The organism is Polaromonas sp. P1_F8, from assembly GCF_056405635.1.
This window is the reverse complement of record NZ_JBFUBS010000001.1, coordinates 1,521,308-1,633,363: the sequence shown is the minus strand read 5'-3', so window position 1 is coordinate 1,633,363 and position 112,056 is coordinate 1,521,308. Positions and strand designations below refer to the sequence as shown.

Below are 112,056 nucleotides of genomic sequence, written 5' to 3'. Positions count from 1 at the left end.
GGCCAAGGCTGCCATTTCAGGTGGGAACACCTCAAACGAACCCTTGGTAAGACTTGCGATCATGGTTGGCACATATCGCTCGATGAAGGGGGCATGAGACGGGACCATCTTGATCCATTTCATCCAACCGTCTGCGCGAATTCTTATCTCCGCGATGGCACAGCCATACACACGCTCGCCGTTGTCAGTAGGCCAGTTTTCAGTTCCGTACTGCTCAATGCGGTGAGTCAGGCGTGACAAGTACGACTTGAATGGCTCCTCCGTCGTGGTAGGAGTGAGGTAATGCACCCTCAAGTCAAGCTCTCGCAGATTTTCTTCGACTCTTGCCAACGTTCGTCGCATGTGCTGGAGCCGCGCCTCTCTTTCGGCGTTTTGCGGCCGGGTTGCCTCCAACTTAGCCATTTCTGCGCGGTAGTTAGAGAGACGCTGATCGACCTCCGCGCGCAGGCGTGCCTTGCGTGCGGCCGACTCTGCTAATTCGACTGGGGTCGGAGCATCAATAGGCTCGCGTGAGCACGGATCCGCCATGGTGGAAAGACTGACGCATGCCAGGATGACTGCGTGCGCGACCAACAGGGCGACGCGCAAGGATCGAGATGCGCGGGGCGATGTCTCCATGAGATTTAACGTAATGTATACCGCAAGGTCTGCGGTATAACATCGCCCCTGCCGTATATCCTGGCCACTGAAAACCCAGCCAAGTGCTTGTTATTAAAAGGCTTATTTTCCATTTTGAGTTTTGTTCAGGTCAATAAAAAAGGACCAAACCCCGCAAACCAATTCTAGGCGGACAGTCTTCTTTTCCTCAATGCAGTGATCACATACAACCAAGGTAGCAGCCACATTGCAGAATAAACCATGAATACCCATGGTATTGGGTCCGACGAAGGAAGACTGGGTCCAAGGTAAGCCGTATAGAAATCGACACTCCAAAGTACGTTCAGCACACCGAGGAGCGGAGCCAACGCCACGACCCAAGCCCCGAATACCTTTGCCCCTTTCACAAACAGGAGTAAAGCGATTGGTACTGCCGCGCCAACTATGGGAGTCCAGAGTAAAAGTGAATCAAGAGCGCGCAGGGGAGAACCCCATCCACCCAGTGCTAACGCTGCCGGCCAACTCACGAGTCCAATACCAATCGCCAACACGATTCCGACAATTTGCATAACGCTCAAGTCCGCTTGAAGGAAGAGTTATGCCGCACCCTAGACCGGCAGGAGGGGCTTGAAATCATGGGGCTCATATATGACCTCGATAGTATCGGTGGCCTGAACGGTGCCACCTTCAAGAACGATTGCCATCACTCCAGCCTTGCGGATGAGTGAGCCATCAGTGGAACGTCCCAACACGGCGGAAAGAAGACCAGGTTGGAAGTTTTCTATCTGGGAGCAAGGGTTGCGCAGACCAGTGATCTCAACGATGGCGTGAGCGCCAATCTTCAGCCTTGTGCCTGTGCTCAGATTGAGCAGTTTGATTCCCCGTGTGGTGATGTTCTCGCCCATATGGCCGGGTAGAACCTGTAGGCCATGTTCTGCAACCTCGGCGAATAGCTCCTCGTGGAGGAGATGAACTTGCCGTAGGTTCGGCTGCGTGGGATCTTTGGCCACTCTCGACCTGTGCTTGACCGTGACACCATAATGCGCATCGTCTCGCACGCCGTGACCCGGCACAAGCTCTGTGCTCGGAACTTCGGACTTGGAGAACGAGTGCATTTGGTTCCTATGCACTGCTACGACTTGATAAGGCATATCTTGTGCGGCCTAAGGTTGGAGGTGACCGGCACGCACYGGCRGCGCGCCGCGAGGTGCACGATCACCCGCGCGCATCGCGGCGCGCTGCCGGTGCGTGTCCGTGTCGACCGACTTGTTAGGCATCGCGCCCCACCAGCGGAACACGCTGAAGATGAGCCCAAGAATACGCACCAAACGCCAAGATGGCTATGGGGACGCTCCACGCGTAGGGCAAGAATCTCAATGAGGCGGCAATGACCAAGATGGCGACGATACCTGGCGCCAGGGACCACCATGACACACTCACCTTCCTCTGACACGAGCCACACGTTGCCTTCGTAGCCGGGCCGAGGAACATCTTGCGCGTCGGGGACAACGCGCGTTGCATGCAGTAAGGGCAGGTGTACATCGTGATGTCTAACGTTGGCGCTGCCCGGCACGCAGCCAGTGCCGCGAAGCGGCTATCTGCGGCTGAGTGTCCGTGCCGAGCAAAAAGTTAAAGCTCATGCGTAACGCCCCAGAGCGGCCGCTACTGCAGGCGGTGGTTCATGACCATCCTCGGCCTTCATCTCGTTATCCCATCGAACAAAACGCGTTACAGAAATGCGCTCGCCCAATGCATTGGACACCGCCGCGATCAAGTAGTGAATGGAGTGCGTTTGGTCTTTCACGAAGCGTTGTTGCATCAACCCCTCTACCGATGCTGGATTTTCCGCCGCGATGTGCACTGCAACGTCACGTGCAAGTGCAACGAACTCCTGACACCGCGTGCTGAACTCGTCACGGACGCGAAATTCCACCATGACACCAACGCGACCGTTGTGTCCAAACGTTTCGATCACACGCGTGTAGCCGTCTTGGTCCATGAGATTTAACGTAATGCATACCGCAAAGTCTGCGGTATAACATCGCGCTTGCGGTATAACCTGGCCACTGAAAAACCAGCCAAGTGCTTGTTATCAAAAGACATACTGTCCATTTTGAGTTTCGTTCAGATCGATAAAAAGAACACCAAACCCCGCAAACCGATTCTAGGCGGGCAGTTTGGGTGCCGCCACCCCAAGATAGACGAGCGCCTCGCTTGTGACGCGCGACGAGGGCGTGACGTGACTCATTGCACGGGCGGCCATAGATCGGAGTACGCGAATGCGGGCCAAGCCACTGCACAGAAAAGCACAAAGACTGCTAAGAACATCGCGCCGTACCAGCGGACCAACTGCTGCAGCCAGTCTGGAAGGAAGCCAGCGCGCCCCAACCTGGCCATTGACCCGTGCTCCGGATGGAACCACGAAGCTGCACAAAACATTGCCCACGGAATGCCGACGGCTGGGCCGGCCAGCGCCCCGGCCAATCGAGCCACCACGGGCGTGCCATACGCGGCGCACGCAGCAAATGCACCGAAGCCGGCGATCGTGCACGCGAATGCCACCCAACGCTTGCTGTAAATGCGGATCGCAACTTTGGTGACGAGTACGGGTGTCATGTGTAGTGGTGCCTAGGCGACATTGGCGATGATGAGTCGGTCCGATGTAAATATCTCAGCTCGCAAAGGGAAAGCGTAGAGCGAAGATGATGTAAAGGCCTATAGCGATCTCGCCCAGGCCGATGAGGATTGCCGGAAGCCCTTCAACGACACGCTTCTCGTCGCTATCTCCATTCCACGTGAATTTGGCTTCTCGTCGCAGAACACTCTTCACGCCCGCTGCGATCGATGCGAGGCCAAACAGTACGGTGATGATTTTTAAAAGCAATGCCATGAGACGCCTAATGTTAGAGGTGACCGAACCACAATAGTAGCGGTGGAGCGGCCTTTTTTCTGTTGTGAGTCTGTGTTGATTGACGGGTTAAGCATCTCTATCAACCCTCAAACCTGACACTGCCGGCGATGCGTCTGGCGGTGGGCGCATGCTTGTTGTTCTCGGTCACGGCTACGGCCACCAGGATTAGGCACCTTTTTTGTGCGCACAGTTATTGTTCCGTACCTTGAACGAAAGCACTCAGCGTAGGCATAGTGGTATTTGTACGTTTAGCGGAAAGCATACGATCGCCGGGAAGGAGGTAATACCAATTGAGAACCGGGGCCTCGGCTGGAAATGGTGGGGGAACAAAATCGAACGACCCGTCGATGGTCGTAGCAGCGTCACCAAGCAGGTGAAGTGAAAATGTCACAACGGAAGCTGAGGAACGGGTCACCGTTCCCCCAACCTTCAGCCTGCGCATACCAGGAGGCGAGTAATTGCCCAAGTCGATGGAACCATGAAAGTGTTGCTCGCCTGAAACCTCACACAATCCAGCAAACCCAAATTTTTGCAGGATCATTGTTGGCAGAAAAAATGACTGCCTGGGGTCAAAGCTATCAGGGTGATTGAACGTTTTTTCATCAAGGCCGTGAAATAGGTGTCGCCCGCCAGAAAGCCGGTAAGACTCGGCGACCGCAACACCCTGGATGACGCGCGAAAACATTTGTGCGTTACCCAAGTGGCGTACCTCTACCTCAAAAGATTCTTTCGGGTTTTGTTCATTGGATGAGATTAGGTGCAATGACTTTGCCGCCGTCCAACTTTCTTTGTCAGAGCATGCGGCATGACTGGACGTGACCTGAAATAGTGAAATGGCAATTGAGATACAAAAAAGACGCATGGTCAAGACACTCAACGTTGAAAAGTGAACCGCGCACAAAGGCTTGGCGCTATGAGTCGCGCCGAAAATCATGCGCTTCGCGGAGCCCCGGCGTTGTGTGCCGGTCTCGATCGGCCTGTTAGGCAACATGGCCAGGCCGCTCCTTGCTCCGATGCGCAATCCAATAGGCCAACACCGCGAGCGCAATGACCAGTGCCTGAACTGGAAAAAGAAGCACCCATGCGATTTCGGTGTCCCTGTAGCCTCTCGCCAAGAGGCTGGCCATCCAAACACAGAATGCGATGAGCGCTGCATTCCCCGCGGCGAGAGTAGCAAGCCATAGCGTAACGCTCGCACGGGCTCCCATCAAAATCAACGCGGAGCAATACAAGACGGCAGAGCACCAAGCATAGTTCGCCAAAAAGTGTTTCCACTCAAAGCCCGTGTTGCCAATGAATTGCGAGTAAACCAGGAATATCGGACCAGGCAGAACAAGAAGCGAAACAATCGCAATGACTCTCATGGTGCGGCCTAACGTTGGAGTTGATCGGCGAGCGGGAGACGTGTGCACGGAGCGCATTGAAGCACTCGGGCGTCAGTGTCGAACGGCTTGTTTGATGCCATTGCCACTAGTGGTTCCTCAGATAGTTCCGGGCAGTGTAGATACCAGCCGTCGCGCAAAGCCCGCCAACTAACCAAGCGAACGCCAGCCCGAACCATGCAAATCCTAAGGCCACTCCGATGCAACCGCCGGGGGGACAAAACTTTTCGTTCGCAAGGTGCAGCAGTGCACCGCAGAGGATGGTCCATCCAATCCACCCGGCCCATAGAAACCTGCGAAGCCGGTGCAATGGGAGTTCGTCGGGATGATTCAAGAATGCACCAACCGCAAAGCCAACCCCAAAAATTGCGAGTACGAGGAGGAGCAGCGTTTCCATGGCATCTAGCGTTTGACTTAAGCGGACCGCCGTAGGCGGGTCCGCTTGAAGGAAGGGTTAGGGCGCATTGTTGCCGGGCTTCCTGCGTGCTGCTGACGCTAGCGATGAACAGGAGCAGTTTGATTGCTCAGGCGGTGCTTGTATTCCTGCACCCAGTCACGGTACCCGGTGCCCCATTTCGTTTCGACCTTGGTTGAGACGACTCTAGAGAGGCTTTCGTCGTATCTAACGATGAGAATCGACGCTCCAATGCCGAATGGGTTATGCCAACCGTCGAATCCCTTCTCTGAGTAGTTGGCATCTGGAACTCCGAGGACGGCATGTACGGCCGAACGTTCCTGACCAGGTCCAATGTCCAGCCAGCGCTTGGGCATGAACAGACTTGGCATGAACGCGAAGCTCATAGCGGCGATGAAGAGGGGCAGCAATGTTATTGCGAGTGACCGTAGGTTCATGTGCGCCCTAACATTGGCGTTGACCGGCGCACATGAGGCAAGTGCGCGAAGCGCACGGAAGCACCTGTGCGTCCGTGTCGAACAGCCCGTTATGCCGCATGCTTCTCAACCTCGTGCTCGTAGCTGGTTGACTCAGTCGGCTCGCGATAGTGGTACCACGCCTCGTGCGGAGAGAATTTCTCACATCCATAGCATTGAGTACTGGGCCACTTCACGCCACAGCCGGGACAGACGCCACGCGTCCAAAAGGTGTTCCAGGTGGTGCCGCACGAGGGAACGCAATCCCAGACGTCGTAGGGACCCGGTCGCCACTCGCACTTCGGGCAATAAATGTCCGCCTTGTCATTGCTCATTGCACGACCTCAAACGGCAAATATACCGGTCCTGCGGCATAACGTTGGAGGTGACCGGTGCGCTGCCGAGGCGTGTCCGTGTCGATTGACCAGTTAGAGGGCATGGGCCTTGAGCGTCCGGTTGCAAAGATACGCGACCACGGGGGCCCAAAATGGAAAGCCCATGAGAAATTGGAACGAGAGGCCGCCCAGTGCGATCCCTGTTGCCGCGGCAATGCTATGGCCGAGAGTGGGATGAAGCCAGAGGCGACCGACGGCAAACTGCAGCACGACCTCGAGCAAGAGAACAAGGGCGAACAGCCACCACAGGCTGCCATTCAGCCGAAGGAACTGAACTCCAAAGAGCAGAATGACGGAATAAAACAGGAGGCAGATGCAGGCCATGGTGTAGAAGGACGCATGCACGTGAGTGGCGTTAAGTTCCACAGCGAGCTGGTCCACCGTACCCGCTGCAACCCAGAAGATGGAGGTGCCTGTGTAGATGAATCCGCCCATCGCCAAGATTACCGCCGCTACACCCAGTGCGCGGAGAAGTCTGGAAAGCCACACAGTCGCCATGAACTGCCCTCTAACGTTGGACATGAGCGGCTCCGGGAAGCGTGGGTAGTACGCTGGAAGATGTCCGATCGATCGAAGGGTTAGGTGGCTTTGTGCGCCGCGTTGGCGGCAGGCCGCGATCGCTAACCTCGTCAGCCAGCAAGCCAAACAGCGCCATGCATACTAAGAGCGCCAAAGCCCACGGCAGATTGCTACGTATCCCTCCCGCAGTTTCCCCAAAGAAATGAAACCAATTGTTCCTTTGCTTTGAGGGAAGAAGCACCAAACAAATCGGAAGAGCAACACCCGCGAGAACGATGAGCCCAGTGGCCCAGAACCAATCGCGAAAGTAACTGAAGAAGGCTTCTGAATTCTCCCCGTGCGCATATGCCATGTACGGATTACTGTTCTTTCTTTTAATGAGCACCTCACCATCAATGAACGTTTCCCAGCCGAGGTAAAAAAAGTAGCTGCCAAAAGCGACCAATAGGGCGGATGCAATGAGGAGCCGTACGATCCCGCCGCTTCGGCTTGAAATGACTGATCGTGCCATAGCAGCCACCTAACGTTAGAGGCCACCGGCACGCAGCATGAGCCGCGAAGCGGCAACCCGATGCTGCTTGTCCGCGTGGGCCGAATTGTTAGAGCGAATACTAACGGAGCGGTGAGCCATTTGGATTGATCGCCTCTTCATCACGCCTCGTCGGGTAGTACTTCATTTTCACGTCAAGTTCGAAGAACAATAGCCCATGAATACCCATGGCATCTCGCTTCGGAATCCGGCGTGTCCAGATCCGCTCGAATGCCGCGCCGAGCTCTTCACCCGACCCCCGAGCGTAGACTTCATCGACAAAAGCAACGTCTTCTCCACTCGGATAGATGAGCGAGAACTCTTCGTCCGTCGCTTGGAAGATGTCATACACCGAGTTGACGGCACCGTCTATGACCTGGATGTTCTTCATGCGCTCTAACGTAATGTGTACCGCAAGGTCTGCGGTATAACATCGCGCCTGCGGTATAACCTGGCCGCCGAAAAGCCAGCCAAGTGCTTGTTATTCAAAGACTTATTGTCCATTTTGAGTTTCGCTCAGGTCGATAAAAAAGGGATCAAACCCCGCAAATCGATTCTAGGCGGACAGTGTGGTGATCGCCTCCTCAATATGGACGAGCGCAGCTTAAACAGCCGATTCCGTTGTGTTTGACCATCGCTACCCATAACCCGGCCCGGCTGCACCCTTGGGTGCCAGTCGCTGCGCTTGGTGTCACGTCGGCCGCGGGCCAGGCTTAACGTTTGAGATGAGAGGCGTGACCCGGCTCCGGGGCACGTCCTCTCGATTGAAGGGTTAGGGCGCTGGTGATGCTGCACCATTAGGCGAGTATTGTTGTACCCAGCTAACAGATGCAAGCACTGCTTCTTCCTTCAATTTTGCAAAGTTGAACTTCGCATACTCGTTGTGAGAGACGAATTCATACGGCTGTTCAAGCGCTTCGTCGTAGCTCCAGTACAGACCAAGAAGTTGTTCAATGCCGTACGCATCACCGACATGCTCTCTTGCAGGCGTTTCAAAATCGTAGTTCGAGGACCGTATTCCAGCCATTAGCTGCTTCAAACCCTCAATAGGGTCGAGCACGCGCTCAGCTATTGGTGAGATATGGGCTAGCAGGAATTCCCAGGGAGCTACTTTGGATGGTTCCATGACGCTTTGCTCTCTAGAAAGCAGATCGAACTTTGCAAGACGGGAGCTCGCTGTAGCGAGTCGGGTGCAACGAAGGGTTAGGCGTCATCCGGCACCCACTGTTGAACGCTGGACGAGGACCGTAGGCGGAAGCTTACGGCGGAGGAGGTACCCGCCGATACGACCATCCGGTGTGAGCGCTGAATAGCTTGCCTTAATGTATGGGCGTGCCCCGTCGACAGGATAGAACTCAGTGTTGAGGTGGGCGACTTCATCCGCTGTAAGCGCACGAGCGGAGCCATCGTCTTCGACCATCACGAATCTGAGGGCGAACGTGTCATTGGCTTTGGCAGCACGCTCACGAGCTTGAACCATTCGGCCAGCCATGAGCGCACAGGCCACGACCAGGAGCGCGATGACAGCGACAGCGGCCCACATTTCGCCTATGACGCCTAACGTTGAAGGCAACCGGCGCACAAGAACCGGATGCGAGTAGCGCTCAGATTTACTTGTGTGTCCGAGTTGACTGAATTGTTAGGCCGCTGCATTTGCAGTACTCCCGCTTGAATTACTTAGACCCATAAAACGCATTAGCCTTTTACCAACAAGGCGATACCGATACAAGTCACAACAACAAGGAATAGGACCGCCTGTATAGCTCGTCCGATCCCCAAAAAACCTAGCAAACGATTCAACCAATTTTTCAAACCGATCTCCCTCTACAAGCAGTATCGCCTAACGTGCGTGTAACCGGCGACTTGCGAGAGGACGCCGCAAGGCGTCCGTGTTGACTGGCTGGTTAGGTTTCACTTCCACCATCGGCACGTGCGCGCAACCACTTCTCCAACATGATGCCGTCTTCGGACTGCCTGTACATGGCCAATTCGATAAGCCTTTCATGATACGCGTGCTCCAGGTAGAGAGATCGAGCCGCGTCGTTGTTTCTCCGACACTCAACCAGGATTCTCTCAGCCCCCGAAAGTTGCGCGACGGATTCCAACCAAGTGATGATCGCGCTGGCCAAGCCTTTGCGCCGATATTGAGGTCGAACCGCGAGCAGCTCCAGGTGGGCATGACGCTCACCGTAGCGCATGGTGCCAAATGCGAGGACGTTGTCATCTGCGACGACCACGGCTACGTTTACGTCCTTGTCGCGCAGAGACTGAGATATGCGGCTTCGCGTCCAATTCCAGCCCAGACCATGCTCGATGTAATCGCGCGACATTTCCGCAATCTGTGTTGAGTGAGATTCTGCTGCCAGGCGGACAGCTACATCAGCGAGCACGTGAGACCTAACGTTTGACTTAAGCGGCGTGCCGAAGGCACGTACGCTTGAAGGAAGGGTTAGGCACCAGCGGGTCCACCGAAATGTTAGGCCCAGTGCGCGAGCAGGCCGGCTACGTAAAGGACGGTGGACAAGACGATTCCTCGAAACGGCGTGCTGAACCAGTAGCGCCAGCCAAGAAAGGCGCAACCGCCGAGCAGCGCCAGCCCGACAGCCAAGAGGAACCACGATGAAAAGAAAACAGCAGGCTGCGCAAGCGCGAGATAGCCGTAGACGAGGCCGAACAGTATTGCCCCAAAGCTGTGGCTCGCGTTGAAGCCGACCCAAGCGTCCCACATCGACATTTTGCGCGAGATGACAGGCGAAACCTCCTGCATCCGAGCCATGAGCGCCAGGTCGCGAGGATGAAACTTGTTCCCACGGAAAGTGAAGAGAAGATGGGCACAACCGAGACCGAGGATCACGAAGGCGCCGGCAGCAACAAGTATGGAGGGAAGGCTTGGCATACGGTGTTCCTTCTGCTGGGGCTTAACGTAAAGATGACCGGACCACCAACACTTGCGGCGAAGCCGCCTCTTGCTGTTGTGGATCCGAGTCGATTGACATGTTAAGCCGCAGCGTCACTTCCGTCTAACTCCTCGCTTGAAGCGCTCGTACTCCGTCCACGCCGGATCATGCCGCGAAGACACCTCAATCGGGAAGCGACTTATCGGAACAAGCGCACTCGAAACGGTCGCACGGAAGTCGACATCCGATTTTGCGTAGTACGTCCACAAACGCACGTTCTCGCCCGTCGAGATCAGTACTAGCATGCCACGACCGCCATTCTCACTCGCCTGCCGAAGTCGATCCTCTACCTCGTACATGGCATCAATGACATCGCCAACAGGCATGCCACTCTCAGACGAGTACCGCCAGCTTAGAACGACAACGTAGGGAAACTCAGTACGTTCCAATGGATGTCTAAATTCATCAACATACCGGAAAATAACGCGACGCCCATCGGTCGGACGTTCCGCGATAGCTGTCGCCCAGACGTCTTCTGCGGCTTCGGTCCGGCCAAGGCCGAATGCGACAGCAATGATTAGCGGAGCGATGAAGCGTTTCACTGCGGTTTAACGTTCAAAGTAAGTGGCGCCGCTAGGTGTCCACTTGACTGCGATGTTAGACAGGCAGCCGAGAAACGGATCGATGTAGAAACTCATAAAACAAACAATGCTATGCCGATAAAAACAGCGGCTACGACGATCATTAAAGCCATCAGCGACCAGCGTGGACTGGGATGACTCAAGATAGCTGAGTCCACAAAAGAAATAACCTCTCTTCTAATTTCGCCGCGGCTGAACCAGACAGCAAATCCGACAGCCAGGAGAAGCCCACCAAAAAATAGCATGTGAGCTACGTAAGCGTAGAAGAATAACGGCGACTGGTCCTGGTGAATGAGCGTAATTTGGTACCTGCTAACGTAGAAAAACCCCCGCATGAGTGCGCCACCCCCCATGAACAAGAACCCGGAACCGAGAAGCAACAAGAGAGCCGAGGCAATAGCGATCTTTATAGTGTTTTGCATTGCAAACTGCGGCGGTCTAACGTAGAAATGACCGGCGGACAGTAGGCCAGCGAAAGCCGGCCGATAGGACGTCCATGTCGATTGCCATGTTAGACGTCACGGGCGCGAGCCTTCAAGGTACGAAACACCCACAGAACGAGGCCTCCAGCCAAGACTGACTTGTTCAATCCCCACCTCCGCAGGAACCACCGTCAGCAGCACATCCGCCGTCTGAGGATCCTCCTGACCCACTGACACAAGCCCAGCTGTCACCACCGCCACTAGACGACGGCGGACGCTCTTTGGCCTTGCGCGCGAGTTCCTCGGCTTCCTCTTGAGTTCGAAGTGCGGCAACCTCTTCGCCTGAATGACGCGTCCCCTCGGGCAGTTGCACCCCGCACTGCTCACACTTGGGGTAACGGCGATTGAATACGGCAAAGCCGCAATTGGGGCAGTTGAAGCTTGGCGAGCGGCGCATGGCTAGGTACAGAGGGGTGCTTTGTTGGGTGAAGCCGCGAAATTGACGTCTAACGCAATGTATACCGCAAGGTCTGCGGTATAACATCGCGCCTGCGGTATAACCTGGCCGCCAAAAAACCAGCCAAGTGCTTGTTATCAAAAGACATACTGTCCATTTTGAGTTTCATTCAGGTCGATAAAAAGAGTACCAAACCCGCCAGCCGATTCTAGGCGGACAGTGTGGAAACCGCCTCCTCAATATGGACGAGCGCAGCCCAAACAGCCAATCCTGTTGTGTTTGACCATCGTGACTCATAACCCGGCCCGACTGCCCCCTTGCCTTGGGTGCCGGTCGCTGCGCTTAAGCAGCATGGTCAGGCCGCTCTTTGCTCCGATGCGCAATCCAATAGGCCAACACCGCGAGCGCAAATAACCAGTGCCTGAAACGGAAGGCGGGTCCGCTCGAAAGACGGGTTAGAGCACCGTTTGAGTCAGCACCGCTGCCATTGGAAATGCGAATGCTGCAAGGGCAATGCAGAGATAGACCCGCCCCTTGGCCGCCGAGGACTGGGCAACGCCTGCAAACCAGACCCACCCCCACGCGGCTATGACGAAGATCACTGCACCGGCAAGGAACGAATGTACGGAGCCTGCGCTGCAGGCCCCCCATGTGGCGCCGGCTATAAGCGCACTCGCGCAAGCTACGCCGACGGTGGTTTCGGAAGGCCTTTGCGGCTCTACCTGTTCTGGCGTTGTTGCCTGTGTTTCCCAGATCAGGCCGGCAACGAGACCGAGTAGGGCTAGAACGACACCCTGGAAGCCGCTCAACCAGGGAAACAGGTGCACCAGGGCAATCGCCAGCGCACTACTGCCAATAAGGCACAGCGCGACGCGCCAATGCAAGACAAGAAGGATGAGGGCGAGTACTCCGTCGAGATCCATACTGGCTGATGCGACTTAATGTGCCGGAGACGCTGGCAAAGACTCAAAGTAGGCTATTTGGTCGCAGCTTCGCGGCGTACTCTTTGCATTTTTTAAAGTAGTCGCCGGGCCATGCGTCTTTCATAGGCGTGCCATTAAAGCTGCGGGTCATGGCTATAAACGTATCCACATCGCCGGCTTGGCATGCGAATTTCGCGTACGCATTCCTATTCCAATCGTCGGGGTATTGCCTGATCATGTCTTCGAAGCCGGATTTCATGAGAGTCCAACTGCCGGAAGACGTGATCTGACCAAAAATGCTGGCGTCTCGATCCAAAACAGTCCAGAAGATGCGTGCATAGAGTGCTCTTCCCTCAACCGCACTTGTCCGTCTGACCGCATCGGCTGCGAGCGCGTTGAGTTGCTCTACACTGCCGCCCCACATTGGGGAGACTGCATCTGCAACGGCTTTATAAGTATCGTGATAAAGAGGCTCGGTCTTTAGAGCCTCCTCATACAGAAGTGCGTATTCACCATCTTTCATGGTGCGATGCTTGGCCAAGCTCAGCGTCATTACGTACCATTCTGGGTCAACGCTGCTAACGCGCTTGTGCTTCTCCAAGGTATTTGCGGACATCGATACGTATCGCGAAAATTGTTTCCACCCCTCTTCTGTCACTGTGTTTGCAACGCCGGTGCCACGATAAGACCACCCGTGTCGAAGCTGAGCCCAGGCAAGAAAGATTGGTGCAGTTGCCGAATTTGGATTAGTAGCAACCCAGCGCGAGATTTTTTCTTCAATACGCTGCCACTGCTCCTCTGAATTTGCTTTACCTCCCTCGTACATCGCATTTCTGAAATTGCTGTAGAAAATCGCGAGATTCCAGCTTCCAGAAGAAGATCTGCTCTTAGTAGTGCGGAACTGAGTTGCCATCTTGTCCAGCGTCAAAAAATCATCATTCCGAAATGATGTCGTAACGATCTCAGTGATTTGAGTTGGCGTATATGCAGTGACCTGAGGGCCGGCGGAGGGCCCAGGAGCTTGCGCATTGGGGCGTGCATTCACGAGCATTGCCAAAACAATCACACCAAGAATTCGCACCCACTCTCTCATAAATTCATTCCTCCCCATTTTGTTGAGGGGAAGTTTAAGGCCATCGGTTTCGCATGCGAAACGAAATCTGCTTGGAGCGGCCGCTTTTAATGTGCCGACGTCTGATTCGTTATCGCAGTTTTCCGCAACGCTATCGTGATCTGCGGACTGTCACACGTCAGCGCTCGAACTTTCTCTTTCCATTGCGCCGACACGGCGCAATCCGTGAGAGCTTTCCACTTATAGCCAACCTCCTACAGCTCCAGACTGGTGACAGTCTTCACCGGCATCCCGTTCTGACTCAACGTGATCAGATACACGGTCTTCCTCCGCATCGTCGTTCGCCCAACCACATGCAGACCTTTGAGCCTTTATGGCTCCAAACAGAGGACCGCTTCGCAAGCAAACAATGAGAGGTCATGAGGGGGCGCTTTTTATTGCTACGATGCCGCGATGACAAAGCTACACCTGCTCATCATCGCGCTCGGGATTTGGTAAATTTATTGATCGATCTCTGCCTGGCGCAAAGACTGATTTATTGCAGCGTCCAAGTTATTTTGCATTTGGCGTCCTTACCACTGGCATGTTCGCGATGAGCGAACTGATCGAACAGTTTTAATAGCCGGTCCAACCCGAGACGATTAAATGAATCTCAGTACTTTTTTTAACCCAAGGTGGATTAGCTGGGGACTCAGCTTCGTTATGTTGTTGACGTACCGAGCCGATCCATACCCCTTAACGTTGTATATCGCTTTGGGTTTGACGGTTCTTCTGAACGCTGTCCATCTTGTATTTTCAGTATTCGAATCGACAAAAGACGAATTTGTGAAAACGTCGATTGATCTCTTATGGGGGGCGGCCTTCTTGACCGCACTTGGCGCGGCAGCAATTTATTTTGATGCAGATTTTGTGAACAGGGGCACGCGTTATGACGCCAATACTTTTTGGCCACTTGTTCAAGCTAGCGTGCTGCAGGGTGCTGTAACGTTGGTCTGCTTGGTGATTCGCAGGTTTCTTCCGCCGTACCAAGCTACGCGCAGTTAAATTCACCTCAATGGAATGAATATCTGCCCCACGCTTGCTGGAAACCTTGCTATCAAATTAGGAGAAAATCCAGAGCACTGGATTGCGGTTGCAGCACTTGAGGCTGAACCGGAGAGCACACTTTTAGACCAGCTAAAAGCCAGTGCCAACAAGTGGCGGAAGCGGTGAGATTCGAACTCACGGAGGACTTGCATCCTCGGCAGTTTTCAAGACTGCTGCATTCAACCGCTCTGCCACGCTTCCGAGCCGCATAGTTTAACCGCTTGCCGGCGGTCATCTGGCTCGTTGGCGGGCCGCTGTCGATAAATGCGGTTTCGCAGCCTGGACAACGGGCGCGCCTGGCGCATTGGCTGCCTTCCACACATTGAATTATTCGCGAGGGCAGGGCACTGCCAAAAATAGAGGGCTGAAGTCCACCTCTTTTGGTTCGTCATTGGTCACTTTGTGACTGTCAAGCAAATAGAGCCAAAAAAACGGACTTATTTCCTGGAACTATTTCCTCTCCGCTTCCTAAACGTTTTTGGGAGCGGTGACTAAAGGCGCTGGCACAGCCATGATTGAAACATTCAGTTACAGCACTTTAAGAGGACACAAATATGACTGCTCCAGCATTCACCCCCGAGTCGGCAGAGAAGGTTACTACGGCATTTGTGCATGCCACCGGCGCCCGCTGGTCGTTTCCGCGGGTCGAAGTGCAGGACCGCGGAACCTTCATGTTGATTAGCGTGGACTCACTTTCCCCGGAAATCCGGGAAATTGAGTTACCCATCAAGAAATCCATTGCACATGCCCTGAACCAGGTCATTCCGGCACACCCTACGCAACGGTTTGGTAACTGGATGGTCGTTTTCTTCCGGGACGGCAGGATGTTCGAAACTGTTCACCCCAGCGAGTTTGAGGTGTAAGGACGTCGGGGTGGCCTGCTATCTCTCTCTATATATATGAGTCAGCAGCCCGTCGTGGCCAGGGCCTGTCGCCGAAACGCTGTCCGCAGGCGGCATTCACGACCTTGTCCTACACACCGCCAGCCAGCCGCTGGCTAAACTTTCCTTGCGGCCCGTCCTGGGTCGCACCTCCCTCCACTGGCGAAGCCAGTTTTACTGCCCGGTCTTCCGGGCTTTTTTTTGCCTGCTCGCCGCTATGCGGCTTCAGGCTGGGCCAGCAGCATTCCTTTTGTCTCGATAAACGCTATGACTTCCGCAAGGCCGGCATTGGTCTTGAGATTGGTCATGACAAAAGGCTTCAGGCCCTTGGCCGTGGTGCGCATGCGGATGGTGTCCGCCTCCATCACGCCCAGGTCGGCGCCGACGTGGGGCGCCAGGTCAGTTTTGTTGATGACGAACAGATCGCTTTTGGTGATGCCGGGCCCGCCTTTGCGCGGAATCTTCTCGCCGGCGGCCACGTCGATCACGTAGATGGTGAGGTCGCTCAGCTCGGGACTGAAGGTGGCGGCCAGGTTGTCGCCGCCGGATTCGACGAACACGATGTCGGCGTTGGGGAAATCCACCAGCATGCGGTCTATGGCTTCGAGGTTGATCGAGGCGTCTTCGCGTATGGCGGTGTGCGGGCAGCCGCCGGTTTCCACGCCCATGATGCGTTCGGCGTCCAGCGCGCCGCTGACGGTCAGGATGCGCTGGTCTTCCTTGGTGTAAATGTCGTTGGTGATGGCGACCAGGTCGTATTTGGCCTTCATGCCTTTGCACAGCATTTCAAGCAGTGTGGTTTTGCCGGAACCGACGGGGCCCCCTATGCCGACGCGCAAGGGGGGGAGTTTTTTGGTGCGGTTGGCGATGTGGTGCAGGCTCATGGATGGCTTTTGTTGGAATTGCGGTGAGGTTTGCAGTGAAATTTGCAGTGGGAAGTCAGGAGCGGAACAGCCGCGAATACTGGGTTTCATGCTGTGACGAAAGAATGGCCAGCATGGGCGAAAAGGCCTGGCGTTCGTCATCCGACAGCTGCATGGCGGCTTCGACAGCTGTGGGGATGCCACCGGCAAGGCGCGCCAGCATGCGCTGGCCGGCGCTTTGCCCCAAAGGCACGGATTTGATGGCGGCTTGTGTCATGTTTTCAGCCCAGCCGAAAGCATAGGCCAGCAGGCAGTCGCGCACGCCTGCCTCGGTCTGTGAAACGGCCAGCGCAAAGGCAACGGGGAAGGTCGGCTGCATCTGCGCACAGGCCTCAATGTGCGCTGCGTTGGCGTCGTCATGGTTGCGCAGCCAGTCCAGCAGGGATCTGCCCATTTGCTCAGCCTGGGCGCGCAGCTCGCTGGTTTCCCGGGTTTGCAGCACCCAGGCATTGAGTTGCTGCACGCGTTGCAGGTCGCCTGTGCGCCAGGCGGGAATAGCCTGGGCAATTACCGCCAGGTCACCGCGCGCCAGGCTGATCTGGAGCTGGTCGGCCAGCCAGTCGCTTGCTATCATTTCTGTAGCTGGTTGCGCCCGTTCCATGGCGGTTTCAAGCCCTTCAGAGTATGAAAAACCGCCTACCGGCAAGGCCGGGGAGGCCAGCCAGATCAGCTGGAGCAGGCTGGCGGCCGGTAGCTGCCCGGCAGGCGCGGCGGACATGTCCATCAACGGCCTAGTGCGGCTTGTGCCTGTGGATCTGGATGGCGACCGGCTGGGCTTCGTGGGTGTGGTCGTCGTGGCCATGATTGCAATCGGGGCCATGCACGTGTGGCGCGGGGGCAGGCTGCGCATGCTCATGGGCGTGCCCAGAAGAATGGTCATGCCCATGGCTGTGTCCGCCAGCGCTGTAGGCGCCGCCTTCAGGTTCGAACGCTTCTTCAACTTCGTTCACGATCAGGTGCATGGCACGCAGCATGTCGGCCAGCACATGGTCGGGTTCAATTTTCAAGTGGTCGGGCTTGAGCTCAATCGGCACATGCCGGTTGCCCAGGTGGTAAGCGGCGCGTGTCAGGTCAAAAGGCGAGCCGTGCGACGGGCAGGCAGTGATGCGGAGCACCGCTTGCGGCGCGGCGATCACTTTGACCATGGAGCCGTCTTCCACCACCAGCACGTCGCCGCCACGCACCAGCGTGCCGCGCGGCAGGAACACACCAAGGTGGCGGCCGAGCGAGTCGGTCGCGTCAAATCGGCTTTTTTGGCGCACATCCCAGTCGAGCTCGACGATGGCGGCGCGTTTAAGAAGCACGGGCGCGAGGCCCTTGCCTTGCGGGAGGACTTTGGAGCACTGCAACATGGAGGGGGTCATTGTCGGTAAAGCGTTGTTGCGGGATTTATGTTGCTTTGAAGGCACCCGTGAAGCCCGTTTTTTTCGCAGCTCATTGCGCCTTCTTGAACACGACCACCAAATGAGAGGTGATTTGTGTGGAGGGCGAACTGCTTACCTCGAGGAATACCCCCTCGCTTTCCCAAATGGCGCCGCCGAACAGACCGGCGTGGCGCGATTCCAGGGTCATGGACTTGGGCGCGCCGTATTTTTTGCGGAGCTCAGCGGCAATCTTCTCGAAGTTGATCTTGGTCGATGCGTTCTGCACGTATTCGTCTTCCTGCCGGGCCAGCACGTTGACGAGCTTGTCGTCGATGAAGCGGAAGCAGGTGTTGAACTTCACGCCGGCGAGGGCCAGACTCGCTTCTCGTAGGCAGGTGCCCCAGGGCTTGCCGCTCGGTGCCGCCGCAATGGCTTTGGCGGAGGGAAAGCGCTTGGACACATCAGCCGGCGACATGCCCACTTGCGTGCCCGGCCATAGTTCCTGGGCGTGACTTGCGGCGGCGGCGCAGGCCAATGCGGTAGCGATCAAGGCAAGGCGCGCGGCGGACTCGAACGGTGTGGTGGGTTTCATGGCGGAAGGAGAGTGAGCGAGATTCCCGATTGTCGCAGCGCCTCTGCGTCGCCGGTTAGAAAAGAAAATACCGTTGCGTCATCGGCAGGCTGGTGGCTGGCTCGCAGGTCAGCAGCTGGCCATCTGCGCGCACCAGGTAGGTCTGCGCGTCAACCTCCATCCTGGGCAGATAGGCATTGTGGACCATGTGCTGCTTGCGCACGCCGCGCACGTTTTTCACGGCGCTCACGGTCTTGGCCAGGCCGAAGCGTTCCTTGACGCCGGCGCTCAGCCCGGCTTGCGAGACAAAGGTCAGCGAACCTTTGGCAATCGCGCCGCCGAAGCCGCCGAACATGGGGCGGTAGTGCACCGGCTGCGGCGTAGGGATGGAGGCATTCGGGTCGCCCATGGCCGCCATGGCGATAAAGCCGCCTTTGAGGATGACCGAGGGTTTGATGCCGAAGAAGGCGGGCTTCCAGACCACCAGGTCGGCCCACTTGCCCAATTCGACTGAGCCGACTTCGTGCGAGATGCCATGGGCAATCGCGGGGTTGATGGTGTATTTACTGATGTATCGCTTGGCCCGGAAGTTGTCATGGCGGTCCGAATCACCAGGCAGCTTGCCGCGCTGCTGTTTCATCTTGTGTGCGGTCTGCCATGTGCGAATGATGACTTCGCCGACGCGGCCCATGGCCTGGCTGTCACTGCTCATCATGCTGATGGCGCCCAGGTCGTGCAGCACGTCTTCGGCTGCGATGGTTTCCTTGCGGATGCGGCTTTCGGCGAAGGCCAGGTCTTCCGCGATGCCGGCGTCCAGGTGGTGGCACACCATCAGCATGTCGACGTGCTCGTCGAGCGTGTTGACGGTGTAGGGCATGGTCGGGTTGGTGGAGGAAGGCAGGAAGTTCTCTTCGCCGACCACACGGAGGATGTCGGGTGCATGTCCGCCGCCAGCGCCTTCGGTGTGGAAGGCGCACAGGCTGCGGCCCTTGGTGGCAGCAATCGTGTTCTCGACAAAACCGGACTCGTTGAGCGTGTCACTGTGGATGGCGACCTGCGTGTCGGTTTCCTCCGCCACGTCCAGGCAGTTGCTGATGGCTGCGGGCGTGGTGCCCCAGTCCTCATGCAGCTTCAGGCCGATGACGCCGGCGTTGATCTGCTCGTGCAGCGCAGCGGGCAGGCTGGCATTGCCCTTGCCCAGGAAGCCCAGGTTCATCGGGAAGGCGTCGGCCGCCTGCAGCATGCGCTCGATGTTCCAGGGGCCGGGCGTGCAGGTGGTGGCAAAGGTGCCTGTGGCCGGGCCGGTGCCGCCGCCCAGCATGGTGGTGATGCCGGCAGTCAGCGCTTCCTCGATCTGCTGCGGGCAGATGAAATGGATGTGCGAGTCGATGCCGCCAGCCGTGACGATCATGCCTTCGCAGCTGATGATCTCGGTGCCGGGGCCGATGATCATGTCGACGCCGGGCTGGGTGTCGGGGTTGCCGGCCTTGCCGATGGCGGCGATGCGCCCGCCCTTGAGGCCGATATCGGCCTTCACGATGCCCCAGTGGTCGATGATGAGCGCATTCGTCATCACGCAGTCCATGGCGCCTTCGGCCCGGGTTTTTTGCGACTGGGCCATGCCGTCGCGTATGGTCTTGCCGCCGCCGAATTTGACTTCCTCGCCGTAGCTGCCGGCGCGCAGCGTGTAGTCGGCTTCGACTTCGATCACCAAATCCGTATCGGCCAGCCGTAGCCGGTCACCCACCGTAGGGCCGAACATTTCCGCGTAGGCGCGGCGTCCAATTGTTGCCATCAAAGTGCTCCCTGCACGAGTCCGCGAAATCCGAACACTTTTCGGTCGCCGGAAAATTCCACCAGTTCCACCGTGCGCTGCTGCCCCGGCTCAAAACGTACCGCCGTACCCGACGCGATGTTCAGGCGCATGCCGCGCGCGGCATCACGGTCAAAGCCAAGCGCGCCGTTGGTTTCGGCGAAGTGGTAATGCGAGCCGACCTGTATGGGCCGGTCTGCCGTGTTCTGCACAACGATGGTCAGCGTGCGCCGGCCTGCGTTGAGTACGTGGTCGGGTCCGTCAGTAATCAGTTCGCCGGGAATCATGGTGCGCCTCAGACCAGTTGGGCGAGCACGGTCACGCCGAAGAGGGCGACGGCGGCGCCAGCCACGCGCGGCAGCCAGACGCTGGCGCTGCGCAGCGCCCAACCCGCACCCAGGCCCGCCAGGTGCAGCAGCAGCGTCGCGGCCAGCATGCCCGACAGGGTGGCCCAGGCATTGGGCGCCCCGGCCAGTTCATAGCCGTGGGCCAGGCCGTGAAAGACGGCGAACACGCCGGCGATGAGCGCGGCCGCGACACCTGGCACATGCCAGCGCGTCACGACCAGCAGGCCGGTGACCAGCAGCGAAGCCGCAATCATGGGTTCGACGGCGGGAACCTGCAGACCCTGCAGGCCCAGCAGGGCGCCCGCCAGCAGCATGCCGGCAAAGCCCAGCGGGCCCCACAACAGCTCAGGCCCGGCGCGCCGCGCGGCGAGGGCGCTCCACAGGCCCACGGCCACCATGGCCGCAAGGTGGTCCATACCCGTCAGCGGGTGGATGAAGCCGCTGAGGAAGGCGCTGGCGTGGTCGTGCGCCGCAGCGCCGGAATGATGGTCAATATGGGCGCTAGCGCCCGCCGATAGAGCGCAAGCAGCTATCAAAAAAAGAGCGTTTTTGGTTTTGATTTGCATGGTGGCGATCTCGGGTAGTGCTTAAACAATCGGCTGGTGCACGGTGACCAGCTTGGTACCGTCGGGAAAAGTCGCTTCGACCTGGATGTCGGGGATCAGCTCGGGGATGCCGTCCATCACGTCGGCGCGGGTCAGCACTGTGCGGCCCTCGCTCATCAGCTGGGCGACGGATTTGCCGTCGCGGGCGCCTTCCATGACGGCGGCGCTGATGAGGGCTACGGACTCGGGGTAGTTGAGCTTGAGGCCGCGGGCGCGGCGCCTTTCGGCGAGCAGGGCAGCGGTAAAAATAAGGAGCTTGTCTTTTTCTCGGGGCGTCAATTCCATGGGGCTCTCTCAGGGCAGGCTGCCGGCTTGGGGATGCTTGCCGGGGTGCAAGAATGGTGCCATAAGAAACGTGAGCCACCAAGGCCGCCCCGGGTAGGACGCATGGCACAGAACATGCACCTGAAGACGGTCAATCACTCCGCGCCCGGCGCATCTGCCCACCCTATGGACGCCCCGCTCACGCCCCAGCTGCCGCCACTGCCGCCCGAAGCGGCCGGGGCCGCGCCTATGGCGGCTGAAGCGCCGCCGGTGCAGCGCATCATCAAGGTCAGGCGCGACTACAACAGCTGGGTGGCGAGCGAAACCATGGAAGACTATGCGCTGCGTTTCACGCCGCAGCGCTTTCGCAAGTGGTCCGAGTGGCGGGTTGCCAATACCGCGTTCGGCGCGGCTTCCTTCCTGATCCTGGAAGCTGTGGGCGCCACGCTGCTGGTGAAGTACGGGTTTACCAACGCCTTCTGGGCCATCATGGCCACCGGGCTCATCATTTTCATGGCGGGCCTGCCCATCAGCATTTACGCGGCGCGCTATGGCGTCGACATGGACTTGCTGACGCGCGGCGCCGGTTTTGGCTATATCGGCTCCACGCTGACCTCGCTGATCTACGCCTCGTTTACCTTTATCTTTTTCGCGCTGGAAGCGGCGGTCATGGCTTACGCGCTGGATCTCGCCCTGGGTATCCCGCCCAGCTGGGGTTACCTGATCTGCGCGCTGGTGGTCATTCCGCTGGTAACCCATGGTGTCTCTGCCATATCCCGTCTGCAGGTCTGGACGCAGCCCTTGTGGCTGGTCATGCTGGTGGTACCTTTTGTTTATGTCTTTCTGCGTGATCCTGGTGCGTTTTCGGGCGTTTTGCACTACGGAGGGGAAACTGGAACGAATGGCGAATTCAATTTGCACCTGTTTGGTGCGGCTTTAACGGTCGGAATCGCGCTGATCACCCAGATGGGCGAGCAGGCCGACTATTTGCGCTTCATGCCGGTGCAGACTGACGCCAACCGCTGGCGGTGGTGGGCCGGTGTGCTGGCGGGCGGGCCTGGCTGGGTGTTACTCGGCGTGGTGAAGATGCTGGGCGGCGCTTTTCTGGCCTATCTGGCCATTTCCAACATGGTGCCACTGGACAGGGCGGTAGACCCCAACCAGATGTACCTTGCGGCCTACGAGTATGTCTTCCCGAATTACGGCATGGCGGTGGCGGCCACGGCGTTGTTCGTGGTGGTGTCGCAGCTGAAGATCAATGTGACCAACGCATATGCCGGCTCGCTGGCCTGGTCGAATTTTTTCTCGCGCATCACGCACAGCCATCCCGGGCGGGTGGTCTGGGTGGTGTTCAACACGCTCATTGCCTTCATGCTGATGGAGATGAATGTGTTCCAGGCGCTGGGCGACGTGTTGGGGCTGTATTCGAACATCGCCATCGCCTGGGTGATGGCTGTCGTCGCCGACCTGGTCGTCAATAAGCCGTTGGGCCTTTCTCCCAAAGGCATTGAATTCAAACGGGCCCACCTGTACGACATCAACCCGGTCGGTGTGGGCGCCATGGCGCTGGCTTCGCTGTTGTCGGTTACAGCGCATCTGGGGCTTTACGGCGAAACGGCGCGGGCTTTTTCCGCGGTGATCGCCATGGGCACCGCATTTGTGGCCGCGCCCCTGATCGCGTGGGCGACCAAAGGCCGTTACTACATTGCGCGCAGCTCCGGAGCGACGGCTTCCGACGGTTCCTACAAGCGCTATGCAACGCAGCAGTGTGTCATTTGCGAACGCGCCTACGAAGGCCCGGACATGGCGCACTGCCCCGCCTACCAGGGGCCGATCTGCTCGCTGTGCTGCACGCTGGACGCGCGCTGCGGTGACCTGTGCAAGCCGCACGCCAGCCTGTCGGCGCAGTGGTCGGGTGCGCTGCGCTGGCTGCTGCCGCGCCGCACCTGGCCTTACCTGGATACGGGCCTGGGCCATTTCCTGCTGCTCATGCTCATCATCGTGCCGCTGCTGGCCAGCGTGTTCGGCCTGCTTTACCACCAGGAAATCAGCGCGCTGGCGGACATCGAACCCTCTGAGCCGGCTTTGCGTTCAGGTTTCATGAAGGCGTACATGGCCTTGCTGGTCATTGCCGGCCTTGTGGCCTGGTGGCTGGTGCTGGCGCATAAAAGCCGCCAGGTGGCCCAGGAAGAGTCGAATCGCCAGACCCATTTGCTGATGCGCGAGATCGAGTCGCACCGGCAAACAGACGAGGCGCTGCAACAGGCCAAGCTGGTGGCAGAAGAGGCCCGCCGCCATGCCGACCAGGCCAACCAGGCGAAAAGTCGCTATATCAGCGCCATCAGCCACGAATTGCGCACGCCGCTCAACAGCATCCTGGGTTACGCGCAGCTGATGGGGGAAGACAACGCCATACCTCCACACCGCAAACAGGCGGTCAGCGTCATCAAGCGCGGGGGCGAACACCTGCTCTCGCTGATCGAGGGAACGCTCGATATTGCCCGCATCGAGGCGGGCAAGCTCACGCTGAATGTCAAGCCCATGCATTTCGCCGACTGTGTGCACGAGATGGCCGGCATGTTCGAGCTGCAGGCCGCCGCCAAGGGTCTCGGGTTCCGCTTTGAGACAAGCGGTCATCTGCCGGAGCTGGTGCGGGCCGATGAGAAACGCGTTCGGCAGATTCTCATCAATTTGCTGGGCAACGCCATCAAGTTCACGGCGCAGGGCCAGGTGATTTTCAGGTTGCGCCACGCGCGCGAAATGGCCTACATCGACATTGAAGATACCGGCCCGGGCATGGGTGAGGCGGAGTTGGCGCAGATTTTTGAGCCCTTTGCACGCGGGGCTACAGCCGGCCAAAGCGCGGAAGGCACACCGGGCGCCGGTTTGGGTTTGACGATTGCCAAGATGCTGACCGACCTGATGGGTGGCGAGATGACGGTGGTCAGCACCCCGGGCGAAGGCTCGATTTTCCGCATCCGGCTGTTTTTGCCCGAAGTGCACGCGGCCGCAGGGGCCGTCAAGGATGCCGCCACCAAACCGGCAAGACGCCAGCCGCGCGGCTATGAAGGGGTTCGCCGCAAGCTGCTGGTGGTCGACAACGAAGAGCCCGACCGTGAACTGCTGGTGCAACTGCTTGAGCCCATGGGATTTGAATTGCGTACCGCCGCCAGTGGTCACGATTGCATGGACCTGCTGGCCAGCGGATACCGGCCCGACGTGATCTTCATGGACCTGGCCATGCCGGGGATTGATGGCTGGGAAACCCTGCGCCGTGTGCGTGCGTCAGGGCACGAGGACATTCATCTCGCCATTGTTTCCGCCAACGCATTCGACAAGGGCGCCGAGAACGATGCCGGCATCCTTCCCGAGGACTTCATCCTCAAACCGGTGCGCCACACCGAATTGATCGACTGGCTTGAGCGGCGGCTGGCCCTCAGGTGGCGTTATGACCTTCCTGTGGATGATCGCGCGCCTGTAGCTCAGGCTGCGCCACCGCGTGTACTGCCCGATGCGTCTCAACTCGCGGCCCTGCTCGAGGTCGTCAATCTCGGGTTTTACCGGGGCATCATGAACAATCTGGCAGAGATTGAAAGGCAGCGGCCGGAGGCCGCGGCCTTTGTGGACGAAATGCGCGTGCTGGCGCGGCAATTTCAGTTTGAAGCCATGGGCCGCCAGCTAGCGAACAAGGAGACGGGCCATGAGCAGCGTGCTTGACGACGGACCAACGCTGGATCGAAAACTGGACCGCACACTGGACCGGGCCAACAGCGATATCGTGCTGATTGTGGACGACGTACCCGACAACCTGTCGGTCCTGCACGATGCGCTCGATGAATCGGGCTATACCGTTCTTGTGGCCACCAGCGGCGAGGCAGCGCTGCAGCGTGCGCTGCAGGCTTTGCCCGACATCGTCCTACTCGACGCCATGATGCCCGGGATGGACGGCTTCGAAGTTGCCAAACGCCTGAAGGCCATGGCTGAAACGGCGCATATCCCCATTATTTTCATGACCGGCCTCACGGAAACCGAGTACCTCGTGGCGGCCCTGGAAGCCGGTGGAGTGGACTACGTCACCAAGCCGATCAAGCCCAAGGAAGTGATGGCACGCATGGGCGTGCATTTGCAGGGTGCCCGCCGTGCCAGGCAGGAAGCGCGGCAGGCAGGGCAAGCACGCAATGCGTTGGACGCTTTCGGCTACGCCAGCATCACGGTGCGCATGGGCGGTGAGGCAGACGGGAAACTGATCTGGCAAACGCCGCTGGCGCGCGACCTGCTCATGCGCTATTACGGTACGTCCGCGCCGCAAACACCCGAACCTGTACTCGACTGGTTGCGTCGCCACATGGCGGAGGCGGAGCGCCAGGTTGAGCCGCCGCGCCTGGCGGTGGAGCTTGGTCCGCGGCGCCTGACCTTCCGGCTGCACCAACAGACCGGCGACGGGGACCGCGGCGGTGACTGGCTGATCGTCATGCGCGAAATTTCCGACGACGCAGTGGTGGAAGCCATGAGCCTGAGCTTCAAGCTCACTGCCCGTGAAGCTGAAGTGCTGTATTGGGTGGTCAAGGGCAAAACCAACCGTGATATCGGCGATATCCTGGGTTCCAGCCCGGCGACGGTGAAAAAGCACCTGGAACGGGTGTATGCCAAGCTGGGCGTCGAAACCCGCACCGCTGCCGCGGGTATGGCGATGAACCGCATACGGCAGCTGCATCCGCAGTTTGAGGGCTAGATATGGCCCCCACGGTCGCTCACTGCGTGTAGCTTCCTGCCCCCCAAGGGGGCCGCTGCGCCTGCGGCCCGGCAAAGCCGGTTCCGCGGCCCCTGCTTGCAAGAAGGGGGCTGGCCGGCACCGTATGAGGGTTAAAAGCGTGATTTGCGCCGGGCGGTTACAATAAGAGCTTCGGTAAAGCATCAGCTTTTTTCATCGAGGCCTTTTCCCAACAGGCTTCCTTCTCAATTGCGGCGCTTCCCAGAGCCCGAATCCACAGTGTTTTCAGTGCCCATACAGCCCTGAACCTTCTCAACACTGTTCCGTTTTTCCGGTGAGCACTATTCCCGACAGTGCCACGCATGGCTCAACCAGCCCAGCCCCTGACAAGGGCCAGGTGGGTGGACACCGAACACCCGCCGGCTTGCTCGCAAGCCGATTACTCCTTATTTATCAAGCCGGGACACATACCCGGCACGGACTTTTTATGAACGTAGATCACACCAAAATCGCGGTGGGCAAGTACCTTGTCTCACCACTGGCCAAGCAGCAAGGCGAACGCTACGCTGCATCGGTCTCCATCCGCTCAGGCAGCGGCAGCGCCACGCACGACCGCGTGATGCGCTTCAGCGGCCTTTTCGACAGTGCGGCCGCGGCCGTGCATTACGCGACGGAACATGCCCTCGGCTGGATCCACGAGCGTTCGGCGCCGGCCTGCGCATAAGCCTTGCCAGCCCTTACAACAGACATCACTGACAATTTTTCCAATTCCCTAGGAGTTACATCATGGCCAAAGAAGAACTGATTGAAATGCATGGGCTGGTAGACGAAGTGTTGCCTGATTCGCGCTTTCGCGTCACGCTCGACAACGGCCACAAGCTCGTGGCTTACACCTCGGGCAAGATGCGCAAGAACCACATCCGCATTCTTGCGGGTGACCAGGTGTCGCTGGAGCTCTCGCCCTACGACCTGAGCAAGGGCCGCATCACCTTCCGCCATATCGCTGGCCGCGGCCCCGGCCCGGCACCGCGCCAGGCTCGCTAAACCGGCGGCTCGTCGCGCCCCAAAAAAGCACAAAGCCCGGCAGGCGGAGAATCCTCCGTTTGCCGGGCTTTGTTGTTTTTCCCTGAACTGTGAACAGGCCCTAGCGCCGGCCGGTCGCCATGTGCTCGGTCTTCTTGTTGATCAGCACTTCGGGCTCCTGGGCCTCGACCCAGGTTTCATTGTTGAGCCCGGTCTGGAGCCGCTCGGTGTCCAGATCATTCGTCCATTTGGCGACCACTATCGTGGCCACGCCATTGCCGATCAGGTTGGTCAGCGCCCGCGCTTCCGACATGAAGCGGTCAATTCCCAGAATGAGCGCCAGTCCGGCCACAGGCACGGTACCCACCGCCGACAGCGTGGCGGCCAGCACAATGAATCCGCTGCCGGTGATGCCTGCCGCGCCTTTCGAAGTCAGCAATAGCACCGCCAGCAGCGTGAGTTCCTGCGTGAGGGTCATGGGCGTGTTGGTGGCCTGCGCGATGAACACCGCCGCCATCGTGAGGTAGATTGACGTGCCGTCCAGGTTGAACGAATAACCGGTCGGGATCACCAGGCCGACGGTGGTTTTCTTTGCGCCCAGGTTCTCCATCTTTTCCATCATGCGCGGCAGCACGGACTCGGACGACGAGGTGCCCAGCACGATCAGCAGCTCTTCCTTGATGTACTTGATGAACTTCCAGATGCTGAACCCGTGCAGGCGTGCAATGGTGCCCAACACCACGAAGATGAAGATCAGGCAGGTCGCATAGAAAGCGGCCATCAGCTTGCCGAGCGACACCAGGCTGTCCACGCCATAAGCGCCTATGGTGAAGGCCATTGCACCGAAAGCGCCTATGGGCGCCACCTTCATGATGAAGCCGACAATGGTGAACAGCACATGCGAGGCTTTTTCGACGAAGTCGAACACCAGCGTGCCGCGCCCGCCGAAACGGTGCAACGCGAAGCCGAACATCACCGCGATCAGCAGCACCTGCAGAATTTCACCCTTGGCGAAGGCATCCACCACGGTGGACGGAATGATGTTCATGATGAAGTCGGTCGTGCCGACCATCTTCCCGGGGCCGGTATAAGCCGCGATGGCTTTGGTGTCCAGCGTGGACACGTCGACATTCATGCCTTCGCCCGGCTTGAATACGTTGACCAGGACCAGCCCGATGATCAATGCGAAGGTGCTGACGACTTCAAAGTACAGCAGCGCCAGGCCACCGGTCTTGCCGACCTTCTTCATGTCCTCCATGCCGGCGATGCCGATCACGACGGTGCAGAAGATGATGGGTGCGATCATCATCTTGATGAGCTTGATGAAGCCGTCGCCCAGCGGCTTCATGAGCTTTCCGGCCTCAGGGTAAAAATGCCCCAGCAGCACACCGGCGATCACGGCGCAGATCACCTGGAAGTAGAGCGATTTGTAAAGGGGTGGCTTGCGGCTTGTCTTCGTTGTCGTTGTGCTTGTCATGGCCGGGTCGCATCAGCGAATGCGCGGGTTGTGGGGGACGGGTTCAATATAGCCACGCCACGCGATTTGTCCATGTGGGAAACCACAGATAACAAATCTTTACGCCGCTCCAGCGTAAGCTCAGCCGGCCGGGCTGCCGCTGCCAGTACCCGCGGCCGGCGGGCGGGCCATCCACGCAATCAGTGACGAGCGCATGGCTTCTTCCACCGACATGTCGATAGGCTGCACCCACTCCGTCGGCACAAACACCGTGTAGCCGCCGATCATGTAGCCCATGGGCAAATAAACCGCAACACGCTCACCCGGAAGGAATCCGGAAGGCAGGTCGGCAAAGCTGCGGCGGGTGATCAGGCCCACGATTTCCATCGCGTGCCCAGGCATGCGCAATATCACCACGCTTTGCTCGCCCTGCTTGCCCGAAGGTGAAAAGTAGTCGGCAAAACTCTTGAGCGACGAGTAGATGCTTTTGACCACCGGCAAATTGGTAAACGGCAATTCCGCGAAAGACAGCACTTTGCGCACACTTTGCTGGGATACCAGGAAGCCAATCGCCAGAATGGTCAGGATGCCGAACGCCAAGCCCATGCCGGGCAGGTAAAAACTGCCGATGAGAGGGCGCAGCATCCACAGGGCGGCAGTTTCCATCCATGCCAGAAAGATATAGAGGAGGTATACCGTCAGTGCCACCGGCAGGATGGTGATGAGGCCACGAAAGAAATATTTATAGAGGCTTTTCATGGGCTTTTCGTTGGCTTTTCGTTAAGGCGCGCTGCGCATGGTGCATTTTTCTGGCTAGCCTGCAATATAACCATTTCGCATGACACACCTCGCCAGGGAGGGTGTCGGTCTTCTCCTACATTTTCACGGTACTAATCACTGCCGGGTGTCACAGTCTCTTGCTTAAACTGTCGCAGTGCAGCCGTTACCCAACATTAGCCAAATTACCCGTTGCTGCTTCAAGGCAATAACAAAAATCAATCAACCCACAGCCCCAAGCCCAGTGCTGACATGAACCCGGACCCAGGTCTTCTTCCCGCTCACATCGTGCTTGCACCTGAGCAGGTGCCGATGCTGAAAGTTACCTTTCATTCCCTTGATATTTTTCGGCTGCGCTATCAACTGCGCAACAACGTCATGCCTGGCCATCCCGGCCTTTTTCTAGGATATTTATGAGCCAATCCACGCTGGTCAATGCGCAACTCAATGCCCCCTTGCGTTCCCTTGCCCTGACAGTCGAAGAACCCGCGCCAGGCGAATTTTGCTGGCGCATCCTGGAGAGCCACGCGGATCCTCTGGTGTTTGAATCGGTGTCCTGCTCCGATATCAGTTTTGCCGCATATGACACTGCATTGGCCACCGGTTACGGCGAGTTGCAGCGCCTGATCGGCCCCGACCTGCAATACGGCCCGCGCAGCGACGAGCCGCAGCAGGTCGATCTTTTCGGTGCTGCCAGTTCTGCGAAGAAAAATACGGCGGCCGGCAGCCCGGAAATCCGGGCGGCGAGAGACACCGGCATCAAACCGGGTGCGGTACCTGCGTGAAACCCGATCTGCAAGCGGAGTACGTACGGCTTCGCGCACAGCTTGAAGCCCTGGGGGCGGCACCGGTAAAGAATTTTCCGCGCATAGACCAGCTCATCGATGAGCTTGAAAAAATTCAGCTGGCCATCAAGGCCGAGCACGGCCTCAAGGGCAACAATCCCAACGAATAGTCCACCGGATAAATATGCAGAAACAAGGGGGACCGCGGCATGTGGCAAGTGCGGCCCCATTCAGCGCGGAACGCGCAAGAAACCTGGGCGACCTCGAGTCATTGAATCAGGCCCAGGTGTTTATATTGGTTCGGTGCGTAGCATTTTGTGACCTCGCTTGTCCTACATGACAGGCCGTACCGGACCGACGCCGTGTCCCAGTCTCCCCTCGTAAATTGGAATTAGCTGGCAATACGGCCAGCCATTTACCAACCCTGATTGCCTGTGATGGGCATGACTTAAGGAGCAAGACATGAAGTTTTCCAAATCCCTGGCCTCTGCCGTAGCCGCTGCCGCTGTTGTGAGCACCATTGGCCTGGCATACGCCCAGACCGAAACCCCAACGGCACCAGCTGCGCCTGCAGAATCGTCCGGCCAGACCATGCAAAACCAGGACACCACCACGCCTAGCAGTGCGGCACCTGCCACCTCGACTGAAAGCAACACGGCTGGCTTCCAGACCGAGCGCCCAGCACAAGCTGACCGCAACTAAACCCAGACCGTCATGCGCCTTGGTGTGACGCCGCTCCGGTTTGCCGTGTCTTTTAAGGCGCGGCTTCCGGAGCGTTTTCACGTAGGTGCCGGATCGTCCTTGTTGTTTTAGCGTTGGCCATGCGTCGTATTTTCATGAACGTGTTTGGGTCGCCCGCGCCCCCGGCCGGCGATGGGCCCGGCACCAGCCGCGCAGACGTTCTTGACGGCATCAAGCAAGGCATCTTGCTGGGCTCGGCACTGCTTGTCCTCACATTGCCGCTTTTTCATGCCCGTCCGGTTTCCTCTCCGGCCCTGAACCCCATTCCTTCCAGCGCCTTGCAGCTGGCGCCGTCTTTGCGCTTTGCCGATTTTGGTGAAGAGCCCGCGTCGGATGAGGCGCGGCAGGTCGCCAATTGGGTGGTTGCTTCCGGGGACAACCGCAGGCTTTTCTTTGTCATCCTCGACAAGATAAATACCAAGGTTTTTGTTTTCGAACCCTCCGGCAAGTTGCGCAGCGCCACGCCCGTGCTGATCGGTGCGGCGGTCGGCGATGATTCCGTGACCGGTATCGGCGGGCGGCCCATTGCGCAGGTGCAACCCCACGAACGCACCACACCGGCGGGCCGGTTTATGGGGGAGCCTGGCCGCAACACCTTGGGTGAAGATGTTGTCTGGGTGGATTACGAGGCGGCTGTTTCCATGCACCGCGTACGAACACTCGAGCCCAAAGAGCGCCGGCTGGAAAGGCTTGCGTCTCCCGGTACCGAGGACAACCGTATTTCCTACGGGTGCATCAACATGCCGGTGGCATTTTTCGAAGATGTACTCAAGCGCGCGTTCAATGCGAGCTATGGCGTGATTTACGTTTTGCCGGAAATCAAACCACTGGCTGAGGTTTTTCCTGCCGCCCATGCGCTTGCCGCAAAACAGGGGCTTCGCCCCGCCGCCTGACACCCGCCTGTTCGCTCCTTCGATCACCTCTCGCGAAGAGTGAGTTGTAACAACCCCCTGACGTACTGTTGCGCGCTCGCATCTCCCATGCGAAAATGCCCACATGTGGCCGCTGTTACCAAATTCCTGAGTAGCTAAATTTGGCTGCAAAAAAAGCATTGCATGACAATGCAGCAAACGATTTATTGCTATTAAAAGCATAGCAAAATTCCAGAGGATTTCAGGGTTTTTCCGTTGTGAACATTTGCTTGCATCGCTAACATGGTGCAACCACAGCCGGGCTCCTACCCAAAAGGTTCGAGGCCGGCTTTTTCATGTGCTCCGCACATGGCAATGAATTCAACCCACGGGATCAGGATGTTGTTCAAAGGAAAGGCACTGCGCGCAAAAACCGTCTGCACGGCGGCCATTGCCTTTCTCGCTGCGATCCCTCTGTGGGCATCTGCCATTCCCGTAGATCCGCCCTTGGTACGCGGCCCGGAACCCGTGATGGCGGTGCCGGGCGCCGGCAGTTCCGCCGACATGACACTGGTGGCGGCATCGGCCGATGCACGCTACGCCCTGCGCTGGATCATGAACGCACGCGATAACCAGGGCCTGCCATTTGTGGTGGTCGATAAAAAAGGCGGGCGCATTTTTGTGTTCGACGCCACAGGGCAATTGCGCGGCGCATCGCCCGCATTGACCGGCCTGACACCCGGCGACCACACGGTGCCGGGCATGGAGCAGCGCAACGTCGCCAGCCTGCGCGCAGACGAACGCACCACGCCGGCAGGCCGGTTTGTTTCCGAACCCGGCCACAACCTTCACGGTGAGGCTATTGTGTGGATCGACTACACGGCCAAGCTGGCAATCCACCGTCTTCGCCCTGCGGCTCCGGCAGAACGCCGCGCCGAACGGCTGGCTTCTGAAACACCTGACGACAACCGCATTTCGCTGGGGTGTGTCGTAGTGCCCGTCAATTTCTACGAAACCGTCGTGAACCCCGTGCTGGGAAAAAGCCATGGCGTGGTGTATGTCCTGCCTGAAACCCAGCCCGTGCAGCGCATGCTGGGCGCGCTGCAGTTCAGCCAGCGCTAACGCCTCTGCACGCCTTGATGCTGCCGGCCCCCTGGCCTGGGGTTTATGGCAACTGCCAGAACGGCGAACAGCATTCCTTGCTGATTGAGGTGACAAGGTTGCTATCATTTTCGGAGCTGCTTACACCCGTCCCGATTGACCTGCGGGCCGATTTTGCTTGAATTCTGGGTGTTTCCATGCTGGACTGCAGGCGGGCGAGCCGCACAACTACACGCGCGTCAGCGATTCCTTACTTGCAGCAAGCCTTCAGGCTGGCATGGCCGCCCCCGGACGCAATCTACATTGAAGTTGTCTTCAATTTGACAACTTTCAGGAGAATCAAATGCCTCTCATTGCCTGGTTACTGGGTGTTCCCCTTAGTGTGGTTCTTATCCTCATGCTGCTGGGCGTGTTTTAGGCCCCGCATGGTGAGCGGCCTTTATGGCCGTACAGGCAAAAGCCCGCGGACGCGGGCTTTTGCTTTAGTGATTCAGGGAGTGGGGCTCCGACAACGCCGCGGCCGGTTCCCGCCGCCTGGCGCGCAGCCGCGCCACTTTCCACCATCCCGGCAGCAGGCTTTGTACTTCGGGCCGGGTGAAGCGGTCGTCCATGAGATAGACCACGCCGCGGTCCGAGGTGGTGCGTATGACCCGTCCGGCCGCCTGCACGACTTTCTGCAGGCCGGGATAAAGGTAGGTGTAGTCGTAGCTCTGGGCCGCGCCGAAGTTGACGCCCATGCGTTCGCGGATCTGCTCGTTCACCGCATTGACCTGCGGCAGGCCCAGTGTGGCGATGAACGCGCCTATCAGCCGGTCGCCCGGCAGGTCTATGCCTTCGGCGAACGAGCCACCCAAAACCGCAAAGCCTATGCCTTGCGAGGCCGGCGTGAAGCGCGCCAGGAAGGCGTCGCGCGCGGCTTCCTCCATGCCGCGCGTCTGTTCCCACACGGGAATATGCGGGTAGCGCCGCCGGAACAGCGTGACCAGTTTTTGCAGGTAGTCGTAGCTGCTCAGGAACGCCAGGTAATTACCAGGCCGGCTTTCATACTGGCGCGCCATCAGGTCGACGATGGGCGAAAGCGAGTCGTCACGGTGTTGAAAGCGCGTGGAGACGTCGCTCACCACCGAAACCTGCAGCTGCTCGGCCAGGAAGGGTGACTCCACCTCTGTCCACACGGTGCCGGCCGGCAGGCCCAGCGTGTCGGCGTAGTAGTTTTGCGGGCTCAGCGTGGCGGAGAAGAGTGCCGTCGACTGCGCGGCGGCAAAACGCGGCGCCAGGAAGGGCGCAGGCACCACGTTGCGGATGTTGAGCACCGCGAGTTGCTGGCCGAGTACCTGGCCCAGCGCGTCGCGGCCGGCTTCCTGCTGCAGCGTCACGTCAAACAGCGAGTGTTCGCCGAAGTCTTCAGCCATGCGCGAAAAGTGCAGTGCCTCGAAATAAAAATCCTGCAGTTCGCCGTCCATGCGGGTCGGGTTGGCCAGCAGGAAGTCGGTGATCTGGGTCAGCGCCTGCGCCAGGGTTTTCAGAAAAGGCACGGGCAGCTCGGGATGGACCTGGTAGGCCTCGCCGCGCGCCTGCTGCGCCTCCTGCAATTCCAGCAGGCTGCGGTTGAGCCGCTCCAGTGCGCCGCGAACGGCGCGGGGCGCGGTGGCGTGCACCTGTTGCAGCTGCGCCTGGCTCAGCGTGGCTGAGTACATCTTGCGCGCGCGCTCCACCAGGTTGTGCGCTTCGTCCACCAGCACGCCTACGCGCCACTGGTTGCCCACGGCCTGGCCGTGCAGCAGCGCGCTGGTGTCGAAGTAATAGTTGTAGTCGCCCACCACCACGTCCGACCAGGTGACCAGTTCCTGGCTCAGGTAGTAAGGGCACACATGGTGGGCCAGCGCCAGTTCACGCAGTGCTGCTTTATCGAGCGGGCCTTGTGCGGCGGCATGCTGCACCGCAGCGCTGCGCGCCTGGGGCAGCCGGTCGTAAAAGCCCTGGGCGAGCGGGCAGGCGTCGCCGTGGCAGGCCTTGCCCGGGTGTTCACAGGCCTTGTCACGCGCCACCAGCTCCAGCACGCGCAGCGGCAGAGCCGTCGTGCTGCCCTTGATGCGGTCCAGCGCATCGAGCGCCAGCCTGCGGCCCGGTGTTTTGGCCGCCAGGAAAAACAGCTTGTCGAGTTGCTTTTTCGGCACAGCCTTGAGCAGCGGGAACACCGTGCCAATGGTTTTTCCGATGCCCGTGGGCGCCTGTGCCATCAGGCAGGTGCCGGCCTGGGCTGTCTTGTAAACCGCTTCGGCCAGCTCGCGCTGACCCGGCCTGAATGCGGGGTGCGGAAATGCCAGCGTGGCCAGCGCAGCATCACGCGCCTGGCGGTGCGCCAGCTCCTGGTTGGCCCAGCCCAGAAAGCGCTCGCACTGCGTTTCAAAGTACTCCTTGAGCGACGCGGCGGAAAAATGTTCGGTCAGCGGTGTTTCCTGCGTGCTGGCCACGTCAAAGTACACCAGTGTCAGGTTGACGTCCTGCAGCTTTTTGGCTTCGCAAAGCAGCCAGCCGTAAATCTTCAGCTGTGCCCAGTGCAGGTGCCGGCGGTTGTCGGCCATGGCGTGCAGGTCGCCCCGGAAAGTCTTGACCTCTTCAAGCTGGTTGCGTTCAGGGTCGTAGCCGTCGGCACGGCCGCGCACCTTCAGGGTCTTGTACTCGCCCTCCAGGCTGACTTCGGCCTGATAAGACTCTGAGGACTCTGCACGGCGCGACGCCACCATGGCGTGCCCGGCCATGCCTTCCTGTGCGGAAGGTGATGGCGTAAAACGCAGGTCCAGGTCGCCATGCTTGGCGGTGAACTCGCACAGGGCCCGGACAGCCACAAGGTATTTCAATCGGTAGTCGCTCTCTGAGTCACGTGAACAGGGGAAGGGTTCATGGTAGCGCAGGCGCCGGGCGCCGCCTCCCAAAATCAGCCCAAATAACCCGAATTGTTCTCCATTGTTCTCCCTATGGAAAAAGAACATTCACCGGGCCACCATTTACTGCTGCGCTGTAGCCGTCTACATTGCATGAACGGGCAACAAAAGCGGGGCTGAACGGCTTTGCAGCCCGCAACGACCCTCGCAGAAAGTAACGCGACTCCATGGAACAGATCATTGTGTGGCTCGAGCACTACGGGCTCGCCGCCGTTTTCCTGAATGTTGGGCTGGAACAGCTCGGCTTGCCGATTCCGGCCTATCCGGTGCTGATCCTCACCGGCGCGTTGAGCTTTAACGGCCAATACTCCGCGGCAGGCCTTATCTTCACCGCCGTGCTGGCTTGCCTGGTCGCGGACAGCGTCTGGTACTGGGCCGGCCACCGCTACGGCAGCCGCGTGCTGAAAACGCTGTGCCGCATTTCGCTGTCGCCCGACTCCTGCGTGCGGCAAACCGAATCCATCTTCACGCGCTGGGGTGTCAAGTCGCTCATTCTGGCAAAGTTCATTCCCGGGTTTGCTTCGCTGGCCACGGCGCTGGCCGGACGCACCGGCATTCCCTTCGGCCGCTTTCTGGTTTTTGATGCGCTGGGCGCAACGCTTTACGCTGGTGCCGGTGTCGGGATCGGCATGATTTTTCATGACGCGGTGGCCGACGTGCTGGCCATTTTCGAGCAGATGGGGCGCATCGGGCTGATGGTGCTGCTGGCTGCGTTTGCGCTCTTCCTGGCGCACAAATGGTGGCAGCGGCAGCGCTTTTACCGGCAGCTGCGCATGGCCCGCATTTCACCGCAGGAGCTGCTGCAGCTCACGCAGCAGAACAAGCCTGCAGTCATCCTGGACGTGCGCACGGAGCTGGCGCGTGCCGGTGGCGGCATTATTCCGGGAGCGCTGGTCTGGTCGGACCTGGACCGAACCCGGGCATCGCTTGACATCCCGCACGATGTCGCCGTGGTCGTTTATTGCGCTTGTCCCAACGATGCTTCTGCAGCCCTGGTGGCCAAGCGCCTGATGGCGGCCGGGTTCAGCAATGTCAGGCCGTTGCACGGCGGGATTGATGCCTGGCAGGCGGCCGGGCTGGCGCTGGAATACCCCCAGACTGCCTGAGTGGAGTGGTGGTAATAATTGCCAAATACCGAACCGGCAATTCATGTAATTCCGAGGACCTATTAACTGCCGTCATAGGAGGTCTTAAGTATGCAAAAACTAGGCCAATCTAATCGAAGGCACGGCCAAAAGAAATCAGGGTGTTGTCCTATAGTGCAATTAAATGCAGCATTACACACTTGCACTGCGGCAGCTACAGAAAGCGGGGCCTTGATAGAGCCGCGCACCTTTGCAAAGAAAGTCACCACCGGCGGATGAACCCCAGTTTGCCAAGCGCATTCACCGCAGTCCACCGTGAGCCTGGCCTGATGGGTGCGCCCATGCCCCTGCCGCGTCGGCCCGGCACGGTTACCGGTCAGGTGCCGCGATGAAACGCGACGAGACGGCAGAGCAGTCCCAGCAGCGCATGCAGGCTGAAGCGCTTGCGCTGGCAGCCGCCAATGATGCGTTGAAGCTTGAGATCGTTGAGCAGCAGCGACTGGTCGAATCGCTCAGGGACGACATCAGCAGCTTGCGCAGCCTGGCCACTGTCTCCGCGGACTGGTACTGGGAGCAGGACGCGGAGTACCGTTTTACCGACTTCACGGCCGAGTACAGCAACAAGTCACAAGATAAGGATCTCGACAGTTCCGTCGGCAAATGCCGCTGGGAACTGCCTGGCGCCCTGCCGGTCACCATGTCATGGGAAGACCACCGCGCCGTACTGGCTGAACGCAAGCCCTTCCGCGATTTCGAATACATACGCGTGCTGGAGGATGGCGTCGCGCACTATTTCTCCATCAGCGGCGTGCCGGTGTTCAACAAGCATCAGGAGTTCATGGGTTATCGGGGTATCACGCGCGATGTCACGGCCAGCAGGCGCGCGGAGGAAAAAGAACGCAAAGTCGCCCGCCTGCTCGACGACATCGTTGAGAACATTCCGATCGCCATGAACCTGAAAGCCGTCACGGACCACCGTTACGTCGCATGGAATCGCGCGGCGGAAGAGCTTTATGGCTTCACTCGGTCGGAAGCGCTGGGCCATACCGTCCATGATCTGTGGCCCAAGGCCCACGCCCACAACATGCATGCCTCGGATCTTGCCCTGATTGCTGCCGGCAAGATGCAGGAATTCCCCGACCGCCTTGTCCAGACCAAGCACAAGGGCGTCATTCGCGTGCACATGCGCAAGGTTCCGCTGAAAGATTCCAGTGGTGTGGTGACGCACGTCCTGGTTACGGCGGAGGACATAACCCAGCAGCTGGCGGATGAAGAGCGCTTGCGCAGCAGCGAGCAGCAGTTCCGTAGCCTGACCAGTCTTTCGTCCGACTGGTACTGGGAAACCGATGCCAATTTCCGCTTCACCAAGCTGTCCGGCGGCCAGACGGAAGAAGCCAAGCGCGCGATCAAGGAGCATCTCGGTAAAACACGCTGGGAGATCGACCACAGCCAGGCCAACCAGGAAATGTGGGCACATCACCGCGCCCTGCTGGAGCGTCACGAAGTCTTCCGGAATTTTGAATACGAACGCGTAGAAAAAGACGGCAAGCGCGTGACCTTGTCCATCAGCGGAGAGCCAATGGTGGACGCCAAAGGCCGCTTCACCGGCTATCGGGGCGTGGGTAGCGACATCACCGCGCGGCTGGAGGCCGAGGCCAAACTGCGCCGCAGCGAAGAGCGCTTTCGCAGCCTCACCGGTCTTTCGTCCGACTGGTACTGGGAACAGGACACAAACTTCCGCAACGTCTTTGTCTCCAATGATCCGCAACGCTTCGCCCTGGGAACCCAGGTCATTGGAGAGGGGCAATGCCGATGGGACCTGCCTAACTCCACACCGCTTGTCGGCACATGGGACGAGCACAAGGCGGTGTTACAGGCGCATTTGCCGTTCCGCAATTTTGAATACCGGCTGACCAAGGAGGATGGCAGCGTCGTTTACCGCAGCGTCAGCGGGGAACCGGTGTTTGGCGACGATGGAACCTTTGCGGGTTATCGGGGTGTGGGCGCCGACATCACGTCACGCAAGGAAGTGGAGATCGCGCTGCGGGTCGGCGAAGCCCGCTTCCGGGCGGTTGTGGGTGCCTTGGCCGAAGGCGTGATCCTGCGGGATGCCCAGGGGCATATTGTCGATTGCAATGCCAGTGCAGAGCGCATCCTCGGCCTGGCCCTGGCCCAGCTGAAAGGCCAGACCTCGGTCGAGCCGGAATGGCAAAGATTCCGTGAAGACGGCACGCCAATGCCCAGGGAAGAGTGGCCCAGTGTTGTCGCCGTGCGTACCGGCCAGCCACAGCTGAACCGTGTGGTGTGCCATCGCAGGCCCGACGGCAGTGAGTTCTGGGCACTGATCAACGTGCAGCCCCTGGTGGACGGGAACGGCGCTCCGTCGGGGTATGTCAGCACCATTACCGACATCAGCAAACGCCGGCAGGCGGAGCAGGAAATCGTCCGGCTCAACGTCAACCTGGAAAAACGCGTGCTGCGCAGGACCGCCCAGCTGGAAGTCGCCACCCGGGAGATCGAGGCCTTCTCATATTCTGTGGCGCATGACTTGCGGACACCGTTGAGCACCATCGACGGATTTTGTGCGCTGCTTGAAAAAGCGGTTCCACCTGAGTCGGGGGAGCGCGCGCATCACTTCATGGGCCGCATACGCAGCAGTGTGCGCCGCATGGGTGAGCTGACCGACGGTTTGCTGTCCCTGGCCCAGTTGTCGCGGACCAGCCTGAACTGGGAGTCTGTCGACATCAGCACCGAGGCGGCCAAGATCATCAAGCAATGGACGGAAAACGATCCAGACCGGCGGGTGCGGATCACTGTCGAGCCCAACCTGTGGGGCCGGGCGGACGTTGCGTTGCTGCGTCAGGTGCTGGAGAACCTGATCGCCAATGCATGGAAGTTCACCTCGAAAAAACCGCACACCGAAATCCTGGTCGGAAAAGAAGCAGGGCCCGAGGACCAGGTGGTTTACTTTGTGCGGGACAACGGTGCCGGCTTCGACATGGCGTATGCCGACAAGCTCTTCGGCACCTTTGAGCGGCTGCATTCACCGGAAGAGTTCGCCGGCAGCGGCATCGGGCTGGCCACGGTCAAACGCATCATTACCCGTCACGGCGGAAAAATCTGGGCCAAGTCGGCAGTGGGTGAGGGCAGTACCTTTTATTTCACGCTCGGAGGCGAGCAGGCCGGGGCCATGCCGGCTGAGGGGGACGTGTTTGACGATTCAGGCGTTGCGCTGACGGACGGCGGCGCCAGTGCGTTCGAGGACGCCGGAGAAGTAAGTCCCAAGGGGGCCGGCCCCATCAGCACGGACAACGATGTCTTCACGGTCAGTGACCAGCAGTTCAGCAATGCGTTTGAACACGCGGCCATCGGGATGACGCTGATCGGCATCGACTCGCGCCGGCTGAAGGTCAACACCGCTTTTTGCCAGATGCTGGGGTATTCAGAGGCGGAAATGCTGTCGCGCACTATCCATGACCTGACTCATCCAGACGATATTGCCTGGGACCTGGAGCAGCGCCGCAGGGCATTGGCCGGCGAAATCGAATCGTTCCACGTCGAAAAGCGCTACATCCACAAGTCCGGCCGTACTGTCTGGGGCTACATGAGCTGCTCCCTCGTGCGCGATGCAGACAGAAAGCCGCTTCAATTTATCGCGCAGATCCAGGACATCACCGAGCGCAAGCAGACCGAGCAGGTTCTGCGTGAAAGCGAGGAACGCTTTCGCGCGCTCACGGCGCTGGCCTCCGACTGGTTCTGGGAGCAGGACGAAAACTTCCGCTTCGTCGAGGTTCCCGGCGAAGCCCCAAGCGCCTCCGGCATCCCGAAATCGGCCCATGGCAAGACTGCCTGGGAGCTCGACTACATCAACATCGAAGCCGGTGCGTTGGCCGAGTACAAGGCCAAAATAGCCCGGCACGAGGTTTTCCGCGACCTTGAAAGTACACGGCGCGACTCCAAGGGGCGGCCGCGCTACTTCAGCATCAGCGGCGTGCCGAAATTCGACGCCAACGGAAAATTCACCGGCTATCGCGGCACGGGACGCGACACCACCGAAATCCGCCGTGTCACCGAGGCCCTGCGCACCAGCGAAGCGCAGATGCGCGAAATCACCGACACCGTGCCGGCCTGGATCACTTACGCTGACGCCGATCAGCGCCTGTGCTTTCATAACCGGGCCTACGAGGAAGTCTTCGGCATGACGCAAGCGCAGCTCGAAGGCAAGACCATCCGGGACATCGTGGGCGATGAGATGTACGCCCTGATCAAGCCCCGGGTGGAAGAGGTGCTGCAGGGCTATCCAGTGGTCTACGAGCGTACGCAGAAAACCGCCCGCGGCGGCGTGCGCGACTACGTGGTCAATTATTTCCCGCGCTACGGCGACGGCGCCGACGAGGGCAAGGTGATCGGCTTCTACACGCTGGCCAACGACGTCACCGAGCTCAAACGCATTGACCGCATGAAGAGTGAATTTGTCTCGACGGTCAGCCATGAACTGCGCACGCCGCTTACCTCGATCCGGGGCTCGCTGGGCCTGATTTCCGGCGGTGTTGCCGGCCAGCTGCCCGACGCCGTCAAGACGCTGGTGGGCATCGCGAAGACCAACTGTGAGCGCCTGATCCGGCTGATCAACGACATCCTGGACATCGAGAAGATCGAGTCCGGCAAGATGACCCTGGATTTCCAGGCCATCGAACTCAGGCCCTTGCTGGAGCAGGCGCTGGCCGCCAACGAAGGCTACGGCGCGGCGAAGAATGTGCACCTGCAGCTCGAGTTTCCCGATGAAGACCTGCAGGTCAGGGTCGACAGCGACCGGCTGACGCAGGTGGTGACCAACCTGCTGTCCAACGCGATGAAGTTCTCGCCCGAAGGCGGCACGGTGGATATTCACGTGGCACGCAGCGAGACGGGCATACGCGTCGAGGTGCGAGACCACGGGCCCGGCATTCCGGAGGAATTCCGCAACCGCATCTTCCAGAAATTCTCCCAGGCCGACTCCTCCGATACACGGCAAAAGGGCGGCACGGGCCTGGGCCTCAATATTTCACGGGCCATCATCGAGCGCCTGGGCGGCAGCATCGGTTTTCATACCGACCCCGGGGTCGGTACCACCTTCTTCTTTGAACTGCCCGAATGGGTGGATTCGCCGGAGCGTACTTCAGGTTTCTCGGCACTGGTCGAACAGCGGCCGCGCGTCCTGGTTTGCGAGGACGACCCGGACATCTCCCGCCTGATCAGCATGATGCTCGACAAGGGCGGTTTTGACACCGAAATGGTGTACACGGCCAAGCAGGCCGTCGCGGAGCTGGCAAGAAGGCGGTACGCCGCCGTCACCATAGACCTGAAGCTGCCCGACCAGGACGGCATTGCGCTGATCAGGGCGCTGCGCGCCCAGCTGCATACACGCGACGTGCCGATCGTGGTGGTGTCGGCCTCGGCGGCCGAGGGGCGGATCCAGTTCAACGAGCAGTCCCTGACCGTATCGGACTGGCTGGAAAAACCCATCGACGAGAACATGCTCGTGCTGGGCGTGCGGCGCGCCATTGCGGGTTCGGTCGAAGCCCGCGCCGTCATCCTGCATGTTGAAGACGATCCGGACATCCAGCGCATCGCAGCGACCATTGCCCAGGGGTTTGCAACCTTCGTCTTTGCCGACACGGTGCAGGAAGCACGCGACCGGCTGAAGGAGCAGCGCTTTGACCTGATCCTGCTGGACCTCAGCCTGCCGGGCGGCTCCGGGTGGGATTTGCTCAAGGACGTTGAGGCGATGGACGGTCCGCCGCCGGTGGTGATTTTCTCGGCACTGGAGGTGGACAGGCTTCAGGCCACGCGGGCGGCCGCCGTGCTGGTCAAGGCCAAGACTTCCAACACCGAGCTCCTCGAAACCTTGCGGCGCGTGCTCGGGCAAAGCAATTCTGCGGAATCGCCTGCGGACGAAGCCTGAACCTGTACCGGGCCCGCGGCAGGCTACGGGGTTTCTAGCGCGCTAGTGAATAAATCCGGGATTTAGCCTTTACTGTCGGGCGCAAGCAGCTATGTTTTTCATAGCAAATTCACGCAGAAGGCGTGGTCATCAGTGCGGTATAGCGGCGCTGCATTTCTTCTGGCGACACGGTTTCAATGCTGTGCCCCACGCTCCAGCGGTAGCCTGCCGGATCGCGAAAGCTGCCCGAGCGCTCACCATAAAACTGGTCTTGCGCCGCCATTTCCAGCGTGGCGCCGGCTTTCAGCGCACGCGCAATCACATCGTCGCAGTTGTCCACATGCAGGTGCAACGTGACGGTGGCCGGCGCACCGGCATCGGGCGCCCGGGTGCCGTACTCCGGGAATTCTTCCGACACCATCAGCGTGGCGCCGTCAAAGTCCAGTTCGGCATGGCCGATGCGGCCATCGGGTTCTGTGAGCCGGAATTTTTCCGTGGCACCAAAAACCGAGATGTAAAACGCCATGGCCTTTGCCGCATTTTTGACATGAAGGTAGGCAAACAATTCGTGGGTGGCCATATCGCCTCCGTCGGTGATGTGAAGGAACCAGGCGAGGCCTGAGGTGCTGCCAGCCTGTCCTGAAATTATGAAGCGCATTGGGGCTCAGTGACAACCCGGCGTGCTGCGGGCATGCACCGCCAGGCCAGGCGCCAGAAGAACGCGGCCACGCTACTGTCACCGAACCGTCATGCAAAGGCAACACACTGTATGACCGCCACTGCCCGGGGCAGGCCACCCGATACCGGCTGCCCTGCGCCTGCAGTGTCCGATTCACTCCAATTTTGACTACTTCACGCCACTTCTGAATGGACATCACTTATGGCGCCGACAGAACCGGCCTGCTCTGCGGCTACAGGTTTGAAAACGGCGCGCCCGGCATACCGGTAGATCTCCTGGAGGCGGCCGCCTGGCTGCAGGACAAAACCCCCAAGGGAAAATCAGATTTCGTCTGGCTCCACTTCAACCTCAGTGACGCCGCGGCAGAGGCGAGCATCCGCAAGCATCTGCACGCCGTACCCGAGTTCTTCGAGGCCTTGCACGCCGGCTCAAGGTCCACCCGCATAGAAGATGCGCACGACACGCTGATTGCTGTCGTCAACGATGTTGCGTATGAATTCGCGTTTGACCCGGCTGAAATGTCCAGCCTGTGGCTGAACGTGGCGCCCCATATGGCGCTGAGCGCGCGCTCCCATCCCCTGCGTTCCATCGACCGCATGCGTGACGCCATCAAGAACGGCAAGCCGCTGGCGTCATCGGTGTCTTTTCTGAACCAGCTGCTGCGCGAGCAGGGCGATGTGCTGGTGCGCATCGTGCGTGACGCCACTGTCCAGGTGGACGTGGTGGAGGATAAATTCCTGATCGGCCGGCTGCACAACCGCCGGGCTGACCTGGGCAAGCTGCGGCGGGTGCTGGTGCGGCTGCAAAGGCTGCTCGCGCCGGAGCCCGGTGCGCTTTTCCGCCTGCTGCGGCTGCCGCCGCCATGGGTAAGCGAGCACGACCTCGAGGAGCTTCGGCAGGCCACGGAAGAATTCTCATTGACCATCCGGGACATGTCCGAGCTGAAGGAGCGCATCAAGCTCCTGCAAGAGGAAATTGCCGCGCAGGTCAGCGAGGAGACCAACCGCAGCGTCTTCATCCTGACGATGGTCACCGTACTCGCGCTGCCCATCAACATTGTTGCCGGCCTGCTGGGAATGAATGTGGGCGGCATCCCCCTGGCCGAGCACCCTCACGGCTTCATGGTGATCGTGGGGATCATTGGCATTTTCACCGCCTTCGCGGCCTGGTATGTTTACCGGAAGAAATAGCTTTCACAAGCCATTTCCCGCATCACCATTTGCGCAAGCCGGCGCGTCGTTTACTGGGGTTTCGGCCCGTTCATGGCACGTTCAAATTCTTCGCGCGACAGCATGTTGTCCTTGTTGGTGTCGGCTTCGTCAAAGTGTTTGGAGACACCGCGAAAGTTGGACGCCTCATCGCGGCTGACTTTGCCGTTGTTGTCCTTGTCCATGAAACTGAACGCGCGCTCAAGGTCTCTGGCCGCGTATTTGGGGGTGGGGGAAGCCGCGGCAGCGGAGGGTTGCGATGCACCGGCCGCAGGCGCCGACGCAGCGGCGGCCGGGTCTGCCGCCTGCGCATGCCCGCGCGGGGCGTACAGCACGGCTGCTGCGGCCAGGGCCAGCGCCACTGCACCCACGTAGCGGGCTGCCACACGGTGGCCGGGCGTAGGGAAGGTTTGTTGCGCGCTGGACAAAATCATCGGGGTCGTGAACGGGGTCGTGAAAGGTGAATGAGGTGAATGGTTCATACCCTGATTGGATGTCAATTCACGTTTCAGTGCCAGCCAACTTGCAGGGTGTTTCGCCGCTTTACAGGGTAGGTGCAAGCCGACACATTTATTTGCACGCTCAAAAAAAGCGCTTCACCCCGGCGGCCTGTCCACAAATCGTGCGTACATAAAGAAACAGATTTCCCGGGCCAACCGGGTTGACAAGCCTCATCATTTATCAAATACTAAGCCAAATGGTTAAGTATAAAAATGATGCGCAAGAAGAGACCCTGAACGCCGTATTTGCCGCACTGGCAGACCCGACGCGGCGCAAGGTGTTGCAGGCCCTGGAACAGGGCAACCTGTCCGTCGGCGAGCTGGCCCAGCCGCACGGCATGTCCCTGCCCGGTTTCATGAAGCACCTGCGGGTGCTGGAAGACGCCGGCCTGGTCAGCCGCGCCAAGGATGGCCGCGTCGTCAACCTGGCGATTTCACCCGAGCCCATGCAGGAGGCCGCCATGTGGCTATCCCGTTACGAGAAATTCTGGTCCGAGCGCCTTGACGCGCTGGGCCGCTACCTTTACCAGCAAGAGGAGTTGAACCCGCCATGGAAAGAAGCACAGCGCAAGGCAAACCGTCCGCCGGCCCGTCCGTCGACATCACCCGCCACTACCCCGTCGCTCCCGAAAAAGTCTGGCGCGCGTGGACCGACCCGCAAGCACTAGCGCAGTGGTTCGGCCCCGACCCGGCCGGCGTGGTGACCATTGCCGACATGGATGTGCGTGTGGGCGGCCGCTACCACATCCAGTTCGGCGTGCCGGGCGGGGAAACACACAACGTGAGCGGCACTTACCTCGAAGTCGAACCACACCGCAAGCTGGTGTTTGACTGGGGCTGGAAGAGCACACCGGAACGCGTGTCGCGGGTCACGGTCTCGCTCAAACCTTCCGGGGCCGGCACCGAGCTGGTGTTCAAGCATGAGCGCTTCTACGACCTGGCCGCACGCGACAGCCACAACGAGGGCTGGGCCGGCGCTTTCCTCAAGCTCGACAAACTGTTTGTTTCATCGGCTGTGACCTGAAAGTCACCCCAAACCGCCACCGCTGTTCAGCCCCAACCCCAGGAGAGAAACACCATGCTTGCCAATCGAAACGCCATGGCCACCATCGCCGTCAAGGACCTTGCGGCGGCGAAGAAATTTTATGGAGGCACACTCGGCCTCACCCCGCTTGAGACCGCCGAGGAGGGCGTGCTCAGCTACCAGAGCGGCACCGCCACCGTGGTGGTGTATGTCTCGTCTTTCGCCGGCACCAACAAGGCCACGTCCGCCACCTGGGGCGTGGGCGACGAGTTCGACAACATCCTGAAGGCGCTCAAGGCCAAAGGCGTGGTGTTTGAGCACTACGACATGCCCGGCATGACGCTGCAAGGCGATGCGCACGTAGCGGGCGACTTCAAAGGCGCCTGGTTCAAGGACCCGGACGGCAACATCCTTCACATCCTGAACCAATAGGCCACCGTTCCAGCAACTCGACCCTTCACTGAACTGACCGTATCCAGGGAGCCCGCCGTGACTTCAACCCCCGCAAACGCTGCCAACGCCGTTTTCCACTCCGTGGTATCCAAAGACGAATGGCTTGCCGCCCGCCAGCTGTTGCTGGCCCGTGAAAAAGAACTCACCGCCCACCGGGATCTGGTGAGCGCCGAGCGGCGCCGCTTGCCCTGGCTCAAGGTCGACAAGCCCTATGTGTTCGACGGCCCCGCGGGCAAGGAAACCCTTGCCGGTTTGTTCGAGGGGCGCAGCCAGCTCGTGGTTTATCACTTCATGTTCGGTCCCGGCTGGAAGGAAGGCTGCCCCAGTTGCTCCTTCCTTTCGGACCACATCGACGGCGCCTTGCCGCACCTGGCAGCGCGCGACATCACGCTGGCTGTGGTGTCGCACGCGCCGCAACCCGACCTGGCTGCGTTCCGCCGGCGCATGGGCTGGCGCTTCAAGTGGGTGTCGTCCTTCGGCAATGACTTCAACCACGACTACCACGTCTCCTTCACGCCCGAAGAGCTGGCCAGCGGACAGTTTGACTACAACTACCGCATGAACGATGTCGACGGCGCCAGCATGCAAGAGCTGCACGGGGTCAGCGTGTTCTACCAGGATGGCCAGGGCAACATCTTTCACACCTATTCCAGCTACGCCCGCGGGGCGGACATGCTGGTGGGCGCCTACAACTACATGGACCTCACCCCCAAGGGTCGCGACGAAGGCGGCTTGCCTTTCCCCATGGCCTGGGTGCGCCACCATGACAAATACGGCACTGAGATACACAGCGCTGACAAGGCTGGCCACAACGCCGCGGCCAGCCAGCCCGCACCGGCGTGCTGCCACGCCGAGGCCCGCGCTGCATGACGGCTTCGCCCAAAGCCACGCGCCGCGACTGGATTGGGCTGGCCGTCATCGCGCTGCCCTGCCTGCTGTATTCGATGGACCTGACGGTGATGAACCTGGCAGTGCCGCACCTGAGCGCCGACCTCAAACCCACGGGCGCGCAGCTGTTGTGGATGGTCGATATTTACGGCTTCATGATTGCCGGCTCGCTCATCACCATGGGCACGCTGGGTGACCGCATTGGCCGGCGCAGGCTGCTGCTCATGGGGGCTGCCGCGTTTGGCGCTGCGTCGATGCTGGCCGCGTTTTCCACCACGGCTGAAATGCTGATCGCCACGCGCGCACTGCTGGGCATTGCCGGGGCGACGCTGGCACCTTCCACGCTTTCGCTGATACGCAATATGTTCCTGGACGCGGGCGAGCGCACCGTGGCCATTGGCGTCTGGATCACCAGCTACTCGGTAGGCGGCGCGATTGGCCCGCTGGTGGGCGGTGTCCTGCTTGAGCATTTCTGGTGGGGCTCAGTGTTCCTGGTCAGCGTGCCCGTGATGGTCCTGCTGCTGGTGCTGGGTCCGGTGCTGCTGCCTGAATACCGCGACCCCGACGCCGGCCGGCTGGATCTGCTGAGCGCGGCGCAGTCACTGGCGGCCGTGCTGGCCGTCATCTACGGCCTCAAGCGCATCGCGGAAGGCGGCCTGGGCTGGCTGGCCGCGGGCTGCATCCTCGCGGGGCTGGCGATAGGCGCGGCTTTCCTGCGCAGGCAGCGCACACTGGCCAGCCCGCTGATTGACCTGGCCTTGTTTCGTGTGCCGGCATTCAGCGCGGCCCTGGCCATCAACACCTTCTGCTTTTTCGGCGCGTTTGGCGCTTTTCTTTTCATCGCGCAGTATTTGCAGCTGGTGATTGGCCTCTCGCCGCTGGAGGCCGGCCTGTGGTCCGTGCCGTCGGCCTTGGGTTTTGTGGTGGGCTCCATGCTGGCACCTGTCATTGCGCGGCGCATCCGCGCCGGCCTGGCCGTCACGGGCGGGCTGGCGCTGGCGTTTGTGGGCTTTGGCGTGCTCACGCAGGTGAGTGGCGCCTCGGGCCTGGCCACGCTGGTCACCGGCAGCGTGATTTTTTCGCTGGGCCTGGCCCCGGTCGTGACCTTGGGTACCGACCTCATCGTCGGCTCCGCGCCGCCCGAGCGCGCTGGTGCGGCTGCGGCGATTTCAGAAACCAGCTCGGAGTTTGGCGGCGCACTCGGCATTGCTGTGCTGGGCAGCGTGGTGACGGGGGTCTACCGCCATGCGATGGAGGGCACCGTGCTAAGCGGTGTGCCGGCCGTAGCCGCAGAGGCCGCCCGCAGCACACTGGGCGGCGCGGTGGCCGTGGCGGCTGAATTGCCCGGCGCCAGCGGTGCGGCCTTGCTCAGCACTTCACGCGATGCGTACGCCCAGGCCTTTCAGGTCACCGCCGGCATCAGCGCCGCACTGGTGCTGGGCACGGCCATCCTGGCCGCTGTCATGCTGCGGCAGGTGCGTAGCAGCGCCACGCCCATGTAGGCCGGAGAGTCCAGGATGGACGCCTTGCCCGCTTCAAAGAGGCTGTCAGCAGCCCCCAGCGCCCTTTTCAGGCCTGTTTTGATCATGAAAAAGGCCTGAAATCCAATGACACCGGGCGCAAGTAGCTACTGATTTGATAGCATGCGGGAAGGCAGGGGGAAGCCCATGCAGTGCAAAGATGGGCTGGCGAATTGATCATGTTCAGTGAAACCGGGGAGAAACTGCAGATGACACACAACATGGAAACCCGAAAGCGCTGGTGGGCACTGATGGTGCTCTGCCTGGGTGTGCTGATGATCGTGCTCGACACCACCATCGTGAATGTGGCGCTGCCGTCCATCCGCACAGACCTCGGCTTTACCGAAACCTCGCTCGTCTGGGTGGTGAACGCCTACATGCTGACCTTCGGCGGCTTTTTGCTGCTGGGCGGCCGGCTGGGCGATCTGTACGGTCAGCGCCGGCTGTTCCTGGCGGGGCTCACGCTGTTCACCGTGGCCTCGCTGGCCTGCGGCCTGGCCAATTCGCAGGGGCTGCTGGTGGTGGCCCGCGCGGTGCAGGGCCTGGGCGGCGCGGTGGTGTCGGCGATTTCGCTGTCGCTCATCATGAACCTCTTCACCGAACCGGCTGAGCGCGCCAAAGCCATGGGGGTCTACGGTTTTGTCTGTGCCGGCGGCGGCAGCATCGGTGTGCTGCTGGGCGGCGTTCTGACCGATTCGCTCAACTGGCACTGGATCTTTTTGGTCAACCTGCCCATAGGCGGCGCCGTGTTTGCGCTGTGCCTGTTCCTGCTGCCCGGCGGCAAGGGGCAGGCCACCGGCGCGCGGCTTGACGTATGGGGCGCCGTCACCGTCACCACCGCGCTGATGCTGGCGGTCTACGGCATCGTCAACGGCAACGAAGCCGGGTGGCTGTCAGGCCAGACGCTCGGTTTGCTGGGCGTTGCCGCGGTGCTGATGGCGATCTTCCTGGCCATCGAGGCCAGGGTCACGACACCGCTGGTGCCGTTGGGCCTTTTCCGTCTGCGCAACGTCGCCACCGCCAACGTGGTCGGCGTACTGTGGGCCGCGGCCATGTTTGCCTGGTTCTTTATTTCGGCGCTGTATATGCAGCTGGTGCTGGGCTACAGCGCCCTGCAGGTCGGCTTGGGCTTTTTGCCCGCCAACCTGATCATGGCCGCGTTCTCGCTGGGCCTGTCGGCCAAAATCGTCATGCGTTTCGGCATACGCGCACCGCTGTCGGCCGGCCTGCTGCTGGCCGCCCTGGGCCTGGCCCTGTTCGCGCGTGCGCCGGTGGGCGGCGCCTTTGTGCTCGACGTGTTGCCCGGCATGCTGCTGCTGGGGCTGGGGGCCGGCATGGCCTTCAACCCGGTGTTGCTGGCCGCCATGAGCGACGTGGACCCGGCCGAGTCGGGCATTGCCTCGGGCGTGGTCAATACGTCCTTCATGATGGGCGGCGCGCTGGGGCTGGCGGTGCTGGCCAGCCTGGCGGCGGCGCGCACCGGTTCGCTGGCCGGTGCGGGTGCCGATGCCGTGGTGGCGCTCAACGGCGGCTACCAGCTGGCGTTTGTCATCGGTGCGGTGTTTGCGGCCTGCGCCGCATTGCTGGGCGCCGTGCTGCTTCGCACGGGCGCTGCAGTGCCGGGCGCGCACCCGGCGACGGAAGCCGGCGGCTAGCCACGGCTGGTTTATGCATCAAACTGGCCTTAAGCCCAATAGGGACGGGCGCAAGCAGCTATTAATTTGGTAGCGGATTGACAGGGATGGCGGCGTGGGTCCGCCGCCCACAGGTGGTCAGTAAACCCCGAACAGGGCGCGAATCTCATCGCCGGCTGTGCGACCGTGTTTCTGGCTTTTGTACTTGTCGCCGATGTCGGCGCACTTTTCCATGATCAGCAGGGTGAACTCCTGCAGCTCCGGCGTCAGCGCGTCGCCTTCCGTCATGGCACCGGCCAGCTTGGCCAGGTTCACGAGCTGGCGGTCGCTGATGGAGCCGATGGAAAAGTCTGAAGGCTTGAAATCCGGTGGAAGTGACATGGCGTGCACCTGGAGCTGGAGATGTCAGCCGGTGTCCGAAAGTGGATTGCCTGCGTGACGGGTTTTGTCCTACAGGGTACCCCAGACATTTCGTCCTAGCATTCGTTTTTTCCCTAGGAGATGCGTCATGGCAGACGACACAACGAAAACCGGTGTGGACCGCAGGTTCATCGCCTTGGGGCAGGACTATGAAGTTCGCGACTGGACCAAAACCCTGGGTTGCACCGAGCAGCAGCTGCGCGAGGCCGTCAAGGCTGTCGGCAATTCAGCCTCCGCCGTGCGCCAGTACCTGGGTAAAAAATAGCGTCATCTCAAGGGGCAGCGGTTGGCGCCCTCCCCATCACCATTGCGCGTGATTCGCGCCGGTACAAGCATGAAAGAAGGCACAGCATGGCAAAAAGCAGCATTGCGGGTGGCAGCATTCCGCCCGAACAGTGGATGCGCGGAAAAGACACACAGTCGCTCGGCCCGGGCGACAGTTCAGACACCGGCAGCGACACGCTAGGTGCCTACAGCGAAGAGGAACTGGCCAGCGACAGCGACGCTGCGGGTACCGGCGAGCGTGCCGGTGTCATCGGCGACGAGCGGCCTGATGCCGACATCCTGCCCGACCGGACAATGGACGAGGCCGACTTCCTGGAAGAAGGGGAAGGCGCCGGTGATGAAGACCCGGAAGCAAGGGGCGAGGAGGGTGAAGCTACCTGGGCCGCAGGCGGTGCAGAGGAAATTGCCGGCGTCCTGGCCGATGAAGATGAAGAAGATGAAGAAGATGAAGAGAATGAAGAAGACGACGAATACGGGGAAGGTGAAGACGGCGATGCAACAGTTCGTGGAGGTGGCGCATGACGATCACGGGAAGCTGCCATTGCGGCAAAAACGCCTTTCGCATTGACGGCGAAATCCCCGCGCAGCTGACGCGCTGCACCTGCTCGTTTTGCGCCAGGCGCGGTGCGCTGCTGGCGTACTACACGCCCGATCAGTTCCACGTCACCACCCCCACGGATGGCGACGCCATCTACCGCTGGCAGACCAAGCTGGTAGACCACCACTTCTGTGCCGAATGCGGTGTGTCCACCTATTCAGACAGCCCGGCATTCGAGATGGACGGCAGCTGGGACGGCACCACCCGCCGCATCGGCGTCAATGCCCGCCTCTTTGACGGGTTCGACGCAGCCGAAGCACCTGTGACGGTGATCGACGGCAAGAACCTCTGGTAGTTGAGCCCCAAGGCAGGCGGTTGACATCCTCTTTTGATCGCCTTAATATAGCCAAACAGCTATATAAACGATTGGCCATGTAATGACCCCAGACACCCTCAACAAGGCGTTCGCCGCCCTCGCGGACCCGACCCGCCGCGCCATCGTCGCCCGGCTTGCTTCCGGCGAAGCCACGGTCAATGAACTTGCGGCACCCTTCGACATGACGCAGCCTTCCATTTCGAAACACCTGAAGGTGCTGGAGCGGGCAGGCTTGATCTCTCGCGGACGAGCGGCGCAAACCAGGCCGTGCCGCCTGGAGGCCGCACCCCTGAAAGAAGTCGCCAGCTGGATGGCGCTGTACCGCAATGTCTGGGAAGACAGCTTCGACAGGCTCGACGCGTTTTTGCAGCCGGACACATCCACGTCATCAGCCCAGTCAACTCAATCAACCCCCAAAAAAGGAAAGAAACATGCCCGCAAATGACAGCAAGGCAGCCATGGCTTCCCCGTTCCTGATCGACCGCGTGTTCAAGGCCCCGCGTGACCGCGTATGGAAAGCGTGGAGCGAGGCCGGCAACATCCAGCAGTGGTGGGGGCCCAAGGGCTGCTCCATCGACCTGCTGCGTTTCGAGTTCAGGCCCGGTGGGTTTTTTCACTACGCCATGAAATTTCCGGGCGCACCCACGATGTGGGGCCGGTTCAATTACCGTGAAATCGCCCAGGGTGAACGCATCGTGTGGCTCAACTCGTTTGCCAACGAACACTGCGGCATTGCGCGCGCACCGTTCAGCGATGCCTGCCCCCTGGAAATAGAAAACGCCGTGACCTTCATTGAGCAAAACGGAAGCACCATCGTGTCACTGCGCGCACAACCCTTCGGTGAGGTGGCGGCTGAACGCCAGTACTTTGAAGAGTTGAAGCCGTCGCTCACGCAAGGCTACGGCGGCACCCTCGACCAGCTCGCCGCCCATCTGGGCGCTTGAACGGCGCGGGGCCTAGAAGTGCGGCGGCAGCTCGTCGCGCAGGCTGCGGCCCACCGTCACGTCGCCGTCGCGCACCGGGCCGGCTTTCAGTTCTGCCACCTCGCGCACCAGCGCACCAATTTGCTGCTGCTGCCGCACGATGACCTTGTCGAGCTGGTCCAGCAGGTCTTCGGTAAAGCTGGCCTTGATCTCCAGCGCCGTCAGGCGCTGGTCGGTTTGGGGTGTGTCGTTCGTCGGTTCCATGCCTGTATTGGACATGAAGCTGCGCGGGGCAGGGGCCTCAATGTATTCCAGCGCCCTCCACAGCAACAATTTACGCATCATTTTGGCCTGCAGCCCTTTATGTCCGGGCGCGACCAGCTATGTTATTGATAGCGGTTCGGATGATAAAGCTGTCAGGTTTCGCTGGCGCCACCCCCTGCGCGTTGCTTCGATACGATTTGTGGGAATAAGGGCCTTGTCTTTCCCGCACCGCCTGCCTAAGCTGGCCTGAGTCTTTGCAGGGCGTCGCGTTTCATGGCAACGCCGGAGCCGTCTTCAAAGCCCATGCGGTAGCTGTGTTGTTTGCCCAAGGAGGCGAGATATGACCGAGCCAGGCACTGGAAACCCCCTCACACCGGAACAGGCGCAGGAACAAGCGCAGGAGCGGGCGCAAGAAGAAGAGCGCAAGGCCATTGATTTCCGGCGAGGTTTTATTTACGCCAGTGGCACGGCCCCCCGGGAGTTGTGGGGCCTGGCCTTGTCCGGCGGGGGCATTCGCAGCGCCACCTTTTGCCTTGGCGTGTTGCAGGCACTGGCAAAAGCCGGGTTCAACCTGCCGGGAGAAAGTGGCCCGGGAAGCGGCCCGGGATGCGGCGCCAACGACAGGCAAAAGCCCTGGCCGCTGCTCGCCCGCTTTGACTTCCTTTCCACCGTCAGCGGGGGCGGGTACACCGGCAGTTTTTTCTCGGCCCTGTTTCGCGCCCGGGAACCCCTCACGCCTCCCGCTCCCCACTCGCCGCAAACACCTCCTGCGCCGCCCGCGCCCGAGGTGCTGGCCACCGAAGCCTACGAAGCACTCGCGACCGACCCGCCCGGCAGGCTGAGCAAGGTCCAGACCGCGCTCACCCAGATGCCCGACCGCCCCTTGCGCTGGCTGCGTGAAAACGGGCGTTACCTGGCACCGAACAACACCGGTGATTTTCTCTACGACATCGCCATTGCCATCCGCAACCTCTGTGCGGTGCATTACGTGATCGGCGTGACCTTGCTGACCATTTTCCTTTTGATGTTTGCCCTGCGTTACGGCAGCCTGCAGATTCCATGGGAGGGGTTTCATGCGCTGGGGCTTACGCTGGAATCCATGATGCAGCCCAGGCCTCCGCTGAAGGGTGGAGACATCTGGTTCAGCCCGTGGTTCGGTGTGCTGGGTATCTGGCTCGTGCTGGCGGTCATACCGTGCGGCGCGGCCTACTGGCTCGACCAGGACACCTCGCCTCCCGGCACCAACACAAAAAAAGCGCCGCTGCCGGCCATTCCCGCCCCGGCGCTGGCGGCTGCCGGCTTGCTGGCCGCGGGTGTGCTGGCTGCCTGTGTCCTCTGGAGCCGGGTAGTGCCGCCGGCTTCCGGCGCCGCGTCACTGCTTGAGGCTGTTCCGGTACCTGTTTTGCTGCTGGTGCTGATCGATGTCATCCTGGCTTTTTCTCTGGGCGTGTTTTTTGTGGCGAAGTACCTTCCACAGCAATCACCCGGGCTGTTTCGCAACCGCATCACACGGTGGCTCTCCAGGGTATTGACGTACGCATTCATCGTTGCCGTGCTGGCGCTGATTGAAACCGCGGGGCAAACGCTGTATCTCTGGCTGGCGACAAGCCAGTCAACACCCCTCACTGTTTTCAGCGTGGCCGGCGTGGTCGCGGCCCTGGTGGCGGCCGTGAAGCAGTTTGCGCCGGTGCTGGCCCAGCCCGGAAAAGACGGCCTGCTCAGCAGGCTGCCGCTCAACACCCTGCTTGGCGCGATTGGATTGGCGCTGGCCCTGCTGCTGGCCGTGGCCTGGAACTGCGCGGCCGCGGCCCTGCTGTTTGGCATGCAGCCGCCGCTGCCGGGGCTCGGGCAGCTGATGATCGAATCCATGTTCACCACGGTCCGTTTTGGTGCGGACTCATCATGGGTCTGGCAATACTTCTACCCCGTCATCTCCATTGTGTTTTGCCTGACGGCTGTGGCGGTGGCGGGCTACTTTCTGGGGTTCATCAATTTATCGAGCCTGCAGGTGATGTACGGTGCGCGCCTCACGCGTGCCTACCTGGGTGCGTCCAACAAGGCACGGTTTGAATCGGAACGGCCGAAGATGGACGTGACCGAAGCCGATGCAAGCGACGACTTCACGCGCGAGGCCTATTACCGCAACGACCACCTGGGTCCGGCCCACCTCATCAACGTGACCATCAATGCCACCACGGGCACCGGCGACCAGCTGACGCAGCGGGACAGGCAGGGCCTGCCGCTGGCAGTCACGCCTGCGGGGATCACCGTGGACGGCAGGCTCTGGAATGCAAAGACCGGCAATTTTGCGGGCACGCAGGCCAAAGCCGCCAGGCGGGCGCCGCCCGAGCTGTCCATCGGCCAATGGGTGGGCGTGTCGGGCGCGGCGTTTTCGACCGGGCTGGGGCGGGGCACGGCGCTGGGCCAGGCCATGCTGTTCACCATCATCAACATACGCCTGGGCTGGTGGTGGAACTCCGGAAAATCCGACCCCAGGACGCCGTTCCCGCTCTGGCGCAACCAGACTTATTTGCAGCGCGAACTGCGCGCCCGCTTCCTGGGCACGGACGGCTCGCACTGGTACCTGAGCGACGGCGGGCACTTTGAGAACACGGGCGTCTTCGAGCTGCTGCGCAGGCGGGTGGATTTCATCGTCTGCTGCGATTGCGGTGCAGACCCGAACTACAGCTTTGAAGACCTCGCCAATCTGATGCGCCTGGCACGCATTGATTTCGGTGCCGAGTTTGAATGCGTCGGGCCGAGCGCGGTGCCACGGCTTGCACCCAATGCCGCCACACTGGCACCCTATTTCGCCCGCGACGAATCTGAACTGCGCCCGGCAACCGACCCGCTGGCGCCACTCGACGAAAAGTGCGCGTTGCTCTACCGCGTGCGCTATGCCAGCAGCCAGCCGGGCAAGCCGGCTGAAAGTATTTTGCTGGTGCTCAAGCCGCGTTTGATCAAGGGTGCGCCCCTTGACCTGTTTGAATACCAGACCAAAAAACCATCGTTCCCGCAGCAAACCACGTTTGACCAGTTCTTTGACGAAGCGCAGTGGGAAAGCTACCGAAAGCTGGGCGTGCTGATCGGCTCCCGCATATTCAGGTAGTGCGTGCGGCGCCTGGCCGGGTCTGCCGCACGGTGGTCTTGCCGGGTTGGTTTGGCATTACTTTGGCCTGCAGCCCTTTATGGCCGGGCGCAAGCAGCTACGTTATTGATAGCAATCCGTGGGGTAACAACCATCATGCTCGCCATGTCGATCACAAAGCGGTACTTCAGCTAATGGGCATCCGCATGGGTTGACGCATACCGCTCCAGCAGCGCATACAGCACCAGCCCGCCCGCCAGCGGCAACAGGTAGTAAAGCGCGCGGTAGGCCAACACCGCACCCATCAGCGCCCCCTGTCGCACGCTGCCCGACAGCAGCGCCAGGTAGACCGCCTCCAGCACACCCAGGCCGCCGGGGATCGGCATGATCACCCCCACGATGGATGCCGCCATCAGCACGCCCAGTACCGTGGTGTAGGGCACTTGCTGGCCCAGCAGCAAATACATGGCCGCGCCCATCAGTGCCCAGTTACTGGCTGAAATACCCAGCTGCACCAGGGCCAGCTGCGCAGAAGGCAGCTTCAGCCGCCGCCCGCGCACCCGCCACACGTGCCCGCGCGCCAACGCGCACGCCACCACGTAGCCCAGTGCAATTAGCACCATCACCACGCCCAGCAGGCGCAGCGCCGCGGCGCCAATGTGTGCCTGGCTGGGCGGCGCAATGGCGCCGGCGGCAAAGAGGCTGCCCGCCACCAGCCCATAGCCCAGCCAGTTGGTCGCAAGGCTCAAGCCCACGATCTGCGCAATGGTGGCTTCGTCCAGCCCGGCCCGCGCATACAGCCGCGCCCGCAGCGCCACCCCGCCGACCAGCGAGCCCAGGTTCAGGTTAAAGGCATAGCTGGTGACCGCAATGGCCCAGGTCTGTAGGCGCGGCAGCTTGTGGCGCGTGTGCTGCCGGCCTATCAGGTCAAAGCAGCCATACAGCGCATGGCTGGCCGTGGCCAGGCCCAGCACGGCAAGCAGCAAAAGAGGTGAGTAGCGCCGCAGCGTCTGCCAGGCGCCTTCCCAGTCCACCTTGTGGGCATGGGAAACCAGCAAACCCAGGACGACGATGCCCAGCGCAGGAAACACCCAGCGGCGGATGCGCGGCCACAGCGACGTTGCGGCTGCCGGGGACGTGCTGTCGGGAAGGTGAGCCGCAGTGCTGGGCATGATCAGTGCATTTTCAGCAAGGCGCAAAGCGAACTCCAGCGAGGCTGGCGCTGATTTTTGTAGGCGAAAACCGACGGCGGCCCACCACGCTGCAGCGCCGCCCCTTCAGCGCTCCAGCTCAAGTCCTGCGGGATACAGGCGGTTCCATGGCGTTGCCTTCTCAAACGCAAACGCTGCGCGCAATATCGTGGGCTCGGCGAAGGGCCGCCCGATCACTTGAATCGAAACCGGAAGTCCGCCGTCAGACAGCCCTGCCGGTATGGCCACCGAGCACAGATCCAGCAGGTTCACAAAGCGGCCGAACCTTGACAGCGGCGTGGCCAGTTCGTCGACCTCGCTGACGGGAATGGCGGTAATGGCGTTGGTCGGAAATACACAAACATCCACGCCGTCCATGGCGTCCAGCATCGCGGCTTTCGCAGACTCGCGGTCGCGCAGCAGGGTGATGTACTGGGCGGCCCCGATGTCCCGGCCCAGCATGATCCGCCGCTTGATGTTCGGGTCAAACTCCAGCTCATTGCGCTCGAAAAGCGTGCCGAGATTGGCATAGCCTTCGGCGCTCATCAGGCTGCCCGCAATGCGCATGGATTGCGCCAGGCTTTGCGGAAGCGGCTTGTCCACCAGGGTCATGCCAAGCCCGGTGAACACGGAAAGCGACCTGTCGTAAGCTTTCAGCACTTCCGGGTCCACGTCTTCGCGTTCAGCTTTTGGCAGGGTCCAGACCCGCATTCCCCTGACATCTTTTTTAATCTCTTTTGAAACCGAACGCGAGGGCGAAAAGCGGGATGCCGCGTCCTGCGGGTCAGGCCCCGCCAGCACGTCCAGCAGCGTCGCGCAATCCTTCACGGTCCGTGTGATGGGCCCCACTGTGTCATGCGTGGGGCACAGGTCAATCAGGCCGTAACGGCTGATCAGGCCATGCGTCGTTTTCAGCCCCACCAGCCCGCAGAGCCCGGCCGGAATGCGAACGGAGCCGCCGGTGTCCGTGCCCAGCGCTGCGCTGGCCATGCCCGCCGAAACCGCCACGGCCGAGCCGCTGCTGGAGCCGCCGGGCACACGGTGGGTTTCAAGGTCCCAGGGGTTCCAGGGTGTCCCCATGGAAGTATTGGTTCCCCAGCCGCCAAAGGCAAATTCCACCGTGTGTGTTTTCCCCAGCACGATGGCGCCGGCTGCCCTCAACCGGTCGACCACCGTCGCCGTGATGGTGGAGGTGCGCGGCGGAAGCGATCTGGAGCCCGCGGTGATGGCATGGCCTTTAATTTCAAAAAGGTCTTTGACGGCAATGGTCACACCATGCAGCGGGCCCACCGTGAAGCCGGCCTGCCTGAGCTTGTCCAGGCCGCGGGCGGCCTGCAAGGCTTCATCTGCATAGAGGTCTACATAGGCGTGCAGCTTGGTGTCAAAGGCGTCTATGCGCGAGAGCTGGTTTTCGACCAGCGTTTCGCTGGTGGTTTCTCCGCTGGCCAGAGCCTCGAGCGTCTGCTCCATGGAAGCGTAGGCAAGCGGGGTGTTGGAGATATGGGAGGTATGGGCGGTGTCGGTCATGCAGCACCCATGACCCGCCGGCCGCGCGAGAGGCGCATTTCCAGCGCCCGCGAAAGCATTGACAAGGGGAAAGCAATGGCAAAGTAGAAGGCGCCCACCAGCAGGAATATGTGCAGGGGCAGGAAGAACTCGCTGGACATGGCCCGCGCCGTCAGCATCAGCTCGTCCGTGGCGATCAATGCGCACAGCGAGCTGTCTTTTAACAGCGCCACATAGGTGTTCAGCAGCGGTGGCAGCATAACGCGCAGCGCCTGGGGAAACACCACATGCATAAACACCTGGTGCGGCGCCAGGCCGACGGCCAGGGCTGCTTCGCGCTGCCCGCGATGAATTGACTGCAGGCCTCCGCGCAAAATCTCGGCAACATACGCCGCGCCGTGCAGGCCCAGCCCGATCACCCCGGCCCAGAAGCCCGGCAGCGTAAGCCCGAGCGGCGGCAGCGCAAAGTAGAGTGCCAGCAGCAGCGCCAGCAAGGGCACGGTGCGCACAAACTGGATGAAGAAGTTCGCGGCAAAGCGCAGGGCTGGCCGACCGCTGCGGATCATGGCCGCCAGGGCCGCGCCCAAGAGAAGGGCCATCACAAAGCCCGCAGATGACAGCTTTGCCGTCACCTTGGCCGCCTCGGCAAGGCGGGGAGCCCACTCGGGCCAGTATTGCAGGAAGACTGCAAAAAAGCTGTTCATCGCTTGCTCTCCATGCGGCTTTCGGCCTTGGCAAATCCCCAGCTGACCGGCAGCACCATGGCCGCATACAACAGCATGGCGGCAAGATAGATCAGGGTGGTTTCAAAGGTAGAGGTCACCAGGTTCCTGGCAAAAAACATGATTTCCGGCGCGGCAATCGCAGAAGCGATGGACGTGTCTTTGAGCAGCTGGCTGGTGTAGTTGCCGAGGGATGGCCAGGTCACCCGCAGCATTTGTGGAAGAAGAATGTGAATCAGCGCCTGCCGCGGTGTCATACCGACGGAAAGGGCGGCCTCGCGCTGCCCGGCATGAAGGCACTTGAGCCCGGCGACAAATACATCGCACAACACCGCTGCGCCAACCAGCCCCAGGCCCAAAATCGCCGCCACCAGCGGCGAGAGCCGTATGCCCACAGCCGCCAGCCCGAAATAGATCACAAAGAGGTGTGCCAATGCCGGAACGTTGCGCATCCATTCGATGTAGGCGGCAATGGCCAGCTTCAGCAAACGAAAGCGCGCGAAAGTGACCGTCACCGCCAGCAGCATTCCGCCCGCCAGCGCAATGACGAAAGCACCCAGGGCCACCACCGCGGCGGTAACCGCGCCACCCATCAGCACGGCGAGGATGCCCCCGAAAATTCCAAGCTGTTCCATCACCTGGCCAGCCCCGGGTTGTCAGCCACCTGGCCGAGAAAGCTGCGTGTGCGTTCCAGCTGCGGGTTGTTGATGACATCGACAGCGGGGCCCTGCTCAACAATGTGGCCGCCGTCCATGAAGATCACGCGGTCGGCGACGTCCCTGGCAAAGCGGATTTCGTGTGTGACCAGAATCATCGAGCGGCCTTCTTCGGCCAGCTCACGAATCACCGTGAGCACCTCGCCGACCAGCTCCGGGTCAAGCGCAGAAGTCGGCTCGTCAAAAAGAATGAGCTTGGGCTGCTGGGCCAGGGCCCTGGCAATGGCCACGCGCTGCTGTTGCCCTCCGGACAAACGCTCCGGGTATTCATTCGCCTTGCTGGAAAGGTGAACCTTCTCCAGCATGGCGTCGGCAAGTTCATACGCTTCGGGTTTCGACATTCCGCCGGCCTTGATGGAGCCCAGGGCCACGTTGTCGCGAACGTTCAGGTGCGGCCACAAATAAAACAACTGGAACACCATGCCGATCTCGCGGCGCTGCGGTGCAAGTTCACGGTCATTCATGAAGCGGAACCCGCCATGCCGGGTTGGCACCTGGCCTATCCGTTCGCCGTCAAGCACGATGGCGCCTTCGCCCGGCTGTTCCAGAAAATTCAGGCAGCGCAGGCAGGTCGATTTTCCGGAGCCGCTGGGCCCGATCAGCGAAAGGGTTTCGCCTTTACGCAGGTCAAAGGAAATCCCCTTGAGCACTTCGAGCGGGCCGTAGCTTTTTTTCAGCCCGTCGACTTTTAACAGGGTGTTGTTCATTAGGTTCAGTTTTTTGACGCAGACGAACGCATGAGAAAAACACGCGTTCGCCTGTATCCATGCTTCGAAGGGCTTACTTGCAGGACGGCAGTTTCCAGTCGGCAGGGCGGTCTACGCCGGCGCGGAAGTTCTGGCCCACGGGCACATACCAGACGTCTTGCACCAAGCCGTATTTGCCGCCGATCTTTTTGAGCTCACAGCTCTGCCAGAGCTTGGTGATTTCCGCGTTCACGGCCTTGGCGAGTTCCGGGTTGTCCTTGTTCAGGCCAAACACCACCTGGCCCAGCCCAGTGAGCAGGGGGTAGTCCGGGTTGTTGTCAACGAAGGCGTTGAACTTGAGCTTCCATTGCGGGTTGCGCGAAATGGCGTACTGCATCACGGGCGGGTCGCCGATGACGGCGTCGATGCGGCCGGCCAGCAGGTCGCGCACTGCCGCGTCGGATGTGTCATACATCGTCAATTGCAGGCCGGTGATTTTGCGAAGCTCCGGAATGAACGAAAAACCGGTGATCGTCCCGACCTTCTTGCCTTCCAGGTCCTTCAGGTGCGACCAGTTGGTTTTGCTCGACTGGGTAATGCCGTTCTTGAAGTAATGAATCGGGTCGCTCAGGGTCATGATCTTCGAACGCTGCTCGGTCCAGCCCATGGTGCCGGCCATCACGTCGACGCGTTTGGCCTGCACCGAAGCAATGGTGCCCGACCATTCCATGAGGGCGGGCTTGACCTTGAGCTTCACGGCCTCGGCCACGCGCTGAAGGATCTCGCCGTCGTAGCCAATCATGGCGCCGTCCTGGTAGCCGGTGCCCGGCATGTCACCGGTGAAGGCGATCGTCAACGCGTCTTTTTCAACGGTTTGCAAGGCCTGGGCGTTGGCAGCCGGCAGTACCGCCCCCGCGGCGAGAAGCATGCACAAGAGGCGTGCGGCGAATGTTTTTTTCATGAAAACTCCTGATGGTGGTTTAACGAAACTCTCACTGACGGGGTGGATGGTATGAAGCGCCGTCAACTTGTCATAGGAAGCTTTGGCGTGTAAATTGAACGTATGCGACATTCAGGAAAATTACCGACAAAGGCCGCTTCTGCGCCCAAAGCTGCGGCGGCAAAGCGGGCAAAGCGTGCACCCGCGAAGGCCAACAAGGCGGCCGGCGCACAGGATGAGGGCAACCAGCTGGTGGACCGGCTTGACGCGGCCAAGGCCAAAACGCCTCCCAAAACCGGTGTGGAACTGCGGGTCGGTATTTTTCTGTGCCCGCGTTTTCCCCTGTTGTCGCTGGCGGGGCTGTGCGATGCGCTGCGCCACGCCGCAGACCTGGGCGACCAGAGCCGGCAGCTTCGCTGCACGTGGGCGGTGCTCAGCGCCGCCGGCGAGACCGTGGCCTCCAGCTGCGGCGTCGAAGTGGCCACGCTGCCCGCGGCTTCGTCAGACTGCAACTTTGATTACGTGGCGGTGATCGGGGGCTTGCTGCCCTTCATGAAAACGGCCGACCCTCGAGGTGTGAAGTTTCTGAACCACGCCGCAAAAGCCGGTGTGCCGTTGATCGGCATTTGCACCGGCAGCTTTGCGCTTGCGCGGCATGGGTTCATGCAAGGCCGCATGGCCTGTGTTCATCCCTTCCATGTCAATGACTGGAAGGAAGCCTTTCCCGATCTACCCTTCACCACCAACTGCGACTACATCTTTGATGGTGACCGGATCACCTGCGCGGGCGGTATCTCCATCATCGAGCTGGCCACAGAGCTGATTCGCCTGCATTGCGGGCCGGACCGCGCCGCCAAGGTTGTGCACCAGATGACGGTAACCCGCAAATCCGCCATCTCGCACGTCGCGCGCCGGCGCGCGCTGGGTTATGCCTGTGCCGACAACGACAAGCTCCGCCAGGCCATTGTGCTGATGGAAAAGAACATCACCACGCCGCTTGAAATTTCCGTCATCGCCAAAATTGTGGATTCCAGCAGCCGGCAACTTGAAAGGGTTTTTCTGGCAGAAACGGGCGCTTCCCCTTCAGGGTTTTACCGCAACTCCCGGCTCAAATACGGCCGGTGGCTGCTGACCTCAACCGATTCACCGGTGAGCACCATCGCCTACGAATGCGGCTTTGCCGATGCCTCGCACTTCATCCGGCACTTTCAACAGCTGTATGGTGTTTCGCCCGGGCGGCTGCGGAAGGCGTTGCCTGCGGTGGAGGTGTAGGCTCAATTACTGGCCCAGATAGAGGCCCAGGTAGAGGCCCGCGGGGAGCATTTCCGCTTTTCTCAACCTCTTCGTATCGGGGCAGCTCCACCCAGAAGACGCTGCCCCGCCCCCGGCGGTCCGTCATGCCCACGGGGTGCCCCAGCAGCTGGCTCAGGCGGTAGACGACCGCCAGCTCCAGCCCAAAGCCCTCGGCCATGCCCTGCTGCGGGATGCCTTCAGAGAAAGTCTGCTGGCGTTCACGCGCAACGCCCGTGCCTGTGTCCCACAGCTCTATGCGCCACTTGCCCCGGCGCTGCCGCGCGGCCAGCAACACACCGCCGCCATGCGTGTTGCGCAAGGCGTTCGACAGCAGGCAGCCCACCAGCCGCGTGAGCAGCACCGGGTCTGACACCGCCCGTCCCGCGGCGGTTCGGGTGCGCAGTCGCAGGCCTTTTTCGCGCGCCTGCGGCGTGTGCTCTTCGGCCAGCGTGTGGACCAGCGCGGCCAGGTCTACCGGCTGCAGGTGCACGCTCAGCGAAGCCGGTTCCAGCCCTGCCAGGCTGAACAGCGATTCAAACAACTCGTCAATCTTGCGTGTCGAATCGCCAATCTTGCGCGCAATCTGCGCCGCAAACTCCGGCTCCGCCGTCAACCAGTCGGCATACGGGCCCAGCGCATGCACGGGGTGGCGCAGCTCATGCGCGGCGCTGGCAATAAAGCTGCTCCGCACGGCTTCCGCCTCCGCCAGGGCCTGTTTGCGCTCCTCCAGGGCCTTGATCAGTTCCTGGCGGTCGAACTGCCGCTCCAGGCTGATGCGCTGGGCCCGGTACATGCGCCGGCCCGTCACATGGGCCACCCACAGGAAGACCAGCACCACCCCCATTTCGGCGCCGGTGTCGAGCACCGAAGGAACACCCCCCGTCAGGTCTACTCGCCAGGCCAGGGCCGCCAGCACCGAGGCACTCAAGCCGTTGCAGTACGCTGAGACGGTACGCAAGCTCGGCGGGCCCGAAGCCACCGCGACCACCGCGATGCCCCCCAGGATCATGATGCACACCAGCTGGTCTTCAATGGGGGCCTGGCGGTACACCACAAACATCAGCGAGCCCCAGACCACCGCGCTCAAGGGCCAGGCCCATCCAAGGAGCGACATGAACTCCCGCAGCGCCACCCCGTCGGCTTCTGCCAGGCGGTGGCGGTAAGCATGCAGGATGGCATAACGCAGCAGCGTCATGGAGCAGGTGGCCAGGGTCCATACCCACAAGTCCCATGGCGCCACACGCCCATGCAGCATTGCCACCACCACCAGAATGATCAGCACGGCCGCATGCAGCGTAGGCCGCGCATTTTGCATAAACGTGCGGGCCAGCTGCACGCTGATCCAGGTCTCGCGTGGGGTCATCGAACGGCGCCTTCAGGGGCTGCTGGCGTGGTGGGCGTCATTGAGAGCGGATTCTTCTGTGAGCGGGGCGGGGTGCGGGCAACAACAATATCAGTGATTTTCCCTTGGGTACCGGGTGGGAAGAAGAGGGCGGGATTGGGGGCTTCTACCTATTATTTGGCTTACGGAATCTGCCCCGCCTTTCGCTTGGGGGGTCTTCATGAAGACCTTCCTTGCGAGGTATCGGGGATTGCGGCGCGGCCGTTTGGCGGTGCGCCGTATTCCATTGGCTTCACGGCAGCCGGGGCGTGAAAGTTTGTTTTCTGTTGCCCCGCCAGCCTTGTGCTGATCTTGCCAGTGTTGGCGGCGTTGGGCGAGCCGTCTTTGGTTGTCTTTGTGCGGTGGTTACACAGGCGGAACGTGTACCTTTTTATTCATGGCTTGGGTGTGTGAGCCTAGCGCGGGACGGATGAAGTGATTGTCTCGGCGGCAGCATCATGCGGGTAAAGCCTTTTGCCAACGACCCACTGGACAGACGCACTCGATTTCAGCAACACCCATGCAGACGCCATCATTGCCCACGGCAAAGGCGGCTGGCCGCAGGTGGTTGAAGTGCTGCTGATGCGTGAGCGCCTGGTGCCCCTTTGCACGCCCCAGCTGGCCGCCGGCCTGCGCGAGCTGCGCGACCTCGCCGGCGTGACCCTGCTGCATGCCACAGCCAACCGGCATGAATGGCTGACGTGGCTGCGCGGCGTCGGCGTGCCGGACTTGCAGGGCGCGCGCGAGCAGCTGTTTGACATGGTGGACATGTGTGTACAAAGCGCAGAGCGCGGCCTGGGCGTTGCCATCGCCGACGCCGCATTGTTCACGGACCTGATCGCCTCGCAGAAGGTGGTGATGCCTTTCGACATCGAGGTCGACAGCGGGAATGGTTACTTCCTCACCTACCCGCCTGAGCGGCGTGAGCAGGGGAATATTCGGCTGTTTGAGGAATGGGTGCTGGCCGCGCTGCGGGAGTAAGGGGTGGGCACCTTAGGCTGTTCATTGTTGGTTGGTCCAAGGATCGTTCATGAATCCGCATCGACATTGCAGATCGACAGGACAAACTCTGTGCGTCAAGCAAGGGCTAAGCATCCCCCAGTTGTACTAAGTGCAAACCCTTGGTGAGAAGCCTTACATTGAATCGAATGAGTTGGCTTAATCCGTGTGAACATGGGTGGTGCTCAAGGGTGGTGCGGACGAACCGACTCGACGACTCTTAAGGTGTCTGTAGGTTTGAATAGTCTCTACAACCGTAAATCCACAACACGCAAACAATAGCCTATACGCGATTCCCTAGAGACACTTATGATGCCTTCTCTAAGGGAGCTAAAACCTCTTATTTCTAACAACACTTGAGGGAGTGTCTTTTGGGGATTGTTCGGTTCGTTAGAAACCTGTTTGGTCCCGTTAGCGCGGCAAAAGAGGAGCCGCTACCGAGAAGCACTGGTCGTCAGCGGTTCAAAACCAAACATGACGTCGACATCCTCCAATCAGCGTCACGTCCTGTTGAAGTGGACTCGCGCAGGGGTACGACCTATCGCACTCCAGCCGATGTGAAAGAAGAATTTCGCGGCCACCCTCGACGTGCACTCATTGTCACAACGGTCGTCCACGAGAGCCGTTCCGTGAAAGCCTACCTCTCTGACTCCGAGGTACTAGTGGGTGAGAAAGGCGCATTTTACGAGTACGGCCGTTTTTCGGATCCTGCGGGAGATTGGCTCGTCGTTCACGCCATCACGTCTCAGGGAAACTCCGACGCAGGTCTCGTTATCAGTAAAGCACATCAGGAATTTGGAAGCTTCAATGCGCAGATGTTCGTCGGTGTCGCCGGGTCGTTGAAGGCAGATATTCCGATCGGCAGCGTCGTGATTGGCGACTATGTTCATAACGGCCACTCAGGGAAGGTTGAGGACACGGAGACTCTCGGCAGACCCCACTCTTTGGTCCCCGCTCGAGAGCTCCTGACTGCCTCGCAAGGCCTCATCTATTCGAATGAGTGGATAGACCTAATTCGTGCACCGACAGGCATGGAGTTACCAAAAAGGGTGGACTATCCCTGTGACTTTCCGCCTTTGGCTGTCATTAAGGGCATCGTTTCCGGGGAAGAGGTTGTGGCAGGGGGGAAGTCAGCCCGCTTTGCTTGGCTTCGTTCTCACTTTAACGAAAGTGGGGCTGTTGAAATGGAGGGGTGGGGCGCCATGAACGCCGCGCATTACGAGAACACGCCGGCCATCGTTGTGCGTGGTATCTCCGATATGTGTGCCGGAAAAGATCACGAGAAGGATAAATTGCATCAACCGATTGCGGCAGCCCACGCTGCGGCCTTTGCGTTCAGCATCCTTTCGTTCCGTAGCAAGGTTCCGACGACGGAAAAGCCTTTGATTGGTGGTGAAGCCAAGAAGCCGATGACCGTACAAACGTTCGATGCCCCTTCCACCGAAGAGCGCCGGGTAGAGTTTGTTTTCAACTTCGAAGGCTCGAAGGACGAATGGTCGAAGGAAAAAATCGATGCCGTCGTCGAAAGGCTAAAGCATTCGATGGGCGACGAGAAGTTGAAATTGGTTCGCGTTGACGTTGGGTCCGTTCGGCTCGTGCTGAGTGTTCGGGAGAGTGATCTCGCGGCCATAGACCTAGCGAAGCTTAGGGAGGTCGCGTCCGACGGCGGCGTTACTCTTCTTGGTGCGACGCCTTTGGCATTGATCGGCGAAGCGGAAGAGGCCAAAACGGCTTTGGCTGCAGCATCTGTTGATCTCCTCTCCTGGCAAAAAACACTTCCGAATGGTCGCTGGATGGAGCGGCCGGAACGGGAAGGGATTGAGGCCCGCTTTCAGCTCAATACTAGCGCGACGGTGCTGCTTGGTGAGCCCGGCTCAGGCAAGTCAGCGCTTCTTTCGAGGATTGCAGCCGACCTATTGGAACGCGGTGCTCCGGTATTCGCTCTGAAAGCGGATTTCCTTTCGACAGAAATACGAACCGAAATGGACCTACAGCGCGAACTGCAGTTACCGGCGCTGCCAAGTGATCTTATCTTCCGCTTATCGGCACTGGAGCCGGTATACGTTCTCGTTGATCAACTAGACGCGCTTGCAAGCCAACTTGACCTTCAAACGGGACGATTGAATGTCCTCCTCAATCTAGTTCGTCGGATTGCCGGGATGCCCAATGTTCACGTTCTGCTGTCTGCGCGTACGTTCGAATTCAACCACGATGTTCGACTGCGGACGATCGAAGCTGAAGCGGTGACGCTTGCGCTTCCACCTTGGCATGAAGTGAAAGAGCGACTTTCTGAGGTCGGCATTGATCCCGATGCTTGGCCCGAAAAAGCACGAGATGTGGTGCGTATTCCGCAGGCATTGAAGACGTTCATCGCTCTTGTGAGTTCAGGTCGAACTGAACCCTTCAGCACGTATCAAGCAATGCTCGAGCAGTTTTGGAATGATCGTGTTGCCTCAGCCGATGACAGCATGGGTCTTATCGCGCTTGCATCTAACCTAGCTGGAAAAATGGCGGAGGAAGAGGCCCTTTGGCTTGCGGCTTCGCGCTTCGATGATCGCTTGAGCTATCTCAAGCGGCTGGAGGCGTTGGGATTCATTGTTCGGTCAGAGAACAATCTTAGCGTCGCTTTTAGTCATCAGACGCTCTTCGACTACGTCCTCGCCAGGACATTCGTTAGAAACGCAGGATTGCTCTCGACATATGTCCTAGAGCGTCAAGACTCGTTATTCGTACGTGCAAAAGTCTGGTCAGCATTAAATTACCTGCGAGAAGCCGAGGTCAGCTCCTACGAGCGCGAATTCATCGGAATTTGGAAGACTAAAAACCTCCGACGCCATCTTCGACTACTTTTGATCGAGTTTCTTGGTCAAGTCATTCAGCCGTTGGAATTCGAGAGAACCTGCATGGCAGAAGTGCTTAATTTGCCCGGGCTCCGAATGTTTGGCCTCAAGGCGATTGGAGGAAATTCAGGTTGGTTTCCTCACTTCGCCTCGACCGCCATTCGAGACGCAATGTTGGGCTCTGACCCCGAAGCTGGCCAAGCGGCTCGAATCCTTGGACTAGCTTGGAAAACAGATGAAGATCGGGTGATCCGACTCATCAGGGAGTGCTGGCTACCTTATCTCGAGAAAGACACCTACGCGTGGACCGTCATAAACGAATGTCCCTTTTGGACTGACGAGATTGAAGAATTAGCGAAAACTATCCTCGGACGCAGCCCAATCGCTGCATGGCATGTAAGCCACGTCGCAATGACACTGGCTGTAGCGCAGCCAGAAGTAGCTCTACGATTGGTTCGAGCGAAGCTCGACTTCCTTCTAGTCGAGGCGAAGGGTATGCCAAAGCCACCACAGTTTCCGATAGATGGGGCAGAGGACGAGAAGGCAGTTTGGCACATTCGCCATGACGAAGCAAAGCCATTTAAGAATCTCCTCGACTCAGGGGAGTGGGACGATATCCCGTCTTTAGCAGAAGCTGCACCGCTGGCGTTCCTGCAAACTTGTTGGTCGTGGTACGTCTCGGTATTCTCGGAAATTCTTGCCGCTAGAGATAGCGAAGAAGTCTCGCATATGTATCCTGGTCTGTACGTTCTCGAAGTTGAATTTGAATCTTCAGAGGCTCAAGCAACGTCGCGCGAAAAGGCAGTGATGAGTGCTGTTCAGATTGCGGTCGAGGAACTTGCAAAGAAGTCACCCCACCAATTCTTGGACTGGGCGAATTCGAATTCCGATCTGGAAATTTTGGCCGTGCAACAGTTGATATCGCATGGATATGAAATAGCGGCAGATCAATTGGCATCCAAAGCTCTTGAATGGCTACTCCTCGATCAGCGACGATTCCAACTCGGCACTGCATATGGCTACAGACGCACGACCATAGACCTTTTGCGCGCCTTGGCTCCGCATTGGACGAAAGAGGAGATTGGTCGATTTGAGAACGCGGTACTAAGTTATCGGCCCGACGTTCCGGTTCACATCAAGGAGCCGGAGCAGCGAAAAATGTTCGCAGACTTAGTTCGAGCAACTAAAAAAGATCTTCTCCGAGCACTAGGCGTAGAGCGGCTAACTAACGAAAACCGCGAGCTGGTGGAAGCTGAACAGCGCGCGCTGGGCGACCGTTTCGATTGGGCGATAAACGCGGGTGAGGGTGGTTTCATTGGTTCGCCTATGGAAGCTAGTGCGATGACCAAGGCAAAAGATCGCGACGTCCTCAAAATTTTCAACGAGATCCCCGACAATGCAAATTGGGATCATCCAACACATTGGATGCGAGGCGGCAATATTCAACTGTCCCGCGCTTTCGCCGAGTTTTCACGGGCCAATCCTGAAAGAGCGATCCGTCTGATCGAACAGTTTGAACCTCTCCGTCAAGAGCGGGCCGCCGGTTATGCGCTTGAGTCGATGGCTGACGATGCGTCGAATGACAGCCGTATAGTTGAAGCCCTTCTTGATTTGCGCGCGCGCGGATTTCGAGCAAGGGAGTTCACGAGCTCCGCAGCACGGGCCATTGAAAAAATTGCGACTAGAAGAACTGATATAGGTGATGATGTCGTCGACATATTGGTTGAATGGTTGAAATCTGCTCCTGTCCCGGAGGGCGACGAAGATGAAGAAAAAAGCAGCGCACCTACTTTGAGTTCGGAAGATGGAAGCGTTCGGGATGAGAGTTTGCTATGGGGGCACGGAGCTGCGTCGATTCTTCCGGGCGGCAACTTCAACGTACTCTCAGCGCTAGCTTCGATTCTCTTGGGCAGGAAAGAGGTCGGTCGGGATAAATATTTCGCTATTCTCGACGATCACCTTCGACGTGAGTGCGATCCGAATATTTGGAAAGCCCTTCTCCATAGGCTGGGAAATTCAGGTGGATCAACGCCACAAGTGGTGTCGACCTTCCTTCGCAAGTTGTTTTCTCGTTTCCCTGAAATCCTCGCGACTCGGGAGGCCGTTATCTTTCTTGCGCACGCTCAGCGGTGGGACGACCACCTAGTGTTCGAACTCATTGCCGATTGGCGCAAATCGGATCGTCTTTTCTTTCAGCGAGCATATGGTGAACTTGTGGGGCTAGTCTCTACAGTCAATGCTAAGGGCGACTGGATAAGAGCGCGAAATGAACTTACCGCATCTGGCACTGTCGAAATGAAGATTGGGTTGGCGTATGCTGCGGTCAATATGAGGAGCGACCCGAAGTTCGGGCAGATTGCTGGGGAGACCTTGGTGGCCCTGTTGAAAGGTGCGAGTAAGGACTTGGTCGCTGTTGTGATGGATGTCTTCAGGGTGAGCGACGAACTTACACCCGATGCCTCAACGATTCAATTGCTACGTGCATTGGCCGACCCCGCCACTGACATGTCTGCTGCGCCCTCTCACTTTGTTGTGGAGCGTCTACAAGCACTACTCCCACACGAGGCGGAGCTTGTTGCGACTATCGCTAAGAAGCTTGTGGCGGCTTGGCGTGGCGAGCTAGGAGATGTGCGGACTGGAACAGCAATCGCTGCACCGCAAATAACGGACCTGGCCCTCACGCTTCACAGACTTGGCGGAACGTCACGTCAGTCTGGCGTCGATCTGTTCGAGGCGATGATTGAACTCGATGCCTATGGTGCCCGAGATACTTTGATCGAAATCGACGGCCGGTTCGGACCTAACCAGGGCGCCGCACGGCTACGCCTTGCAAGACGACGTAGACCTCGCCGTGAGCGGCGCGTATCAACATAGGCTCTTTAGGTAAATGTCGCCACCCCGTACAGGAGCTATTAGGGTACAAATCACTAGCTATCGATAAGTACATATTTCGCATAGCTAACAACAGGTTGTGCGACTCCAAAGAGAGTTGCGGCGAGCGCAAATTGCTGCCAACTCCGCTCGAGCCGCATCCCCTCCGCATACGCCACCCGGCGTATTCCCCAGTCCCGTTCCGGTCTTCAGATTGGTTTATCTCTGTTTAGAAGTCTTGGTATCCCCAAGTTTAGATGCAGCGAAACGCGATTCTCTTCCCTACCGAGCCGTAAACCCAACCGGCAGCAACGGCGGCCCCATCCGATACATATCCACGTAAATCGTGATGGTCTTGCCGCCTCCGTCAACCTGAATGTCATAGACATCCAGCAGCCCGCCACCTGAGGGGAGCCCGCTACCCGTCGGGATCGATTTGTCCTCGTATTCGCAGCAGGCGCCTCGGCGTTCATAGGTCACGGGTTCGCCTTTTGGTCCGCGCAGTGAGTTGAGGTACAGATGGTGAAAGCTCTTGTCTCTCGGTCCTGTCTTGATGGGTTTGGCGGCAGAGTAGCCGTAGCCCGGGTCGGTGGCGATGGGCAACTTGAGTGTCCGAAAGTAGGGCGCTGTTGAATCTGTGCGGCCGTTGGGGATGCCTTTTCCTCCTACGCGGGTGACGGAAAGAATCTTGGGCTCGGGGTTGCTTGCGCTTGGGCCGGGCTTGGTGGTCTGGCACCCTGCGAGGATTGTGGCGGTCAAGGCAAGGATGACCAGGTGTGAAGAGCGGGAAACCAGCGCGTTCATAGAAGAGAGTCCTCTTTTTTTAGTTTGATATTGGAGAGAGGTCGGTGGATGCAGTGGCCTCCCTGTAATGCCGGCCCTCACCGGCACCCCACAGCATACCGGCCACCCCGCATACGCCACCCGGCGTATTCCCCAATCCCCCTCCGGTCCCCAGAATCGGTTCATCGCTGTGTAAAAGCCTTGGTTTCCCCTGGTTTTGACGCAGCGAAACGCGATTCACACACCTATCTACCGGAGCGAGGATTCACATGCAACAACGTCGATTTACCCTCAAGGCGATGACCGCCGCAGTCGCACTGGCAGGCCTTGGCGCCATGCCTGCCGCTTTTGCCCAAGCGGGCGGCACCATCAAGGTTGGCATCTTGCACAGCCTGTCGGGCACCATGGCAATTTCTGAAACGACCCTGAAAGACACCGTGCTGATGGCGATCGAAGAGATCAATGCCAAGGGCGGCGTGATGGGCAAGAAGCTCGAGCCCGTGGTGGTTGACCCGGCTTCCAACTGGCCCCTGTTTGCTGAAAAAACCAAGCAGTTGCTCGGTCAGGACAAAGTCTCCGTCATCTTCGGTTGCTGGACGTCTGTGTCCCGCAAGTCGGTGCTGCCGGTGGTCGAAGAAATGAACGGCCTGCTGTTCTACCCCGTGCAGTACGAAGGCGAAGAGCTCTCCAAGAACGTGTTCTACACGGGTGCAGCGCCTAACCAGCAGGCTATTCCTGCGGTCGACTATTTGATGAGCAAGGCCGGCGGCGGCGCCAAGCGTTGGGTTCTGCTGGGCACTGACTATGTGTACCCACGCACCACCAACAAGATTCTGCGCGCCTACCTCAAGAGCAAGGGTGTCAAAGACACCGACATCGACGAGAAATACACCCCCTTCGGCCACAGCGATTACCAAACCATCGTGGCTGACGTGAAGAAATTCTCGCAAGGCGGCAAGACGGCTGTGGTGTCCACCATCAACGGTGACTCCAACGTGCCTTTCTACAAAGAGCTGGGCAATGCCGGCCTGAAGGCCAAAGACGTGCCAGTGGTTGCGTTCAGCGTGGGTGAAGAAGAACTGCGCGGCGTGGACACGAAGCCCCTGGTCGGCCACCTGGCTGCCTGGAACTACTTCCAGTCGATCAAGAGCCCGGCCAACACCGAGTTCATCAAGAAGTGGTCTGCCTATGCCAAAGCCAAGAAGCTCCCTGGCTCTGACAAGCCTTTGACGAATGACCCGATGGAAGCCACCTACATCGGTATCAACATGTGGAAGCAGGCTGTTGAAAAAGCCAAGTCCACCGACACCGACAAGGTCATCGCCGCCATGGCCGGCCAGACCTTCAACGCGCCTTCCGGCATCGTGAGCAAGATGGATGAGAAGAACCATCACCTGCACAAGTCGGTCTTCATCGGCGAAATCAAGGCCGACGGCCAGTTCAATGTAGTGTGGAAGACGCCTGGCCCTGTGAAGGCCAAGCCATGGAGCCCATACATTGAAGGGAACGACAAAAAGCCAGACGAACCCGTCAAGAAGTAAGCCATAGAGCTACTGCGCAACCCGATCTGGGCCTTGCAGTGCTCGCCGTACCTCTGTACGGCTCCGCGCTGCAAAACCCACCTCGGGCTGCTCGCTACGCTCTCTGGACCACTTCTTCAATGGAGTGGTTCTGGTTCTTCCAGTCTTGACGCCGTTTTGGTGTCTACGGCCTGGTTCTTGCTCTTAGGAGCGGGGCCGGTGCCCCTCAGGAAGTTGCAGTCTGGGCGCAACACGGTTGCGTGCTGTGCCCAACCTACAGGTTCTTTCCCCTATGCTCCGTTACTCACTTCTCCGCTTACTCCTTCTTGCTACGCTTTTGATAGCTGCTCGCGCCCATGCCTTAAGCCCTGAGGAGGTAAAAGGCATGTCAATTGGCGAAACGGAGGCACGTGTGGAGGCCTTGGGCAAGGCCGCTGCCAAGGCTGACGAGAAGACGGCCGCATTCATACAGGCGCTGTCTGACGATGCGGTGAAAACCAAGGGCGACAAGGTTTTTGTTGTGAAAGACGACAAAGCCTTTGACCCGATCACCGGCGCCGAGGTGCCGCTGCCGGCTGATGCTGAAGACGTGATCAACCCCAACCTGATGCGCAGCGAGATCGACAACGCGCTGGCCGCGTTGAAGCTGTTTTCCAAAGACGAGAAGCAGCGGCGCGATGCGATCAAGACGCTGGGCGGTGACAACGACGAAGCGCGGCTTCCGTTGATTGAAAAAGCCTACGCGGCTGAAACCGTGCCCGAGCTGAAGAACCAGCTTGAGCTGATGCGCGCCGCCATCATGCTGGGCAGCACCGACAAGGCCAAGCGCCTGGAAGCCGCCGCGCAGCTGGCCGGCAGCAAGAACCCCAATACCAAAACGGTGCTGATAGAACGCCTAGGCACCGAGGCCGATGCCGACGTGAAGGTGGCCCTTCAAGCCGCGCTGGCCAAGGTTGAGGCCTCACTGGAGTGGGGCAACAAGCTGGGCGCGATTTTCAGCGGCATCAGCCTGGGCAGCATCTTGCTGCTGGTGGCGCTGGGGTTGGCCATCACTTACGGGTTGATGGGCGTCATCAATATGGCGCACGGCGAGCTGATGATGATTGGCGCCTATGCCACCTACGTGGTGCAGGGCGTGTTCCAGAAATACTTTCCCGGCGCGTTTGACTGGTATTTGCTGGCCGCGGTGCCGGTGGCCTTTATGGCTTCGGCGCTGATGGGCGCGGCGCTGGAGCGCAGCGTGATCCGCTTCCTCTATGGCCGGCCGCTGGAGACACTGCTGGCCACCTGGGGTATCAGCCTGATGCTGCAGCAACTGGTGCGCTCGATTTTTGGCGCGCAAAACGTGGGTGTTGAAAACCCGGTGTGGATGAGCGGTGGCGTGCAGGTGCTGGGCAATCTTTCGCTGCCTTACAACCGGCTGGTCATCATTGTGTTTGCCGTGGCGGTGCTGCTGGGCGTGGCTTGGCTGATCAGCCGCACACGGCTGGGCCTGTTTGTGCGCGGCGTCACGCAGAACCGGCCGATTGCCTCTTGCATGGGTGTGAACACGGCCCGCGTTGATACTTACGCCTTCGCGCTGGGCTCGGGCATTGCCGGCCTGGCGGGCTGCGCGCTGAGCCAGGTGGGCAACGTGGGGCCTGACCTGGGCCAGGGCTACATCGTGGATTCGTTCATGGTGGTGGTGCTGGGCGGCGTGGGCCAGCTGGCGGGCACGGTGTATGCCGCGATGGGCCTGGGCATCCTCAATAAATTCCTGGAAGGCTGGACGGGCGCCGTGCTGGCCAAGATTGCCGTGCTGGTGTTCATCATCATCTTCATCCAGAAGCGGCCGCAGGGCATCTTCGCGATGAAGGGCCGCAGTGCGGAGGCCTGAGATGACGACCACCATGACCCCGATGCCAACTATCGTGCACCTTCCGGCCAAGGGCCCACTGCTTACGCGCGGCGGCTGGAGCGCCTTCATGATGGCACTGATCGCCGTCTGCGCCATTGCGCCCATCCTCAACCTGTGGGTGCCCGAGGGCAGCGTGTTCCACATGAGCACCTACGCCGTGGCGCTGCTCGGCAAGATCATGTGCTACGCCATCTGCGCGTTGGCCATGGACTTGATCTGGGGCTACACCGGCATCCTCTCGCTGGGGCATGGCGTGTTCTTTGCACTGGGCGGCTACGCCATGGGCATGTACCTCATGCGCCAGATTGGCCGCGACGGCAATTACAAAAGCGACCTGCCCGACTTCATGGTGTTCCTTGACTGGAAGACCTTGCCCTGGCACTGGACTTTCAGCGACAGCTTTGCCGCCACCCTGTTTTTGATTGTGGCGGTGCCGGGCCTCATTGCCTTTGTGTTTGGCTTCTTCGCGTTCCGCTCGCGCATCAAGGGCGTTTACTTTTCCATCATCACCCAGGCCATGACGTTTGCGGCCATGCTGCTGTTCTTTCGCAATGAAACCGGTTTTGGCGGCAACAACGGCTTTACCGACTTCAAGCGTATTCTCAACATCCCGATTGCCACGCCGTCGATGCGCATGACGCTGTTCATCATGACGGGCCTCACGCTGCTGGGCTTCTTTTTGTTTGCCAAATGGCTGGTGGGCAGCAAGTTTGGCCGCGTGCTGCAGGCTATTCGCGATGCTGAAACGCGTGTGATGTTCTCGGGCTACAGCCCGCTGGGCTACAAGCTCACCATCTGGGTGATTTCGGCCATCATGTGCGGTGTGGCCGGTGCGCTGTATGTGCCGCAGGTCGGCATCATCAACCCGAGCGAGATGAGCCCGGCCAATTCGATTGAAATTGCCATCTGGGCCGCAGTGGGAGGACGCGCCAGCCTGATCGGGCCGATTGTGGGCGCCTTCATCGTCAATGGCGCCAAGAGCTGGCTGACGGTGGCGTATCCCGAATTCTGGCTGTACTTTCTGGGGGCACTTTTCATCAGCGTCACGCTGTTCCTGCCCGATGGGGTGGTGGGCCTGGTCAAGAAGCTTCGTAAAGGGGGTGGCAAATGACCCCCGACCTTCTTGAGCAGGGCGCACGCCGCATTGAAGAGCGCCTGGCCGCGCTGGAAGCCGGCAAGGCCAATACGGCATCGGGTGGCCGTAGCGCCAGTGGCCGCCGTATTGCTCATGCCACCGGCGAGGTAGACGTTACCCACGGCCGTATCCTGTACCTGGAAGATGTGAGCGTCAGCTTCGACGGCTTCAAGGCCATCAACAAGCTGAGCCTGGACATTGCGCCCGGAGAGCTGCGCTGCATCATCGGCCCCAATGGAGCCGGCAAGACGACCATGATGGACATCATCACCGGCAAGACCCGGCCCGATGAAGGCACGGTGTTTTTCGGCAGCACGATTGACCTGCTGCGCCACAAGGAAGCCGAAATCGCCCAGCTGGGGATAGGCCGCAAGTTCCAGAAGCCCACAGTGTTTGAGCAGCTCACCGTGTTTGAAAACCTGGAGCTCGCGCTCAAGACCAACAAGGGCGTGAAGCATTCGATGTTCTTCAAGCTCGATTCAACACAAAGCGACAGGCTGGCCGAGATCCTGGTGACGATTCACCTGGCAGACAGTGTGGGCCGTATGGCCGGCAACCTGAGCCATGGGCAAAAGCAGTGGCTGGAGATCGGCATGCTGTTGATGCAGGACCCGAAGCTGCTGCTGCTCGACGAGCCGGTGGCTGGCATGACCGATGAAGAAACGGCACGCACGGCAGAGCTGTTCTTGACACTCAAGGGCAAGCATTCGCTGATGGTGGTGGAGCACGACATGAGTTTCATCAAGACGATTTCGGAGATCGTTACCGTGCTGTGTGATGGGTCTGTGTTGGCGCAGGGGACGCTGGACCAGGTTCAGGCGGATGAGCGGGTTATTGAGGTGTATCTTGGCCGTTGAGGTTTTATCTTCGCCTGTTCTTGCTCCGGCGGTGTGCTCTTTGCTGTGGGCGGCTGGCCGGGGGTTGCCCGGCGGCAACTCACTTTTCTTTTGCGTCGCCAAAAGAAAAGTAAGCAAAAGAAAAGGCGACCCTGCTGTCTGCGTCCCTGCGCTTCGCTACGGGCAACCTGCGGTGCTCGGTCCAGGCGGGGTCTCGCTCGAACTCGCTTCGCTCAGACAATCGCGATCCCTGATCCGCCTGAACCTGCGCTCCTCGGCGCAGACAGAAGGGGGTGGGGAGAGGAATACCAAAACCGAATACCCAAACTGCCAAAGACAGAACCCCGAAGACCGCAAGAAACAAGGACTCGCCGTGGCGAGTCCTTGTTGGTATTTGTCTTTTGTTTTCGGCCTTCAGTCCCCGCTCCCGATTGGCCCTTGTGGATGCGCCGAGGAGCGCAGGGCCAGACGGATCAGGGCAAAAACTTGTTTGAGCCGCAGGCGAGTTGTTTTTGACCCCGGCTGGACCGAGCACCGCAGGTTGCCCGTAGCGAAGCGCAGGGACGCAGGAACCAGGGTCGCCTTTTCTTTGGTGACTTTCTTTTGGCGAAGCAAAAGAAAGTTACTTGCATGCCGGGCAACCCCCGGCCAGCTACCCTCAGCAGGACGCGCTCATTCGACAAAACCCAGCCCTCGGCGGAGTGAGGAAGCCATATGCTCCAAGTAAAAAACATCAACCAATACTACGGCGGCTCCCACATCCTGCGGGACGTGAGCCTGGACGCTCACCTGGGCAAGGTTACGGTGCTGCTGGGCCGCAACGGTGTGGGCAAGACCACGCTGCTCAAATCACTGATGGGCCTGATCCCCATCAAGACCGGCACGATTGAATTCGACGGCAAACCCATCCAGGGCAACACGCCGTATGAGCGCGCCCGCGCAGGCATCGGCTTTGTGCCGCAAGGCCGTGAAATCTTCGCGCGCCTGACGGTGGAAGAAAACCTGCGCATGGGCCTGGCCTACAAAAGCGCCAGCACGCCGATTCCTGCCGAGCTGTATGAGCTGTTTCCGGTGCTCAAGCAAATGCTGAACCGGCGCGGTGGTGACTTGTCGGGTGGGCAGCAGCAACAGCTGGCCATTGCGCGTGCACTGGCGGCCAAGCCCAAGCTGTTGATTCTTGACGAGCCCACTGAAGGTATTCAACCCAGCATCATCAAGGACATCGGCCGCGTGATCCGCATGCTGGCCGATCGCGGTGACATGGCCATCTTGCTGGTGGAGCAGTACTACGACTTCGCGCAGGAGCTGGCCGACGACTACCTGGTGATGGAGCGCGGCGAATTCATTGCGCGCGGCCAGGGCAAGGACATGGAAACCAACGGCGTGCGGCAGCTGGTGGCGATTTAAGCAGGGTGCCTGTCGTCGCCTTGCGTCAAAGCCCGGTTTGTCCGGGCTTTTTTGTGCCTGCAGGCATGCCGATATTCGTATCAGTTCCGCGAACGTAGAATCGCAGCGGTCGCCGAAACAAACCGGCTAAAAACAATCAAAAAAAGGTAGATGCCGATGGCGTTGCTTGCGTTGGACAACTGGCTGATCCAGACGAAATCTCATGCGGGCCTGTCGGGCTTTCGCCGCTTTTTGGTGGAGTTTGGCTGCTTCGGCCTCAAGGAAGCCAGGGCCTGCCTCTTTGCCGGGCTGTTCTTTGCAGCGGTGTTCCTTGTGCCGCGGGCAGGCGTGGCCGGTGTTCCGCGCTACGACCTGCTGCTTTTGATAGCGCTGCTGATTCAAGGCTGGATGGTGCTGGCCAAGCTGGAAACCCTGGATGAGCTGAAGGCCATCTGCCTCTTTCACGTGGTGGGGTTTGCGCTGGAGGTCTTCAAGACTTCCGGGTCCATCCAGTCCTGGAGCTACCCGGACTTTGCCTATACCAAGGTGTTTGGCGTGCCGCTGTTTTCCGGCTTCATGTATGCGGCGGTGGGCAGCTACATCATCCAGGCGTGGCGATTGTTTGACCTGCGCATCCGGCATCACCCGCCTTACTGGATGGGCGTGGTGATTGCATTGCTGATCTATGGCAACTTTTTCGCGCACCACTTTTGGGGCGACTACCGCTGGTACATCGCCGCCTGCCTGGCCGGCTTGTACGCCAGGTCCACGGTGATCTTCCGGCCCTATGACCGGGACCGGAGTATGCCCTTGCTGCTGGCTTTTTTGCTGATCGGCTTCTTTATCTGGGTGGCTGAAAACATCAGCACGTTCTTCAGCCTGTGGCACTACCCCAACCAGCTGGGCGCCTGGTCCCTTGTTCATGTGGGCAAATGGAGTTCCTGGTCACTGCTGGTGGTCATGACCTTCACCATCGTGGCCAACCTGAAGCATGTGAAGGCGCGCATCCATGTCCCCGACTGAGACAGGCGCTTCCCGCGTGAAGCTGCGCTTTGACCGCGAGGCTGCACTCTGGGCGGTCTTCATCTTCATCATTGAAGTGCTGATCGCGACTGTGTGGTCACACCACCGCTGGCTGCGGGGTTTTGTCGGCGACGTGCTGGCTGTGGTGTGGGTGTACCTTTTGCTCAAGACCGTGATCAAGGCCAACACCCGCGGCCTGGCGCTGGTGGCGTTTGCGGTGGGTTGCCTCGTGGAGCTGGCCCAGTACGTGGCCAGCGTCAATGGCTGGCACGTGCAGAACCGGGTGCTGAAGATTCTGCTGGGTTCGGTGGCTGACTGGATGGACGTGCTGGCCTATGCCTGCGGATTCCTGCTGGTTTTGGCGCTGGAGTTTCTGCTGGCCCGCTGGAAGGCTGCCAGAAGGCCAATTACTCCGATTGCGCCTGTTACTTCGAGCGAAAGATGATCTCCTTCATGCGCTGAAGCCGGGGTGCCGTCATCGGCACCGTCAGCATGGTGCTGGCAATGGCCATCAGCAGCAGGGCGGTGAAGGTCTCATTGGAGATGATTTTCTTGCTCAGCAGGATGTTGACAAAGATGATCATGATCAGGCCCTTGGTCTGCAGCAGCCAGCCGATGATGGAGCCTTCACCGGGCGCCCATTTCAGCACTTTGCCTGCGATGTAAGTGCCCATCAACTTGCCGCCAACTGAAGCCACCAGCAGCACCGCCGCGGCGATAAAAACGGCTTCTCCGCCGACGGACCAGTTGGTGCGCAGCCCCGCACTGAGGAAAAACACCGGCATCATCACCAGCAGCACGTGATGGCGCAGCAGGTCCATGTGTTCCTGGTCGAACCACTCACCGTCGATGACGGCGCCGGCCAGGAAAGCCCCGATCATGTAGTCCAGCCCGGCCCATTCCGCGCCGAAGGCGCAGACGATCAACCAGATCAAGCCGACGTACCAGCGGTCACGCTCGGGCAGCCACACCATGAGCTTGCGGAAGGCGTAGCTCACGACGCCGAACGCCACGAGGAAACCGACCTGGGTGCCCACGCGTTTCCAGTCCATCAGGATGAGCGCCAGCACGCCCCAGATCGCGATGTCGTCGAGGCTGGCGTAACGTATCAGGCGCTGGCCAACCGGCTGGCGCAGGATGGCGAGCTTGTCCATCAGCAGGATCAGCACGGGAAGCGCCGTCACGGCGCAGGCCATGCCGACACCCACCACAAACTGCCAGGGCATGCCTTGCGTGCCCAGCCACCCTGGGTACATCAGCATGCCTGCGGCCACGACGCAGCCCAACACCAGCGGTGTGCTTAGCGCCAGGCCGGCGGTGATGCCGCTTTCGCGCCGGTGTTCCCAGGTCTTTTTGAGGTCCAGCTCGATGCCGGCGATCCAGACAAACACCATGACGGCCCACCAGGCAATGCCGTTGAGCGACTGCACCACCGGCGCGCTGAAGACAAAGGCGTAGTAGTCGGGGTAGACCTTGCCCAGGATGCCCGGGCCCAGCAAAATGCCGGCGATCATCTGCACCACCACCAGTGGCGCGTAGTAGTCGGTTCCGAGAACCCGCCAGATCAGGTAGGGCACCGCGAAGATGAGCGCCATGGCGATCAAATAGGTTTCGGTGGTGGTCATTGCGGAGTCCATGGTTCCCTTTGTTTTTATGCCTTCCGGCTCCGTGCCGGCGGCCAAGCCCCGCATGGTAGACCATGGCGGTGGCGCCGGTTGTAAGCCGCCTGCCTGTCGGTTACCATGGCGTCGGCTGGCCCCATTGCCAGCCACGTCGCTCGGACGGTTCCGGGCGCTTACGTGAAAGTTTCTTATGTCCGCCTCTTCTTCAGGCAAGCGCCGCTTTGCGCGCATTGACCGGCTTCCCCCCTACGTTTTTAACATCACGGCCGAGCTGAGAATCGCGGCGCGCCGGCGTGGCGAGGACATCATCGACATGAGCATGGGCAACCCCGATGGCGCCACGCCCGCGCACATCGTGGCCAAGCTCACAGAGGTCGCGCAGCGGCCCGACACGCACGGCTATTCGGCCAGCAAGGGCATTCCGCGGCTGCGGCGCGCCATTGCGCACTGGTACCAGAGCCGTTACCAGGTGGCGATTGACCCTGACACCGAGGCCATCGTCACCATCGGTTCCAAAGAGGGTTTGGCCCACCTGATGCTGGCCACGCTGGACCGCGGCGACACCGTGCTGGTCCCGGACCCGAGCTATCCCATCCACATTTACGGCGCGGTGATCGCGGGGGCCGACATTCGCTCGGTGCCGCTGACACCCGACACGGATTTTTTTGCCGAGCTGGAAAAAGCCATTCGCGGCAGCTACCCCAAGCCCAAGATGATGGTGCTGGGGTTTCCGTCCAACCCCACCGCGCAATGCGTGGAGCTGGAGTTTTTCGAGAAGGTGATTGCACTGGCGCGCAAGCACGACATTTTTGTGGTGCACGACCTGGCCTATGCCGACATCGTGTTCGACGGCTGGAAGGCGCCGTCCATCATGCAGGTGCCGGGCGCCAAGGACATCGCGGTGGAGTTTTTTACACTCTCCAAAAGCTACAACATGGCGGGCTGGCGCGTCGGCTTCATGGTGGGCAACCCCGACCTGGTGGCGGCGCTGGCGCGCATCAAGAGTTACCACGACTACGGCACCTTCACGCCGCTGCAGGTGGCAGCGATTGCCGCGCTGGAAGGCGACCAGCAATGCGTGAAGGACATTACCGCGCAATACCAGGCGCGGCGCGACGTGCTCTACAGGGGCCTGACCGAAGCGGGCTGGCCGGTGGACTGCCCCAAGGCGTCGATGTATATCTGGGCGCGCATTCCCGAGGCTTACCGCAAGCTGGGCTCGCTGGAGTTTGCCAAGCAGCTGCTGGAAAAAGCCAAGGTGTGCGTGTCACCGGGAATCGGCTTTGGCGACCACGGTGACGACCATGTGCGCTTTGCCTTGATCGAAAACGAGGCCCGCATCCGGCAGGCGGTGCGCGGCATCAAGGCCATGTTCAAGGCGGATGGGGTGCTGAAATCCGCACAAACCGATAAGCAGGAAGGCTAAAAAAAAGTAGGCCGCAAGCGGTCCACTTTGACATGACTCCATACCGGCACCAAAGGTGTCGGCGCTGTTTTCTTCAACTGTCGGTGGCGTTGGGTGTGCCTTTTCCTGCGATACCGGTTGTGGCTGCCAGCAGTTTTTTCTCCAGTTCGGCACGCTCCGCAATCTCCCGTTCCAGCAGGTCGTTGACGTGCGCCAGCTCTTCCGCGGAGCTCTGGATTTTGTCTTCGAGTTCCGCGGTTTTTACCAGCGCCATCGCAACGTCGCCTGTTTTGACCGCGGGTGGAATTTCTTTTTCGAGGACCTTGTTGATTAGCAGCAGTTCTTGTGCGGATCTTTCCACTGTGTCCTGCACGGCATCGTTTTTTTCGAGCGCTCGCGCCAGTTGTGGCTTCTCGGGCGAGGTGTTCTGGGGTTTTTGCATGGATGCTTTCGTGGCGGGTGACGTGGCGGGTAATGGCCGGGGGAACATGGAGACGGCGTCCCGCAGTGGACGCGCGATAGTCCCCCTCATCATGCACGCGAAATCCGTTGACCGGGTGGACTTTACGGGAGGATTACCTGTGTTTGGCGGCGAATGAAATATACGTCGCCTGGAGAAACCGGCGATGTGGAAAACCTGCCCATACAACGCACACAAAAAAGAAGTGGGCCGCAAGCGGCCCACCTTTGCTTCTGCTCCATCCGGTGAATTCATCAAACCCCGGCGGAGCGAGTGGCAACTGGTTATTGCGGCGGTGAGGCGACGGGCGCCGGGATCACCACAATGTCTGTCGAGGTCTGCGGCTGCACGCGAACGTTGGTGGCGCCCGGGGGCACTACAACGGTTTCTACCTGGCGCACGACACCGCCGCCGGCGACGCTGCCATCAGCCTTGCCGTAGCCCACGATACGGGCCTGGCAGGCGACCTGGTCTTCGCCCTTGAAGACATCGCAGCGCTTCAATGCATTGGCGGCAAACTGGCCATTGGCGTTGTCGACCTTGCCGGCGCGTTTGGCGGCGTTGGCGTTCTTGACTTCAGTGATACAGGTGGCCCGGTCTTGCTGGGTCTTGCCGTTGTTACAGGCGGCCATTTCGCTCCTGGCGTCACCCGTGGCGTCGATCCCGGTAGTGCCGGACGCAATCTGGGCAGCAGCGCCCAGGGAAAGCAGGGCGGCTGCGCCGAAACAGGCAGCAGTGCGCGCAAGGCGGAAATTCAGGGATGAGGTCATGGTCAAACTCCTTGTTCGAAACTCGATGGATATCGATAAATGGAGTCTGGGCCGCTGCCTGAAACGGCCATGAAAGGAAAAGGTCCGGGTAAGCCGTGCCCTAAGCCCATTCGCCTGTAGGACAGGTCTTTCAGCGGTTTTTGACGGGCCGGGGCTTGCGCGGGTAACGGCTAACTAAAGACTACAAAACCCGTAGAGCTGCGGAGGACGCGTAACGAATTTTCCGGAAATGTTTTTTTGTACAGCCTGCGTGAGCAGCTGCAGGACTACATCGACCAGATGCGCGGCGTGGACGGCGCCAGCTGCCAGAGCTGTGTGCGCCAGGCTTGCCAGACCTGCTTGAGCAAGGCCATGGCAGGCTCAACCACCGGCGACAGCACACGGACGACGACGACCTGCCCGTCGGGGCTGGTCGCACCGGCGTATGCGGCAAGCGGGTGGGCCTGCATCACCTCACGTGCGCAGTCCAGCGCCAGCTGGCGGCGATGGCGCTCGAGCTTGCTGCCCGCCACAAAAAAAAGTGACGCGAGGCAGCGGTTGCCGGCCATGCCGAGCGGGCTGTTCATCAGCAAGGTGTCCGTGGCGTCCATGCGTGCGCGCTCGAGCCAGACGCCGGGCATTTCGATGTGCTGGCGAAAGCTGCCGCTCTCGAACGGCAGGCTGGCGGCGGGCAGGCCCAGGGCGGTGACGTCCCAGCCGATCAGTTCGGCACCGGGCGCCAGCGTCATGGTCAGGTGGTTTTCGGCAAGGCAGCCGTTGTAGCAAATAGCCTCCAGCGGCAGCCATTCCATGCGGGCGCCGGCCTGCAGGTCAAGGCGGGTGCGCTGCAGGGCGGGCTCGCCGGCGGAGCGGTAAAAGCGCGTGGCGCCGGGCGTGGTGATGAGGCCGTGTGTGCCGGGTGCTGCGCTGAAGGCCAGGTCCAGCGTGTCGCCGCCGACCAGGCCGCCGGGCGGGTGCACGATGACGTTGTGGCAAATCGCGTCGCCTTCGGGGTAAAGGCTTTGCAGGATGCGCAGGGGGCCGCTATGGCGAAAGTGGGCAAGGGTCTTGCCGGCCTGGTGGGTGTAGTCGAGAGCGAGGGTCGCGTTCCAGGTCATGGGGCAAGTTTACCGCGGGCAGGGTGCCTGGCTTTGCTATTAATTCAGGAGCTGCTTGCGCCCGTCCTGATTGGGCTACAGCCTCTTTTTGACTGAAATTCAGGGTCCTGCGTATTCACTGCTGGCTTGCCGGGCTGCGAAAAGCGGTGCGGCTCATCCGCGCCGCTCTCCGTTTTGCCCGGCAACCCTGACACGCTAGTGCGCGACTGTCTCTTTGGCTTCTTTCACGCGCGCGGCCAGGTGGTCCAGCGCCTCTTGCACCTGGTCGACCAGGATCAGGCAGAGGTCACCAGGTGACAGGCGTGAAAGCGCGGTGTCGATGGCCAGGAACTCACCACGGATCTCGTCGATTTTCTTGGTACGTTGCGCCTTGTGGGCGCCTTCCAGGCCCTGGCGCAGCAGACCCATGACTTCACCGTCGGCGCGGCCGCGCTGGGCGGCGTCCTGGTAGAGGATGACGTCGTCGAACGCGCTGCCCAGGATGATGGTCTGGTCGCGGATGTCGCTGTCGCGGCGGTCGCCGGCGCCGCTGATCACCACACTGCGGCGCTGGCCTGGCGTGGCCGGCATGGCGTCAACAGCCGCCACCAGGGCGCGCATGGCGTCGGGGTTGTGGCCGTAGTCGGCGATCACCGTGGCGCCCTTGTAGTCCATCACGTTGAAACGGCCGGGCGCGTTGTGCGCGTCGTTTACGAAGCTGGAAAGCCCGCGCTTGATGGTGTCCCAGTTGATGCCGGCACCCCAGGCGGCAGCGACGGCGGCCATGACGTTTTCGACCTGGAAGCTGATGGTGCCGCCGCGTGTGACGGGAACGCCCTGCAGCGCGATGCGTTCGACCCAGGCGCCTTCGGCGGCCACCAGTGTGGCGCCGTCGACATACACGGTGCGCTTGCCTTGTGCGCGGTGCGTGGCCATGAGCGGGTGGTGCCGGTCGGCGGCGAAAAAGATCACCTTGCCGGGGCAGGTGACCGCCATGTCGGCGACGATGGGGTCGGCGGCATTGAGCACCGCGTAGCCGGTGGTCGAGACATTCTGCACGATCACGCGCTTGAGCACGGCCAGGTCTTCCACCGTGGTGATGTAGTTGAGCCCAAGGTGGTCGCCGCTGCCGATGTTGGTGACAACGGCGACTTCGCAGCGGTCAAAGCCCAGGCCTTCGCGCAGCACGCCGCCGCGGGCGATTTCGAACACGGCCGCATCGACGTCAGGGTGCATCAACACGTTGCGCGCGCTCTTGGGGCCGCTGCAATCGCCGCTGTCGGTTTGCCGGCCGTTGATGTAGACGCCGTCGGTATTCGTCATGCCGGTGCGCAGGCCGTCGGCGGCCAGCAGGTGGGCAATCAGGCGGGTCGTGGTGGTCTTGCCGTTGGTGCCCGTGACGGCAATCACCGGCACGCGGCCGTTGTCACCGGGGGCAAACAACTCGTCGATCATGGCGACGCCCACGGCGCGGCCCTTGCCGTACGAGGGCGACAGATGCATGCGCAGGCCCGGCGCGGCATTGACTTCCACGACGCCGCCGTTTTGTGTCTCCAGCGGGCGCAGCATGCTTTCGCACACCACGTCGACGCCGCAGATGTGCAGGCCGACCATTTGCGCCGCAGCCACGGCGCGCGCGGCCACAGCCGGGTGTACGTCATCGGTCACGTCGGTGGCGGTGCCGCCGGTGCTCAGGTTGGCGTTATTGCGCAGGATGACACGCCGGCCCTTGGCGGGAATGGATTCGGGCGTGAGCTCCTGTGCTTCCAGGCGGGCCACCGCGATGTCGTCGAAGCGGATTTTGGTGAGCGAGGTGGAATGGCCTTCGCCGCGCTTGGGGTCCTGGTTGACGATGTCGACCAGCTCACGCACGGTGTGCAGGCCGTCGCCCACGACCTGTGGCGGCTCACGGCGCGAGGCGGCCACCAGCTTGTTGCCCACCACCAGCAGGCGGAAGTCGCTGCCGGGCAGGAATTTTTCGACCATCACTTCGCCATATTCGGCGGCTGTCCTGTAGGCGGTGTCGAGGTGTTCGCGCGTGCTGATGTTGACGGTGACGCCCTTGCCCTGGTTGCCGTCCAGCGGTTTCACGACTGCCGGCAAACCCACTTCCTGGGCCGCGACCCAGGCATCGTCCGTATCGGTGACCGGGCGGCCGAGCGGCACGGGCACGCCGGCCGCGCGCAGCAGTTTTTTGGTGAGGTCTTTGTCCTGCGCGATGGATTCGGCCACGGCGCTGGTGGCGTCGATTTCCGCGGCCTGGATGCGCCGCTGTTTGGAGCCCCAGCCGAATTGCACCATGCTGCCTTTGGTCAGGCGCCGGTAGGGAATGCCGCGTACCACGGCCGCATCGACGATGGCGCCGGTGCTGGGACCGAGGCGTTCGTCTTCGTCGAGTTCGCGCAGTTGGGCAATCGCGGCGTCCAGGTCAAATGCGGTATCGCGCAGGGCGGCGTGGATCAATGCTTGCGCCAGCTCAAACGCCAGCCGGCCGACGGTTTCTTCGCTGTACTCGACCACGACCTGGTAGGTGCCCGCTTCAACAGTAGAGGCGGTGTGGCTGAAAGTGAGGGGGCAACCGGCAGCCGTCTGCAGCGCCAGCGCGGCGGCTTCAAGCACATGGGCCAGTGAGACGGGGCCTGCGTGGCCGGTCTGCCGGAAGGCGCCCATCTCGGGGAACAGCGAGCGCACGCGCGGCTCAAAGCCTGGCAGACCCGTGATATTGCACTCCACCGCAGTGCAGGCAACGATGGCTTCGAGCGCCGTGTGGCGGCTCCAGAGGTTGGGCCCGCGCAGGGCCCGGATACGGGACACTTCCATTACTCGGCACTCCCGGCGGTTTTAGGGGTGGTTTCAAAGGCTTCCATGCCGGCGCCTATCAAATTGAGGGGGATGCCCAGCGCCCAGGCGGCGCCCACGGCGGCCAGCAGTCCACCCTCGGACAACCCGCGGCGTTCGCGCCAGGCGGCAAGCTTGCCGAGGCCCGGCAAAAAAGCCTCGCTGGCACCGGTGGCCAGCACGACCTGGTCTTGGCGCAGGTAGAGCGCACGGCCGCCTTTGGCGCAATGCGCCGCAATGGCCTCGGCCTTGGGGTCGGTGCTGTAGAAAATGACTTCGCCGTCGCAGAGCTCCTGCATTTCGGCGATGCGGGGATCTGCGGCATTGAGCACGGCGGCACCGCCGGGCAGCACCACATCGACCTGCGAGCGCATGACCTTGTACATCTGGTCGGCTTCGGTGATGTCGAATTCGGCCAGGCCTTCGGCGCCGCCCAGGTCGGTAACAACACCCACCTGGCATTTGTCATAGGGCAGTCCGGTGCGCAAGATGGTGTCGGCGCCGTTTTCAAACACCGCCGCCTGCACGGCGCGGTTGATCAGCAGGCGTTGGCCGGCTTCCCAGTTGGCGCAGTTGGATGCGTCCACACAGCGTTGGTCCAGGAACAACCCACCCTGGCAGGCCAGGCCGGTGTGCCGGCCCGACAGGTGCAGCAGCCAGGCCACCAGACGCGCCACGCGCTGGTTGTCGCTGGAGCCGGCAATGCCGACGATGGGAATGCGGCCGTCAGGGCTGTCGGAGTCGGTGGCAGGGAAAAGGTGGTCGCAGATGGCACGGCCCACCGGGCGCGGCGCGCCTTCGGCCGGCTTGAGGTGCATGAGGAGGCCTGGGCCGGCGTTCACTTCAACGATGGCGCCGCCTTGCTCGTGCAGCGGGCGCGAGATGTCTTGCGCCACCACATCGACCCCGGCGATGTCCAGGCCCACCACGCGGGCGGCCAGCGACACGATGTGATCAACGTCAGGGTGAACCTGGTCGGTGCAGTCGATGGCCACATTGCCGTTGCGCTGGATCAGCACCTCGCGGCCAACGGCGGGTATGGCTTCGGGGCTCAGGCCCTGGCGCTGCAGATCAAGAATGATGGCGCCGTCGCTGGCCGTGTTGATGCGGCCCAGCGGGAAGTCTTCACCGATGCCGCGGCGCGGGTCGGTGTTGAGCTGTGCGTCCACCAGCTGCGATACGGTCGAGGTGCCGTCGCCGATGACCCAGGCCGCCTCGCCGCGCGCGGCGGCGACCACACGGCCGCCGACCACCAGCAGGCGGTGTTCGTTGCCGCGCACGAAGCGCTCGACCATGACTTCGCTGCCATGGCGCGCCGCAACTTCAAACGCGCCTTCGACTTCGGCCTGTGTTTTGAGGTCCAGCGACACGCCACGGCCATGGTTGCCGTCGGACGGCTTGACGACCACCGGCAGGCCGATGTCTTCGGCCGCTTCCCAGGCTTCTTCCGCTGTGGCGACGATCTGGCCTTCAGGCACCGGCACGCCGCAGGTGGCCAGCAGGCTTTTGGTGAGGTCCTTGTCGTGGGCGATGCCTTCGGCGATCGCGCTGGTGAGGTCGGTTTCGGCCGTCCAGATGCGGCGCTGGCTGGCGCCGTAACCCAGTTGCACCAGGTTGCCGTCGTTCAGCCGGATATGGGGAATGCGGCGGTCGGTGGCCGCGGCCACGATGGAGGCCGTGCTGGGGCCGAGGTAGCAGTCGTCCACCTTGGTCCGGATTTTCTCGACGGCGGACTGCACGCCGGCCTGGCCGTAGTCTGTGCCGTTGATGGCGGCCATCAGCAGGCGGTGGCCTTCGGCCAGCGCGGTGCGGGCCACCTGCTCGTCGCGGGCACGGAACACCATGCGGTAAACGCCGCGCTGGGAGGTGCTGCGCGTCTGGCCGAAGCCGGTCGGCATGTCGGAAAGGTTCAGCAGCTCGATGACCACATGCTCCAGCACATGGCCGGACCAGGTGCCTTCCAGCAGGCGCTGGATGAAGCCGCCGCGCTCGCCCACGCCGCAGTGGTGTTCGACGAGCGCCGGCAACAGGGCGACCAGGCGGTCATTGAAGCCAGGCAGCAGGTTGGAGGGAAAGTCTTCGAGGCTGCCGAGGTCCAGCCAGACTTCCAGCACGGGCCGATAGGTCCAGATGTTGGGGCCGCGCAGGTAATTGATGCGCAGCAGCTTGATGTCGTCCTGTGGGCTCATTTTTCGCAAAATTGTCGGCAGGGTTAGGCCTTGGCACCCCGGGGAGCAAGGCTCGGCCCTGGCCGATGGATTTCAGTGTGAGGCCGGTCAAGGTCTCGGTGGGTCCCTGTGTCTCGTTATGTTGTTGTTTTTGTCGCGGCGATGGCCGCCAGGGGTCGATTTTGATGGTTCCGTCATTTTCAGGGGGTTGATATGGTCAAACCGGTCGCTTCAGGCCGCATTCGGCGAAAATCCCTGTTTCGGGCCTATTCGCACAACTACGAAGAACCTGCGAATACCCTGCCGCGCCAGATGCGGGACGCCAAGATTTTCCACAACACAATGCAACACAACCACCCGGCAGACGACTCCAGCCCTACCGACCCTGTTCTGGCAGGGCTTCGCTCACAACTTGCAACCCAAGAGAACGTTTTGTGCACGCTGGTGGTTGACCTGGATAACCAACTTCATTTCGCCCGGGGCCTGCTGGCCCTGACGGACCGCCGGCTGCTGGCCTGCAACCCTGAAGGCGTATGGGCCAGCTGGCCCACGACGAACGCCGACGGCACCGTATTGCAGGGGCTTTCACTGCGCCATTTCGACCATGCCGGCGTGGGCACGCTGGAGCTGCATGAAGCGGGCCGGCGGCTGGCCAGCTGGCGGTTTACCCTGGGTGCCAATGTGCAGGCCCTGCGCCTGGTGCGCCTGTTTGCCCAGCAGCAGGCCCCGGCGGCGGGCGATGCCGCGGCACTGGCCGAGGACACGGCCCTGTGCCCCGAGTGCGACCTGCCGCTGCCGCCCGACAGCGAGGAATGCCCGGCCTGCGCGCGCGAGCTGCACACGCCGCCTTCCACCTGGGTGCTGCTGCGCCTGTGGCGGTTTGCCGATCCGTACCGCTACCAGCTACTGGCCGGTTTTTTGCTGACTTTGGCCTCCACCGCCGCCACGCTGGTGCCGCCTTACCTCACGATTCCGTTGATGGACGACATCCTGATACCGTTCCAGAACGGCCAGAAGATTGAGCCCTGGAAGGTGGGATTGCTGCTGGGTGGCCTGCTGGGCGCGGCCGTGCTGGGCTGGGCGCTGAACTGGGCGCGTACCTATTTGCTGGCACTGGTGTCCGAGCGCATAGGCGCTGACCTGCGCACCGCCACCTTCGACCACTTGCTGGAGCTCTCGCTGGACTACTTTGGCGGCAAGCGCACCGGCGACCTGATGTCCCGCATCGGCTCGGAAACCGACCGCATCTGCGTATTTTTGTCGCTGCATGCGCTGGATTTCGCGACCGATGTGCTCATGATCGTGATGACCGCGGTGATCCTCATTTCCATCAACCCCTGGCTGGCCGTGGTGACCCTGCTGCCGCTGCCGTTTATCGGCTGGATGATCCATGTGGTGCGCGACAAGCTGCGCACCGGTTTTGAAAAAATCGACCGTGTCTGGTCGGACGTGACCAATGTGCTGGCCGATACGATTCCGGGCATTCGCGTGGTCAAGGCCTTTGCCCAGGAAAAGCGCGAAGCCCAGCGGTTTCGCGAAGTCAACCAGCACAATCTGGCGGTCAACGACAAGCTCAACAAGACCTGGTCGCTGTTCACGCCCACCGTCTCATTGCTCACAGAAGTCGGCCTGCTGGTGGTGTGGGCTTTCGGCATCTGGCTGGTGTCGCGCCAGCAGATCACCGTGGGCGTGCTGACGGCTTTCATCGCCTACATCGGCCGCTTTTACGGCCGGCTTGATTCGATGAGCCGCATCGTTTCCGTCACGCAAAAGGCGGCAGCCGGCGCCAAGCGCATCTTCGACATCCTTGATCACGTTTCCAACGTGCCCGAAACGGCCAGCCCGGTGAAGATTGGCGCGCTCGAAGGCCGCATCGACATGAAGAACCTCGGGTTCCGTTACGGCAACCGCTCGGTGATCCGCGGGCTCGATCTGCAGATCCGCCCCGGCGAAATGATCGGCCTGGTGGGCCACAGCGGTTCGGGAAAAAGCACGCTGGTCAACCTGATCTGCCGGTTTTACGACGTGAGCGACGGCTCCATCAGCGTGGACGGCACCGACATCCGCCGTTTCGGTGTGGCCGACTACCGCCGCAACATCGGCCTGGTGCTGCAGGAGCCGTTTCTTTTCTTCGGCACGATTGCCGAAAACATTGCCTACGGCAAGCCGGGCGCCACGCGCGCTGAAATCGTCGCGGCCGCGCGTGCCGCCCATGCGCATGAATTCATTTTGCGGCTGGCGCAGGGCTATGACTCGCTGGTGGGTGAGCGCGGCCAGGGGCTGTCGGGCGGTGAGCGCCAGCGCATCTCGATTGCGCGGGCCTTGCTGATCAACCCGCGCATCCTGATCCTCGACGAAGCGACCTCGTCGGTGGACACCGAAACGGAAAAAGAAATCCAGCGTGCCCTCGACAACCTGGTGCAGGGCCGCACCACGATTGCCATTGCCCACCGCCTTTCAACACTGCGCAAGGCCGACCGCCTGGTGGTGATGGACCGCGGCCAGGTGGTGGAAGTGGGGCCGCACGACGAATTGATGGCGAAGCAGGGTGCTTACTGGCGGCTGTACGAAGCCCAGGCGCGGCAGGTCGACAGTGAAGAGGGCGGCGAGGAAGCAGCGCAAAGCCTTATCGCAGTGGCCACTTCGCAGCTGGCCCACACCGTGCAGCACACCGGCAACCGATAAGCCAAGGACTGCACATGACCAACTCCTCTTCCCAGTTCTCTTCCTCTTTGTCCTCGTTGTCCTTTTCCCTGGAACGCACTGCGTCGGGCCGGCTGGTGTTCGTCGATGCCGGTGGCCAGCAGCATGTTGGCGTGGTGCCGGTACGGGCCTTTCCCCTGGCTGCACCCGATGAAGGCATTTCACTGGTCAACACCGAAGGGCACGAGGTGGCCTGGGTGGAAGACCTGCAGGCCTTGCCGGCGCAAGCGCGTACCCTGCTCGAGGAAGAGCTGGCCCTGCGCGATTTCGCCCCTGAAATCACACGGCTCAAAAGCGTTTCGACCTTTGCCACCCCCAGCGTGTGGACGGTAGAGACCGACCGGGGTGAGACGTCTTTCGTGCTCAAGGGTGAGGAAGACATTCGCCGCCTGGGGCGCACGGGTTTGCTGATTGCCGGCAGCCAGGGGGTGCAGTACAGCGTGCGGGATATGACGGCGCTGGACCGGGGTTCGCGCCGGTTGTTGGAGCGGTTTCTTTAGGCCGGGTCTTGCTCCGGTCTATGCGCCTTTTTCTGAGAGCTGCAGGCCGGGGGTTGCCCGGCATGCAACTCACTTTCTTTTGCTTCGCCAAAAGAAAGTAAGCAAAGAAAAGGCGACCCTGGTTCCTGCGTCCCTGCGCTTCGCTACGGGCAACCTGCGGTGCTCGGTCCAGCCGGGGTCAAAAACAACTCGCTTCGCTCAAACAAGTTTTTGCCCTGATCCGTCTGGCCCTGTGCTCCTCGGCGCATCCACAAGGGGGTGGGGAAGGAATGCCGAACAGCCAATAACCGAATCCAAAACCCGAATACCTGAAGAAACAAGGACACGCCATGGCGTGTCCTTGTTGGTATTGGAGTTGGTATTTGTCTTCGGTCCCCGCTCCCGATTGCCCCTTCTGTCTGCGCCGAGGAGCGCAGGTTCAGGCGGATCAGGGATCGCGATTGTCTGAGCGAAGCGAGTTCGAGCGAGACCCCGCCTGGACCGAGCACCGCAGGTTGCCCGTAGCGCAGCGAAGGGACGCAGACAGCAGGGTCGCCTTTTCTTTTGCTTACTTTTCTTTTGGCGACCCAAAAGAAAAGTGAGTTGCCGCCGGGCAACCCCCGGCCAGCAAACCCCAGCAAAAAGCGCAACGCCGGAGCAAGACCGGCTTAATACCTCAGTCCCCTTGCGACCCCCGATGCGCCCACCCCGTAGTGTGCTTCTCCACATAACTGAAGAGCTCATACATCGCCATAGCCATCGCCCCAATCACCACCAGCCCGGCAAAAGCCAACGCCAGCCGTTGTTGCGACCCGGCACTTTGCATGAGGTAGCCAATGCCTGAATCACCCGCAGTCATTTCAGCCAGTACCGTGCCGACAAAAGCCAGCGTGATGGCGACCTTGAGCGAGGCAAAGAAGAAGGGCATGGAGCGCGGCAGGCCGACCTTGACCAGCACGTCCCAGCGTTTGGCACCCAGCACGCGCAGCACGTCTTCCAGCTCTGGCTCCAGCGTGGCCAGGCCTGTGGCCATGTTCACGGTGATGGGGAAAAACGAAATCAAAAAAGCCGTGAGGATGCCGGGGCCCACGCCGATGCCGAACCAGACAATCAGGATGGGAACAATCGCGGCCTTGGGCACCGCGTTGAAAGCCACCAGCAGCGGATAGACCGCGGCATAGGCCAGCCGTGACGAGCCCACCAGAAAGCCCAGCAATACGCCGACCACGATGGACAGGCCGAAACCCACCATCGTGACCCAGAATGTTTTCCAGGCGGCCTCGGCAATCGGGCCGGCAAATTCAGCCATGGCCTGGGCAATGGTGAATGGCGCGGGAAAGATGAACTCCGGCACCGAAAATCCGGCGCACACCGCCTGCCACAGCCCCACCACGGCCGCCAACAACACCCAAGGCGCCCAGCGTTCCAGCTGTTTGTTGCTCATGTTCATACGGTGGCTCCACCGCGCACCGCGCCGATGTGGCCGCGCAGCTCATGCACGATGTCGCTGAACTCGCGGGTGTAGGTCACTTCGAGGTCACGCGGGCGCGGCAGTTCAATTTCGCGCCGCACGACAAAGCGGCCGGGGCTTTTGCTCATCACGTACACCGTGTCGGCCAGGAACACCGATTCGCGCAGGTCATGCGTGACCAGGATCACGTTGAAGCGCTGCTCGGTCCAGAGGTCGCGCAGGATGCACCAGAGCTCTTCGCGCGTGAAGGCGTCGAGCGCGCCGAAGGGCTCGTCGAGGAGCAGCATTTTGGGCTCGTGGATCAGCGCGCGGCAGATGCTGGCGCGCTGCTGCATGCCCCCAGACAGCTGCCAGGGGAATTTGTCTTCATAGCCTGCCAGGCCCACCTTCTGCAGCAGCTTGCGCGCCCGTTCTTCAAACTCCTTGCGCCTTGCCTTGAACTGGCTGCGATAAGGCTCGACGATTTCAAGCGGCAGCAACACGTTGCCGACGGTGGTGCGCCAGGGCAGTAGCGATGGCGCCTGGAAGGCCATACCGGAAATCTTCAGGGGCCCCGTCACGGGCCGTCCGTCAATCAGGATGCTCCCGGCCGACGGCATCTTCAGCCCGGTGGCCAGCTTCATGAAGGTGGACTTGCCGCAACCCGACGGCCCGACGATGGCGATGAACTCGCCCTGCCGCACCTGCAGGTCTATGGCCTCAACGGAGAATTGCTTGCGCGCGAGCAGCTCGTCGTTGTAGGCGAGCCAGACGTCGCGGAAGTCAACAAAAGGGCTGTCAGCGGCGGCGAATGGCATGTTTTGGATATGAAAATGGCTTCTGGCCCAATTAGGACGGGCGCAAGCAGCTATTAAAAGTGTAGCAATTCAGGCCGGCAAAGTATCGGGAATGGCGCATGAAGCCGGGTTCATTTCTTCGGCAACACATTGAGTTCCGCTGTGGTGGGCAGGAAGCTGCCGTTCCACACCAGATCAGGATTCACGCGGGTTTTGGTGCCGAAGGCATCCGACACCTGCGAGGCCATCAGCGTCAGGCGCGGCGCCAAGACCCGCCCGAAGCCTTCGGCGCGTGCGTCGGGGCTGTTGATGACGGTGTCGATGGCCAGGCGCAGGCGGCGTACTTCCAGCGGGACATTGATGATGCCGTCGCGCGCCTTCACGAATTCGATGGCGGCGGCCGGGTCGGCCACCACGTCTTTCACGCCCTTGGTGAAGGCTTGCAGGAACGCCTTGACGGCGGCCGGGTTTTCCTTGATGAGTTTGGGCGAGGCAATCACCACGTTGCCGTAGTGCTTCACGCCGAAGTCGGCATAGGGCAGCACCACCACGTCTTCAGCCTTGACACCGCGCGCTTCCAGGTTGAGCAGCGAGGTAAAGGTAAAGCCGGTGATGGCGTCCACATCGCCGCGGGCCAGCATGGTTTCGCGCAGCGGCGGGTCCATGGCTGTCCACTGAAAGCCGGTGATGTTGTTGGCCTTGGCAAAAATCGGAAAGGCGCGGCGGCCTGCGTCAAACACCGGCGCGCCCATTTTTTTGCCGTTCAGGTCGGCCGGGGTCTTGATGCCCGATTTTTTGAGCGCCATGACCGAGGCCGGCGTGTTGTTGTAGACCATCATCACCGCGACGGGCTTGTTGGGCGCGTCGGGGTTGTTGGCGTGAAATTCCATCACCGAGGCCAGGTCGGCAAAACCCATGTCATAGGTGCCCGAAGCCACACGGGTCACCGCCCCGCCTGAGCCGTTGCCGGCGTCTACCGTCACGTCGAGCTTGTTGGCCTTGAAATAGCCTTTGGCCACCGGTGTGAGGAAGAGGGCCGCCGGGCCTTCGAAGCGCCAGTCGAGCTGGAACTTGATCGGCGTGTTTTGCGCATGGGCGTTCAGGGCTGCAAGGGCGATCACCGCCCCGGTCATCCTGGCGACAAGGCTGGGAAGGGCAGATGCGGCAGGTGCACGATTTTTCATGGCGGGATTTTCTTGAAGGGGTTGCAAAAGGGGAGACCGGCAGGCCAGCACATCAGCATAAGAACGCGGTGGCCGTGAAATCGAAGCGAACCTCAAAACGATACAGCAAAAACAATGCCTGCCACGCTGCGAAGTAGAACTTTGGCATTGCCCCGGCAGTTCAGGTGTCGCCGTACGGGCTGAGGGGTCTTGCCGCCAGGCGATAGGGATTGGCCTAAGAGCAACAACTGCCGCGTTCAGGTGCTGTCAGTTTTCGCACACTGGGATTACTCACAGGATGCATTTTGTGATGTATCGGCATCCGTATTTTTGAGCATACGGCTTGCCTGCTTTCCGCGCATTGACCGGCCCGACCGGGAGGATGCCCGGAGTCAGCTATCAAAAAGGTGGCGGGTGGCACGTCCCGATCCTGGCAGCCAGGAACTTCTGGAGGAAGGTTGAGGGTGTTACAGCTGTTTACGTTTGAGCGGGGCAGCTGCCGGTGATTTGGGCCGCGCACCACCGCGCCCATGCCCTTGGCAGGTTTTACCTGTCAGTCCTGACAGGGCGGGTGCCATGAACAGCCTTTGACTATTTTTGCAGCCGGTCCATAGAGTGTATTTGCGTAGGTGACAAGGATTAAGCCGCAAGGCCATGCAGTTCCGAAGCCTTGACAAAGCCTTGGGGCAGTAGCCGAAGTCATCCAGCAACGATGTACTGGGTTAGCGGGCTTTCCAAAACAAGGCTTTCATGAAAACACCTTCCTCGCAGCTTCGCCGTCAGATGTTGTCAATCCTGGGCCTGGGCGCCCTCGCAGGGGGTATGGGTGGGCCGGGTAGCGCCTGGGCCCAGGTTTCGGCTGCTGCCGCTGCTTCTGCGGCTAAAAAACCGGCAGGTGGCGCGAACTGGCGGCTGCTGGTCAATGAAGCGGTAGGCGGTGACACCAACTCGTTTTTGCTGACCAACCGTTATCGCCCTGCCGCCGACTTCATCAGCACCCAGCTCAAGGGGCGGCCTGTCGTCGTGGAGCCCATGGTGGATATCAAGCGCTTCATGGCGGTGGCCCAAGGCGCCAGCAAGCCGGAGTTTGTCTTTGGGAAGTCTGTCAACCAGTTGGCCAAGCTGGTGCGCGACAACGGCTACCAGCCGGTGGTGCGGCGCGCCGACCCTTACAAGGCGGCCTTCATCGTGGCCAAGGATTCGCCCATTAAAACCCTGGCGGATGCGGTTGATGCAAAAGTCATCATGCCCGACGAGTCTGCCGCCACCAGCGCGGTGGCGCTGGCGGAACTGCGGCGGCAAAAACTTGGGCAGGTCCGCGTGACGCATGTCCGCTTCCAGGAGGAAGTCGCGCAGTTTGTGAAGTCCGGAATGGGCCAGATCGGCGTGGTCAATCCCACCATTGCCAAGAAATGGGTGGAAGAGGGCGGGCGCGTGGTGGCTGAAACCCAGCCGGTGGTGAACTGGTCAGTACTTGCCAGTCCCAGCCTGGCCGCGGACATGGTCCAGCAGCTGCGCGACGCGCTGCTGGCCACCAATTCAGAAAGCGCCGCAGTGATGGCTTCGATGGGCGTGAAGGCCTGGGCCAAAGCGGAACGGAAGGACTACCTGGATTTGTTGGACTACACGAGGGAGTAAAAAATGGCTACGTTGATTCAAGCACGTCTGTTTTCACTTTCACTTTCACTTTCGCCATGGCGGGCCGGACTGCTGGCCGCCACCTTGGCATTTTCCTGCGGCGTGCAAGCCCAGGAAAAAAGGGCGATCCCGCCCAACATCGCACTGGCTGCGGCCGAAATTGCGGCGGAGCTCGCCAGCAGTTGCCCGCTGGCGCCGGCCGGTGACGTCAATGCCTACACGCAGTGCCGGCAAACCCTGTTCGGCCCGAGCCAGCTACGTGCACACGTGGCGCCCATCATGTTGTGGGGCCGGCAAAACAAGAAAGACAACGCCACGCTGCGCCAGACCAACCTGACCCAGTTCGCCCCTGACGCCTGGACCGGTATGTATGCGCCGCTCTTCATGTTCAACGGCCGGCATACCGTGGAGTGGGTGGCCGACGAGAAGATGTTCCTGGTGCGGCTTGAGGCGGCCTTTCGCAACCGCCTGCCGCCGGGCCAGTTTCCTTATCCGTTCTGGCACGACGAGGCCAAATGGTCGATGTACGAAAACGCCCGCAGCATGATGCTCTGGATCAGTCCCGAAACGGGCACCATCAAGGTGGCGCAGTTCACCGACGTGGCACCCACGCCGCTGCTGCAACCGGTGCAGACGGTGCAGCATGAAAAATACCAGGGCCCATGGCTCTGGACCGACGACAAGGGCCACACGCAACCGGCGGTGACGCTGTTCGACGGCTTGTACCGGCCGGAAAACCCGTACCTGGGCAATGTCGACAAGCGCTACCGGGACCTGGCGCTGCAGATGCGCGAGTCGCAGTGTGTGAACTGCCATGTACCCAACAACCCCGACAAGATGAGCCGCCTGGTGTTGCTGTCGACACCCGCGCATGCCGCGGCAGAGGTGGACCGGTTGATCAAGGCCGTGCGCGAGGACCGCATGCCGATGGACGAGTTCAGGTTGAGCTACGCGCTCTCGGAAGACAACAAGAAATGGCTGCTTGAGAGTGCGCTGGCATTCAAGGCAACCTTGACAGCTGCCAGGCAATGGGAAGACGAGGCAGCGAAGAAGACCGTGCAATCTGCAATTAACCCTTTGAAGGTGATCAAATGAATACTCCGTTGCTGTCACAAGTTACCGGTCGCCGCGCGGTTCTTCGCGGTGTCGTGGGCACCGCGGTTGCCGTGGCCTGGCAGGGCTTTCCCATGGTCAGCTGGAGCCAGCAGGCGGCGGGCCAGCTGGCGGGTGTAGACCGCTGGAGGCTGCTGATCAATGAGGCGGTTACGGCAGACCTCAGCATTTCGATGCTGGCCCTGCGCTACCGGGGGCTGGCCGACTACCTGGGAGGGCAGATCCGCAACAAGCAGGTGGTGGTTGATCCCGTCATCGACATCCAGAACTTCGTGCGGCAGGCGTCGTCAGAGCAAAAGCCCCTCATGGTGTTCGGAAAATCCGTCAACCAGCTGTCCAAGCTGGTTCGCGATGGAGGTTACCAACCCCTGGTGCGTAGGCCCGAGCCCTACCAGGCCGCCTTTATCGTGAAGAACAGCTCGCCCATCAACAACATTGGGCAACTGAGCGGCAAGAAGATCCTGATGCCGGACGAATCGTCCGCCACGGTGGCGGTCGCGCGTGCCGAGATGCGCCGCCTGAATGTGCGCGAACCCTATATTTCCTACACACGCTATCAGGATTCCGTGTCGGCACAGGTGGCGGCAGGCCTTGCCGAGGTGGGTGCGGTGAATCCGACCATCGCCAGGAAATGGCAGGAGGGCGGGGGTCGCATCATTGGTGAAACCCAGCCCGTGGTGAACTGGTCGGTGCTGGCCGCCCCCGGCGTGCCGGCGGACATGATCAGCCGCCTGCAGGATTCCCTGCTGGCCATGAACAGCCAGTCGGCCGGCATCATGTCCGAGATCGGCGTCAAGCAGTGGGTCAAGGCCGAGCGCAAGGAATACCTTGCGCTGTTGGACTATACCCACGAGTAACCTGCCATCAGCCCGGGCCGGGCAGCAGCAGATCGAGTAGCGTCCGCGCAATCACCTTGGTGGCGCGGCGCAGGTCTTCGAGTTCCAGGCGCTCATCGGCCCGCTTGGCGTGGGACTCCAGCACGGTGCGCGGCCCGGCGCCGTAAATGACGCCGGGAATGCCGGCCTCGGCGTACAGCCGCACATCGGTGTACAGCGGCGTGCCCATGGCCGGGATGGCCTGGCCGAACAGCGCTTCGCCGTGCTTCTGGATGGCCTCCACCAAGGGCTTGTTGCCCGCCAGCGGCCGCATCGAGTTGGCCAGCAGCAGGCGCTTGATGTCGACTGTGATGCCCTTGTAGCCAGCGGCCGCGTCGGCAATCACTTTGCGGATGTTGGCCTCGACCTCGGCGGGGTTCTCCTCGGGGATCATGCGGCGGTCCAGCTTGAACATCACCTTGCCGGGCACGACGTTGGTGTTGGTGCCGCCTTCGATGCGGCCCACGTTGAGGTAAGGGTGCTGGATGCCTTCGACCCTGGAGGTGACCTGCTGGTAGAGCGCGTTCTGTGCATAGAGCGCATTGAGGATGTGCACCGCGCCCTGCAAGGCGTCGATGCCGGTGTCGGGAATGGCGGCGTGCGCCATCTTGCCGTGCACCGTGACTTCCATCTGCAGGCAACCGTTGTGTGCGGTGACGACTTCGTATGAGAAACCCGCCGCGATCAGCAGGTCGGGTTTTGTCAGGCCATTTTTGAGCAGCCAGCCCGGGCCCATTTCGCCGCCGAATTCTTCGTCGTAGGTGAAGTGCAACTCGACGCCGCCTTTGAGTGGCGCATCCAGTGATTCGAGCGCACGCACTGCAAAGGTGAAGCTGGCGAAGTCGCACTTGCTGACGGCAGATGCGCGCCCATAGATTTTTCCGTTTTCGATCTCGCCGCCATAGGGGTCTTTGGTCCAGCCTTCGCCGGGTGGCACTACGTCGCCGTGGGCGTTGAGGGCAATGGTTTTGCCTTCGCCCTCTCCTTCGCCACTACCTCCGTACTTGCGGCGCACGATCAGGTTGGTGATGGACTCCATGCCGTAGCCGCGCACTTCAGCTTCGGGTACCGGGTGTTTTTCAGCGTCAAAACCAAAGGCCTTGATGAGTTCAGCCGTGCGCTCGGCATGCGGCGCGTTATTGCCCGGCGGTGTGTCGGTGGGCACGCGTATGAGCTGCTGGAGGAAAGTGGTTTCTTCGTCGAAATGGGCATCGATCCAGCTGTCAAGCCGGGCGTAATCTGTGGTGAGGGTCATTGTTGTTCAGGAGAGAGATTAGTGAGCAGATGCGCCAGGGCCTGGATCGCAAGTTCGATGTCGTCGCTGGTGGTGCTTTCCAGCGGGTTGTGGCTGATGCCGGAGTTCTGGCCCCGCACAAAAAGCATGGCCTGCGGCATCACCTTGTGCAGTTTCATCGCGTCGTGGCCGGCGCCGCTGGGCATGCGATAGAGGGGTACGCCCAGGCTTTGCACAGCGGCTTCCCAGCGCTGTTGCCAGGCAGGTGCGCTGGGGGCAGCGGCGGCGCGCTCGGTCAATTCGGTCGTGAAGTGCACACCGCGGCGCTCGCAAATGCTTTTGAGCTCGGCCAGCACGTCGGCTACCAGCGTGTCGCGCTGCGCATCGATGGGCGCGCGCAGGTCGAGCGAAAAGAGGCAGCGCCCGGGCACTACGTTGATGGAGCCGTTGGGTACCTGCAGCATGCCGACCGTGCCGACGGAATTTCCGTCTTGCGCCGCGCGCCGTTCCACATACAGCAGCAGTTCGGCCGCGGCCGCTGCTGCGTCACGGCGGCGGGTCATGGGCGTGGTGCCGGCGTGGCTGGCCATGCCGGTGATCTCGCACAGGTAGCGGACATTGCCGTTGATGGAGGTCACGATGCCCAGCGGCAGGTCGAGCTCGTTGAGGACCGGGCCCTGCTCGATGTGCACCTCGATAAAGCCGAGGTAGTTGTCCGCGTCACGTTTGATCTTCGTGATGTCTTCGGGCTTGAGGCCGGCGTTGTGCATGGCCTCGCGCATGGTGATGCCGTCAGCGTCTTTCTGCTCCAGCCACTCGGGCTTGAAGTCACCGATCAGCGCGCCTGAACCCAAAAAGGTGGCTTTGTAGCGCTGGCCTTCTTCTTCGGCAAAGCCGACCACCTCAAAATTAAAGGGCAGGCGCTTGCCCTGGCGGTGCAGCTCGCGTACGCAGGCCATGGGCACAAAAATGCCGAGCCGGCCGTCGTATTTGCCGCCGTTGCGCACGGTGTCGTAGTGGCTGCCGGTCAGCAGGGTCTTGGCGTTGGGGGTGGCGGCCTTGTAGATACCCACCACATTGCCGACCGCGTCGATCTTCACCTCGTCAAAGCCGCAGTCCCGCATGGTGTTGCTGATGAAAGCCGCGCAGGCACGGTGCGCATCAGTGAGGTAGGTCACCGTGAGCTGGCCCTTTTCAAGATAACCCGGATCGCTGTACTGCGAAAGGGTTTCCTGCCAGTCCCACACGTCGTTGCCCAGCGCGGGCGTGGCGGCGAACTTGTCGTTGAGCCGTAGCTCCACCACGCGGTGGATATTGCGCAAGTTTTCCTGCAGCTCGAAGTCAGGGTGGTTTTGCAGGCGCCGGGCGAAGGTCTCGATGATCTGCTGCTTGTTCAAACCGTCACCGCGCGGGCCGCGCACCGCCAGGATGAAAGGAAAGCCGAACTTCGTGTTGTAGTCGGCATTGAGCTTTTGCAAGGTGGCGAATTCTTCGGGCGTGCAGTCCGTGAGGCCGGCCTTGCCTTGCTCGTGTGTAGATTCAGCCGTGAGGGTTTTGCTGACCATGGCTTTGCCAGCCAGCTCGGGGTGCGCCTGGATGAGTTTGACCTGTGCGTCTTTGCCTGCCTCGCGGAGCACACGCGCCATGGCGTGTTTCAGGTGGGCCAGCGACTCGAAGGGGCGGGCGTCCAGCGCCTTATCTGCAATCCAGGGGGAATGCTCGTAGAGGCCGTCCAGCAGTTGCAGCGCTTCGGCGCGCGGCGCGGCGTTGATGTGTTCAAGGATTATGGCCATGTTCAGCTTTCCTGCCGGGGCATGTAAGGATGGTTGGCCTGCCAGTGCCGCGCAATATCGATGCGGCGGCAGACCCAGACGCGCTCATGCTTTTGCACGTGGTCAAGAAAACGCTGCAGCGCCACGATGCGGCCCGGCCGACCCAGCAGGCGGCAATGCATGCCGACGCTCAGCATCTTGGGCGCCGCGCCGCCTTCGGCATAGAGCGCGTCAAAGCTGTCGCGCAGGTAGATGAAAAAGTCGTCGGCCTGCGAGAAGCCTTGCGGCAGGGCAAAGCGCATGTCGTTGGTGTCCAGCGTGTAGGGCACCACCAGGCGCGGCACGACCTGGCCGTCGGTGCGTTTCACCTCGGTCCAGAAGGGCAGGTCGTCGCCGTAGTAGTCGCTGTCGTATTCGAGCCGGCCGTCATCGGCCACCAGCCGGCGCGTGTTGGGGCTGTCGCGGCCGGTGTACCAGCCCAGCGGGCGCGTGCCGGTGAGCTTTTCAATCGCATCCAGCCCCAGGCGCATGTGTTCGCGCTCGGTGGCTTCGTCGATCTGCTGGTAGTTGATCCAGCGCCAGCCGTGGCAAGCGATTTCGTGGCCGAGTTCGGTGAAAGCTGCGGCGACCTCGGGGTGGCGCTGCAGCGCCATGCCCACGCCAAAAACAGTGAGCGGCAGCTTGCGTTTTTCAAACTCGCGCAGGATGCGCCACACGCCCACGCGTGAGCCGTATTCGTAGATGCCTTCCATGCTCAGGTGCCGGTCGGCGAAGCTGGGCGGATTAGCCATTTCAGACAGGAACTGTTCGGAGCCGGCATCGCCGTGCAGCACCGAGTTTTCGCCGCCTTCTTCGTAGTTGAGGACGAACTGCACGGCGATGCGCGCCCGCCCCGGCCAGTTGGCTTGCGGCGGGTTGCGGCCGTAGCCGATCAGGTCTCTAGGGTAAGGAATAGCCCCCACGCTGTTTTCGTTTTTATTCATGACAGCGCCATTGAAATATCGTTGGTAGGCACCTTGCGGTCGAAGGCGAGGCTTTCCTCGACGTGCCGCAGGTGTTCGTTCATGAGGCGCACGGCCAGGGCTTCGTCCTTGGCGGCCAGCGCCTTGACGATTTCGGCGTGCTCGTCGTTGGAGTGTTCGGCGGCGCTGGCGGTCTGGTACATCAGGGTGATGAGGGCGCAGCGCGAGGTCAACTCGCCCAGCATTTGCGCCAATACCTCGTTGCCCATGAGTTCGGCCATGCGCACATGGAAGTCCCCCAGCAACTCGGTCCGGCCGGACACGTCGCCGAGGTCGACCGCAGATTTCTCCCGTGCGACGTGTTCTTTCAGCGCTTTGATCTTGGCGGGGGTGACTTCGCGCACAAAGGCCCGTGTCATCTCGGCTTCGAGCATGCGGCGCACGGCAAACACCTGGCGCGCTTCCATCACGGACGGCGCAGCCACGAAAGCGCCGCGGGCCGGTTCCAGGCGGATCAGGCGGTTTTGCGAGAGCTGAAAGAGCGCCTGCCGCACCAGCGTGCGCGAGACACCGAAATGGTCGGCCAGTTTTTGTTCGGCCAGCTTGGTGCCTGGGTGCAGCCTGTGCTCCACAATGGCCTTGGTCAGGGCTTCGACGATGGTGTGGGTGGTTGACGATTCCATCGGTCGATAATAGCCGGAATGCTGAAAAGTGTATACACTTTTGGTAAACCAAATCAAAACAAGAGCTGCTCAAAAACCCAGCGAAGCGGTTCTGGCCAGGCGCGTCGCCGCAGACAGTGCTATCCGCACGGCAAGGCGGCGCGACAACGCCAGGAGAGGTTTTTGAGCAGCTCCCTCAACTACTACCAAGGAATACCATGGGCTTGAGCACACATGTACTGGACACCATGCACGGCACGCCGGCAGGCGGCATGAAGGCGTCGCTCTACACCACGCATGCGGGTCAGGCGACGCTGGTGAAGCACTTCATCCTCAATGAAGATGGGCGCAATCCCGATGGACTGCTATACGACAGCGCCAATCTGAAAGCCGGCACCTACCGGCTCGTGTTCGAGGTGGCTGCCTACTTCAAGGCGCGCGGCGTGAAACTGCCCGAACCAGCTTTCCTGGACGAGGTGACGCTGGACTTCGGTGTGGCTGATCCGGGCCTGCATTACCACGTGCCCCTGCTGGTCAGCCCCTGGAGTTATTCCACCTATCGCGGCAGTTGAGCGGGCGCCAAGCCAGACCGTGTCATGGCGCCGTCATCCGGGGCGGCGACAATCAGCGGTTTGTGCAACTTTCTTTTTCCTCCATGAACGTCAAGCCAATGACCCTGAGCCGCCGCCAGGCCCTGCTGCTGTCCGCCGGCACTGCCGCCAGCCTTGTGGCTCCGGCCGTATTGGCCCAAGGCCCTTCAGCGGGTTCTGCCGGCTCACCGGCCTCGGCCGCATCCGTTCCCGCCGGCATCTATCCTGAGCGCGCCGTCAAGATCGTCGTGCCTTTTGCCCCCGGCGCCGGCACCGACGCCATGGCACGACTGATTGCGCAAAAACTCGGCGAAACCATGAATGCCACCTTTGTGGTGGACAACCGTGCGGGCGCCTCGGGCGCCATCGGCACGCAGTACGTGGCGCAGTCCCCGGCCGACGGCTACACGCTGCTGCTGGTGGCCTCACCCTTCACCACCGTGGCGGCCTCCCTGCCCAGCGCCAATTACGACCCGCTGCGCCAGTTCACGCCGGTGGGCATGATCGCCAGCGGACCGCTGGTCTGGGCCGCCAACACCAAGCTACCGGCCAACACCATGAAAGAGCTGGTCACGCTGGCCCGGCAAAAGCCCGGGGCGCTGAACTACGGTTCGGCCGGCGCGGGTGGCGTCAATCACCTGGTGCTGGAACTGCTGAAGTCGCGCACCGGCACCTTCATCACACACATTCCTTATCGCGGTGTGGCGCCCGCCACCATGGACATGATCGGCGGGCAGATCCAGCTGATCACGGGCACCATCCCGGCCCTGCTGCCTTTCATCAAAAACGGCAGCATCAAGCCACTGGCGGTGACAAGCGCGAAACGCTCAAGTGCCTTGCCCGACGTGCCCAGCATGACGGAAGCCGGCCTGGCGGGCATTGACGTTGTCAATTACTTCGCATTGATGGCACCCACCGGTACACCGCCAGCCATCGTCAATGCACTGAACGCGGCCATCAACAAGGTCGTGGCTTTGCCCGAGGTGGTGGCGCGGTTCAAGGCCGATGCCGTGGAAGCCGCACCCGGCTCGCCCGCATTGCTCGGCCACTTCATCGAAGCCGACTATCGCGCCTGGCGCAACGTCGTTAAAACCCAGAACTTAAAGATAGAGTGATGTGAACGGCTGTTGAGGCGACGTCGAAAGGCGATGCGAAGCGGGTCGTAACAAGGCCAGCATGAGCCGTGGAACCGGCTCTGCCGGGCCACAGGCGGGCGGCCCCCTCGCGGGGGCAGGGAGCTACACGCAGTGAGCGACCGTGGGGGTCCTATTCACCGTGGGGCTAGTCTTGTCCTTCGGTCAGCGTGTCGAGCTGGAATTTGCCGCTCTTGTGCCAAAGCCAGGTGTCGGTGTAGACCACCTTGCCCATGCGCGTAGGCGCCGGGAAGGGGGACGCCTGCTGGATGGTGCGTTCGATCTCCGCTATCACTTCGGGTGCATGGCGCGGTGCGCGCATCCAGTCCAGGCGGGTGACGCGGCCGACCCTGTCGATTTCCACATTCAGCACACCCACGGCATACAGCAGCGGTGGCATGCGGCCTTTGTAGATACGGTCGGAATTGAGACCGTAGATGTGCGTGGCGCCGTCTTCCCGATAGGCGCGCGGTGTGGACGCCCCCGAACTTCTGGCGGAACCTTGCGGCCCCGCGATCGGCCCGATCACCGGGGAAGAGGGTTCCGGGGCCTTCGATGTCGGTGCTGCGGGTTCCGGCGCGGTCTTGCAGGCGCTCACCACGGCTGCACCGGCTGCAGAAAGCAGGGCCACCAGCCAGAAGCGGCGCGGTGTGGAGTTGGACATGTCTTGTCTCATCGTGCTTGCCTTTGCCGGATTTTTGAAGGGCCGGCTCATTGGATTCTGTGTATACCTGCTATCACGCCCCGTAGCTGCCAGGGGCCAAGGTGGTGCTAAGGTGGCGTTCAAGGCATTTTGCCCAATATTTTGTCCACCCACCTGTCAAGTCGTCACCAATGGTTTCCAGTGTCTCCAGTCTGCAACTTGAAGACTTCCTGGCCCGCCTGGCCTCGGCGCCGGCGGTGCTGGTGGCGGTTGTAGAGACGCAAGGCTCGGTGCCGCGCGAGGCGGGAACCTGGATGGCGGTCTTTCCCGATGCGCTGGTGGGCACGATAGGCGGCGGCCACCTGGAATACGACGCCATCGCCAGGGCGCGTGCGCTGCTCGCGGGTGACGCCGCCGGGCGTCAGGCGACAACGCTGCGCGTAGCGCTGGGCCCGTCGCTGGGCCAATGCTGCGGCGGCGTGGTGGCGTTGCGCTTTGAATGCGTCAACGCGGGCGACGCACAGGCGCTGACCTTGCGGCTGGGCCAGCCCGCGCTGACGCCGGTGGCGCTGTTCGGCGGCGGCCACGTCGGCCACGCGCTGGTGCGGGTGCTCGCGCCCTTGCCGTTTTCACTCACCTGGATAGACAGCCGCGACGGGGTGTTCCCCGCCACCGTGCCGCCGCGTGTAGTGGCCGAACATTCCGATCCCGTACAAGCCGCCGTGCATGGCCTGGCGCCGCAATCGCGCGTGCTCATCATGAGCTTCAGCCATGCGGAAGACCTGGACATCGTGGCCGCCTGCCTGCTGCGCCAGCGCGAGAAATCCGATCTACCCTACATCGGCTTGATCGGCAGCAAAACCAAATGGGCGGCATTCCGCCACCGCCTGGAGGCTCGAGGCTTCGCCGCGGGCGAGGTGGCGCAAGTGACGTGCCCCATCGGCGTTCCCGGCATTACCGGCAAGGAGCCAGAAGTCATCGCCGTGGCGGTAGCGGCCCAGCTGTTGCAAACCATCAACGCGGGTTGAGCGCGGCGCAGAAATTTTTCGGAGCTGAAGCCAAACTCTATAAACTTGGCGCGTCAGGCCGCAGCGGAGCCGGGAAGCCGGAGCTAACTTCAAGTTGGCGCCAGCTTCTTTTGTTCGCGGCCACGTTTTCTGCTTACAGCGCCCGCAGTGGTGAGCAGGTTGCACAAGGCAGCGCCCTCGCGTGCTGCATAGGTTGAGAGATATGGAAAACTACCTTCTCGACTGGGCCAACCTGCTACTGCGCTGGGTCCATGTCATCACCGCCATCGCCTGGGTGGGTTCCTCGTTTTATTTTGTCTTTCTCGACAGCAGCCTCACGCCGCCCGAGGATGAAGACCTCAAAAAGCAGGGCGTGAGCGGCGAGCTCTGGGCGGTGCACGGCGGCGGTTTTTACCACCCCGTCAAATTTGCCGTCAAGCCGCCGCAGCTGCCGGCCCACCTGCACTGGTTTTACTGGGAAAGCTACAGCACCTGGCTGTCGGGCTTTGCGCTGTTCACGATTTCCTATCTGTGGAACGCTGGCACCTACCTCGTCGACAAGTCGCTGATGAACTGGTCGCCCGGTGCGGCCGGTGCGGTGGCGCTGTCCTTCTTTGTAATTTTCTGGATGCTGTACGACGGCATCTGCCAGCTGTTCGGGCGCAAGAAAAACGGAGACGCCATCGTCGGCGCGTTGGTCGCGGTGCTGGTGTGCGCAGCCTCGTGGCTGGCCTGCCACTGGTTCGCCGGGCGCGCGGCCTTCCTGCTGGTGGGCGCCATGATGGCCACCGCCATGAGCGCCAATGTGTTCTTCTGGATCATCCCCGGCCAGCGCAAGGTCGTGGCCGCTATCAAGGCCGGCGAGCCGGTCGATGCGGTGCACGGCCAGCGCGGCAAACAGCGCAGCGTGCACAACACCTACTTCACGCTGCCGGTGCTGTTCGCCATGCTCAGCAACCACTACAGCTTTACCTGGAGCCATCCGCAAAACTGGCTGGTGCTGATCCTGATGATGCTGGCCGGCGCCGCCATCCGCCAGTTTTTTGTGCTGCGCCACGGCTACAAGCTGGGCCGCAACCGGCACCCGTTGCCGTATGCGCTGGTGGGTGTGGCTGTCATCGCCTGTGTGATCGTCTGGATGAAACCTCCTGCCGCTGTGGGCGCTATCAATTCAGTAGCTGGTGGCGCACAACCAGCGGGCGCTGCAGGCCAAAACAGCTTTCAACAAGTGCGGGCCATCATGGCCCAGCGCTGCTACCTGTGCCACGGTGCGCAGGTGCAGATGAAAAACGTGCGGCTTGATTCGCCCGAGGCATTGAAGAGCCATGCGACGCAGGTCTACCAGCAGGCGGTGGTCACGCGGCTGATGCCCATGAACAATGCCACGGGCATCACCGAGGCCGAGCGGCAGGTGATCAGGCAGTGGTTCGATGCGGGCGCCAAAACCGAATAAGCCGGGCAAGCCTTACCAGTTGCCCGCGAGCCCTGCGGCGCGTGTGGACGGCTTGCTGAAATGCTGGGCCAGGAAATCCACAAAAGCCTTGACCCGCACCGAATGCTGGTGGCGGGCCGGGTACACCGCATGGATGTCGGCTGCCGGTGTGCGGTAGTTCTCGAGCACCTGCACCAGCCTGCCGCTGCGCAGGTATTTGGCGATGTCCCATTCGGCGCGCATCAAAATGCCGTGGCCGTCGAGCGCCCAATTCACCGCAATCTCGCCGTCGCTGGTGCTGAGGTTGCCGTGCACCTTGATGGCCTGTGTGTGCTTGCCGGACGCCAGGCGCCACATGCCGTAGGCCTCGTCGCCCTGGCGTATGCCGATGCAGTTGTGCTGCGCCAGGTCGTGCGGCACCCTGGGCGTGCCGTGGCGGGCCAGATAGGCCGGTGAAGCGCAGAGCAGGCGGCGATTCGGCGCGATCAGCCGCGCAATCACGCGGGCGTCCGGCGGTTCACCGAAACGGACACAAACATCGAAGGCGTCTTCAGTCAGCGGCGGCGGATTGACCGTGAGCTGCAACTGCACTTCCACCTCAGGATGGGCTTTCACGAAACGCGAGATCAGCGGCGCCACATGGCTGCGGCCGAAGCCTATGGTGGCGTTCACGCGCAGCAGGCCCTTGGGCGCCGCCACGGCACTGGACACCTGCTGCTCCATGTCGTCAATGTCGGCGAGGATGCGGCGCGCGTGCGTGAGGTAAATCTCGCCTTCCTGCGTGAGACTGGCGCGCCGCGTGGTGCGGCTCAGCAACTGCACCCCCAGCCTGGCCTCCATCTGTGAGAGCCGTTTGCTGATGGCTGCCGTGCTGACACCGAGCTCGCGCGCCGTGGCCGACAGGCTGCCGTAGCGCGCCAGCAGGCTGAAAAAAGCCATCTCCGAGGGGGCTGTATTGACCGGATTCATTCGTAACTTACAGTTAACAGTGATCTTACTTTAAGAGGTTTTATTGCCTGTGCCAATCGCTACAGTGAGCAAATCACAACCGAGAAAACTGAGGAACCGACATGAAGACCTACAAGATCGCCTGCATCCCCGGCGATGGCATTGGCAAGGAAGTCATACCGGCCGGCCAGCAGGTGCTGCAAGCCCTGGCCGCCGCGCAAAAAAATTTCGCCTTCAGCTTCAGTGCTTTTGATTGGGGCGGCGACTACTTCCGCCGGCACGGCATGATGATGCCGGAGGATGGCCTGGACGCGCTGCGCGACAAAGACGCCATCCTGTTTGGCTCGGCCGGCGACCCGCACATCCCCGATCACATCACGCTCTGGGGCTTGCGCCTCAAAATCTGCCAGGGCTTTGACCAGTACGCCAATGTGCGGCCCACGCGCATCCTGCCCGGCATTGACGCGCCGCTCAAGCGCTGCACACCGGAGCAACTCAACTGGGTGATCGTGCGCGAGAACTCTGAAGGTGAATATTCGGGTGTGGGCGGGCGCGCCCACCAGGGCCACCCGATCGAAGTGGCCACTGATGTGTCGATGATGACCCGCGCCGGTGTTGAACGCATCATGCGCTTTGCCTTCAGGCTCGCCCAGTCCCGCCCGCGCAAGCTGCTGACCGTGGTTACCAAGTCCAACGCCCAGCGCCATGCCATGGTGATGTGGGAC

104 protein-coding genes and 1 tRNA gene (2 of these 105 only partly in view) are annotated in these 112,056 nt (G+C 60.8%); 48 read left to right on the top strand and 57 right to left on the bottom strand.

From position 1 onward, the window contains the following. From AC1D1J_RS07730 to AC1D1J_RS07645, 18 genes are all read right to left on the bottom strand, one after another. Positions 1-618, bottom strand: the 5' portion of a protein-coding gene (locus AC1D1J_RS07730; RefSeq protein ID WP_477694338.1) for a hypothetical protein. 48 nt of this gene lie to the left of the window's left edge; the window shows 618 of its 666 coding nt (coding positions 1-618); the start codon lies at positions 616-618; its stop codon lies beyond the left edge, outside the window. 587 nt (positions 619-1,205) lie between these two features. Then, a complete protein-coding gene (locus AC1D1J_RS07725; protein ID WP_477694337.1) occupies positions 1,206-1,712 on the bottom strand; it encodes an MOSC domain-containing protein in 507 nt (168 codons plus the stop codon). A 521-nt stretch (positions 1,713-2,233) separates the two neighbouring features. Then, positions 2,234-2,596 (bottom strand): hypothetical protein, encoded by a 363-nt coding sequence (locus AC1D1J_RS07720; protein WP_477694336.1) that lies wholly within the window; start codon positions 2,594-2,596, stop codon positions 2,234-2,236. A 245-nt stretch (positions 2,597-2,841) separates the two neighbouring features. Next, positions 2,842-3,213 (bottom strand): hypothetical protein, encoded by a 372-nt coding sequence (locus tag AC1D1J_RS07715; protein ID WP_477694335.1) that lies wholly within the window; start codon positions 3,211-3,213, stop codon positions 2,842-2,844. Between the two features lie 55 nt (positions 3,214-3,268). Continuing rightward, complete coding sequence (locus AC1D1J_RS07710; RefSeq protein ID WP_477688592.1) at positions 3,269-3,487, bottom strand: hypothetical protein; 219 nt, start codon at positions 3,485-3,487, stop codon at positions 3,269-3,271. 211 nt (positions 3,488-3,698) lie between these two features. Further along, a complete protein-coding gene (locus AC1D1J_RS07705) occupies positions 3,699-4,499 on the bottom strand; it encodes a hypothetical protein (RefSeq protein WP_477694334.1) in 801 nt (266 codons plus the stop codon). Continuing rightward, positions 4,489-4,872: a hypothetical protein gene (locus tag AC1D1J_RS07700; RefSeq protein ID WP_477694333.1), complete on the bottom strand. Its 384-nt coding sequence runs from the start codon at positions 4,870-4,872 to the stop codon at positions 4,489-4,491. Before AC1D1J_RS07700 ends, AC1D1J_RS07705 begins: the two co-directional genes overlap by 11 nt. 513 nt (positions 4,873-5,385) lie before the next feature. Beyond that, positions 5,386-5,691: a hypothetical protein gene (locus AC1D1J_RS07695; protein ID WP_477694332.1), complete on the bottom strand. Its 306-nt coding sequence runs from the start codon at positions 5,689-5,691 to the stop codon at positions 5,386-5,388. Positions 5,692-6,188: 497 nt separating this feature from the next. Continuing rightward, positions 6,189-6,677, bottom strand: a complete 489-nt coding sequence (locus AC1D1J_RS07690; protein ID WP_477694331.1) for a hypothetical protein — start codon at positions 6,675-6,677, stop codon at positions 6,189-6,191. Next, positions 6,664-7,185, bottom strand: a complete 522-nt coding sequence (locus tag AC1D1J_RS07685; RefSeq protein ID WP_477694330.1) for a hypothetical protein — start codon at positions 7,183-7,185, stop codon at positions 6,664-6,666. Before AC1D1J_RS07685 ends, AC1D1J_RS07690 begins: the two co-directional genes overlap by 14 nt. Before the next feature lie 100 nt (positions 7,186-7,285). Further along, positions 7,286-7,594 (bottom strand): hypothetical protein, encoded by a 309-nt coding sequence (locus AC1D1J_RS07680; RefSeq protein WP_477694329.1) that lies wholly within the window; start codon positions 7,592-7,594, stop codon positions 7,286-7,288. Positions 7,595-7,975: 381 nt separating this feature from the next. Beyond that, the gene (locus AC1D1J_RS07675) at positions 7,976-8,329 is read right to left on the bottom strand and encodes a hypothetical protein (RefSeq protein ID WP_477688596.1); all 354 of its coding nucleotides are present in this window, start codon (positions 8,327-8,329) and stop codon (positions 7,976-7,978) included. 778 nt (positions 8,330-9,107) lie between these two features. Further along, positions 9,108-9,533, bottom strand: a complete 426-nt coding sequence (locus AC1D1J_RS07670; RefSeq protein WP_477694328.1) for a GNAT family N-acetyltransferase — start codon at positions 9,531-9,533, stop codon at positions 9,108-9,110. A 146-nt stretch (positions 9,534-9,679) separates the two neighbouring features. Next, a complete protein-coding gene (locus AC1D1J_RS07665; protein ID WP_477694327.1) occupies positions 9,680-10,099 on the bottom strand; it encodes an LIC_13387 family protein in 420 nt (139 codons plus the stop codon). A 114-nt stretch (positions 10,100-10,213) separates the two neighbouring features. Continuing rightward, a complete protein-coding gene (locus tag AC1D1J_RS07660; protein ID WP_477688599.1) occupies positions 10,214-10,702 on the bottom strand; it encodes a DUF695 domain-containing protein in 489 nt (162 codons plus the stop codon). A gap of 92 nt (positions 10,703-10,794) precedes the next feature. Continuing rightward, the gene (locus tag AC1D1J_RS07655; RefSeq protein ID WP_477694326.1) at positions 10,795-11,163 is read right to left on the bottom strand and encodes a hypothetical protein; all 369 of its coding nucleotides are present in this window, start codon (positions 11,161-11,163) and stop codon (positions 10,795-10,797) included. A gap of 912 nt (positions 11,164-12,075) precedes the next feature. Next, entirely contained in the window at positions 12,076-12,543 is a 468-nt protein-coding gene (locus tag AC1D1J_RS07650) for a hypothetical protein (protein WP_477694325.1), read from the bottom strand. A 43-nt stretch (positions 12,544-12,586) separates the two neighbouring features. Continuing rightward, positions 12,587-13,636 (bottom strand): hypothetical protein, encoded by a 1,050-nt coding sequence (locus tag AC1D1J_RS07645; protein WP_477694324.1) that lies wholly within the window; start codon positions 13,634-13,636, stop codon positions 12,587-12,589. 624 nt (positions 13,637-14,260) lie between these two features. Here AC1D1J_RS07645 and AC1D1J_RS07640 point away from each other — a divergent pair. After that, positions 14,261-14,659: a hypothetical protein gene (locus tag AC1D1J_RS07640; RefSeq protein ID WP_477694323.1), complete on the top strand. Its 399-nt coding sequence runs from the start codon at positions 14,261-14,263 to the stop codon at positions 14,657-14,659. Positions 14,660-14,812: 153 nt separating this feature from the next. Here AC1D1J_RS07640 and AC1D1J_RS07635 read toward each other — a convergent pair. Further along, positions 14,813-14,902: transfer RNA gene (locus tag AC1D1J_RS07635), tRNA-Ser, on the bottom strand. A gap of 353 nt (positions 14,903-15,255) precedes the next feature. Between AC1D1J_RS07635 and AC1D1J_RS07630 the strand changes: the two genes are divergently transcribed. Further along, the gene (locus AC1D1J_RS07630) at positions 15,256-15,564 is read left to right on the top strand and encodes a hypothetical protein (protein WP_477694322.1); all 309 of its coding nucleotides are present in this window, start codon (positions 15,256-15,258) and stop codon (positions 15,562-15,564) included. 233 nt (positions 15,565-15,797) lie between these two features. Here AC1D1J_RS07630 and ureG read toward each other — a convergent pair whose 3' ends face one another. The 8 genes from ureG to AC1D1J_RS07590 all read right to left on the bottom strand — a co-directional run bounded on the left by ureG (position 15,798) and on the right by AC1D1J_RS07590 (position 21,490). Beyond that, entirely contained in the window at positions 15,798-16,466 is a 669-nt protein-coding gene (gene ureG / locus AC1D1J_RS07625; RefSeq protein ID WP_477668214.1) for an urease accessory protein UreG, read from the bottom strand. Positions 16,467-16,521: 55 nt separating this feature from the next. Beyond that, on the bottom strand, positions 16,522-17,223 hold the full coding sequence (locus tag AC1D1J_RS07620) for an urease accessory protein UreF (protein ID WP_477694490.1): 702 nt from the start codon (positions 17,221-17,223) through the stop codon (positions 16,522-16,524). 13 nt (positions 17,224-17,236) lie between these two features. Beyond that, the gene (gene ureE / locus AC1D1J_RS07615; protein ID WP_477694489.1) at positions 17,237-17,857 is read right to left on the bottom strand and encodes an urease accessory protein UreE; all 621 of its coding nucleotides are present in this window, start codon (positions 17,855-17,857) and stop codon (positions 17,237-17,239) included. Positions 17,858-17,939: 82 nt separating this feature from the next. Then, positions 17,940-18,461, bottom strand: a complete 522-nt coding sequence (locus AC1D1J_RS07610) for a hypothetical protein (RefSeq protein ID WP_477694321.1) — start codon at positions 18,459-18,461, stop codon at positions 17,940-17,942. Positions 18,462-18,516: 55 nt separating this feature from the next. After that, entirely contained in the window at positions 18,517-20,235 is a 1,719-nt protein-coding gene (gene ureC / locus AC1D1J_RS07605; RefSeq protein WP_477694320.1) for an urease subunit alpha, read from the bottom strand. Further along, on the bottom strand, positions 20,235-20,540 hold the full coding sequence (locus tag AC1D1J_RS07600; RefSeq protein ID WP_477688616.1) for an urease subunit beta: 306 nt from the start codon (positions 20,538-20,540) through the stop codon (positions 20,235-20,237). The genes ureC and AC1D1J_RS07600 overlap by 1 nt, the downstream gene beginning before the upstream one ends. An 8-nt stretch (positions 20,541-20,548) precedes the next feature. Then, positions 20,549-21,166 carry a HupE/UreJ family protein gene (locus tag AC1D1J_RS07595; protein WP_477694319.1) on the bottom strand — a complete coding sequence of 206 codons (618 nt, stop codon included), beginning with the start codon at positions 21,164-21,166 and terminating at the stop codon, positions 20,549-20,551. Between the two features lie 21 nt (positions 21,167-21,187). Beyond that, positions 21,188-21,490, bottom strand: a complete 303-nt coding sequence (locus AC1D1J_RS07590; RefSeq protein WP_007874763.1) for an urease subunit gamma — start codon at positions 21,488-21,490, stop codon at positions 21,188-21,190. A gap of 165 nt (positions 21,491-21,655) precedes the next feature. Here AC1D1J_RS07590 and AC1D1J_RS07585 point away from each other — a divergent pair, with 165 nt between their 5' ends. From AC1D1J_RS07585 to infA, 4 genes are all read left to right on the top strand, one after another. After that, entirely contained in the window at positions 21,656-25,186 is a 3,531-nt protein-coding gene (locus tag AC1D1J_RS07585; RefSeq protein ID WP_477694488.1) for a hybrid sensor histidine kinase/response regulator, read from the top strand. Then, complete coding sequence (locus tag AC1D1J_RS07580) at positions 25,170-26,201, top strand: response regulator (RefSeq protein ID WP_477649002.1); 1,032 nt, start codon at positions 25,170-25,172, stop codon at positions 26,199-26,201. Before AC1D1J_RS07585 ends, AC1D1J_RS07580 begins: the two co-directional genes overlap by 17 nt. A gap of 466 nt (positions 26,202-26,667) precedes the next feature. Beyond that, on the top strand, positions 26,668-26,904 hold the full coding sequence (locus tag AC1D1J_RS07575; RefSeq protein WP_457282145.1) for a hypothetical protein: 237 nt from the start codon (positions 26,668-26,670) through the stop codon (positions 26,902-26,904). A 62-nt stretch (positions 26,905-26,966) separates the two neighbouring features. After that, a complete protein-coding gene (gene infA / locus AC1D1J_RS07570; RefSeq protein ID WP_092132708.1) occupies positions 26,967-27,224 on the top strand; it encodes a translation initiation factor IF-1 in 258 nt (85 codons plus the stop codon). A gap of 100 nt (positions 27,225-27,324) precedes the next feature. Here infA and AC1D1J_RS07565 read toward each other — a convergent pair whose 3' ends face one another. Both AC1D1J_RS07565 and AC1D1J_RS07560 read right to left on the bottom strand, forming a co-directional pair. Next, positions 27,325-28,680: a dicarboxylate/amino acid:cation symporter gene (locus AC1D1J_RS07565; RefSeq protein WP_477694318.1), complete on the bottom strand. Its 1,356-nt coding sequence runs from the start codon at positions 28,678-28,680 to the stop codon at positions 27,325-27,327. A 120-nt stretch (positions 28,681-28,800) separates the two neighbouring features. Further along, complete coding sequence (locus AC1D1J_RS07560) at positions 28,801-29,418, bottom strand: DUF502 domain-containing protein (protein WP_477694317.1); 618 nt, start codon at positions 29,416-29,418, stop codon at positions 28,801-28,803. Positions 29,419-29,688: 270 nt separating this feature from the next. On the opposite strand from AC1D1J_RS07560, the gene AC1D1J_RS07555 reads away from it, so the two are divergent. The 6 genes from AC1D1J_RS07555 (at position 29,689) to AC1D1J_RS07530 (ending at position 32,935) form a co-directional block, all read left to right on the top strand. Then, positions 29,689-29,853 carry a hypothetical protein gene (locus AC1D1J_RS07555; protein ID WP_477694316.1) on the top strand — a complete coding sequence of 55 codons (165 nt, stop codon included), beginning with the start codon at positions 29,689-29,691 and terminating at the stop codon, positions 29,851-29,853. Continuing rightward, the gene (locus AC1D1J_RS07550) at positions 29,850-30,221 is read left to right on the top strand and encodes a hypothetical protein (protein WP_477694315.1); all 372 of its coding nucleotides are present in this window, start codon (positions 29,850-29,852) and stop codon (positions 30,219-30,221) included. Before AC1D1J_RS07555 ends, AC1D1J_RS07550 begins: the two co-directional genes overlap by 4 nt. Then, positions 30,218-30,391 carry a hypothetical protein gene (locus tag AC1D1J_RS07545; RefSeq protein ID WP_477694314.1) on the top strand — a complete coding sequence of 58 codons (174 nt, stop codon included), beginning with the start codon at positions 30,218-30,220 and terminating at the stop codon, positions 30,389-30,391. The genes AC1D1J_RS07550 and AC1D1J_RS07545 overlap by 4 nt, the downstream gene beginning before the upstream one ends. Positions 30,392-30,683: 292 nt before the next feature. After that, the gene (locus AC1D1J_RS07540) at positions 30,684-30,923 is read left to right on the top strand and encodes a hypothetical protein (protein ID WP_477694313.1); all 240 of its coding nucleotides are present in this window, start codon (positions 30,684-30,686) and stop codon (positions 30,921-30,923) included. A 119-nt stretch (positions 30,924-31,042) separates the two neighbouring features. After that, positions 31,043-31,855 carry a hypothetical protein gene (locus tag AC1D1J_RS07535; protein ID WP_477694312.1) on the top strand — a complete coding sequence of 271 codons (813 nt, stop codon included), beginning with the start codon at positions 31,043-31,045 and terminating at the stop codon, positions 31,853-31,855. A 357-nt stretch (positions 31,856-32,212) separates the two neighbouring features. After that, positions 32,213-32,935 carry a hypothetical protein gene (locus tag AC1D1J_RS07530; protein WP_477694311.1) on the top strand — a complete coding sequence of 241 codons (723 nt, stop codon included), beginning with the start codon at positions 32,213-32,215 and terminating at the stop codon, positions 32,933-32,935. 461 nt (positions 32,936-33,396) lie between these two features. Here AC1D1J_RS07530 and AC1D1J_RS07525 read toward each other — a convergent pair whose 3' ends face one another. Then, a complete protein-coding gene (locus AC1D1J_RS07525; protein ID WP_477694310.1) occupies positions 33,397-35,775 on the bottom strand; it encodes an ATP-dependent DNA helicase in 2,379 nt (792 codons plus the stop codon). Between the two features lie 251 nt (positions 35,776-36,026). On the opposite strand from AC1D1J_RS07525, the gene AC1D1J_RS07520 reads away from it, so the two are divergent. Together AC1D1J_RS07520 and AC1D1J_RS07515 are read left to right on the top strand one after the other, a co-directional pair. Further along, positions 36,027-36,965 (top strand): DedA family protein/thiosulfate sulfurtransferase GlpE, encoded by a 939-nt coding sequence (locus AC1D1J_RS07520; protein WP_477694309.1) that lies wholly within the window; start codon positions 36,027-36,029, stop codon positions 36,963-36,965. A 367-nt stretch (positions 36,966-37,332) separates the two neighbouring features. Beyond that, positions 37,333-42,888 carry a PAS domain S-box protein gene (locus AC1D1J_RS07515; protein WP_477694308.1) on the top strand — a complete coding sequence of 1,852 codons (5,556 nt, stop codon included), beginning with the start codon at positions 37,333-37,335 and terminating at the stop codon, positions 42,886-42,888. A gap of 109 nt (positions 42,889-42,997) precedes the next feature. Here the strand turns inward: AC1D1J_RS07515 and AC1D1J_RS07510 are convergent, their stop codons facing one another. Next, on the bottom strand, positions 42,998-43,447 hold the full coding sequence (locus tag AC1D1J_RS07510; RefSeq protein ID WP_477694307.1) for a VOC family protein: 450 nt from the start codon (positions 43,445-43,447) through the stop codon (positions 42,998-43,000). A 287-nt stretch (positions 43,448-43,734) separates the two neighbouring features. On the opposite strand from AC1D1J_RS07510, the gene AC1D1J_RS07505 reads away from it, so the two are divergent. Next, positions 43,735-44,736, top strand: a complete 1,002-nt coding sequence (locus AC1D1J_RS07505) for a transporter (protein WP_477694306.1) — start codon at positions 43,735-43,737, stop codon at positions 44,734-44,736. A gap of 50 nt (positions 44,737-44,786) precedes the next feature. Here AC1D1J_RS07505 and AC1D1J_RS07500 read toward each other — a convergent pair whose 3' ends face one another. Continuing rightward, complete coding sequence (locus AC1D1J_RS07500) at positions 44,787-45,236, bottom strand: EF-hand domain-containing protein (RefSeq protein ID WP_477694305.1); 450 nt, start codon at positions 45,234-45,236, stop codon at positions 44,787-44,789. Positions 45,237-45,451: 215 nt separating this feature from the next. Between AC1D1J_RS07500 and AC1D1J_RS07495 the strand changes: the two genes are divergently transcribed. The 6 genes from AC1D1J_RS07495 to AC1D1J_RS07470 all read left to right on the top strand — a co-directional run bounded on the left by AC1D1J_RS07495 (position 45,452) and on the right by AC1D1J_RS07470 (position 50,794). After that, complete coding sequence (locus AC1D1J_RS07495; protein ID WP_477667664.1) at positions 45,452-45,922, top strand: ArsR/SmtB family transcription factor; 471 nt, start codon at positions 45,452-45,454, stop codon at positions 45,920-45,922. After that, positions 45,805-46,278: an SRPBCC family protein gene (locus AC1D1J_RS07490; RefSeq protein ID WP_477667663.1), complete on the top strand. Its 474-nt coding sequence runs from the start codon at positions 45,805-45,807 to the stop codon at positions 46,276-46,278. The genes AC1D1J_RS07495 and AC1D1J_RS07490 overlap by 118 nt, the downstream gene beginning before the upstream one ends. Before the next feature lie 54 nt (positions 46,279-46,332). Beyond that, the gene (locus AC1D1J_RS07485; RefSeq protein ID WP_477688630.1) at positions 46,333-46,710 is read left to right on the top strand and encodes a VOC family protein; all 378 of its coding nucleotides are present in this window, start codon (positions 46,333-46,335) and stop codon (positions 46,708-46,710) included. A gap of 57 nt (positions 46,711-46,767) precedes the next feature. Continuing rightward, the gene (locus AC1D1J_RS07480; RefSeq protein WP_477694304.1) at positions 46,768-47,601 is read left to right on the top strand and encodes a DUF899 domain-containing protein; all 834 of its coding nucleotides are present in this window, start codon (positions 46,768-46,770) and stop codon (positions 47,599-47,601) included. Beyond that, the gene (locus tag AC1D1J_RS07475; protein ID WP_477694303.1) at positions 47,598-49,121 is read left to right on the top strand and encodes an MFS transporter; all 1,524 of its coding nucleotides are present in this window, start codon (positions 47,598-47,600) and stop codon (positions 49,119-49,121) included. The genes AC1D1J_RS07480 and AC1D1J_RS07475 overlap by 4 nt, the downstream gene beginning before the upstream one ends. 227 nt (positions 49,122-49,348) lie before the next feature. Next, positions 49,349-50,794 (top strand): DHA2 family efflux MFS transporter permease subunit, encoded by a 1,446-nt coding sequence (locus tag AC1D1J_RS07470; protein ID WP_477694487.1) that lies wholly within the window; start codon positions 49,349-49,351, stop codon positions 50,792-50,794. A gap of 117 nt (positions 50,795-50,911) precedes the next feature. Here the strand turns inward: AC1D1J_RS07470 and AC1D1J_RS07465 are convergent, their stop codons facing one another. Beyond that, positions 50,912-51,154 (bottom strand): hypothetical protein, encoded by a 243-nt coding sequence (locus AC1D1J_RS07465; protein ID WP_477648985.1) that lies wholly within the window; start codon positions 51,152-51,154, stop codon positions 50,912-50,914. A gap of 127 nt (positions 51,155-51,281) precedes the next feature. Between AC1D1J_RS07465 and AC1D1J_RS07460 the strand changes: the two genes are divergently transcribed. The 5 genes from AC1D1J_RS07460 (at position 51,282) to AC1D1J_RS07440 (ending at position 53,336) form a co-directional block, all read left to right on the top strand. Next, positions 51,282-51,458, top strand: a complete 177-nt coding sequence (locus AC1D1J_RS07460) for a DUF3606 domain-containing protein (protein ID WP_457282123.1) — start codon at positions 51,282-51,284, stop codon at positions 51,456-51,458. An 86-nt stretch (positions 51,459-51,544) separates the two neighbouring features. After that, positions 51,545-52,000, top strand: a complete 456-nt coding sequence (locus AC1D1J_RS07455) for a hypothetical protein (RefSeq protein WP_477694302.1) — start codon at positions 51,545-51,547, stop codon at positions 51,998-52,000. Then, complete coding sequence (locus AC1D1J_RS07450; protein WP_457282121.1) at positions 51,997-52,371, top strand: GFA family protein; 375 nt, start codon at positions 51,997-51,999, stop codon at positions 52,369-52,371. The genes AC1D1J_RS07455 and AC1D1J_RS07450 overlap by 4 nt, the downstream gene beginning before the upstream one ends. A gap of 82 nt (positions 52,372-52,453) precedes the next feature. Further along, positions 52,454-52,837: an ArsR/SmtB family transcription factor gene (locus tag AC1D1J_RS07445; protein WP_477668188.1), complete on the top strand. Its 384-nt coding sequence runs from the start codon at positions 52,454-52,456 to the stop codon at positions 52,835-52,837. Beyond that, positions 52,824-53,336 (top strand): SRPBCC family protein, encoded by a 513-nt coding sequence (locus tag AC1D1J_RS07440; RefSeq protein WP_477694301.1) that lies wholly within the window; start codon positions 52,824-52,826, stop codon positions 53,334-53,336. Before AC1D1J_RS07445 ends, AC1D1J_RS07440 begins: the two co-directional genes overlap by 14 nt. A gap of 12 nt (positions 53,337-53,348) precedes the next feature. Here the strand turns inward: AC1D1J_RS07440 and AC1D1J_RS07435 are convergent, their stop codons facing one another. After that, positions 53,349-53,579 (bottom strand): SlyX family protein, encoded by a 231-nt coding sequence (locus AC1D1J_RS07435; RefSeq protein WP_477694486.1) that lies wholly within the window; start codon positions 53,577-53,579, stop codon positions 53,349-53,351. A 340-nt stretch (positions 53,580-53,919) separates the two neighbouring features. Between AC1D1J_RS07435 and AC1D1J_RS07430 the strand changes: the two genes are divergently transcribed. Next, a complete protein-coding gene (locus AC1D1J_RS07430) occupies positions 53,920-56,688 on the top strand; it encodes a hypothetical protein (protein ID WP_477694300.1) in 2,769 nt (922 codons plus the stop codon). A 170-nt stretch (positions 56,689-56,858) separates the two neighbouring features. On the opposite strand, the gene AC1D1J_RS07425 is transcribed toward AC1D1J_RS07430, so the two are convergent. From AC1D1J_RS07425 to AC1D1J_RS07400, 6 genes are all read right to left on the bottom strand, one after another. After that, on the bottom strand, positions 56,859-57,839 hold the full coding sequence (locus AC1D1J_RS07425) for a lysylphosphatidylglycerol synthase domain-containing protein (RefSeq protein WP_477694299.1): 981 nt from the start codon (positions 57,837-57,839) through the stop codon (positions 56,859-56,861). 105 nt (positions 57,840-57,944) lie between these two features. Next, positions 57,945-59,384 (bottom strand): amidase, encoded by a 1,440-nt coding sequence (locus tag AC1D1J_RS07420; protein ID WP_477694298.1) that lies wholly within the window; start codon positions 59,382-59,384, stop codon positions 57,945-57,947. Beyond that, a complete protein-coding gene (locus AC1D1J_RS07415; RefSeq protein ID WP_477694297.1) occupies positions 59,381-60,067 on the bottom strand; it encodes an amino acid ABC transporter permease in 687 nt (228 codons plus the stop codon). Before AC1D1J_RS07415 ends, AC1D1J_RS07420 begins: the two co-directional genes overlap by 4 nt. After that, a complete protein-coding gene (locus tag AC1D1J_RS07410; RefSeq protein WP_477694296.1) occupies positions 60,064-60,720 on the bottom strand; it encodes an amino acid ABC transporter permease in 657 nt (218 codons plus the stop codon). Before AC1D1J_RS07410 ends, AC1D1J_RS07415 begins: the two co-directional genes overlap by 4 nt. Then, positions 60,720-61,508 (bottom strand): amino acid ABC transporter ATP-binding protein, encoded by a 789-nt coding sequence (locus AC1D1J_RS07405; RefSeq protein WP_477694295.1) that lies wholly within the window; start codon positions 61,506-61,508, stop codon positions 60,720-60,722. The genes AC1D1J_RS07410 and AC1D1J_RS07405 overlap by 1 nt, the downstream gene beginning before the upstream one ends. A 73-nt stretch (positions 61,509-61,581) precedes the next feature. Then, the gene (locus tag AC1D1J_RS07400) at positions 61,582-62,448 is read right to left on the bottom strand and encodes a substrate-binding periplasmic protein (RefSeq protein WP_477694294.1); all 867 of its coding nucleotides are present in this window, start codon (positions 62,446-62,448) and stop codon (positions 61,582-61,584) included. Positions 62,449-62,550: 102 nt separating this feature from the next. On the opposite strand from AC1D1J_RS07400, the gene AC1D1J_RS07395 reads away from it, so the two are divergent. After that, complete coding sequence (locus AC1D1J_RS07395; protein WP_477694293.1) at positions 62,551-63,699, top strand: GlxA family transcriptional regulator; 1,149 nt, start codon at positions 62,551-62,553, stop codon at positions 63,697-63,699. On the opposite strand, the gene AC1D1J_RS07390 is transcribed toward AC1D1J_RS07395, so the two are convergent. Then, positions 63,623-65,083 (bottom strand): sensor histidine kinase, encoded by a 1,461-nt coding sequence (locus AC1D1J_RS07390; RefSeq protein ID WP_477694292.1) that lies wholly within the window; start codon positions 65,081-65,083, stop codon positions 63,623-63,625. The two genes, AC1D1J_RS07395 and AC1D1J_RS07390, sit on opposite strands and share 77 nt — an antisense overlap. Positions 65,084-65,575: 492 nt before the next feature. Here AC1D1J_RS07390 and AC1D1J_RS07385 point away from each other — a divergent pair, with 492 nt between their 5' ends. Both AC1D1J_RS07385 and AC1D1J_RS07380 read left to right on the top strand, forming a co-directional pair. Further along, a complete protein-coding gene (locus AC1D1J_RS07385; protein WP_477694291.1) occupies positions 65,576-66,082 on the top strand; it encodes a LysR substrate-binding domain-containing protein in 507 nt (168 codons plus the stop codon). 647 nt (positions 66,083-66,729) lie between these two features. Continuing rightward, positions 66,730-71,814 carry a phosphorylase family protein gene (locus AC1D1J_RS07380; RefSeq protein ID WP_477694290.1) on the top strand — a complete coding sequence of 1,695 codons (5,085 nt, stop codon included), beginning with the start codon at positions 66,730-66,732 and terminating at the stop codon, positions 71,812-71,814. Between the two features lie 279 nt (positions 71,815-72,093). On the opposite strand, the gene AC1D1J_RS07375 is transcribed toward AC1D1J_RS07380, so the two are convergent. Further along, positions 72,094-72,615, bottom strand: coding sequence for a hypothetical protein (locus AC1D1J_RS07375; RefSeq protein ID WP_477694289.1), 522 nt, complete (start codon positions 72,613-72,615; stop codon positions 72,094-72,096). A 248-nt stretch (positions 72,616-72,863) separates the two neighbouring features. Between AC1D1J_RS07375 and urtA the strand changes: the two genes are divergently transcribed. From urtA to AC1D1J_RS07340, 7 genes are all read left to right on the top strand, one after another. Beyond that, positions 72,864-74,135, top strand: coding sequence for an urea ABC transporter substrate-binding protein (gene urtA / locus AC1D1J_RS07370; protein ID WP_457282107.1), 1,272 nt, complete (start codon positions 72,864-72,866; stop codon positions 74,133-74,135). A gap of 271 nt (positions 74,136-74,406) precedes the next feature. After that, entirely contained in the window at positions 74,407-75,990 is a 1,584-nt protein-coding gene (gene urtB / locus AC1D1J_RS07365; protein WP_477694288.1) for an urea ABC transporter permease subunit UrtB, read from the top strand. Positions 75,991-76,003: 13 nt separating this feature from the next. After that, the gene (urtC, locus tag AC1D1J_RS07360; protein WP_477694287.1) at positions 76,004-77,122 is read left to right on the top strand and encodes an urea ABC transporter permease subunit UrtC; all 1,119 of its coding nucleotides are present in this window, start codon (positions 76,004-76,006) and stop codon (positions 77,120-77,122) included. Further along, positions 77,119-78,003, top strand: a complete 885-nt coding sequence (gene urtD, locus AC1D1J_RS07355; protein WP_477688406.1) for an urea ABC transporter ATP-binding protein UrtD — start codon at positions 77,119-77,121, stop codon at positions 78,001-78,003. The genes urtC and urtD overlap by 4 nt, the downstream gene beginning before the upstream one ends. 693 nt (positions 78,004-78,696) lie before the next feature. Beyond that, positions 78,697-79,389, top strand: coding sequence for an urea ABC transporter ATP-binding subunit UrtE (gene urtE, locus AC1D1J_RS07350; protein WP_477694286.1), 693 nt, complete (start codon positions 78,697-78,699; stop codon positions 79,387-79,389). Positions 79,390-79,545: 156 nt separating this feature from the next. Beyond that, positions 79,546-80,391, top strand: a complete 846-nt coding sequence (locus AC1D1J_RS07345) for a DUF817 domain-containing protein (RefSeq protein ID WP_477694485.1) — start codon at positions 79,546-79,548, stop codon at positions 80,389-80,391. Then, complete coding sequence (locus AC1D1J_RS07340) at positions 80,378-80,836, top strand: ribosomal maturation YjgA family protein (RefSeq protein ID WP_477694285.1); 459 nt, start codon at positions 80,378-80,380, stop codon at positions 80,834-80,836. The genes AC1D1J_RS07345 and AC1D1J_RS07340 overlap by 14 nt, the downstream gene beginning before the upstream one ends. Here AC1D1J_RS07340 and AC1D1J_RS07335 read toward each other — a convergent pair. Then, a complete protein-coding gene (locus AC1D1J_RS07335) occupies positions 80,817-82,016 on the bottom strand; it encodes a cation:proton antiporter (RefSeq protein ID WP_477694284.1) in 1,200 nt (399 codons plus the stop codon). The genes AC1D1J_RS07340 and AC1D1J_RS07335 overlap by 20 nt on opposite strands. Positions 82,017-82,203: 187 nt before the next feature. Here AC1D1J_RS07335 and alaC point away from each other — a divergent pair, with 187 nt between their 5' ends. Continuing rightward, complete coding sequence (gene alaC, locus AC1D1J_RS07330) at positions 82,204-83,439, top strand: alanine transaminase (RefSeq protein WP_477694283.1); 1,236 nt, start codon at positions 82,204-82,206, stop codon at positions 83,437-83,439. 73 nt (positions 83,440-83,512) lie between these two features. Here alaC and AC1D1J_RS07325 read toward each other — a convergent pair whose 3' ends face one another. From AC1D1J_RS07325 to AC1D1J_RS07305, 5 genes are all read right to left on the bottom strand, one after another. Then, positions 83,513-83,860, bottom strand: a complete 348-nt coding sequence (locus AC1D1J_RS07325; protein ID WP_477694282.1) for a hypothetical protein — start codon at positions 83,858-83,860, stop codon at positions 83,513-83,515. Positions 83,861-84,162: 302 nt separating this feature from the next. After that, a complete protein-coding gene (locus AC1D1J_RS07320) occupies positions 84,163-84,648 on the bottom strand; it encodes a hypothetical protein (RefSeq protein ID WP_477688402.1) in 486 nt (161 codons plus the stop codon). Positions 84,649-84,914: 266 nt separating this feature from the next. After that, positions 84,915-85,745 carry an urease accessory protein UreD gene (locus tag AC1D1J_RS07315; RefSeq protein ID WP_477694281.1) on the bottom strand — a complete coding sequence of 277 codons (831 nt, stop codon included), beginning with the start codon at positions 85,743-85,745 and terminating at the stop codon, positions 84,915-84,917. A 195-nt stretch (positions 85,746-85,940) separates the two neighbouring features. Next, positions 85,941-88,544 carry a cyanophycin synthetase gene (cphA, locus tag AC1D1J_RS07310; protein ID WP_477694280.1) on the bottom strand — a complete coding sequence of 868 codons (2,604 nt, stop codon included), beginning with the start codon at positions 88,542-88,544 and terminating at the stop codon, positions 85,941-85,943. Next, positions 88,544-90,751, bottom strand: coding sequence for a cyanophycin synthetase (locus AC1D1J_RS07305; protein ID WP_477694279.1), 2,208 nt, complete (start codon positions 90,749-90,751; stop codon positions 88,544-88,546). The genes cphA and AC1D1J_RS07305 overlap by 1 nt, the downstream gene beginning before the upstream one ends. Before the next feature lie 321 nt (positions 90,752-91,072). Between AC1D1J_RS07305 and AC1D1J_RS07300 the strand changes: the two genes are divergently transcribed. Together AC1D1J_RS07300 and AC1D1J_RS07295 are read left to right on the top strand one after the other, a co-directional pair. Next, positions 91,073-93,415: a cyanophycin metabolism-associated ABC transporter gene (locus AC1D1J_RS07300; RefSeq protein WP_477694484.1), complete on the top strand. Its 2,343-nt coding sequence runs from the start codon at positions 91,073-91,075 to the stop codon at positions 93,413-93,415. Between the two features lie 14 nt (positions 93,416-93,429). After that, positions 93,430-93,933, top strand: coding sequence for a cyanophycin metabolism-associated DUF1854 family protein (locus AC1D1J_RS07295; RefSeq protein ID WP_477694278.1), 504 nt, complete (start codon positions 93,430-93,432; stop codon positions 93,931-93,933). A 655-nt stretch (positions 93,934-94,588) separates the two neighbouring features. Here the strand turns inward: AC1D1J_RS07295 and AC1D1J_RS07290 are convergent. The 3 genes from AC1D1J_RS07290 to AC1D1J_RS07280 form a co-directional block, all read right to left on the bottom strand. After that, positions 94,589-95,356, bottom strand: a complete 768-nt coding sequence (locus tag AC1D1J_RS07290) for an ABC transporter permease (protein WP_477694277.1) — start codon at positions 95,354-95,356, stop codon at positions 94,589-94,591. Positions 95,357-95,358: 2 nt separating this feature from the next. Then, positions 95,359-96,180, bottom strand: a complete 822-nt coding sequence (locus tag AC1D1J_RS07285; protein WP_477694276.1) for an ABC transporter ATP-binding protein — start codon at positions 96,178-96,180, stop codon at positions 95,359-95,361. Positions 96,181-96,290: 110 nt separating this feature from the next. Then, a complete protein-coding gene (locus AC1D1J_RS07280; RefSeq protein WP_477694483.1) occupies positions 96,291-97,292 on the bottom strand; it encodes an ABC transporter substrate-binding protein in 1,002 nt (333 codons plus the stop codon). Between the two features lie 780 nt (positions 97,293-98,072). Between AC1D1J_RS07280 and AC1D1J_RS07275 the strand changes: the two genes are divergently transcribed. Genes AC1D1J_RS07275 through AC1D1J_RS07265 form a run of 3 tightly spaced genes read left to right on the top strand, consistent with a single transcriptional unit; the run spans position 98,073 to position 100,930 of the window. Beyond that, a complete protein-coding gene (locus AC1D1J_RS07275) occupies positions 98,073-98,960 on the top strand; it encodes a phosphate/phosphite/phosphonate ABC transporter substrate-binding protein (protein WP_477694275.1) in 888 nt (295 codons plus the stop codon). Positions 98,961-98,963: 3 nt separating this feature from the next. Then, a complete protein-coding gene (locus tag AC1D1J_RS07270) occupies positions 98,964-100,055 on the top strand; it encodes a hypothetical protein (RefSeq protein WP_477694274.1) in 1,092 nt (363 codons plus the stop codon). Further along, entirely contained in the window at positions 100,052-100,930 is an 879-nt protein-coding gene (locus tag AC1D1J_RS07265; protein WP_477688394.1) for a phosphate/phosphite/phosphonate ABC transporter substrate-binding protein, read from the top strand. Before AC1D1J_RS07270 ends, AC1D1J_RS07265 begins: the two co-directional genes overlap by 4 nt. Positions 100,931-100,937: 7 nt before the next feature. Here AC1D1J_RS07265 and AC1D1J_RS07260 read toward each other — a convergent pair whose 3' ends face one another. The 4 genes from AC1D1J_RS07260 to AC1D1J_RS07245 are packed head-to-tail and all read right to left on the bottom strand — an operon-like array spanning position 100,938 to position 105,599. Next, on the bottom strand, positions 100,938-102,203 hold the full coding sequence (locus AC1D1J_RS07260) for a M20 family metallopeptidase (RefSeq protein ID WP_477694273.1): 1,266 nt from the start codon (positions 102,201-102,203) through the stop codon (positions 100,938-100,940). Then, on the bottom strand, positions 102,200-103,975 hold the full coding sequence (gene uraD, locus AC1D1J_RS07255) for a 2-oxo-4-hydroxy-4-carboxy-5-ureidoimidazoline decarboxylase (RefSeq protein WP_477694272.1): 1,776 nt from the start codon (positions 103,973-103,975) through the stop codon (positions 102,200-102,202). The genes AC1D1J_RS07260 and uraD overlap by 4 nt, the downstream gene beginning before the upstream one ends. Before the next feature lie 2 nt (positions 103,976-103,977). Further along, on the bottom strand, positions 103,978-104,937 hold the full coding sequence (gene puuE, locus AC1D1J_RS07250; RefSeq protein WP_477688391.1) for an allantoinase PuuE: 960 nt from the start codon (positions 104,935-104,937) through the stop codon (positions 103,978-103,980). Then, positions 104,934-105,599: a GntR family transcriptional regulator gene (locus AC1D1J_RS07245; protein ID WP_477688390.1), complete on the bottom strand. Its 666-nt coding sequence runs from the start codon at positions 105,597-105,599 to the stop codon at positions 104,934-104,936. The genes puuE and AC1D1J_RS07245 overlap by 4 nt, the downstream gene beginning before the upstream one ends. A 197-nt stretch (positions 105,600-105,796) precedes the next feature. Here AC1D1J_RS07245 and uraH point away from each other — a divergent pair, with 197 nt between their 5' ends. Beyond that, on the top strand, positions 105,797-106,150 hold the full coding sequence (gene uraH, locus AC1D1J_RS07240; protein ID WP_457279822.1) for a hydroxyisourate hydrolase: 354 nt from the start codon (positions 105,797-105,799) through the stop codon (positions 106,148-106,150). A gap of 83 nt (positions 106,151-106,233) precedes the next feature. Then, on the top strand, positions 106,234-107,283 hold the full coding sequence (locus AC1D1J_RS07235; RefSeq protein WP_477688389.1) for a tripartite tricarboxylate transporter substrate binding protein: 1,050 nt from the start codon (positions 106,234-106,236) through the stop codon (positions 107,281-107,283). A gap of 166 nt (positions 107,284-107,449) precedes the next feature. On the opposite strand, the gene AC1D1J_RS07230 is transcribed toward AC1D1J_RS07235, so the two are convergent. Then, positions 107,450-107,965 (bottom strand): hypothetical protein, encoded by a 516-nt coding sequence (locus AC1D1J_RS07230; RefSeq protein ID WP_477688388.1) that lies wholly within the window; start codon positions 107,963-107,965, stop codon positions 107,450-107,452. Positions 107,966-108,135: 170 nt separating this feature from the next. Between AC1D1J_RS07230 and xdhC the strand changes: the two genes are divergently transcribed. Both xdhC and AC1D1J_RS07220 read left to right on the top strand, forming a co-directional pair. After that, positions 108,136-108,972 carry a xanthine dehydrogenase accessory protein XdhC gene (gene xdhC, locus AC1D1J_RS07225; protein WP_477694271.1) on the top strand — a complete coding sequence of 279 codons (837 nt, stop codon included), beginning with the start codon at positions 108,136-108,138 and terminating at the stop codon, positions 108,970-108,972. Positions 108,973-109,174: 202 nt separating this feature from the next. Next, positions 109,175-110,404 carry a urate hydroxylase PuuD gene (locus AC1D1J_RS07220; RefSeq protein ID WP_477694270.1) on the top strand — a complete coding sequence of 410 codons (1,230 nt, stop codon included), beginning with the start codon at positions 109,175-109,177 and terminating at the stop codon, positions 110,402-110,404. Positions 110,405-110,416: 12 nt separating this feature from the next. Here the strand turns inward: AC1D1J_RS07220 and AC1D1J_RS07215 are convergent, their stop codons facing one another. Continuing rightward, positions 110,417-111,352 (bottom strand): LysR family transcriptional regulator, encoded by a 936-nt coding sequence (locus tag AC1D1J_RS07215; protein ID WP_477694269.1) that lies wholly within the window; start codon positions 111,350-111,352, stop codon positions 110,417-110,419. A 101-nt stretch (positions 111,353-111,453) separates the two neighbouring features. Between AC1D1J_RS07215 and AC1D1J_RS07210 the strand changes: the two genes are divergently transcribed. After that, positions 111,454-112,056, top strand: partial view of a tartrate dehydrogenase gene (locus tag AC1D1J_RS07210; protein WP_457279828.1) — the 5' portion only. 486 nt of this gene lie beyond the right edge of the window; the window shows 603 of its 1,089 coding nt (coding positions 1-603); its start codon is at positions 111,454-111,456; its stop codon lies beyond the right edge, outside the window.

What these genes read in the sequence shown, in the direction of transcription:
- AC1D1J_RS07290 (WP_477694277.1), bottom strand. Translation starts at nt 95,356, where the DNA reads ATGAGCAACAAACAGCTGGAACGCTGGGCGCCTTGGGTGTTGTTGGCG.
- AC1D1J_RS07465 (WP_477648985.1), bottom strand. Translation starts at nt 51,154, where the DNA reads ATGTCACTTCCACCGGATTTCAAGCCTTCAGACTTTTCCATCGGCTCC.
- AC1D1J_RS07500 (WP_477694305.1), bottom strand. Translation starts at nt 45,236, where the DNA reads ATGAACCATTCACCTCATTCACCTTTCACGACCCCGTTCACGACCCCG.
- AC1D1J_RS07520 (WP_477694309.1), top strand. Translation starts at nt 36,027, where the DNA reads ATGGAACAGATCATTGTGTGGCTCGAGCACTACGGGCTCGCCGCCGTT.
- urtB (WP_477694288.1), top strand. Translation starts at nt 74,407, where the DNA reads ATGCTCCGTTACTCACTTCTCCGCTTACTCCTTCTTGCTACGCTTTTG.
- AC1D1J_RS07420 (WP_477694298.1), bottom strand. Translation starts at nt 59,384, where the DNA reads ATGACCGACACCGCCCATACCTCCCATATCTCCAACACCCCGCTTGCC.
- AC1D1J_RS07655 (WP_477694326.1), bottom strand. Translation starts at nt 11,163, where the DNA reads ATGCAAAACACTATAAAGATCGCTATTGCCTCGGCTCTCTTGTTGCTT.
- AC1D1J_RS07610 (WP_477694321.1), bottom strand. Translation starts at nt 18,461, where the DNA reads ATGAAACCCACCACACCGTTCGAGTCCGCCGCGCGCCTTGCCTTGATC.
- AC1D1J_RS07595 (WP_477694319.1), bottom strand. Translation starts at nt 21,166, where the DNA reads ATGCAAATCAAAACCAAAAACGCTCTTTTTTTGATAGCTGCTTGCGCT.
- AC1D1J_RS07665 (WP_477694327.1), bottom strand. Translation starts at nt 10,099, where the DNA reads ATGCCAAGCCTTCCCTCCATACTTGTTGCTGCCGGCGCCTTCGTGATC.
- AC1D1J_RS07630 (WP_477694322.1), top strand. Translation starts at nt 15,256, where the DNA reads ATGACTGCTCCAGCATTCACCCCCGAGTCGGCAGAGAAGGTTACTACG.
- urtD (WP_477688406.1), top strand. Translation starts at nt 77,119, where the DNA reads ATGACCCCCGACCTTCTTGAGCAGGGCGCACGCCGCATTGAAGAGCGC.
- AC1D1J_RS07645 (WP_477694324.1), bottom strand. Translation starts at nt 13,636, where the DNA reads ATGAGAGAGTGGGTGCGAATTCTTGGTGTGATTGTTTTGGCAATGCTC.
- AC1D1J_RS07670 (WP_477694328.1), bottom strand. Translation starts at nt 9,533, where the DNA reads ATGTCGCGCGATTACATCGAGCATGGTCTGGGCTGGAATTGGACGCGA.
- AC1D1J_RS07585 (WP_477694488.1), top strand. Translation starts at nt 21,656, where the DNA reads ATGGACGCCCCGCTCACGCCCCAGCTGCCGCCACTGCCGCCCGAAGCG.
- AC1D1J_RS07455 (WP_477694302.1), top strand. Translation starts at nt 51,545, where the DNA reads ATGGCAAAAAGCAGCATTGCGGGTGGCAGCATTCCGCCCGAACAGTGG.
- AC1D1J_RS07560 (WP_477694317.1), bottom strand. Translation starts at nt 29,418, where the DNA reads ATGAAAAGCCTCTATAAATATTTCTTTCGTGGCCTCATCACCATCCTG.
- AC1D1J_RS07510 (WP_477694307.1), bottom strand. Translation starts at nt 43,447, where the DNA reads ATGGCCACCCACGAATTGTTTGCCTACCTTCATGTCAAAAATGCGGCA.
- AC1D1J_RS07515 (WP_477694308.1), top strand. Translation starts at nt 37,333, where the DNA reads ATGAAACGCGACGAGACGGCAGAGCAGTCCCAGCAGCGCATGCAGGCT.
- xdhC (WP_477694271.1), top strand. Translation starts at nt 108,136, where the DNA reads ATGGTTTCCAGTGTCTCCAGTCTGCAACTTGAAGACTTCCTGGCCCGC.
- AC1D1J_RS07230 (WP_477688388.1), bottom strand. Translation starts at nt 107,965, where the DNA reads ATGTCCAACTCCACACCGCGCCGCTTCTGGCTGGTGGCCCTGCTTTCT.
- AC1D1J_RS07430 (WP_477694300.1), top strand. Translation starts at nt 53,920, where the DNA reads ATGACCGAGCCAGGCACTGGAAACCCCCTCACACCGGAACAGGCGCAG.
- AC1D1J_RS07650 (WP_477694325.1), bottom strand. Translation starts at nt 12,543, where the DNA reads ATGGATCTCGACGGAGTACTCGCCCTCATCCTTCTTGTCTTGCATTGG.
- ureG (WP_477668214.1), bottom strand. Translation starts at nt 16,466, where the DNA reads ATGAGCCTGCACCACATCGCCAACCGCACCAAAAAACTCCCCCCCTTG.
- AC1D1J_RS07440 (WP_477694301.1), top strand. Translation starts at nt 52,824, where the DNA reads ATGCCCGCAAATGACAGCAAGGCAGCCATGGCTTCCCCGTTCCTGATC.
- AC1D1J_RS07685 (WP_477694330.1), bottom strand. Translation starts at nt 7,185, where the DNA reads ATGGCACGATCAGTCATTTCAAGCCGAAGCGGCGGGATCGTACGGCTC.
- AC1D1J_RS07280 (WP_477694483.1), bottom strand. Translation starts at nt 97,292, where the DNA reads ATGACCGGGGCGGTGATCGCCCTTGCAGCCCTGAACGCCCATGCGCAA.
- AC1D1J_RS07460 (WP_457282123.1), top strand. Translation starts at nt 51,282, where the DNA reads ATGGCAGACGACACAACGAAAACCGGTGTGGACCGCAGGTTCATCGCC.
- AC1D1J_RS07405 (WP_477694295.1), bottom strand. Translation starts at nt 61,508, where the DNA reads ATGAACAACACCCTGTTAAAAGTCGACGGGCTGAAAAAAAGCTACGGC.
- AC1D1J_RS07295 (WP_477694278.1), top strand. Translation starts at nt 93,430, where the DNA reads ATGACCAACTCCTCTTCCCAGTTCTCTTCCTCTTTGTCCTCGTTGTCC.
- AC1D1J_RS07300 (WP_477694484.1), top strand. Translation starts at nt 91,073, where the DNA reads ATGCAACACAACCACCCGGCAGACGACTCCAGCCCTACCGACCCTGTT.
- ureC (WP_477694320.1), bottom strand. Translation starts at nt 20,235, where the DNA reads ATGGCAACAATTGGACGCCGCGCCTACGCGGAAATGTTCGGCCCTACG.
- AC1D1J_RS07415 (WP_477694297.1), bottom strand. Translation starts at nt 60,067, where the DNA reads ATGAACAGCTTTTTTGCAGTCTTCCTGCAATACTGGCCCGAGTGGGCT.
- AC1D1J_RS07265 (WP_477688394.1), top strand. Translation starts at nt 100,052, where the DNA reads ATGAATACTCCGTTGCTGTCACAAGTTACCGGTCGCCGCGCGGTTCTT.
- AC1D1J_RS07550 (WP_477694315.1), top strand. Translation starts at nt 29,850, where the DNA reads ATGAGCCAATCCACGCTGGTCAATGCGCAACTCAATGCCCCCTTGCGT.
- AC1D1J_RS07215 (WP_477694269.1), bottom strand. Translation starts at nt 111,352, where the DNA reads ATGAATCCGGTCAATACAGCCCCCTCGGAGATGGCTTTTTTCAGCCTG.
- AC1D1J_RS07325 (WP_477694282.1), bottom strand. Translation starts at nt 83,860, where the DNA reads ATGCAAAAACCCCAGAACACCTCGCCCGAGAAGCCACAACTGGCGCGA.
- uraD (WP_477694272.1), bottom strand. Translation starts at nt 103,975, where the DNA reads ATGGCCATAATCCTTGAACACATCAACGCCGCGCCGCGCGCCGAAGCG.
- AC1D1J_RS07590 (WP_007874763.1), bottom strand. Translation starts at nt 21,490, where the DNA reads ATGGAATTGACGCCCCGAGAAAAAGACAAGCTCCTTATTTTTACCGCT.
- AC1D1J_RS07375 (WP_477694289.1), bottom strand. Translation starts at nt 72,615, where the DNA reads ATGAACGCGCTGGTTTCCCGCTCTTCACACCTGGTCATCCTTGCCTTG.
- AC1D1J_RS07715 (WP_477694335.1), bottom strand. Translation starts at nt 3,213, where the DNA reads ATGACACCCGTACTCGTCACCAAAGTTGCGATCCGCATTTACAGCAAG.
- urtC (WP_477694287.1), top strand. Translation starts at nt 76,004, where the DNA reads ATGACCCCGATGCCAACTATCGTGCACCTTCCGGCCAAGGGCCCACTG.
- AC1D1J_RS07425 (WP_477694299.1), bottom strand. Translation starts at nt 57,839, where the DNA reads ATGCCCAGCACTGCGGCTCACCTTCCCGACAGCACGTCCCCGGCAGCC.
- urtE (WP_477694286.1), top strand. Translation starts at nt 78,697, where the DNA reads ATGCTCCAAGTAAAAAACATCAACCAATACTACGGCGGCTCCCACATC.
- AC1D1J_RS07470 (WP_477694487.1), top strand. Translation starts at nt 49,349, where the DNA reads ATGACACACAACATGGAAACCCGAAAGCGCTGGTGGGCACTGATGGTG.
- AC1D1J_RS07530 (WP_477694311.1), top strand. Translation starts at nt 32,213, where the DNA reads ATGTTGTTCAAAGGAAAGGCACTGCGCGCAAAAACCGTCTGCACGGCG.
- AC1D1J_RS07505 (WP_477694306.1), top strand. Translation starts at nt 43,735, where the DNA reads ATGGACATCACTTATGGCGCCGACAGAACCGGCCTGCTCTGCGGCTAC.
- infA (WP_092132708.1), top strand. Translation starts at nt 26,967, where the DNA reads ATGGCCAAAGAAGAACTGATTGAAATGCATGGGCTGGTAGACGAAGTG.
- AC1D1J_RS07690 (WP_477694331.1), bottom strand. Translation starts at nt 6,677, where the DNA reads ATGTCCAACGTTAGAGGGCAGTTCATGGCGACTGTGTGGCTTTCCAGA.
- puuE (WP_477688391.1), bottom strand. Translation starts at nt 104,937, where the DNA reads ATGAATAAAAACGAAAACAGCGTGGGGGCTATTCCTTACCCTAGAGAC.
- alaC (WP_477694283.1), top strand. Translation starts at nt 82,204, where the DNA reads ATGTCCGCCTCTTCTTCAGGCAAGCGCCGCTTTGCGCGCATTGACCGG.
- AC1D1J_RS07410 (WP_477694296.1), bottom strand. Translation starts at nt 60,720, where the DNA reads ATGGAACAGCTTGGAATTTTCGGGGGCATCCTCGCCGTGCTGATGGGT.
- AC1D1J_RS07305 (WP_477694279.1), bottom strand. Translation starts at nt 90,751, where the DNA reads ATGAGCCCACAGGACGACATCAAGCTGCTGCGCATCAATTACCTGCGC.
- AC1D1J_RS07620 (WP_477694490.1), bottom strand. Translation starts at nt 17,223, where the DNA reads ATGTCCGCCGCGCCTGCCGGGCAGCTACCGGCCGCCAGCCTGCTCCAG.
- AC1D1J_RS07475 (WP_477694303.1), top strand. Translation starts at nt 47,598, where the DNA reads ATGACGGCTTCGCCCAAAGCCACGCGCCGCGACTGGATTGGGCTGGCC.
- AC1D1J_RS07540 (WP_477694313.1), top strand. Translation starts at nt 30,684, where the DNA reads ATGAAGTTTTCCAAATCCCTGGCCTCTGCCGTAGCCGCTGCCGCTGTT.
- AC1D1J_RS07340 (WP_477694285.1), top strand. Translation starts at nt 80,378, where the DNA reads ATGTCCCCGACTGAGACAGGCGCTTCCCGCGTGAAGCTGCGCTTTGAC.
- AC1D1J_RS07235 (WP_477688389.1), top strand. Translation starts at nt 106,234, where the DNA reads ATGAACGTCAAGCCAATGACCCTGAGCCGCCGCCAGGCCCTGCTGCTG.
- AC1D1J_RS07450 (WP_457282121.1), top strand. Translation starts at nt 51,997, where the DNA reads ATGACGATCACGGGAAGCTGCCATTGCGGCAAAAACGCCTTTCGCATT.
- AC1D1J_RS07695 (WP_477694332.1), bottom strand. Translation starts at nt 5,691, where the DNA reads ATGAGCTTCGCGTTCATGCCAAGTCTGTTCATGCCCAAGCGCTGGCTG.
- AC1D1J_RS07675 (WP_477688596.1), bottom strand. Translation starts at nt 8,329, where the DNA reads ATGGAACCATCCAAAGTAGCTCCCTGGGAATTCCTGCTAGCCCATATC.
- AC1D1J_RS07490 (WP_477667663.1), top strand. Translation starts at nt 45,805, where the DNA reads ATGGAAAGAAGCACAGCGCAAGGCAAACCGTCCGCCGGCCCGTCCGTC.
- AC1D1J_RS07710 (WP_477688592.1), bottom strand. Translation starts at nt 3,487, where the DNA reads ATGGCATTGCTTTTAAAAATCATCACCGTACTGTTTGGCCTCGCATCG.
- AC1D1J_RS07705 (WP_477694334.1), bottom strand. Translation starts at nt 4,499, where the DNA reads ATGTTGCCTAACAGGCCGATCGAGACCGGCACACAACGCCGGGGCTCC.
- AC1D1J_RS07555 (WP_477694316.1), top strand. Translation starts at nt 29,689, where the DNA reads ATGAACCCGGACCCAGGTCTTCTTCCCGCTCACATCGTGCTTGCACCT.
- AC1D1J_RS07345 (WP_477694485.1), top strand. Translation starts at nt 79,546, where the DNA reads ATGGCGTTGCTTGCGTTGGACAACTGGCTGATCCAGACGAAATCTCAT.
- AC1D1J_RS07495 (WP_477667664.1), top strand. Translation starts at nt 45,452, where the DNA reads ATGGTTAAGTATAAAAATGATGCGCAAGAAGAGACCCTGAACGCCGTA.
- AC1D1J_RS07320 (WP_477688402.1), bottom strand. Translation starts at nt 84,648, where the DNA reads ATGACCTCATCCCTGAATTTCCGCCTTGCGCGCACTGCTGCCTGTTTC.
- AC1D1J_RS07335 (WP_477694284.1), bottom strand. Translation starts at nt 82,016, where the DNA reads ATGACCACCACCGAAACCTATTTGATCGCCATGGCGCTCATCTTCGCG.
- AC1D1J_RS07580 (WP_477649002.1), top strand. Translation starts at nt 25,170, where the DNA reads ATGAGCAGCGTGCTTGACGACGGACCAACGCTGGATCGAAAACTGGAC.
- AC1D1J_RS07575 (WP_457282145.1), top strand. Translation starts at nt 26,668, where the DNA reads ATGAACGTAGATCACACCAAAATCGCGGTGGGCAAGTACCTTGTCTCA.
- AC1D1J_RS07725 (WP_477694337.1), bottom strand. Translation starts at nt 1,712, where the DNA reads ATGCACTCGTTCTCCAAGTCCGAAGTTCCGAGCACAGAGCTTGTGCCG.
- AC1D1J_RS07245 (WP_477688390.1), bottom strand. Translation starts at nt 105,599, where the DNA reads ATGGAATCGTCAACCACCCACACCATCGTCGAAGCCCTGACCAAGGCC.
- AC1D1J_RS07445 (WP_477668188.1), top strand. Translation starts at nt 52,454, where the DNA reads ATGACCCCAGACACCCTCAACAAGGCGTTCGCCGCCCTCGCGGACCCG.
- AC1D1J_RS07315 (WP_477694281.1), bottom strand. Translation starts at nt 85,745, where the DNA reads ATGACCTGGAACGCGACCCTCGCTCTCGACTACACCCACCAGGCCGGC.
- AC1D1J_RS07260 (WP_477694273.1), bottom strand. Translation starts at nt 102,203, where the DNA reads ATGACCCTCACCACAGATTACGCCCGGCTTGACAGCTGGATCGATGCC.
- AC1D1J_RS07390 (WP_477694292.1), bottom strand. Translation starts at nt 65,083, where the DNA reads ATGACCCCACGCGAGACCTGGATCAGCGTGCAGCTGGCCCGCACGTTT.
- AC1D1J_RS07720 (WP_477694336.1), bottom strand. Translation starts at nt 2,596, where the DNA reads ATGGACCAAGACGGCTACACGCGTGTGATCGAAACGTTTGGACACAAC.
- AC1D1J_RS07535 (WP_477694312.1), top strand. Translation starts at nt 31,043, where the DNA reads ATGCGTCGTATTTTCATGAACGTGTTTGGGTCGCCCGCGCCCCCGGCC.
- urtA (WP_457282107.1), top strand. Translation starts at nt 72,864, where the DNA reads ATGCAACAACGTCGATTTACCCTCAAGGCGATGACCGCCGCAGTCGCA.
- AC1D1J_RS07700 (WP_477694333.1), bottom strand. Translation starts at nt 4,872, where the DNA reads ATGAGAGTCATTGCGATTGTTTCGCTTCTTGTTCTGCCTGGTCCGATA.
- AC1D1J_RS07640 (WP_477694323.1), top strand. Translation starts at nt 14,261, where the DNA reads ATGAATCTCAGTACTTTTTTTAACCCAAGGTGGATTAGCTGGGGACTC.
- AC1D1J_RS07600 (WP_477688616.1), bottom strand. Translation starts at nt 20,540, where the DNA reads ATGATTCCCGGCGAACTGATTACTGACGGACCCGACCACGTACTCAAC.
- AC1D1J_RS07565 (WP_477694318.1), bottom strand. Translation starts at nt 28,680, where the DNA reads ATGACAAGCACAACGACAACGAAGACAAGCCGCAAGCCACCCCTTTAC.
- AC1D1J_RS07285 (WP_477694276.1), bottom strand. Translation starts at nt 96,180, where the DNA reads ATGCCATTCGCCGCCGCTGACAGCCCTTTTGTTGACTTCCGCGACGTC.
- ureE (WP_477694489.1), bottom strand. Translation starts at nt 17,857, where the DNA reads ATGTTGCAGTGCTCCAAAGTCCTCCCGCAAGGCAAGGGCCTCGCGCCC.
- uraH (WP_457279822.1), top strand. Translation starts at nt 105,797, where the DNA reads ATGGGCTTGAGCACACATGTACTGGACACCATGCACGGCACGCCGGCA.
- AC1D1J_RS07270 (WP_477694274.1), top strand. Translation starts at nt 98,964, where the DNA reads ATGGCTACGTTGATTCAAGCACGTCTGTTTTCACTTTCACTTTCACTT.
- AC1D1J_RS07220 (WP_477694270.1), top strand. Translation starts at nt 109,175, where the DNA reads ATGGAAAACTACCTTCTCGACTGGGCCAACCTGCTACTGCGCTGGGTC.
- AC1D1J_RS07680 (WP_477694329.1), bottom strand. Translation starts at nt 7,594, where the DNA reads ATGAAGAACATCCAGGTCATAGACGGTGCCGTCAACTCGGTGTATGAC.
- AC1D1J_RS07275 (WP_477694275.1), top strand. Translation starts at nt 98,073, where the DNA reads ATGAAAACACCTTCCTCGCAGCTTCGCCGTCAGATGTTGTCAATCCTG.
- cphA (WP_477694280.1), bottom strand. Translation starts at nt 88,544, where the DNA reads ATGGAAGTGTCCCGTATCCGGGCCCTGCGCGGGCCCAACCTCTGGAGC.
- AC1D1J_RS07435 (WP_477694486.1), bottom strand. Translation starts at nt 53,579, where the DNA reads ATGGAACCGACGAACGACACACCCCAAACCGACCAGCGCCTGACGGCG.
- AC1D1J_RS07485 (WP_477688630.1), top strand. Translation starts at nt 46,333, where the DNA reads ATGCTTGCCAATCGAAACGCCATGGCCACCATCGCCGTCAAGGACCTT.
- AC1D1J_RS07400 (WP_477694294.1), bottom strand. Translation starts at nt 62,448, where the DNA reads ATGAAAAAAACATTCGCCGCACGCCTCTTGTGCATGCTTCTCGCCGCG.
- AC1D1J_RS07395 (WP_477694293.1), top strand. Translation starts at nt 62,551, where the DNA reads ATGCGACATTCAGGAAAATTACCGACAAAGGCCGCTTCTGCGCCCAAA.